At 68.7% G+C, this 83419-nt stretch carries 74 protein-coding genes and 4 tRNA genes; 17 read left to right on the forward strand and 61 right to left on the reverse strand.

Annotation, left to right across the window (positions count from 1 at the left end; all coding sequences use genetic code 11):
* The first annotated feature begins 136 nt into the window (after window positions 1–136).
* Both VHB92_RS04100 and VHB92_RS04105 read left to right on the forward strand, forming a co-directional pair.
* Complete coding sequence (locus VHB92_RS04100; protein WP_414653063.1) at window positions 137–1555, forward strand: MFS transporter; 1419 nt, start codon at window positions 137–139, stop codon at window positions 1553–1555.
* 39 nt (window positions 1556–1594) lie between these two features.
* The gene (locus VHB92_RS04105; protein ID WP_325451669.1) at window positions 1595–2236 is read left to right on the forward strand and encodes a phosphoribosyltransferase; all 642 of its coding nucleotides are present in this window, start codon (window positions 1595–1597) and stop codon (window positions 2234–2236) included.
* Between the two features lie 127 nt (window positions 2237–2363).
* On the opposite strand, the gene pyk is transcribed toward VHB92_RS04105, so the two are convergent.
* The 29 genes from pyk to pyrR form a co-directional block, all read right to left on the reverse strand.
* Entirely contained in the window at window positions 2364–3812 is a 1449-nt protein-coding gene (gene pyk / locus VHB92_RS04110) for a pyruvate kinase (RefSeq protein ID WP_325451672.1), read from the reverse strand.
* Window positions 3813–3888: 76 nt separating this feature from the next.
* Window positions 3889–5346 carry a glutamate synthase subunit beta gene (locus VHB92_RS04115; protein ID WP_325451674.1) on the reverse strand — a complete coding sequence of 486 codons (1458 nt, stop codon included), beginning with the start codon at window positions 5344–5346 and terminating at the stop codon, window positions 3889–3891.
* Window positions 5339–9934, reverse strand: a complete 4596-nt coding sequence (gltB, locus tag VHB92_RS04120; RefSeq protein ID WP_325451676.1) for a glutamate synthase large subunit — start codon at window positions 9932–9934, stop codon at window positions 5339–5341. The genes VHB92_RS04115 and gltB overlap by 8 nt, the downstream gene beginning before the upstream one ends.
* Window positions 9935–10101: 167 nt before the next feature.
* Window positions 10102–11094 (reverse strand): prolipoprotein diacylglyceryl transferase, encoded by a 993-nt coding sequence (gene lgt / locus VHB92_RS04125; RefSeq protein ID WP_325451678.1) that lies wholly within the window; start codon window positions 11092–11094, stop codon window positions 10102–10104.
* A gap of 111 nt (window positions 11095–11205) precedes the next feature.
* On the reverse strand, window positions 11206–12018 hold the full coding sequence (trpA, locus tag VHB92_RS04130) for a tryptophan synthase subunit alpha (RefSeq protein ID WP_325451680.1): 813 nt from the start codon (window positions 12016–12018) through the stop codon (window positions 11206–11208).
* Window positions 12015–13226, reverse strand: a complete 1212-nt coding sequence (trpB, locus tag VHB92_RS04135; RefSeq protein ID WP_325451682.1) for a tryptophan synthase subunit beta — start codon at window positions 13224–13226, stop codon at window positions 12015–12017. Before trpB ends, trpA begins: the two co-directional genes overlap by 4 nt.
* Before the next feature lie 63 nt (window positions 13227–13289).
* Window positions 13290–14060, reverse strand: coding sequence for an indole-3-glycerol phosphate synthase TrpC (gene trpC / locus VHB92_RS04140; protein ID WP_325451809.1), 771 nt, complete (start codon window positions 14058–14060; stop codon window positions 13290–13292).
* An 11-nt stretch (window positions 14061–14071) separates the two neighbouring features.
* Entirely contained in the window at window positions 14072–14302 is a 231-nt protein-coding gene (locus VHB92_RS04145) for a DUF6704 family protein (RefSeq protein WP_325451684.1), read from the reverse strand.
* 89 nt (window positions 14303–14391) lie between these two features.
* Window positions 14392–15132, reverse strand: coding sequence for a Trp biosynthesis-associated membrane protein (locus VHB92_RS04150; protein ID WP_325451686.1), 741 nt, complete (start codon window positions 15130–15132; stop codon window positions 14392–14394).
* A 2-nt stretch (window positions 15133–15134) separates the two neighbouring features.
* On the reverse strand, window positions 15135–16682 hold the full coding sequence (locus VHB92_RS04155; RefSeq protein WP_325451688.1) for an anthranilate synthase component I: 1548 nt from the start codon (window positions 16680–16682) through the stop codon (window positions 15135–15137).
* A complete protein-coding gene (gene hisI, locus VHB92_RS04160; protein ID WP_325451811.1) occupies window positions 16679–17116 on the reverse strand; it encodes a phosphoribosyl-AMP cyclohydrolase in 438 nt (145 codons plus the stop codon). Before hisI ends, VHB92_RS04155 begins: the two co-directional genes overlap by 4 nt.
* 23 nt (window positions 17117–17139) lie before the next feature.
* Entirely contained in the window at window positions 17140–17904 is a 765-nt protein-coding gene (hisF, locus tag VHB92_RS04165; RefSeq protein WP_325451690.1) for an imidazole glycerol phosphate synthase subunit HisF, read from the reverse strand.
* A 1-nt stretch (window position 17905) separates the two neighbouring features.
* Complete coding sequence (gene hisG, locus VHB92_RS04170; RefSeq protein ID WP_325451692.1) at window positions 17906–18748, reverse strand: ATP phosphoribosyltransferase; 843 nt, start codon at window positions 18746–18748, stop codon at window positions 17906–17908.
* Between the two features lie 61 nt (window positions 18749–18809).
* Window positions 18810–19073 carry a phosphoribosyl-ATP diphosphatase gene (locus tag VHB92_RS04175; protein WP_325451694.1) on the reverse strand — a complete coding sequence of 88 codons (264 nt, stop codon included), beginning with the start codon at window positions 19071–19073 and terminating at the stop codon, window positions 18810–18812.
* Between the two features lie 63 nt (window positions 19074–19136).
* On the reverse strand, window positions 19137–19796 hold the full coding sequence (gene rpe, locus VHB92_RS04180) for a ribulose-phosphate 3-epimerase (protein WP_325451696.1): 660 nt from the start codon (window positions 19794–19796) through the stop codon (window positions 19137–19139).
* Between the two features lie 102 nt (window positions 19797–19898).
* Window positions 19899–21272, reverse strand: coding sequence for an RsmB/NOP family class I SAM-dependent RNA methyltransferase (locus VHB92_RS04185; RefSeq protein ID WP_325451698.1), 1374 nt, complete (start codon window positions 21270–21272; stop codon window positions 19899–19901).
* Window positions 21269–22234, reverse strand: a complete 966-nt coding sequence (fmt, locus tag VHB92_RS04190; protein WP_325451700.1) for a methionyl-tRNA formyltransferase — start codon at window positions 22232–22234, stop codon at window positions 21269–21271. The genes VHB92_RS04185 and fmt overlap by 4 nt, the downstream gene beginning before the upstream one ends.
* 135 nt (window positions 22235–22369) lie before the next feature.
* Window positions 22370–24409 (reverse strand): primosomal protein N', encoded by a 2040-nt coding sequence (locus tag VHB92_RS04195; protein ID WP_325451702.1) that lies wholly within the window; start codon window positions 24407–24409, stop codon window positions 22370–22372.
* Window positions 24409–25602, reverse strand: a complete 1194-nt coding sequence (gene metK, locus VHB92_RS04200; RefSeq protein WP_325451704.1) for a methionine adenosyltransferase — start codon at window positions 25600–25602, stop codon at window positions 24409–24411. Before metK ends, VHB92_RS04195 begins: the two co-directional genes overlap by 1 nt.
* Window positions 25603–25648: 46 nt before the next feature.
* The gene (gene coaBC, locus VHB92_RS04205; RefSeq protein WP_325451813.1) at window positions 25649–26890 is read right to left on the reverse strand and encodes a bifunctional phosphopantothenoylcysteine decarboxylase/phosphopantothenate--cysteine ligase CoaBC; all 1242 of its coding nucleotides are present in this window, start codon (window positions 26888–26890) and stop codon (window positions 25649–25651) included.
* Between the two features lie 32 nt (window positions 26891–26922).
* On the reverse strand, window positions 26923–27180 hold the full coding sequence (gene rpoZ, locus VHB92_RS04210; RefSeq protein WP_243063049.1) for a DNA-directed RNA polymerase subunit omega: 258 nt from the start codon (window positions 27178–27180) through the stop codon (window positions 26923–26925).
* An 86-nt stretch (window positions 27181–27266) separates the two neighbouring features.
* Entirely contained in the window at window positions 27267–28238 is a 972-nt protein-coding gene (gene gmk / locus VHB92_RS04215) for a guanylate kinase (protein ID WP_325451709.1), read from the reverse strand.
* Between the two features lie 125 nt (window positions 28239–28363).
* Window positions 28364–29197 (reverse strand): orotidine-5'-phosphate decarboxylase, encoded by an 834-nt coding sequence (pyrF, locus tag VHB92_RS04220; protein WP_325451711.1) that lies wholly within the window; start codon window positions 29195–29197, stop codon window positions 28364–28366.
* Window positions 29194–32481, reverse strand: a complete 3288-nt coding sequence (gene carB, locus VHB92_RS04225) for a carbamoyl-phosphate synthase large subunit (RefSeq protein WP_325451713.1) — start codon at window positions 32479–32481, stop codon at window positions 29194–29196. Before carB ends, pyrF begins: the two co-directional genes overlap by 4 nt.
* 3 nt (window positions 32482–32484) lie before the next feature.
* A complete protein-coding gene (gene carA / locus VHB92_RS04230) occupies window positions 32485–33714 on the reverse strand; it encodes a glutamine-hydrolyzing carbamoyl-phosphate synthase small subunit (protein WP_325451815.1) in 1230 nt (409 codons plus the stop codon).
* A 238-nt stretch (window positions 33715–33952) separates the two neighbouring features.
* Window positions 33953–34510, reverse strand: a complete 558-nt coding sequence (locus VHB92_RS04235; RefSeq protein ID WP_325451715.1) for a hypothetical protein — start codon at window positions 34508–34510, stop codon at window positions 33953–33955.
* Window positions 34503–35861 carry a dihydroorotase gene (locus VHB92_RS04240; RefSeq protein WP_325451718.1) on the reverse strand — a complete coding sequence of 453 codons (1359 nt, stop codon included), beginning with the start codon at window positions 35859–35861 and terminating at the stop codon, window positions 34503–34505. Before VHB92_RS04240 ends, VHB92_RS04235 begins: the two co-directional genes overlap by 8 nt.
* The gene (locus tag VHB92_RS04245; RefSeq protein ID WP_325451720.1) at window positions 35862–36812 is read right to left on the reverse strand and encodes an aspartate carbamoyltransferase catalytic subunit; all 951 of its coding nucleotides are present in this window, start codon (window positions 36810–36812) and stop codon (window positions 35862–35864) included.
* Window positions 36812–37390 carry a bifunctional pyr operon transcriptional regulator/uracil phosphoribosyltransferase PyrR gene (pyrR, locus tag VHB92_RS04250; RefSeq protein WP_325451722.1) on the reverse strand — a complete coding sequence of 193 codons (579 nt, stop codon included), beginning with the start codon at window positions 37388–37390 and terminating at the stop codon, window positions 36812–36814. The genes VHB92_RS04245 and pyrR overlap by 1 nt, the downstream gene beginning before the upstream one ends.
* A gap of 643 nt (window positions 37391–38033) precedes the next feature.
* On the opposite strand from pyrR, the gene VHB92_RS04255 reads away from it, so the two are divergent.
* Window positions 38034–39260, forward strand: coding sequence for an HNH endonuclease (locus VHB92_RS04255; RefSeq protein WP_325451724.1), 1227 nt, complete (start codon window positions 38034–38036; stop codon window positions 39258–39260).
* 134 nt (window positions 39261–39394) lie between these two features.
* Here the strand turns inward: VHB92_RS04255 and VHB92_RS04260 are convergent, their stop codons facing one another.
* The 17 genes from VHB92_RS04260 to VHB92_RS04340 all read right to left on the reverse strand — a co-directional run bounded on the left by VHB92_RS04260 (window position 39395) and on the right by VHB92_RS04340 (window position 54958).
* Window positions 39395–39985 (reverse strand): DinB family protein, encoded by a 591-nt coding sequence (locus VHB92_RS04260; RefSeq protein ID WP_325451726.1) that lies wholly within the window; start codon window positions 39983–39985, stop codon window positions 39395–39397.
* Between the two features lie 208 nt (window positions 39986–40193).
* Window positions 40194–40904: a DsbA family protein gene (locus VHB92_RS04265; RefSeq protein ID WP_325451728.1), complete on the reverse strand. Its 711-nt coding sequence runs from the start codon at window positions 40902–40904 to the stop codon at window positions 40194–40196.
* Window positions 40905–41077: 173 nt separating this feature from the next.
* Window positions 41078–41494: a transcription antitermination factor NusB gene (nusB, locus tag VHB92_RS04270; protein WP_325451730.1), complete on the reverse strand. Its 417-nt coding sequence runs from the start codon at window positions 41492–41494 to the stop codon at window positions 41078–41080.
* Window positions 41494–42060, reverse strand: a complete 567-nt coding sequence (efp, locus tag VHB92_RS04275) for an elongation factor P (RefSeq protein WP_325451732.1) — start codon at window positions 42058–42060, stop codon at window positions 41494–41496. The genes nusB and efp overlap by 1 nt, the downstream gene beginning before the upstream one ends.
* A 154-nt stretch (window positions 42061–42214) precedes the next feature.
* Window positions 42215–42670 (reverse strand): type II 3-dehydroquinate dehydratase, encoded by a 456-nt coding sequence (aroQ, locus tag VHB92_RS04280; RefSeq protein ID WP_325451734.1) that lies wholly within the window; start codon window positions 42668–42670, stop codon window positions 42215–42217.
* The gene (locus VHB92_RS04285) at window positions 42667–43197 is read right to left on the reverse strand and encodes a GNAT family N-acetyltransferase (RefSeq protein WP_325451736.1); all 531 of its coding nucleotides are present in this window, start codon (window positions 43195–43197) and stop codon (window positions 42667–42669) included. Before VHB92_RS04285 ends, aroQ begins: the two co-directional genes overlap by 4 nt.
* 2 nt (window positions 43198–43199) lie before the next feature.
* A complete protein-coding gene (gene aroB / locus VHB92_RS04290) occupies window positions 43200–44279 on the reverse strand; it encodes a 3-dehydroquinate synthase (protein WP_325451739.1) in 1080 nt (359 codons plus the stop codon).
* Window positions 44276–44776: a shikimate kinase gene (locus VHB92_RS04295; RefSeq protein WP_325451740.1), complete on the reverse strand. Its 501-nt coding sequence runs from the start codon at window positions 44774–44776 to the stop codon at window positions 44276–44278. The genes aroB and VHB92_RS04295 overlap by 4 nt, the downstream gene beginning before the upstream one ends.
* Window positions 44773–45972 carry a chorismate synthase gene (gene aroC / locus VHB92_RS04300; RefSeq protein ID WP_325451742.1) on the reverse strand — a complete coding sequence of 400 codons (1200 nt, stop codon included), beginning with the start codon at window positions 45970–45972 and terminating at the stop codon, window positions 44773–44775. Before aroC ends, VHB92_RS04295 begins: the two co-directional genes overlap by 4 nt.
* A 3-nt stretch (window positions 45973–45975) precedes the next feature.
* The gene (locus tag VHB92_RS04305; protein ID WP_325451744.1) at window positions 45976–46914 is read right to left on the reverse strand and encodes a shikimate dehydrogenase; all 939 of its coding nucleotides are present in this window, start codon (window positions 46912–46914) and stop codon (window positions 45976–45978) included.
* Window positions 46898–48316, reverse strand: coding sequence for an endolytic transglycosylase MltG (gene mltG / locus VHB92_RS04310; RefSeq protein WP_325451746.1), 1419 nt, complete (start codon window positions 48314–48316; stop codon window positions 46898–46900). The genes VHB92_RS04305 and mltG overlap by 17 nt, the downstream gene beginning before the upstream one ends.
* Window positions 48313–48786: a Holliday junction resolvase RuvX gene (gene ruvX / locus VHB92_RS04315; RefSeq protein ID WP_325451748.1), complete on the reverse strand. Its 474-nt coding sequence runs from the start codon at window positions 48784–48786 to the stop codon at window positions 48313–48315. The genes mltG and ruvX overlap by 4 nt, the downstream gene beginning before the upstream one ends.
* 7 nt (window positions 48787–48793) lie before the next feature.
* Window positions 48794–51448: an alanine--tRNA ligase gene (gene alaS, locus VHB92_RS04320; protein WP_325451817.1), complete on the reverse strand. Its 2655-nt coding sequence runs from the start codon at window positions 51446–51448 to the stop codon at window positions 48794–48796.
* A gap of 135 nt (window positions 51449–51583) precedes the next feature.
* A complete protein-coding gene (locus tag VHB92_RS04325; RefSeq protein ID WP_325451750.1) occupies window positions 51584–51799 on the reverse strand; it encodes a hypothetical protein in 216 nt (71 codons plus the stop codon).
* A gap of 223 nt (window positions 51800–52022) precedes the next feature.
* Window positions 52023–52394 carry a DUF948 domain-containing protein gene (locus tag VHB92_RS04330; protein WP_325451752.1) on the reverse strand — a complete coding sequence of 124 codons (372 nt, stop codon included), beginning with the start codon at window positions 52392–52394 and terminating at the stop codon, window positions 52023–52025.
* A 114-nt stretch (window positions 52395–52508) separates the two neighbouring features.
* On the reverse strand, window positions 52509–53132 hold the full coding sequence (gene rpsD / locus VHB92_RS04335) for a 30S ribosomal protein S4 (protein WP_325451754.1): 624 nt from the start codon (window positions 53130–53132) through the stop codon (window positions 52509–52511).
* 383 nt (window positions 53133–53515) lie between these two features.
* Window positions 53516–54958: a replication-associated recombination protein A gene (locus tag VHB92_RS04340; RefSeq protein WP_325451756.1), complete on the reverse strand. Its 1443-nt coding sequence runs from the start codon at window positions 54956–54958 to the stop codon at window positions 53516–53518.
* Window positions 54959–55163: 205 nt separating this feature from the next.
* Here VHB92_RS04340 and VHB92_RS04345 point away from each other — a divergent pair, with 205 nt between their 5' ends.
* The 3 genes from VHB92_RS04345 to VHB92_RS04355 all read left to right on the forward strand — a co-directional run bounded on the left by VHB92_RS04345 (window position 55164) and on the right by VHB92_RS04355 (window position 58021).
* Window positions 55164–55964, forward strand: a complete 801-nt coding sequence (locus VHB92_RS04345; RefSeq protein ID WP_325451758.1) for a peptidylprolyl isomerase — start codon at window positions 55164–55166, stop codon at window positions 55962–55964.
* Between the two features lie 117 nt (window positions 55965–56081).
* A complete protein-coding gene (locus tag VHB92_RS04350) occupies window positions 56082–57311 on the forward strand; it encodes a DUF349 domain-containing protein (protein WP_325451760.1) in 1230 nt (409 codons plus the stop codon).
* A gap of 98 nt (window positions 57312–57409) precedes the next feature.
* Window positions 57410–58021: a type IV toxin-antitoxin system AbiEi family antitoxin gene (locus tag VHB92_RS04355; protein ID WP_325451762.1), complete on the forward strand. Its 612-nt coding sequence runs from the start codon at window positions 57410–57412 to the stop codon at window positions 58019–58021.
* Here the strand turns inward: VHB92_RS04355 and VHB92_RS04360 are convergent.
* The 9 genes from VHB92_RS04360 to VHB92_RS04400 all read right to left on the reverse strand — a co-directional run bounded on the left by VHB92_RS04360 (window position 57991) and on the right by VHB92_RS04400 (window position 67181).
* Window positions 57991–60246 (reverse strand): bifunctional (p)ppGpp synthetase/guanosine-3',5'-bis(diphosphate) 3'-pyrophosphohydrolase, encoded by a 2256-nt coding sequence (locus VHB92_RS04360; protein ID WP_325451764.1) that lies wholly within the window; start codon window positions 60244–60246, stop codon window positions 57991–57993. The two genes, VHB92_RS04355 and VHB92_RS04360, sit on opposite strands and share 31 nt — an antisense overlap.
* A gap of 74 nt (window positions 60247–60320) precedes the next feature.
* Window positions 60321–60665 (reverse strand): rhodanese-like domain-containing protein, encoded by a 345-nt coding sequence (locus VHB92_RS04365; protein ID WP_325451766.1) that lies wholly within the window; start codon window positions 60663–60665, stop codon window positions 60321–60323.
* A complete protein-coding gene (gene secF, locus VHB92_RS04370) occupies window positions 60662–61684 on the reverse strand; it encodes a protein translocase subunit SecF (protein ID WP_325451768.1) in 1023 nt (340 codons plus the stop codon). Before secF ends, VHB92_RS04365 begins: the two co-directional genes overlap by 4 nt.
* Window positions 61684–63423, reverse strand: a complete 1740-nt coding sequence (gene secD, locus VHB92_RS04375; protein ID WP_325451770.1) for a protein translocase subunit SecD — start codon at window positions 63421–63423, stop codon at window positions 61684–61686. Before secD ends, secF begins: the two co-directional genes overlap by 1 nt.
* A 63-nt stretch (window positions 63424–63486) precedes the next feature.
* On the reverse strand, window positions 63487–63897 hold the full coding sequence (gene yajC / locus VHB92_RS04380; RefSeq protein WP_325451771.1) for a preprotein translocase subunit YajC: 411 nt from the start codon (window positions 63895–63897) through the stop codon (window positions 63487–63489).
* A gap of 76 nt (window positions 63898–63973) precedes the next feature.
* Window positions 63974–65011 (reverse strand): Holliday junction branch migration DNA helicase RuvB, encoded by a 1038-nt coding sequence (ruvB, locus tag VHB92_RS04385; RefSeq protein ID WP_325451773.1) that lies wholly within the window; start codon window positions 65009–65011, stop codon window positions 63974–63976.
* Complete coding sequence (gene ruvA, locus VHB92_RS04390) at window positions 65008–65625, reverse strand: Holliday junction branch migration protein RuvA (protein WP_325451775.1); 618 nt, start codon at window positions 65623–65625, stop codon at window positions 65008–65010. Before ruvA ends, ruvB begins: the two co-directional genes overlap by 4 nt.
* A 130-nt stretch (window positions 65626–65755) precedes the next feature.
* The gene (gene ruvC / locus VHB92_RS04395; protein WP_325451777.1) at window positions 65756–66367 is read right to left on the reverse strand and encodes a crossover junction endodeoxyribonuclease RuvC; all 612 of its coding nucleotides are present in this window, start codon (window positions 66365–66367) and stop codon (window positions 65756–65758) included.
* Window positions 66368–66422: 55 nt separating this feature from the next.
* Window positions 66423–67181 carry a YebC/PmpR family DNA-binding transcriptional regulator gene (locus VHB92_RS04400; RefSeq protein ID WP_325451779.1) on the reverse strand — a complete coding sequence of 253 codons (759 nt, stop codon included), beginning with the start codon at window positions 67179–67181 and terminating at the stop codon, window positions 66423–66425.
* 229 nt (window positions 67182–67410) lie between these two features.
* On the opposite strand from VHB92_RS04400, the gene VHB92_RS04405 reads away from it, so the two are divergent.
* From VHB92_RS04405 to pdxY, 8 genes are all read left to right on the forward strand, one after another.
* Window positions 67411–68481 carry a response regulator gene (locus VHB92_RS04405; protein WP_325451781.1) on the forward strand — a complete coding sequence of 357 codons (1071 nt, stop codon included), beginning with the start codon at window positions 67411–67413 and terminating at the stop codon, window positions 68479–68481.
* Entirely contained in the window at window positions 68478–69470 is a 993-nt protein-coding gene (locus VHB92_RS04410; RefSeq protein WP_325451783.1) for an ATP-grasp domain-containing protein, read from the forward strand. The genes VHB92_RS04405 and VHB92_RS04410 overlap by 4 nt, the downstream gene beginning before the upstream one ends.
* Complete coding sequence (locus VHB92_RS04415) at window positions 69467–70192, forward strand: PHP domain-containing protein (protein WP_325451785.1); 726 nt, start codon at window positions 69467–69469, stop codon at window positions 70190–70192. The genes VHB92_RS04410 and VHB92_RS04415 overlap by 4 nt, the downstream gene beginning before the upstream one ends.
* Complete coding sequence (locus VHB92_RS04420) at window positions 70189–71691, forward strand: glycosyltransferase (RefSeq protein WP_325451787.1); 1503 nt, start codon at window positions 70189–70191, stop codon at window positions 71689–71691. Before VHB92_RS04415 ends, VHB92_RS04420 begins: the two co-directional genes overlap by 4 nt.
* The gene (locus VHB92_RS04425) at window positions 71688–71873 is read left to right on the forward strand and encodes a hypothetical protein (protein ID WP_325451789.1); all 186 of its coding nucleotides are present in this window, start codon (window positions 71688–71690) and stop codon (window positions 71871–71873) included. Before VHB92_RS04420 ends, VHB92_RS04425 begins: the two co-directional genes overlap by 4 nt.
* A gap of 148 nt (window positions 71874–72021) precedes the next feature.
* Window positions 72022–72390 carry a response regulator gene (locus VHB92_RS04430; protein WP_325451791.1) on the forward strand — a complete coding sequence of 123 codons (369 nt, stop codon included), beginning with the start codon at window positions 72022–72024 and terminating at the stop codon, window positions 72388–72390.
* Window positions 72387–74144, forward strand: coding sequence for a sensor histidine kinase (locus VHB92_RS04435; protein WP_325451793.1), 1758 nt, complete (start codon window positions 72387–72389; stop codon window positions 74142–74144). Before VHB92_RS04430 ends, VHB92_RS04435 begins: the two co-directional genes overlap by 4 nt.
* Before the next feature lie 7 nt (window positions 74145–74151).
* A complete protein-coding gene (pdxY, locus tag VHB92_RS04440) occupies window positions 74152–75003 on the forward strand; it encodes a pyridoxal kinase PdxY (protein ID WP_325451795.1) in 852 nt (283 codons plus the stop codon).
* Between the two features lie 57 nt (window positions 75004–75060).
* Here pdxY and VHB92_RS04445 read toward each other — a convergent pair whose 3' ends face one another.
* Together VHB92_RS04445 and thrS are read right to left on the reverse strand one after the other, a co-directional pair.
* Complete coding sequence (locus tag VHB92_RS04445) at window positions 75061–75651, reverse strand: HIT domain-containing protein (protein WP_325451797.1); 591 nt, start codon at window positions 75649–75651, stop codon at window positions 75061–75063.
* Window positions 75639–77573 (reverse strand): threonine--tRNA ligase, encoded by a 1935-nt coding sequence (gene thrS, locus VHB92_RS04450; RefSeq protein ID WP_325451819.1) that lies wholly within the window; start codon window positions 77571–77573, stop codon window positions 75639–75641. The genes VHB92_RS04445 and thrS overlap by 13 nt, the downstream gene beginning before the upstream one ends.
* Before the next feature lie 227 nt (window positions 77574–77800).
* Between thrS and VHB92_RS04455 the strand changes: the two genes are divergently transcribed.
* Together VHB92_RS04455 and VHB92_RS04460 are read left to right on the forward strand one after the other, a co-directional pair.
* Window positions 77801–79804: a potassium transporter Kup gene (locus VHB92_RS04455; RefSeq protein ID WP_325451799.1), complete on the forward strand. Its 2004-nt coding sequence runs from the start codon at window positions 77801–77803 to the stop codon at window positions 79802–79804.
* A gap of 202 nt (window positions 79805–80006) precedes the next feature.
* Window positions 80007–81107: an IS1249 family transposase gene (locus VHB92_RS04460; protein ID WP_325451801.1), complete on the forward strand. Its 1101-nt coding sequence runs from the start codon at window positions 80007–80009 to the stop codon at window positions 81105–81107.
* An 89-nt stretch (window positions 81108–81196) separates the two neighbouring features.
* Here the strand turns inward: VHB92_RS04460 and VHB92_RS04465 are convergent.
* The 3 genes from VHB92_RS04465 to VHB92_RS04475 form a co-directional block, all read right to left on the reverse strand.
* Window positions 81197–81268 (reverse strand) — tRNA-Val (locus VHB92_RS04465).
* A gap of 38 nt (window positions 81269–81306) precedes the next feature.
* Window positions 81307–81380, reverse strand: a tRNA-Cys gene (locus tag VHB92_RS04470).
* Between the two features lie 62 nt (window positions 81381–81442).
* A tRNA-Gly gene (locus VHB92_RS04475) sits at window positions 81443–81515 on the reverse strand.
* 193 nt (window positions 81516–81708) lie between these two features.
* Between VHB92_RS04475 and VHB92_RS04480 the strand changes: the two genes are divergently transcribed.
* Window positions 81709–81781, forward strand: a tRNA-Val gene (locus tag VHB92_RS04480).
* Here VHB92_RS04480 and VHB92_RS04485 read toward each other — a convergent pair.
* Entirely contained in the window at window positions 81741–83369 is a 1629-nt protein-coding gene (locus tag VHB92_RS04485; RefSeq protein WP_325451821.1) for a recombinase family protein, read from the reverse strand. The genes VHB92_RS04480 and VHB92_RS04485 overlap by 41 nt on opposite strands.
* Between the last annotated feature and the right edge of the window lie 50 nt (window positions 83370–83419).

Below are 83419 nucleotides of genomic sequence, written 5' to 3' on the forward strand. Positions count from 1 at the left end.
TGGAAGCGCCGTGCGTCGCCCGGTGCAAGGGGTTGCCGGAGCGGATCGACTGCTCGTAACGTCTCTGCGTGGCCGCTGAGGAGGACGCATGACTACCGACGAGCTGAAGACCATCACGACGCGCATTCCCGCTCGGATGGACCGCCTGCCCTGGTCGAAGTGGCACTGGATGGTCGTGGTCGGCCTCGGAACCGTGTGGATCCTGGACGGCCTCGAGGTGACCATCGTCGGCGCCATCGGCAGCAGGCTCACCGAGAAGTCCAGCGGTCTCGGCCTCACGACTGGCGAGGTCGGGCTCGCTGCCGCGGTGTACGTGGCCGGCGCCTGCCTCGGCGCGCTGTTCTTCGGATATCTCACGGACAGGTTCGGGCGCAAGAAGCTCTTCATGATCACCCTCGGGCTCTACCTGCTCGCTACGGTGGCGACGGCGTTCTCGTTCTCGCCGATCTTCTTCTTCGCCTGCCGGTTCTTCACCGGTGCCGGCATCGGCGGCGAGTACTCTGCGATCAACTCGGCCATCGACGAGCTCATCCCCGCCAGGCGGCGCGGGGTGGTGGACCTTGCGATCAACGGGTCGTACTGGCTCGGCACGGCGTTCGGAGCCGTCCTGACCGTGTTCCTGCTGAACACCGCGATCTTCGCGCCCGCGCTCGGCTGGCGGCTCGCGTTCGGGCTCGGCGCCGTGCTCGGGCTGACCATCCTGCTGGTGCGGCGCAACGTGCCGGAGTCGCCGCGGTGGATGTTCATCCACGGCCGAGACGAGCAGGCCGAGAAGGAAGTCGGCGAGATCGAGCACCAGGTCGAAGAGGACACCGGCGAGAGCTTGTCCGAGGTCGGCGGCGACAAGTCGATCGAGATCGCTCAGCGCAAGTCCACCGGCTTCGGCGAGATCGCGCACGTCGCGATCACCAAGTATCCGAAGCGGTTCGTGCTCGGGCTCTCGCTCTTCATCGGGCAGGCGTTCCTCTACAACGCGGTGTTCTTCACGTACGCGCTCGTGCTCACGAAGCTGCTGAACGTGCCGGATGACATAGCGCCGTGGTCGCTCGTGCCGATCGCCGTCGGCAACTTCCTCGGACCGCTTCTGCTCGGCAGGCTGTTCGACAGCATCGGCCGCAGGATCATGATCTCCGTCTCGTACATCGGCAGCGGTGTGCTGCTGGTCGTGACGGGCATCCTGTTCGATGCACGCATCCTCGACGGCACCTGGTTGACGGTGTGCTGGGTCGTCGTGTTCTTCTTCGCCTCGGCGGGAGCGAGCTCCGCCTACCTCACGGTGAGCGAGATCTTCCCGATGGAGACCAGGGCCATGGCCATCGCGTTCTTCTACGCGGTGGGAACCGCCCTCGGAGGCATCATCGGACCGCTGCTCTTCGGCCAGTTCGTGTCCATGGGAATCGGCGCGGTCGCCATCGGATACTTCATCGGCGCCGGGCTCATGATCGCGGCCGGGCTCGTCGAGGTCTTCCTCGGTGTGAACGCGGAGAACAGATCGCTCGAGGACATCGCCGAGCCGCTCTCGCGGACGGATGCGACGCAGCCGCAGACGTCCTGAGCGCGAGCGACGGGATCCGGCCGAGGAACGGTGATTCGGATGATCTTCGAAGACCGATTGGATGCCGGCCACCGGCTCGCCGCCGTGTGCCGTCCCTTCGGCCACTCCTGGCCGCGCCCCGTCGTGCTCGGCATCCCGCGCGGCGGCGTCCCCGTCGCCGCGGTGGTAGCAGAAGCGCTCGACGCCCCGCTCGACGTGATCCTGGTGCGCAAGCTCGGGCTGCCGCGCAACGAAGAGGTGGCGATGGGAGCCATCGGTGAGGGCGTTCGCGTGCTCGACGACGACCTGATCAGGGCCATGCGGGTCAGCGACGAGCAGCTGGAGCGCGTCCGGGGCCGGGAGGAGGCCGAACTGCGCAGGCGCGTCGAGCGCTACCGGGAAGGCAGGCAGCCTGTCGAGTTGCGCGGCAGAACGGCCGTCATCGTGGACGACGGCCTGGCCACCGGGGCGACCGCTCGCGCGGCGTGCGCTGTGGCGCGAGCACAGGGTGCAGCGACGGTCGTGCTCGCCGTTCCGGTCGCTCCCCCGGACTGGGCGCCGCGGCCGGGCGTCGACGCCGACGAGTTCGTCTGCGTCGCGCGGCCGGAGCGATTCTTCGCGATCGGCCAGTGGTACCGCGATTTCAGGCAGACGACGGACGCGGAAGTGCGCAAGCTTCTCGGGCTGCCAGCGGAATCCTGACGTGCCTTCCGGGCAAGCGCGCTGCCGCACTCCTGGGTCCGGTCGGGCCGTTATCGCCCTGGCTCGGGGCCGCTGAAGCGTTCAGGCCACGGTGAAGGCGGCCGCCGTGACCTGGAGATCCGTGCCGCTACTTCAGCGCTGCGTACGCCGGTGCCGCCTCGTTGTGCACATCGCCGACGACGTGCACGCGCACGTCGTTCGTCGAACCCGAGATCCCGGGAGGCGAACCGGAGATCACGACGACCTTGTCGCCCATCTCGGCGAGGCCGCGGCCGATGAGCACGTCGTCGACCTGTCCCATCATCTGGTCGGTGTGCGTGACACGGTCGACCAGGAAGCCCTCGATGCCCCAGGTGAGCGCGAGCCTGCGGCGCACGGCCTCGTTCGTCGTGAACGCCTTCATCGGGATCTTCGAACGCAGACGCGACATCCTGCGCGCGGAGTCTCCCGACTCCGTGAACACGCACAGGTACTTGGCATCCACGAAGTCGGCGACCTCCGCCGCCGCGAGCGTGATCGCGCCGCCCTGCGTGCGAGGCTTGGTGCCCAGCGGCAGGATGCGCTCGAGACCGTGCTCCTCCGTCGACTCGATGATGCGGGCCATGGTCTGCACGGTCACGACCGGGTACTCGCCGACGCTCGTCTCGCCGGAGAGCATGACCGCGTCGGTTCCGTCGAGCACGGCGTTGGCGCAGTCGGATGCCTCGGCTCGCGTCGGCCTCGGGCTCGTGATCATCGACTCCAGCACCTGAGTCGCCACGATGACCGGCTTGGCCATGCGGCGCGCGATCTCCACGGCGCGCTTCTGCACGATCGGCACGGCCTCCAGCGGAAGCTCCACGCCGAGATCGCCGCGCGCCACCATGATGGCGTCGAACGCGTCGACGATCTCTTCGAGCGCGTCGACGGCCTGAGGCTTCTCCACCTTGGCGATGACCGGAACCCTGCGGCCCTCTTCGTCCATGATCTCGTGCACGCGCTCGATGTCGGCGGCGTTGCGCACGAACGAGAGCGCGATGTAGTCGGCCCCGAGCTTCAGACCCCAGCGGAGGTCGGCCTCGTCCTTCTCGCTGAGCGCCGGCACGTTGACGGCGACGCCAGGCAGGTTGATGCCCTTGTTGTTCGAGACCGGGCCGGGGACGACGACCTGCGTCTTCACGCGCGGGCCGTCGACCTCGAGAACGCGCAGCGTGACCTTGCCGTCGTCGATGAGGAGCGGATCGCCCGCCTTGACGTCGTTCGGCAGCCCCTTGAACGTGGTGGACGACGTGTGCCTGTCCCCCAGGATGTCCTCGGTGGTGATGGTGAAGATGTCACCCTCTGCCAGCTCGTACGGGCCGCCTTCGAACTTGCCGAGCCGGATCTTCGGTCCCTGCAGGTCGACCATCACGGCGACGGCGCGCCCCGAGTCATCCGCTGCCCGGCGCACGTTGGCGTAGACGGCCTCGTGCACGTCGTAGCTGCCGTGGCTCAGGTTCATGCGGGCGACGTCGACGCCCGCATCGATGATGGCGCGGATGTTCTCGTAGCTGGAAGTCGCGGGACCCAGCGTGGCGACGATCTTGGCTCGTCTCATTGGCTTTCTTCGTACTCCGTAGTCGTGTGCGCGTGCGTGCAGCGTTGGCCCGGGATGGGCAGAAGAGACGCGGGCGCTAGATCGTGATGCCGCGGTCGGTCGGCCTCACGGGCGAAGGGAGCGCGGTGTCCCCTTCAAGATACCGGTCGACAGCAGCAGCCGCAGCCCGTCCCTCCGCGATCGCCCAGACGATGAGCGACTGGCCGCGCCCTGCGTCGCCTGCGACGAACACGCCTGGCTCCTGGGTCTGGTAGTCGCCGTCCCGGGTCACGTTGCCCCGGCCGTCGAACGGCATGCCGAGTTGCTCCGACAGGGTGTCCTGCTCGGGTCCGCTGAATCCGAGCGCCAGAAGCACCAGGTCGGCAGGGATCTCCCGCTCGGTGCCCGCCTTCGGCACGCGGCGTCCGTCCAGGTATTCGGTCTCGGCCACGCGAACGGCCACCACCTCGCCGACCTCGTTCCCGACGAACTCGACGGTCGACGCGAGGTACTCGCGCTGCCCGCCCTCCTCGTGTGCGGTCTGCACCTCGAACAGGGTGGGCGTGGTCGGCCACGGCTGGTGCGCCGGCCGCTCGCTCGGGGGCCGCTTGCCGATCGCGAGGTTCGTGACGGACGCGGCCTTCTGCCTGTGCGCGGTGCCGATGCAGTCGGCGCCGGTGTCTCCACCGCCGAGCACGACGACGTGCTTGCCCTCGGCAGTGATCTGCGTCGGAACGGAATCGCCCGCTCCCACCCGGTTCTGCTGAACCAGGTACTCCATCGCGAAGTGCACGCCGGCCAGATCGCGGCCGGGGATCGGGAGATCGCGAGGCACCATGGCACCGGTCGCCACCACGACGGCGTCGTACCTGGCCTTGAGGTCGGGCCAGCTGATGTCCACGCCGATGTTCACCCCGGCGCGGAAGCGCGTGCCCTCAGCCGTCATCTGCGCCAGACGCGCCTCGATGTGCTTCTTCTCCATCTTGAAGTCGGGGATGCCGTACCGCAGCAGGCCGCCGATCCGGTCGTCGCGCTCGTAGACCGCGACCGTGTGCCCTGCCCGCGTCAGCTGCTGCGCGGCGGCCAGGCCCGCCGGACCGGATCCCACGACAGCGACGGTCTTGCCGGTCAGACGCTGCGGCGGGTGCGGCTGCACCCAGCCGTTCGCCCACGCCTGGTCGATGATGTCGTGTTCGACCTGCTTGATCGTGACGGGCGGCTGGCTGATGCCCAGCACGCAGGAGTCCTCGCAGGGTGCGGGGCACAGGCGTCCCGTGAACTCCGGGAAGTTGTTCGTCGCGTGCAGCCGCTCGATGGCCTGACGGCCTTCACCGCGCCACATGAGGTCGTTCCACTCCGGGATCAGGTTGCCCAGCGGGCATCCCTGATGGCAGAACGGGATGCCGCAGTCCATGCAGCGCCCCGCCTGGCGTCGCAGCTGGGCCGGGTCGCCGGCCTCGTAGACCTCTTTCCAGTCCATCAGGCGCACGGAGACCGGCCGCCGCTTCGGCAGCTCGCGCTCCGTGACCTTGAGGAAGCCCTTCGGGTCAGCCACCGGTCACCTCCAGGATGCGGTTCCAGACGATGTCGCCGTCGGGGTCGAGCCCCTCGTCGACGGCGTTCTTGCGGGTTTCGAGCACTGCCGCGTAGTCGCGGGGCAGCACCTTGGTGAAGCGGGAGGCCGTCGCATCCAGGTCGGCGAGCAGAGCCTTCGCCACGGTGGAGTCGGTCTCGGTGACGTGCTGCTCCAAAAGGTCGCGCACGATCTCGATGTCGCCGCTCCCGAGCTCGGACAGCGAAAGCTCGCCGCTGGCGAGCGACTCGCGGTTCACCCGTTCGCGGTGGAGGTCGAGCACGTACGCGGTGCCGCCCGACATGCCCGCGCCGAGGTTGCGCCCCGTCGTGCCGAGAATGAGCGCGAGGCCACCGGTCATGTATTCGAGTGCGTGGTCGCCGACTCCCTCGACGACCGCCGTCGCGCCGGAGTTGCGCACCAGGAAGCGTTCGCCCACCATGCCGCGGATGAACAGGCTGCCCTGCGTCGCGCCGTAGCCGATGACGTTCCCGGCTATCACGTTGCGCTCGGCGGGGAACACGCTCGAACGGTCGGGACGCACCACGATGCGGCCTCCGGAGAGCCCCTTGCCGACGTAGTCGTTGGAGTCTCCCTCCAGCCGCAGCGTGATGCCGCTGGGCAGGAACGCGCCGAACGACTGGCCGGCGGATCCGGTCAGCGTGACGTCGATGGAGCCGTCCGGCAGCCCGTGCTCGCCGTGCCGCACGGTCACCTCGTGACCGAGGAGCGTGCCGACGGCTCGTTCCGTGTTGCGGATCGGCAGCTGCAGCTCGACGTGTCCGCCGTGCTCGAGAACGTCGGCCGCCTGCTCCATGAGCACGTTGTCGAAGTGCTTCTCGATCTCGTGGTTCTGCGCCCTGCGGTTGCTGCGCGGCGCGTCCTCGGGGAACTCGGGACCGTGCAGAACCGGCGTGAGGTCGAGACCTGACGCCTTCCAGTGCTCGATCGCCCGGTCGACGTCGAGCATCTCGACGTGGCCGACAGCCTCCTCGATGGAGCGGAAGCCGAGCTCAGCGAGGTACTCGCGCACCTCCTGGGCGATGAACTCGAAGAAGTTCACGACGAACTCCGGCTTGCCCGTGAACCGGCTGCGCAGCACGGGGTTCTGCGTCGCGACGCCCACCGGGCACGTGTCCAGGTGGCAGACGCGCATCATGACGCATCCGGACACGACGAGCGGAGCCGTGGCGAAGCCGAACTCCTCGGCGCCGAGCAGGGCACCGATGACGACATCCCTTCCGGTCTTCAGCTGCCCGTCGACCTGCACGACGACGCGATCGCGCATGCCGTTGAGCATGAGCGTCTGCTGCGTCTCCGCAAGGCCGAGCTCCCACGGCGTGCCCGCGTGCTTGAGCGAGTTCAGCGGGCTCGCGCCCGTTCCGCCGTCGTGACCGGAGACGAGGATGACGTCGGCCAGCGCCTTCGCGGTGCCCGCCGCCACAGCCCCGATCCCGGTCTCGCTCACGAGCTTCACGTGCACCCTGGCGTTCGGGTTGGCCCGCTTGAGGTCGTAGATGAGCTGCTTGAGGTCTTCGATCGAGTAGATGTCGTGGTGCGGCGGCGGCGAGATGAGTCCGACGCCCGCCGTCGCATGCCTGGTGCGGGCGACCCACGGGTACACCTTGGTCGGCGGCAGCTGACCGCCTTCGCCGGGCTTCGCGCCCTGAGCGAGCTTGATCTGCAGGTCTGTCGCATGCGTCAGGTACATGCTGGTGACACCGAAGCGACCGGATGCCACCTGTTTGATGGCGCTGCGCCGCTCCGGGTCGAGCAGGCGGTCGATGTCCTCCCCGCCCTCTCCGGTGTTCGACTTGCCGCCCAGCCGGTTCATGGCGATGGCCAGCGTCTCGTGCGCCTCCCGGGAGATGGAGCCGTAGCTCATCGCTCCCGTGGAGAACCGCTTGACGATCGAGGAGACCGGCTCGACCTCGTCGATCGGAACGCTCGGCCGGATGCCCTTGCGCAGCGCGAACATCCCGCGCAGCGTCATGAGCTCCTCCGACTGGTCGTCGACGAGCTTCGTGTACTGCCGGAAGATGTCGTACCTGCGGGTGCGCGTGGAGTGCTGCAGCCGGAAGACGGTCTCGGGGTTGAACAGGTGAGGTGCGCCGCCGCGACGGTACTGGTACTCGCCGCCCGTCGACATCCGCTCGTGGGCGACGACCGCGCCCTCCTCCGGGTACGCGGCGCGGTGCCGCGCACGGTTCTCCGCCGAGATGACGTCGATGCCGACGCCGCCCAGCTTCGACGTGGTGCCGGTGAAGTACTCGTCGACGAACTCCTGCGACAGGCCGACGGCCTCGAACGCCTGAGCGCCCGCGTACGAGGAGACGGTCGAGATGCCCATCTTCGACATGATCTTGAGCACGCCCTTGCCGAGCGCCTTGATGAGGTTCGCCACCGCTTTCTCGCTCGAGATGCCGGTGATCATGCCGCTGCGCACGAGGTCTTCGCACGTCTCCATGGCCAGGTACGGGTTCACGGCGCTCGCGCCGTAGCCGATGAGGAGGGCGACGTGGTGCACCTCGCGCACGTCCCCTGCCTCGACGACGATGCCCACCTTGAGCCGGTCCTCGGTGCGGATCAGGTGGTGGTGCACGGCGGAGAGCATGAGCAGCGACGGGATCGGCGCCAGGTCCTTGTTAGAGTCCCTGTCGCTGAGCACGATGAACTTCGCCCCGTCGGCGATGGCCTGGCTGACCTCGTCGCACATCTCGGCGAGACGACGCTCCATGGCGTCCTCGCCGGCGTCGGCGCGGTACAGGCCGTGCACGGTCACCGTCGTGCGGCTGCCCGGTGCCGGGTCGATGTGCTGGATCTTCGCGAGCTCGTCGTTGTCGATGACCGGGAAGTCGAGCACGACCTGCCTGGTGTGCTCCGCCGTCGGCTCGAGCAGGTTCAGCTCGGGGCCGAGTCCGAGGCTCAGCGACGTGACGACCTCCTCGCGGATGGAGTCGAGCGGAGGGTTGGTCACCTGGGCGAACTGCTGTGTGAAGTAGTCGAAGAGGAGCCTGGGGCGCTTGGACAGCACCGCGATGGGCGTGTCGGATCCCATCGCACCGAGCGGCTCGGCACCCGTCTTCGCCATCGGCGTCAGCAGGATGCGCACTTCTTCTTCCGTGTAGCCGAACGTGCGCTGCCTGCGCGTCACCGACGCCGGCGTGTGCACGATGTGCTCGCGCTCCGGGAGGTCCTTCAGGTTGATGCGCCCGGCATCCAGCCACTCGCCGTACGGCTCGGCGGCGGCCAGGGACGCTTTGATCTCGTCGTCCTCGATGAGACGGCCCTCGACCGTGTCGACGAGGAACATCTTTCCCGGGCGCAGCCTGCCCTTGCGAACGACCCGGTTCGGGTCGATGTCGAGCACGCCCGTCTCGCTGCCCAGCACGACGAGACCGTCGTCGGTGACGAGGTACCGGCCGGGACGCAGGCCGTTGCGGTCCAGCGTGGCGCCGACGAGCGAGCCGTCGGTGAACACCAGAGCGGCCGGGCCGTCCCACGGCTCCATGAGCATCGAGTGGTACTCGTAGAACGCGCGGCGCGCAGGGTCGATCTCGGTCTGCTTCTCCCACGCCTCCGGCACCATCATCATGACGGCGTGCGGGAGGGAACGGCCGCTGAGCGTGAGCAGCTCGACGACCTCGTCGAACGACGCGGAGTCGCTCGCCCCCGGCGTGACGATCGGGTAGAGCGGCTTGAGGTCGCCGAGCAGCTCGCTGCGCAGCTGCGACTGGCGCGCGCGCATCCAGTTGCGGTTGCCCTGCACCGTGTTGATCTCCCCGTTGTGGGCGATCATGCGGAACGGCTGGGCGAGCGGCCACGACGGGAACGTGTTCGTCGAATACCTGGAGTGCACCAGCGCCAGCCTGGAGGCGAAGCGCTCGTCGGACAGGTCGGGATAGAACGGCTCCAGCTGGAGCGTCGTGACCATGCCTTTGTAGACGAGCGTGCGTGCCGAGAGGGACGCGAAGTACACATCCAGCTCGCGCTCGACGCGCTTGCGCAGGCGGAACGTGAGCCGGTCGAGGGCGATGCCCGCCAGGGGGGCGCCGCTCTCGCTCGTGCGCTCGGAGTCGACGTAGAGCTGCTCGATCGCCGGCATGGCGTCGCGCGCCAGGCTGCCGATCTCGTCCGGCCGAACGGGCACATCGCGCCAGCCGAGCACGCGCAGGCCCTCTTCTTCGGCGATCTGCTCGATGGCGGCCTTCACCGCGGCGCGTTGCGCGTTCTGCAACGGCAGGAACGCGTTGCCGACCGCGTACCGGCCGTTGGCGGGCAGCTCGAAGTCGACGACGGCGCGCAGGAAGGCGTCGGGGATCTGGGTCAGGATGCCTGCACCGTCGCCCGTGCCGGCGTCGGAGCCGACCGCCCCGCGGTGTTCGAGATGACGGAGCGCGTTGAGCGCGTGGTCGATGATGTCGTGGCCGGCGGTTCCACGCAGGGTGGCGACCATCGCAAGGCCGCACGCGTCACGTTCGGCGCTCGGGTCGTAGAGGCCCTGGGCCTCGGGGATGGCGCCGAATCGGGTGAACGGGGACTGGGGTGCCTGGAGCGGACTGTGCGCCATTTCTGGGCTCGGTGCCATGGGGTACCGTCCTCACATCGATCGGGGAGCGGGACGACGTCGGCCCGTGGACAGGGAAAGAGTTCGGTCTCGTCTTCCCGGTGCAGGAAGACGACTCGAAACGTGATCTGCCGGGTGTGCCGTGATACCTGGAGTCAGTTGTCGTGGGATCAGCCGGCTGAGCTTGTGGCTTCGGCCTTGGCTTCACTCGATTCGCGTGCGTCGGAGGCGCCGCCTTCGGCGTCGTCCACGTCATCCGAATCGGTGTCGAACGAGTCTACCGCGTCCTGCGAGCGCTTCCATTCGCGGCCGGGAAGGTACACGCTCGTCTCCAGGCCCGGGTGCCTGCGCGACTGCACCACGAACAGCACGATGCCCAGGACGACGGCGAGGATGGCCGCCCACACGTTCGAGGGGATGCTCAGGAACGAGTACTCGCTGGGGTCGATGCGGATCGACTCGAGGTAGCTGCGGCCGACGCCGTACCAGATGAGGTAGCCGGCGAACATCTTGCCCCAGCGCCAGTTGAACCGCTTCTCGAGCGCGATGAGCACGATCACGCCGACCACGTTCCAGATGATCTCGTAGAGGAAGAGCGGCTGGAACACGGTGCCGTTCGGAAGCCCGGTCGGGTACGCCGTGTTCGTGCTCTCGATCTGCAGACCCCACGGCAGGCTCGTCGGCAGGCCGTACAGCTCGTGGTTGACGTAGTTGCCGAGCCGTCCGATGGCCTGGGCGAGAAGGAGGCCGGGGGCGAGCGCATCCGCGAACGAGAGGAAGCGCACCCCGGTCTGCTTGCTGGCGATGAACGCGCCGATGGCGCCGCCGATCAGCGATCCGAAGATGGCGTTGCCGCCCTCCCAGATGAAGAGGATGCGCCACGGGTTGGCGCCCGGGTAGAAGTAGTCGTGCGGGTGCGTGAACACGTGGTACAGGCGTGCGCCGATCAGGCCGAGCACGACAGCCCAGATGAGGAAGTCGATGACCACACCCGGCTCGCCGCCTCGCTTGGTGAGACGACGCGACGTCCACAGCGTGGCGACGATGATCCCGACCAGGATGATGAGGGCGTACGTGCGGATGTCCCAGTGCAGGCCGAACAGGTCGATCGGGATCGACTGCCAGGACGGCGGCGGGCTCGGGATGCTGAGCGGAGCGATCACCTGTCGGGTTCCCTTTCGTGTGGATGCGTGCGACGGCTGCGCGTCGGCACCTCAGTCTACGAGCTAACGAACGCAAGGCTCGACGGAGGCGGCGGGCGCGCGGTGGCCCATTCAGCCTGCCGTGGCTCGCTGTGCTCCCTCGGCCAGTCCTCGGGCCACGGATGCCACGCGCTCGACTCCCCCGTCGGCGAGCGCGTGCACCAGAGCCGATCCGACGATGGCGCCGTCCGCGTACTCGAGCACTTCGCGCACCTGTCGCCCGGTGGAGATGCCGATCCCGACGCAGACCGTGTCGGCGCCTGCGGTGCGCAGCCTGGCGACGAGCGTGCGGGCTGCGGCATCCACGTCGGATCGTTCGCCCGTGATGCCCATGGTGGAGACCGCGTAGACGAAGCCGCGCGACTGCGTAGCGGCCATGCGCAGCCGCTCCTCGCCGGAGGTCGGAGCCGCGAGGAACACGCGGTCGAGTCCGGTCCTGGTGCTCGCTGCGATCCAGTCGGCCGCGGAGTCCGGCGTGATGTCGGGGGTGATCAGCCCGCTGGCTCCCGCTGCGAGGAGATCGTCGGCGAAGCGGTCCACCCCGTACTGCAGCACGGGGTTCCAGTACGTCATGACGAGTGCGGGCACCTCGACCCTGGCTCTGATCTCGCGCACGGCCGTGAACACGTCGCGCACGCGGAACCCGTTGTGCAGCGCCTGCTGGGTCGCGGCCTGGATCACGGGTCCGTCCATCACCGGGTCGGAGTACGGCAGCCCGAGCTCCAGCACGTCGACGCCGTTCTCGGCCAGAGCGACGGCCGCGTCGACGCTCGTCGCCAGGTCGGGGAAGCCGACGGGGAGATAGCCGACCAGAGCGCCGGCGCGAGCCGAGCGCGCGCCGGCGATCGCCGTGTCGACGTGCGCGACCGTCGTGTCTCCGCTCATGCCTGCTCCCCGTTCCCGTCGAGCAGGCCGAAGTACGCGCCCGCGGTCTCGACATCCTTGTCGCCGCGGCCGGACAGATTGACCAGGATGAGCGCGTCCGGTCCCAGCTCCTTGCCGAGCTGCAGGGCGCCTGCCAGGGCGTGCGAGGACTCGATGGCGGGCAGGATGCCCTCGGTGCGGCTGAGCAGCCGGAACGCCTGCATGGCTTCGTCGTCGGTCACCGGCAGATAGCTCGCGCGACCGATGTCGCGCAGCCAGGCGTGCTCCGGCCCCACGCCCGGGTAGTCGAGCCCTGCCGAGATGGAATGCGACTCCATCGTCTGACCGTCTTCGTCCTGCAGCACGTAGGTCTTGGTGCCGTGCAGGATGCCCGGCGTCCCGTGGCTGAGCGTCGCGCCGTGCTCGCCGCTGGCGATGCCGTGTCCGCCCGGCTCGAAGCCGTAGAGGGCGACATCGGTGTCGTCGAGGAACGCGTGGAAGATGCCGATCGCATTGGATCCGCCACCCACGCACGCCGCGACGGCGTCGGGCAGCCTGCCGGTCAGCTCGAGCACCTGTCGCCTGGCCTCTTCGCCGATGACCTTGTGGAAGTTGCGCACCATGGTGGGGAACGGGTGCGGCCCGTTCACCGTGCCCAGCAGGTAGTGCGTGGTGTCGGCGTTGGCGACCCAGTCTCTGAATGCCTCGTTGATGGCATCCTTCAGCGTGCGCGAGCCGGTCTTGACCGGCACGACCTCGGCGCCGAGCAGGCGCATGCGGGCCACGTTGAGGGCCTGACGCTTCGTGTCGACCTCGCCCATGTAGACCGTGCACTGCATGCCGAAGAGCGCTGCGGCCGTCGCGGTCGCGACGCCGTGCTGGCCGGCGCCGGTCTCGGCGATGAGGCGGGTCTTGCCGAGGCGGCGCACGAGGAGCGCCTGGCCCAGCACGTTGTTGATCTTGTGCGAGCCGGTGTGGTTGAGGTCCTCGCGCTTCAGGATGATCCTGGCGCCGCCTGCGTGCTCGGCGAACCTCGGCACCTCGGTGATGATGGACGGCCTGCCCGTGTAGGTGGCGTGCAACCTGGCGAGATCCTCGGCGAAGCCGGGATCCTGCTGTGCCGCCTCGTACTCGGCGGAGAGTTCGTCGAGCGTCGCGATGAGCGACTCCGGCATGTACCTGCCGCCGTAGTCGCCGAAGTCGGGACCGGTCTGGTCGCGGAGGGCCATGGTGGGTCACTTCCCTATGGAATGAGCCGGTCGTCGGACCGGACTGGAACGTGCGGGTGGGTCTCAGGCGGAGAGGAACTCGGTGAGACGTGCCGTGGGGTCTCCCGTGACCAGGGCTTCGCCGACCAGCACGACATCGGCGCCGGCCTCGCGGTAGTGGGCGACGTCGGCCGCCGACAGCACGGCGGACTCCGCGACGCGCGTCACGCCGGACGGGATGCGATCGGCGAGCGAGCCGAACAGGTCGCGATCGAGCTCGAACGTGTCGAGGTCGCGGGCGTTGACGCCCACGAGCCGGGCGCCGGCGTCGAGCGCTCTGGAGATCTCCTCCGCCGAGTGCGTCTCCACGAGCGCAGTCATGCCCAGTCGCGTGGTCAGGGCATGCAGCGCCGTGAGCGGCTCCTGGTCGAGGGCCGCGACGATGAGCAGCACGATGTCGGCGCCGGCCGCACGCGCCTCGTACACCTGGTACGGCTCGGCGATGAAGTCCTTGCGCAGAACGGGGATGTCCACCGCGGCCCGAACGGCCCTGAGGTCGTCGAGCGAGCCGAGGAAGCGGCGCTGCTCGGTGAGGACGCTGATCGCGCTCGCTCCGCCTTGCTCGTAGAGCGAGGCGAGCACGGCGGGATCCGGGATGTCGGCAAGCCGTCCGCGAGACGGGCTGGCCCGCTTCACCTCGGCGATGATCTTCACGCCGGAGCCCGGTGCGAGAGCGGCAAGCGCGTCGAGTGCCTGCGGGGCCTGTTCCGCCGCGGCCACCACATCGTCGAGAGGGAGCTCCGCTGCGCGGGCACGAGCATCCGCCACGGCTCCGCCGACGAGTTCAGCGAGCAGCACGGCCGGCCCTAGTGGCCTTTGGGCTGATACTTCGGGCCGTTCACGCCGTAGCCTGCCTTGGCCATGATGAGCCCGACGATCGGTCCGATGATCACGACGACGACGGAGCCCAGCACCACCCACGGCTGGTCGAACCAGAAGGCGACGACGCCTGCGATGACGCCGATCAGCATGATGATGATCGCCGTCCATGCGGCGGGCGAGTGACCGTGGCCGGGATCCGAGGACTCAGCGCTCATGACTCTCTTTCGGTTCTGGCGGAAGGGTTGCATCCAGTCTATCGCCGCGACGCGCACGCTCCCGCCAGCGGGAGCGGGGCGAGCGCAGCTCAGGAGAGCGGCCCGCGGCGGCCCCGGTCGGTGTCGTCCTGGTCGGCGCTGTCGTCGGCCGTGCGGTCGTCGTCGGTGGGGTCGTCACCGCGGCTCAGCTCGTCCCAGTCGTCGATGGCCGCGTCCCTGGCACGGGCCCGGGCGTCGGCAGCGGACTCCGGATCGTCTTCCGGGCGGTCGGCATCCCTCGGTGTCGCATCCTCGCGGGCGGATGCCTGCTCCGTCGTTCCGTAGCGGCGCGAGGCGACCGGCCACAGGTGACCCGTCGCCGCGACGCCGAGGGCGACGACGGCGAGGGCGATGCCGCCGGCCAGGGCGAGCGCGGGCCAGGCCGAGGCGTCGGCGTGCGCGACGATGGACCTGACGCTGCTGTCCCCCGCTATGCCTGTCGCCTTGCTCACGACGGTGATGCCTGTGCCGACCGGATCCGCCATGGCCGACGCGGTGGAGCCGATCACTCCCGCGGCGAGCACGAGTCCGAGCAGCGCCAGCACGTAGCGCAGCACCCTGCCTGCCAGTGCCAGCGCGCCGCCGAACGCGACGCCCGCCAGCGACAGGGCTGCGATGGCGGGAGCGGCATCCGAGCCGACCACCGTCAGCGTTCCCGCGTGGCCGGAGGCGGCCGTGAGGTGCAGCGTGAACCAGGTCTGCGTCGACGCGGTGAGCACGAGCCCGCTGGCGAGGACCGCGAGGAGGATCGCGCCGTACTTGAGGCGCGAGGCGAGACGTCGGGAAGCCACGGTCACACCACGCGTTCCAGGGCGTTCGCGATCGCCACGGCGCGCAGCGGCGCCGCCGCCTTGTTCTGCGACTCGACGAACTCGGACTCGGGGACCGAGTCGGCGACGAGCCCGCCGCCGGCCTGCACGCGCGCGACCCCGTCCATGATGGTCGCCGTGCGGATCGCGATCGCGAGATCGGCGTCGCCTCCGAAGCCGAAATATCCGACCACGCCCCCGTATACGCCGCGCTGAGCCGGTTCGAGCTCGTCGATGATCTCCAGAGCGCGCGGCTTGGGGGCACCGGAGAGCGTGCCCGCCGGGAACGTCGAACGGAAGACGTCGATCGCCGTCGCCTCGGGGCGCAGGTCTCCCTCCACCGACGAGACGATGTGCATGATGTGGCTGAAGCGCTCCACCCTCATGAACTCGGTGACCTCCACGCTTCCCGCCACGCAGACGCGCGCCAGATCGTTGCGGGCGAGGTCGACGAGCATGAGGTGCTCCGCACGCTCCTTGTCGTCGGCGAGCAGCTCGGACTCGAGCTCAGCATCGTCTTCCGGTGTCGCCCCTCGCGGCCGGGATCCGGCGATCGGATGCGTGTACGCGCGCCGCTCCTGAACCTTGACGAGCGCCTCGGGAGAGGACCCGACGACCGTGTACGGCTCACCGCCGGATCGCTCCAGCTGCAGCAGGTACATGTATGGGCTCGGGTTGAGGCTGCGCAGCACCCGGTACACGTCGAGAGGGTCTGCGGTGGTCGGCAGTTCGAAGCGCTGCGAGATGACCACCTGGAAGATGTCGCCCGCGCGGATGCGTTCCTTCGCCGCCTCGACGGACGCCAGGAAGTCGTTCCGCGGGGTCCGCGACACCGGCTGAGGCGCTATCGAGAAGTCGGCGCGCTCGAGGTGCGCTTCGGCGGGCGCCGAGAGCGCGGCCTGCATGCGGTCGAGCCGCGCCTGCGCATCCGCCCACTGCTCTTCCGCGCCGGCGTGCTCGTCGGGCCTGGACAGGACGTTGGCGATGAGCCGCACCGTGCCGAAACGGTGGTCGACGGCGACGAGGTCGGCCACGAAGCACAGCGCCTGCCCAGGCACGTCGAACTCCGCGGGCGGCTGATCGGGAAGGCGTTCCAGCTGGCGCACGGCCTCCCATCCGATGAACCCGACGAGCCCGCCGGTGAGCGGGGGAAGGCCTTCGACGGGCTCCGAGCGCCACCGCTCGTACAGCAGCGCGAGCAGTTCGAGCGACGGCGTCGTCCCGAGCGCGGAAACCGCCTCGGCGCCGAACGCCGATGGGGCGTCGAGGCCGTAGTCCAGCCAGACCGACTGCTCGTCGCGTTGGGTGAGCACGCCGAACGCCGCGACGCCCACGAACGAGTACCGGGAGAAGATGCCGCCCTGCTCGGCCGACTCGAGGAGGAACGTGCCAGGCCTGCCCTGCGCGAGCTTGCGGTAGATGCCCACCGGCGTCTCGCCGTCGGCGAAGAGCTCGCGCGTCACCGGGATGACGTGGCGTGTGCCGAGCAGCGCGTCGAACTCGGCGCGTGATGTCGTGCCTGTCGCGCTCATTCCGTGCTCCCGGCGCCGGCGCCGGTTCCGATGGCGGGGTCGACGGCCCGGTCGGCAGCTGTGCGGTCGGCCGAGCCCAGCTCGAGCACGACGGGATCGAGCAGGTCGGTGTCGAAGCACGTGCGGGTTCCGGTGTGGCAGGCCGCGCCGATCTGCTCGACGCGCACGAGCAGCGTGTCCCCGTCGCAGTCGAGCGCAGCGCCCCTCACGTACTGCACGTGGCCTGAGGTGTCGCCCTTGCGCCAGTACTCCTGCCGGGAGCGCGACCAGAACGTGACGCGGCCCTCCGTCATGGTGCGCAGGAACGCCTCACGGTCCATCCAGCCCACCATGAGCACTTCCTTGGTGTCCCACTGCTGGACGACGGTCGTGAGCAGGCCCTTGTCGTCGAAGCGCACGCGGTCGAGGATCTCGGATGCCCGGTCCCTGTTCATCCCGCGGGTCGCGCTCGTCTCGGTCATCGCCGTACCTCCTCGCCTGCAGCCTGCAGGGCATCCTTCACGTCGCCGATTCTCATCAGGCCGTCGTGGAACACGCTCGCCGCGAGCACCGCGTCCGCGCCCGCCTCGACGGCGGGAGCGAAGTGCTCGAGAGCGCCTGCGCCGCCCGACGCGATCACCGGGACCGTGCTGACCTCGCGCATCCTGCGCACCAGCTCCAGGTCGAAGCCCTGCTTCGTGCCGTCGGCGTCGATGGAGTTGACGAGCAGCTCCCCCGCTCCGAGCTCGACGGCCTGCACCGCCCAGGCGACGGCATCCAGGTCGGTCTCCGTCCTGCCGCCGTGCGTCGTGACCACGAACCCCGACTCGGTGCGCGTCGACCGCTTCACGTCGAGCGAGAGCACCAGCACCTGCGCACCGAACCGGTCGGCGATCTCGGCGACGAGCGCCGGCCGCGCGATGGCGGCGCTGTTCACGCCGATCTTGTCGGCTCCGCTGGCCAGGAGCCTGGCCACGTCGTCGCTGCTGCGCACTCCCCCGCCCACGGTGAGCGGGATGAACACCTGTTCCGCCGTCCTGCGCACCACGTCGTACGTGGTGGCCCGGCCCTCGACCGTCGCCGTCACGTCGAGGAACGTGAGCTCGTCTGCGCCCTGCTCGTAGTAGCGGGCGGCGAGCTCGACGGGGTCTCCTGCATCGCGGAGATTCAGGAAGTTGACGCCTTTCACGACGCGGCCATCGGCCACATCGAGGCACGGGATGACGCGGATCGCGAGCGACATCTCAGATCCTCGCTGCGTGGATCGGCGTCACGAGGATCGCCCTGGCGCCCAGTTCGTACAGGTCGTCCATGATGCGATTCGTGCTCGCGCGCGGAACCATGGCTCGCACGGCGACCCAGCCGGAGTCCCGCAGCGGCGAGATCGTCGGCGACTCGACCCCTGGTGTGAGGGCGACGGCCTTCTCGATGAGGTGCGAGGGGAGGTCGTAGTCGATCAGCACGTACTGCCTGGCGACCATGACGCCCTGCAGCCTGCGATGCAGGGTGGAGAGGCCGGATGCCGGTTCGCCTGGCGCGGAGATCAGCACGGCCTGGGACTGCAGGATGACGGGTCCGAAGATCTCCAGGCCCTGCTTGCGCAGGGTGGATCCGGTCTCCACGACGTCGGCGACGGCATCCGCCACCCCGAGGCGCACCGCCGATTCGACGGCGCCGTCGAGGCGGACGAGCGTGACGGAGACGCCGGAGGTGGCGAGGTACGAGCCGACCAGGCCGTCGTAGCTGGTCGCGACCCTCAAGCCCTCGAGGTCTTCAACGGCGGAGAAGCGGCCGGCCGGCCCGGCGAAGCGGAACGTGGAGCTCGCGAACCCGAGCTCGTCGATCTCGTTCGCCGGCGAACGGGAGTCGAGCAGCAGGTCGCGTCCCGTGATGCCCACGTCGAGCGCACCGCTGCCCACGTAGGTCGCGATGTCGCGCGGGCGGAGATAGAAGAACTCGACATCGTTCGCCGGGTCGGCGACGATGAGCTCTTTCGGGTCTTTGCGCCCGTTGTAGCCCGCCTCCGCGAGCATCTGGGCGGCTGTCTCGGAGAGCGAGCCCTTGTTGGGCACGGCGATCTTCAGCATGGTGACTGGTCTTCCTCGTGGTCGTGGCGAACGTCGGTCATCGGCTACCGGTAGCGGCCGATCACAGATGTCGGTACACGTCCCCCAGCGTGAGACCCTTCGCGAGCATGAGCACCTGAAGGTGGTACAGCAGCTGCGAGATCTCCTCGGCGGTCTCGTCGTCGCTCTGGTACTCAGCGGCCATCCAGACCTCTGCAGCCTCTTCGACGATCTTCTTGCCGATGGCATGGATGCCCGCGTCGAGCTCCCGCACCGTGCCTGAGCCCTCTGGTCGGGTCTCGGCCTTCTGCTGGAGTTCGGCGAACAGGTCGTCGAAGGTCTTCACCCCACCAGGTTAGTGGTTGGGCGACGCGTGCTCGCGCTCAGTGCCTGTGCTCGGTCCCTGTGCTCAGTGCCTGTGCTCGGCGGCACGCTCGCGCAGCACGGCGATCATCGCGCTCGGATCGTCGGAGCGGAAGACGGCGGAACCGGCGACGAACGTGTCGGCCCCGGATTCGGCGGCCGTCGCGATCGTCTCCTCCGTGATGCCTCCGTCGACCTGAAGCCACACGTCGAGGCCGCGCGCCGTCACGGCATCCCTCAGCCGGCGCAGTTTGGGCATGGTCTCGGGCATGAAGCTCTGGCCGCCGAAGCCGGGTTCGACCGTCATGACGAGCACCTGGTCGAACTCGTCCAGCAGCTCAAGGTAGGGGTCGGGCTCTGTTCCGGGTTTCAGTGCGATTCCGGCCCGCGCGCCCCTGTCGCGCAGCCGCCTGGCCAGTGCGACCGGATCGCTCGACGCCTCGACGTGGAACGTCACGGATGCCGCGCCCAGCTCCGCGTATCCGGGCGCCCAGCGCTCGGGATCGTCGATCATGAGGTGCACGTCGAGCGGGATCGCCGACACGTCCTGGATGCGGCCCACCATCTGCGGCCCGAACGTGAGATTCGGAACGAAGTGGTTGTCCATGACGTCCACGTGCACGAGATCTGCCGACGCGATGCGCGCCAGATCGCGCTCCATGTTCACGAAGTCTGCGGCAAGGATGCTGGGATTGATGCGGGCCATGCTCTGAGCAAAACGAGGCATGCCATCACGCTATCGGCGATCGCCGGTCGTTCACGCTGCGGCGCTCGTCGTGACGCACCGGGTTCGAGCAGGAGCGTCGCGTCAGATCTTCTCCAGCAAGGCGATGAACATGGCGTCAGTTCCGTGCCTGTGCGGCCACAGCTGCGCCTGCGCCGGGTCGCCTGCGAGGTCGAGCCGCGAGACCGAGAGATCCTGAAGCACGTCCTGGGTCGGCAGCTCGCGAAGCTCGGCAGGGTGCCGCTTCAGGGCATCGCTGACCTGCACGCGGGTCTCTGCGAGGTGCGGAGAGCACGTGACATAGCAGAGCAGGCCTCCTGGGTGCAGCGCTTTCACCGCCGAATCGATGAGCGCCGCCTGCAGCCTGGTGAGCTCGGGAACGTCCCCTGGCGTCTTGCGCCACCTGGCCTCCGGGCGTCGGCGCAGCGCGCCCAGTCCGGTGCACGGCGCGTCCAGCAGCACGCGGTCGTAGCGGCCAGGCTCCTCGTCGCCGATCACGGTGCCGTCGCGCTCGCTGAACTCCACGACGGATGCCGCGGGCGCGACGGCACGCCGCACGAGTTCCAGCCGCGCAGGCACGATCTCGTTGGCGACGAGCCGGGCGCCGGATGCGACGGCAGCGGCCGCGAGAATGGCCGCCTTGCCTCCGGGACCGGCGCACAGGTCGAGCCACCGCTCGCCCGCCGTGACCTCCCTGGCGTGCACGAGCGTCTGTGCGGCCAGCTGGGAGCCCTCGTCCTGCACCCTGATCGCCCCGTCGGTCTCCTTGACGATGGCGGTCGGGTCGCCGCCTTTCCAGACGAACCCGATCGGCGAATAGGCGTCGAGCTCGGAGTCCTGCGGGCGCCGCGCGAGCCCGGGCAGCGCGGCCAGGTTGACCCTTGGTGCTTCGTTGTCCGCCGCGAGCAGCTCCTCGAGCTCTGTCTCGCGGTGCTCGGCCGTCAGGGAGTGCTTGAAGGCTCGCACGATCCAGCCGGGATGCGATTCCAGTTCGGCCAGCCGCTCCTCGTCCGTCCGTGCGGCATCCGCCACCCGCTGCCGCCAGACGTCGGGCTTCGTGCGGGCGATGGTGCGCAGCACGCCGTTAGCGAAGCCGACGGCCGAACGGGACGCGGCCGATCGCACCAGCTCGACCGTCTCGTTCACGGCGGCGTGCCCCGGTGTGCGCAGCGTGAGCAGCTGGTGGCAGCCCAGTCTCAGGGCATCGAGCACGGGCTCGTCGATGCGCTCGGGCGGCCGCCGGGCGGCGAACTCGATCACGCGGTCGGAGTAGCCGCGCAGACGCAGCGTCCCGTACGTCAGCTCGGTGGCGAGGGCGGCGTCGGACGGCGCGAGGTGCGCGCGCTCCAGGCGTGCCGGCAGCAGGAGGTTCGCGTACGCATCCGATTCGCTCACGGCTCGCAGCACCTCGAACGCGACCGAACGTGCGGATGCCTGCCTGCCGCTGCGCTCGCTCACGACTCGGGCTCCGATCCGGTCGCGGCGCCGCCTGCTGACGCATCGTGTGGGAGGTCGGCGCGGACGCCGGCCGGCATACCGCGCAGCCAGTCCGCGGCGGTCATGGCACGCTTGCCGGCCGGCTGCACGGAGATCAGCTCGAGCGGAGACGTCGCTGTGCCGAGGTACGCGTGCACGCCGCTCAGCCGCAGCGCTCCAGCCGGAAGCGACTCGGCAGCGGAACGGGCGGCCGACAGCACCTTGACATGCGCGCCGTCGATCGTGATGAACGCCCCCGGCTCCGGGGTGACGCCGCGCAGCCGCGCGTAGACGGTGCGGGCGTCCTGCGTCAGGTCGAGCCGCGCATCCTCGATGCCGAGCTTGGGCGCGAGGGTCGGCGTTCCCTGCTGCGGCACGGCGACGGCGGTGCCGTCGGAGATCCCGTGCACCACCCGTGCGACGAGTGCTGCACCGTCGATGGCCAGCGCGTCCAGCAGCTCGCCTGCCGTCTCGTCTGGACCGATCGCACGCTCGATCCTGTCGTAGACGTCGCCGGCGTCAAGCTCGGGCACGAGCCGGAACACCGCGGCACCCGTCACCTCGTCGCCCGCGATCACGGCCCGCTGCACCGGTGCTGCGCCTCGCCACGCGGGCAGCAGCGAGAAGTGCAGGTTCACCCAGCCGTGGGTGGGCGCCGAGAGCAGCGGCTCCCGCACCAGCGCGCCGTACGCCACGATGACGCCGAGCTCGGGCCTGGCAGCGAGGATGGCCTCCGTCGCGTTCTCGTCGAGCCGTGCGGGCTTCAGCACGGGCAGCCCCAGCTGTTCCGCGGCCTGCGCGACGGGAGACGGCGTGAGCACGCGCTTGCGGCCGAGCGGGGCATCCGGTCTGGTCACGACCGCGACCACGTCGTGCTCCCCGGCGGCGAGGGCGTGCAGCGTCGGCACCGCCGCGTTCGGCGTTCCGGCGAAGACGATCCTCATCCGGTGGGGTCTCCTTGCACTGTCGGGGCGGGCTCTGCGGCCGCGTAACGCACGGCGGGCACCGCAGCGGTGGACCCACGACGGCGGTCACCCCGGCAGCGGCGTTCGGGCGGCACTCGGGTCGCTCTCACACCCTCACGCGATCTCCGGGTCGTCGAGTCTGACTCTGAGTGTAGGCGGTGGACGGTAGCCGCGATCGCCGCGCGGCCGTCTGCCCTTGGTCGCCGCGCGCACGACGGCCGAGCGCAACGCCGTCGCCACGGCAGCTCCGTGCGCGTAGTCGAAGCGCACGATGCCCCGTACGGTGTCCGGATGCATCGAGGCAGAACGCGCAGGGCCAGGTGTCGCGCCCGCGCGGGACGATCGCGCCCGCCCGTCGGCGGCGGGCTCGACGGGCGTCGGTCCGAGCACGTCGATGAACGTGCCTGGCTCGAGTGCGGCCAGGGCGTCCGCGACGGACTTCGCCGTGCCCGTGACGGTGGCGATGCGCACGGCGGGCGGAAAGCGCAGCGCACGCCGGTCGGCGAGCTGGGCCGCGGCATACGCGGGCTGGCGCCACGTGGCGAGGGCCTGGGCGAGCGGCCCGGCCACTCCGGCGAGCACGACGGGGGCGCCTGGCCCGGCGAGGGCCGCGGCGTTCGACCACCAGCGGAGGCAGTCCTCCCCCACGTTCAGCGATTCCCTCGCGAGCATCCTGTCGCCGTCCAGCAGCAGGACGGCCCGATATCCACCCTCGGTGACCGGCTCGGCTCCCCTGGTGGCCACGACGAGCGCCGGTCGCCCGTCGACCGTCGTCACCCTGCGTTCCCCGTCGGAGACGATGACGCGTGCTCCCGGGAAGGCGCGACCGAGCTCCTCGGCTGTGCGGGCGCTGCCTCGCGTCACGAGGCGGAGGCGGCTGCTGCCGCAGTGCGAGCACTGCCAGCCGGTGGCGATCGCGCCGCACCAGCGGCAGGACGGCGCGGCTCCCGCACGGTCGATACCGAGCGGACCGCCGCACCGCGCGCACCTGGCGGCTTCCCTGCACTGGGCGCAGGCCACGATCGGCGCGTAGCCGGGCCTGGCGACCTGCACGAGGACCGGCCCGAGCTCGAGCCCCTCCTTCGCAGCGCGCCACGCGCCTTCCGGTACTCGCGAAGGAGCGGCATCCCCGGACTGTGCCGCCGTGACGAGCACACGGGGAGCCACCCGTGGCTCGGGCGAATGGGCCGTCAACCAGCCGAGCTCGACGAGGCGCTGCACCTCGAGGCTGCGCGTGTGAGCGACGAAGGCGAGCGCGCACCGCTCCTCCTCGGCCCGCACGAGCGCGACATCCCTGGCGTGCACATACGGAGCCAGCGGCTCGGCGTGCAACGGGTCCGAATCGTCCCACAGCGCGATCAGGGCCAGCCGGTGTGCAGGCGCATAGACCGCGGAGCGGTTTCCGATCACGACGACCGGCCGGGGCTCCAGGCAGCGCAGGAAGGTGCGGTAGCGGTCCTGATTGGGCTGGGCGGCATCGAGCCTGGCCACGGCGTCCGCGTCGATCAGCTCGGCCAGGGCGGCCTGCAGCTGGTCGAGGTCGCGGTAGTCGGGGACGGCGAGGATGGCGCTGCGACCTCCGTCGACGCATCGAGCCGCGAGCTCTGCGAGCGTCACGGCCCAGCCCCCGACCCATTCCCCGCTGCCGGTGCGCGCGAGCCGGGGAACGGCGTCGACGGCGACGCGGCCGCCCTCGTCGACGGCCCGGCCGAGCTCGGGGCGATACCCGCGCAGTTCGCGGTGCCGTGCGGTGTTCGGATCGTCGCCGGACTCGTCGCGCGCGTGCTCGGCGGCCAGCCATGCCTTCTCCACGCGCACCATGCGCGGTGGGATGGCGAGCCGGAGCACGTCGCTCGCGCTGCCCGCCGCGCGATCGGCGACCCGGCGCGCGAGTCGCGCCACCTCCGGTGTGAGCACGCGCGCGGCCGACACGACTGAGTCGAGCTCGCTCAGCTCCCCCTCGAAGTCGGCGTGGTCGGAGACCGCGACGAGGTAGCCGTCGGCGAGCCGTCCGGCCGAGCGGATCGGAACGGTCACCCGCACTCCGGGTACGGCCGACTCGCGCAGACGCTCAGGGATGGCGTAGTCGAACAGCCGGTCCAGTTGAGGCAGCGGGCTGTCGACGATCACGCGGGCGACCCGCGCGGCGTTCATCAGAGTCCGGCGGCCGACCGCAGATCGTCGACGCGGTCCAGTCGCTCCCAGGTGAACTCGGGCAGCTCTCTGCCGAAGTGGCCGTACGTCGCCGTCTTGGCGTAGATGGGCCGCAGCAGGTCGAGGTCGCGGATGATCGCGGCCGGCCGCAGGTCGAACACCTCGCGGATGGCCGCGGTGATGCGCTCCTCAGGCAGGTGCGCCGTTCCGAACGTCTCCACGTACAGGCCGACGGGCGAGGCGGTTCCGATGGCGTACGCCACCTGCACCTCCAGCCGGTCGGCCAGTCCTGCCGCCACCGCGTTCTTCGCCACCCAGCGCATCGCGTAGGCGCCGGAGCGATCCACCTTCGACGGGTCCTTGCCGCTGAACGCGCCGCCGCCGTGCCGTGATGCTCCGCCGTACGTGTCGATGATGATCTTGCGTCCGGTCAGTCCCGCATCGCCCTGCGGTCCGCCGATCTCGAACCGGCCGGTCGGATTGATCAGCAGCTTCACGTCGCGCGAGTCCAGCTCCACCCGGTCGAGCACGGGCCGGATGACCCGCTCCGCGATCTCGGCGCGCAGGCGCTCGGTCGACACCGCGGTCGAATGCTGGGACGACAGCACGACCGTGTCCACCGTGCGCGGCGTGATGCCGTCGTACCCGATCGTGACCTGTGTCTTGCCGTCCGGTCGCAGGTAGTCGAGCTCGCCGTCCTTGCGTGCCTCGGCAAGCCGCTCGGCCATGCGGTGGGCGATCCAGATCGGCACCGGCATGAGCTCGGGCGTCTCCGTCGTGGCGTAGCCGAACATGATGCCCTGGTCGCCGGCGCCCTGGCGGTCGAGCAGATCCACCGAGGTTCCCTCGCGTGCCTCGTACGCGGCATCCACGCCCTGCGCGATGTCGGGCGACTGACCGCCGATCGACACGGAGACACCGCACGATCGTCCGTCGAACCACACGTCGGATGAGGTGTACCCGATGGACGTGATGATGTCCCTGACGATCGCGGGGATCTCGACGTATCCGCTCGTCGTGACCTCGCCGGCGACGTGCACCAGACCCGTGGTCACGAGCGTCTCGACGGCGACGCGACTGTACGGGTCGACCGTGAGGAGCGCATCCAGGATGCCGTCGGACACCTGATCGCAGATCTTGTCGGGGTGCCCCTCAGTGACGGACTCGGAGGTGAACAAGCGCAGAGAAGTCAAGGGTGCTCCAGCAGGATCCGGTGCCCATCCACGTTCTGGTCGCGGGTCAGGCGGAGGTGATGACGTCGAGAATACGGTCGGCGACCGACGCTTTGGTGCCGGAGGCCTCCATCACGATATCCCCGGCGCCGTCGAGCACGACGACCTCGTTGTCATCTGCGGAAAACCCGGTGTGCCATCCCACGTTGTTGATGACCAGGAAGTCGCAGCCCTTGCGCTGGAGTTTGCGACGGCCCAGCTCGATGAGCGCCTCCGGGTCGCGTTCGGTCTCGGCCGCGAACCCGACGACGATCTGATCGGCCTGCTTGCTCGCCGACAACTCGGCGAGGATGTCGGGGTTGGCGACGAGAGACAGCTCGAGACCGTCGCCCACGTTCTCCTTCTTGATCTTCGCCTCACTCATGGACGTGGGACGGAAATCGGCGACGGCCGCCGCCATGATGACGACGTCGGCGTCGGACGCGGCCTCGGTGACGGCGAGCTGCAGATCGAGAGCGGTCGAGGCGGACCGCGTCTCGACGCCCTCGGGGGCTGGAACGTCCAGGTGCGCCGCGATGAGCACGACATCGGCTCCGCGATCGCGAGCGGCGACGGCGAGAGCGATGCCCTGCTTGCCGCTCGAGCGGTTGCCCAGGTATCGCACGGGGTCGATGGGCTCTCGCGTTCCGCCTGCCGTGACGACGATGCGGTGGCCGGCGAGGTCGCGGCGCGCGCCTGGCGCCCCGTTCTGCACGGATGCCGCCCGGTCGCGCCCGCCATCCCGCCTGGCGGCCAGCGCGACGGCGGCCGCGACGATCGCGTCGGGCTCCTCCATGCGTCCCGGCCCCGAGTCCGAGCCCGTCAGCTGCCCGACGGCAGGTCCGACGACGGCGACGCCGCGCGAGCGCAGCGTCTGCACGTTGGCCTGGGTGGCCGCGTGCTGCCACATCTCGGTGTGCATGGCCGGCGCGATGAGCACGGGAGCGGTGGTGGCGAGCACCGTGTTCGTCAAGAGGTCGTCGGCCAGGCCGTTCGCCAGCTTTGCGATGGTGTTCGCAGTCGCCGGTGCGATCACCACGAGGTCGGCACGCTTGCCGATCCCCACGTGGCGCACCTCGGACACGCCCTCGTACAGATCCGTGTTCAGCGGGTTGCGGCTGATCGCCTCGAACGTGGGTGCGCCGACGAACCGCAGTGCGGCATCCGTCGCGATGACGTGCACGTCGTGCCCGAGCAGCACCAGCGACCTGATGACCGACACGGCCTTGTACGCGGCGATGCCGCCGGTCACACCGACGACGACGGTCATCGGCGCGCTCACGGCGGCATTCTCCCGTTCGGTCACTCGTCGATGGGACGGGCGACGAGCTTGTCCTCGTTGATCTCGTGGAGTGCAACGGACAGCGGCTTGTCATCGATGGTCGAGTCGACGAGCGGCCCGACGTTGTCGAACAGGCTGCCCTCGTGCAGGTCGGCGTAGTAGTCGTTGATCTGGCGGGCGCGCTTGGACGCAAAGATCACGAGCGCGTACTTGGACTCGACGCGCGAAAGCAGCTCGTCGATCGGCGGGTCGATGATGCCCTTGGCTGCTGTTGACATGGATGCTCCTTCGTTGGCGGCTGCCGGTCGTGCCGTTGCCCCGGCAGACGGCGTGTCTGCGATGGCGGAGGGGCCGGCTTCGACGCTCAGCGACCGGATGACGTGGCGGCGCGACGCGGCCGGCGCGCACGCACTTGCATCAAGTCTACGACCTCCCGCGCGGCCTCGGCCACGGTGCTGTTCACCACCCGCGCGTCGAACTCGTCCTGAGACGCCAGCTCCACCTTCGCCGTCGCGAGCCTGCGGTGCTGCTCCTCCGGCGATTCCGTGCCTCGTCCGATGAGGCGGCGCACGAGCTCGTCCCAGCTCGGCGGCGCGAGGAAGACGAGCATCGCATCCGGCATCGCGGCCCTGACCTGCCTGGCGCCCTGGAGGTCGATCTCCAACAGCACGGCCCTGCCCTCTGCGAGCGCGCGCTCGATCGGCGCGCGTGGTGTTCCGTAGCGATGGCTGTTGTGCACCTTCGCCCATTCGAGCAGCTGATGGTCGGCGATCATCCGGTCGAACGTGGCGTCGTCGACGAAGTAGTAGTCGACGCCGTCGACCTCCCCGGGCCGCGGCTTCCTCGTCGTGGCCGACACGGACAGCAGAACGTCGGGGAAGTGCTCCCTGATGTGTCTGGCCACCGTTCCTTTGCCCACCGCCGTTGGTCCGGCCAGCACCGTCAGCCTGCTGGGCCGCTGCGCTTCACCGCCGGGTCGGGCGTTGCGTTCGAACCGGTCGACGAGGAACTCCTTGAGCCGTTCGCGCTGGTGCTTGCCGAGACCACCCAGTCGTTTGACCGGTGCTATCTCCAGCCGCTGCAGGATGCCGGCGGTCTTGGTCGCCCCGATGGCCTTGAGGCTCATCAGGAAGTCGGTGATGCGCAGCGTGCCTTCCGGGCCGGCGGGATCCGCGAGTGCGGCGTTCAGAACGGCGACCGGCGACCGCGCGCCCGTCGCGAGGTCGGACTTCACGGCGGCCCTGGCGCGCCGTGCGGCGACGGCGGCGCGGGACGCGGCGACACGGTCGACCTCCGGGGGCCGGACGCGCTGGGTGGTGGGTGCTGAATCGGGCATGACGTGGATAGGTGAAGCGGCGCGGGCTGCGCGCGCCTGGCGGTCAGACAAGAACGGGTCGCACCTCGGCGGCGCGGTGGTAAGCGGTGTCGCGGGATGGGCAGCGGTGAGGCGAGAGCCCGAGGTCAGCGCCGGTCGAGGTACTCGCCCGCGCGCCGTGTGATGGCGGCGGCGATGCCGGAGGGACCGGCGCGCAGGATGCTGCGGCTCTCGCTCGCGATGACCCATTCGGCCGCAGCACCGAACCTGGCGAGATCGGCGATGCCTGCGCCCTGATGGCCGAACCCGGGACCGAGGATCGGAGCAGGGGGCGAGAACGCTGCGAGGCCGGCATCTGCCCAGTCTACGGTTCCTCCGATGACCAGTCCGAGGTCGCCCCACTCCCCCTCCCGCGTGCGCTGAGCGTTGCGGGCCGAGACCTCGGCGACGATGCGTGCCGAGACCGTCTCGCCACCGTCGAGGCGGGCGCGCTGCGTCTCGAACGCCTCCGCGTTGCTCGTGGCGGCGAGCACGAACACCCCTTTGCCGCTCTTCTCGGCGAGGTCGAACGCGGGGGCGAGCGAGCCGACGCCGAGGAACGGATTCACCGTCACCGCGTCGGCTTCCAGCGGCGACCCCGGCGTGAGCCATGCGCCGGCGTAGGCATCCATCGTGCTTCCGATGTCGCCGCGCTTGGCATCCGCGATGACGACGAGACCCGCATCCCGTGCTGCGGCGATCACGTCTTCCAGAGCGGCGAATCCGGCGGAGCCGTACCGTTCGAAGAACGAGACCTGCGGTTTCACGATGCCGACGCGCGTGGATGCCGCCTCGACGACCCGCAGCCCGAGCTCGCGCGCACCGGCCGCCGACGTCTCCAGCCCCCATTCCGCGAGCAGGGACGCGTGCGGGTCGATACCGACGCAGAGCGGGCCCCGCTCGCCCAGAACGGAGCGGATGCGTTCACCGAAGCCCGTCACACCGCTGCCGCTCTGTCGTTCGCGTACTCCTGCAGCGACCGCACGTCGAAGCCCTCGCGGACGGCGTCGATGGAGGCGACGGCCGCGCTCAGCTCGGCGATGGTCGTGAAGAGCGCGATGTCCGCAGCAACGGCGGCAGCACGGATCTCGTAGCCGTCGGCGCGCGCCGACCGACCGCTCGGCGTGTTCACGACCACGTCGATCTCGCCGCTGTTGATCAGATCGACGATGCTCGGCTCGTCTCCCGTGCGCGCATCGCTGAACTTGCGCACGGTCTCGGCCGCGATGCCGTTGCGGGCGAGCACCTCCGCCGTGCCCTCCGTCGCCACCAGCCGGTAGCCCTGCTGGGCGAGACGAAGCACGGGCAGCACGATGGACCGCTTGTCCCGGTCGCTGACCGACACGAAGACCGTGCCCGCCAGCGGCATCCCGCCGTACGCCGCCGTCTGGCTCTTCGCGAAGGCCCGCGGGAAGTCCCTGTCGATGCCCATCACCTCGCCCGTCGAGCGCATCTCCGGCCCCAGAACCGAGTCCACCATCTGGCCGTCGCGCGTGCGGAAGCGCTTGAACGGCAGCACGGCCTCCTTCACCGAGATAGGAGCGTCGAGCGGAACGACCGAACCGTCCTGAACCGGCAGGAGCCCGGCATCCTTCAACCCGGCGATCGACTCACCCACCATGATCCTGCTTGCCGCCTTGGCCAGCGGGATGCCGAGCGCCTTGGACACGAACGGCACCGTGCGGCTCGCCCGCGGGTTGGCCTCCAGCACGTAGAGTACGCCGGCTGCGATGGCGAACTGCACGTTCAGCAGGCCGCGCACGCCGATGCCTTCCGCGATCTTCAGCGTCGCCTCGCGCACCCTGTCGATCTCGGCCCGCCCCAGAGTGACGGGCGGGAGCGTGCAGCTGGAGTCGCCGGAGTGGATGCCGGCCTCCTCGATGTGCTCCATGACGCCGCCGATGTAGAGCTCGGTTCCGTCGTAGAGCGCGTCGACGTCGATCTCGGTCGCGTCGTCGAGGAAGCGGTCGACCAGCAGAGGGTGCCCAGGACCGATGATGGCCTGGTCGGCCACGCGGTCGAAGTAGTCCTCGAGGGACGGCGAGTCGTACACGATCTCCATGCCGCGGCCGCCCAGCACATAGCTCGGCCGCACCAGCACGGGGAATCCGATCTCGCTCGCGACGGCCTGTGCTCCCGCGACGTCGTACGCCGTGCCGTTGCGCGGCGCGAGCAGCTCGGCGTTCTCGAGGATCTCGGCGAACAGGCCGCGCTCCTCTGCCAGGTCGATCGCGCTCGGGGAGGTGCCGAGGATGGGCACGCCGGCCGCCTCCAGCCCCTTCGCGAGGCCGAGGGCGGTCTGCCCGCCCAGCTGAACGACGACGCCGACGAGCTCACCGGACTGCGACTCGGCGTGGATCACCTCGAGCACGTCCTCGAGCGTGAGCGGCTCGAAGTAGAGGCGATCGCTCGTGTCGTAGTCGGTGGACACCGTCTCCGGGTTGCAGTTGATCATGATCGTCTCGAGCCCGGCGTCGTGCAGCGCGAACGACGCGTGCACGCACGAGTAGTCGAACTCCACGCCCTGGCCGATGCGATTCGGACCGGAGCCCAGGATGACGACCTTGCGCCGGTCGCTGGGCTCGACCTCGGTCTCGGTGTCGTAGCTCGAGTAGTGGTACGGGGTGAGCGCAGGGAACTCCCCAGCGCACGTGTCCACCGTCTTGTACACGGGCCGGACGCCGAGGATGTGCCGTACCTCGCGCACCTCGGCCTCGCCGAACCCGCGCAGCTGGCCGATCTGGTCATCGGAGAACCCGTGATCCTTGGCCAGGAGCATCGTCTCGGTGTCGAGCATGCCGGCATCCGCGATCTGCTCCGCGATCTCGTTGATGAGCACGATCTGGTCGAGGAACCACGGGTCGATGCCCGTGGCCCGGTACACCTCGTCGATGCTCGCGCCCTTGCGGAGCGCCTGCTGCACCGTCACGATCCGGCCGTCCGTGGGTGTGGAAGCCGTCGTCAGGAGCTCGCCGACGCTGCGCTCCTCCTCGCCCCAGTGGAACGACGATCCGTTCTTCTCCAGGGACCGGAGCGCCTTCTGCAGCGCACTGGTGAAGCTGCGGCCGATGGCCATCGCCTCACCGACCGACTTCATGGTCGTGGTCAGCGTGGGGTCTGCTGCCGGGAACTTCTCGAACGCGAACCGCGGCACCTTCACGACGACGTAGTCGAGCGTCGGCTCGAAGCTCGCCGGAGTGACTCTCGTGATGTCGTTCGGGATCTCGTCGAGCCGGTATCCGATGGCGAGCTTCGCCGCGATCTTCGCGATCGGGAAGCCCGTCGCCTTCGAGGCGAGCGCGCTCGAACGCGAGACCCTGGGGTTCATCTCGATCACGATGACGCGCCCGTTCTCCGGGTTCACCGCGAACTGGATATTGCATCCGCCGGTGTCGACGCCCACGGCGCGGATGATGTCGATGCCGATGTCGCGAAGCCGCTGGTACTCGCGGTCGGTGAGCGTGAGCGCGGGCGCGACGGTGATGGAGTCGCCCGTGTGCACACCGACCGGGTCCACGTTCTCGATCGAGCACACGACGACCGTGTTGTCGGCCGTGTCGCGCATGAGCTCGAGCTCGTACTCCTTCCAGCCGAGGATCGACTCCTCCAGGAGCACCTCGTTGGTCGGCGAGTCATGCAGGCCGGCGCCCGCGATCCTGCGCAGGTCGGCCTCGTCGTACGCGAAGCCCGATCCGAGACCGCCCATCGTGAAGCTGGGCCGCACCACGAGCGGGTAGCCGAGCTCCTCGGCGCCGGCCAGCACCTCGTCCATGGTGTGGCAGATGCGGGATGCCGCGACATCCGCTCCGCACTCGATGACCAGTTCCTTGAAGACCTGCCGGTTCTCGCCCTTTTCGATCGCGTCGACGTTCGCGCCGATCAGCTCGACGCCGTACCTGTCCAGCGTCCCCGCCTTGAACAGGGCCATGGCCGCGTTCAGCGCGGTCTGCCCGCCGAGGGTGGGAAGGATGGCGTCCGGCTTCTCCTTCGCGATGATCGTCTCGATCACCTCGGGGGTGATGGGCTCGATGTAGGTGGCATCCGCGAAGTCAGGATCGGTCATGATCGTCGCCGGGTTCGAGTTCACGAGGACGACGCGGACGCCCTCCTCGCGCAGGACCCGGCACGCCTGCGTTCCCGAGTAGTCGAACTCGCACGCCTGGCCGATCACGATCGGGCCCGACCCGATCACGAGGACGCTGTTGATGTCTTGTCTCTTCGGCATGGCTCAGGCGTCTCCGCTCGTGTTCTTCTTCGACTTCTTCGCCCCGTCGCCGTTCCGGGAGGCGAGCACGAGATCGCGGAACCTGTCGAAGAGGTAGTTCGCGTCGTGCGGCCCTGCGGCGGACTCCGGGTGGTACTGCACGCTGAAGGCGGGGATGTCGAGGCAGTTGAGGCCCTCGACGACGTTGTCGTTCAGGTCGTAGTGGCTCACCTCGACCCTTCCGAATCCGGCAGCAGACTCGCTCACCTCGTCGATCGGCGCGTCGACCGCGAAGCCGTGGTTGTGCGCGGTGATCTCCACCCGCCCGGTCGCGCGGTCGAGGACCGGCTGGTTGATGCCGCGGTGCCCGAACGGCAGCTTGTATGTGCCGTAGCCGAGTGCACGGCCGAGCAGCTGGTTGCCGAAGCAGATGCCGAAGTACGGCACGTCGTTGCGCAGCACCGTGCGCAGCAGTTCGACGTGCTCGTCGGATGCCGCAGGGTCGCCGGGTCCGTTCGAGTAGAACAGGGCGCTCGGCTGCAGCGCCATGATGTCGTCGGCGGTGGCCGTCTCCGGCAGCACCACGACGTCGAAGCCGCGCTCGGCGAGGTAGTTCAGCGTGCTGGTCTTGACCCCGAGGTCGAGAACGGCGACGGACCCGATCCGCTCACCCCGAGCGGGTACCGTGTACTGCTCCCGGGTCGACACGACGGCGGAGAGGTTCAGCCCCCGCATGTCCGCGCCCGCACGCACGAGGTCGAGCTGCTCGGATGCCGTCAGCGTGGCATCCTGCCCGGAGAAGATGCCGGCGCGCATGGCGCCGGCCGAGCGCAGGTGGCGCGTGACGGCCCTGGTGTCGATGCCGCTGATGCCCACGACGCCGTTCTCGGCGAGCTCGTCGTCGAGGCTGCGCTGCGATCGGAAGTTGGAGACGATGCGCGACGGCTCACGAACGGCGAACCCCGCGACCCACACCCTCTTGGACTCCATGTCGGTGTCGTTCATGCCCGTGTTGCCGATGTGCGGAGCAGTCATCAGCACGATCTGACCGGCGTAGGAGGGGTCGGTCAGCGTCTCCTGATAGCCGGTCATGCCGGTGGCGAAGACGGCCTCCCCGAGCGTCCTGCCGAGCGCGCCGTACCCGCGACCCTCGTATCTCGTGCCGTCCTCCAGCACCAGCACCGCAGGCTCTCGGCGAGCGGCGATGGCGGCGTCCGTCGCCCTGGCCGGCTCCACGCGCGGGGCGTTGGGCATGCCGATGCCGGCCTCGTGCGCCTCCTGCGTCTCGTGCTCCTGCTGGGCCTCCTGCCCCTCCTGGCCGGGCTGCGGCTCCTGAGACTGTGCTTCCTGCTCTTCCTCGGCCTGCAGTTCCTGCGGCTGGGCCTCCTGCCCGTCCTGGGACTGCGTCTCCTGCGAGGGGGTCGTCTCGCCTGCGCCGTGTCCGTCCTGCTCCTCGTGCGCGGGCTCGTGGGCGAATTGCTCGTCTGACATGTCAGGCCTCGCTTCCGGTGTTGGTGTCGTGGGCGACGTCGTCGGCGCCTGATGTGCTGTTCTCGGCGATGAGCGAACCGATGCTCGCCAACAGTCGGCTCTGATCCTCGGCGTCGGCGACGCGCAGGTAGGTGTCGATCACGTCGCCGGAGGCATCCGCCGTCCCCGTGCGCCATGCGACGAGCACGAGGCCGTCCTGCTCGACGGATCGGTCGATCGTCCAGGTCGCCGTGCCGACTCCGAGGAGTGCCGGTGCCGCGATGGCCACCGTGCTCTCCCCCGGCGACGTGATCGTGACGCCGCCTTCGGAGACGTCGACTCTGGCTCTCGCGCGGAACGCGAGACCGGGAACAGCCACGCGGTCGAGCGGACGATCGTGATGCGTGCTCCCGACGTGAAGCGCCTCGGCGCTGAGGATGGCAGCGCCCGGGCTGGCGAGCGCGCTGGGGACGACGAGACCAGCGTCGCGCCGGGCGCGGCGTCGCCACCCGATCCACATGCCGATGAAGACGAGGACGACGACCACGAGAATGAGCGCGGTCGGCCACAACTTATCCATGCACGGCCGCCTCTGCATCGCGGTCACCCGAGCGGGCGAGTTCTGCCGCCTCGTCGATGGCGATGAGCCGGCCGTCGCGGAGGGTCGCCGTGCCGTCGTGGAACGTCCAGGCCACGCGCCCCGGCAGTTCGCGACCGAGGTAGGGCGAGTTCACGCCCTTTCCGGCCAGACGGTCGACCCCGAAGACGCCGCTCGCGCTGGGGTCGTACAGGGTGAGGTCCGCCCGTGAGCCGGTCTGCACGGGTGCGGCGCGCTCCACGCGCCCGATGCGCGCCGGCGTGTGCGACATCACGCGAGCGACATCGGCCCAGTCGAGTTGCCCCGTCGACACGACCGCCTGGTGCACGACGCTGAGCGCCGATTCGAGGCCGACCATGCCGTTGGCCGCGGCATCCCATTCGCAGTCCTTCGACTCGATGGGGTGCGGCGCGTGATCGGTGGCCACGATGTCGATGGTGCCGTCGGCGAGGGCGTCGCGCAGCGCGTGCACGTCTTCGTCCCTGCGCAGCGGCGGGTTCACCTTGAAGCGCGCGTCGTACCCTGCGACCAGATCCTCGGTGAGCAGCAGGTGATGCGGTGTCACCTCCGCGGTGACCTCGATGCCGCGTGCTTTGGCCCAGCGGATGATGTCGACCGACCCGGCCGTCGAGACGTGGCAGACGTGCAGGCGGCTTCCCACGTGCTCGGCCAGCAGCACATCCCTGGCGATGATGGACTCCTCGGCGACGGCCGGCCACCCGGCGAGGCCGAGGGTCGCCGACAGTGCGCCCTCGTTCATCTGGGCGCCGACGGTGAGACGCGGCTCCTGCGCGTGCTGCGCGATTACTCCGTCGAACGCCTTGACGTACTCCAGAGCCCTGCGCATGAGAAGCGGGTCGGAGACGCACTGCCCGTCGTCGGAGAAGACGCGCACCCTGGCCCTCGACGCCGCCATGGCGCCGAGCTCGGCGAGCCGCTCTCCCGCAAGTCCGACCGTGACCGCGCCGATGGGCTGAACCGTCGCGTAGCCGGCTGCCTGGCCCAGCGTGAGCTCCTGCTCGACGACACCCGCCGTGTCAGCGACAGGCGACGTGTTCGCCATGGCGAACACCGTCGTGTACCCGCCGGCCGCGGCCGCCCGCGTTCCCGTGAGAACCGTCTCGCTCTGCTCGAAGCCGGGCTCTCGCAGGTGCGTGTGCAGGTCCACCAGCCCCGGGAGGGCGATCAGTCCCGAGGCGTCGATGCGCGTGGCATCCGTCGCCGCGTCTCTCGCGTCGCTGCCGAACGTGAGGCGGCCGTCGGCGACGAGGATGTCGGCGGCCGAGCCGTCGACGAGCGTCGCGCCCTCGATGAAGAACCGTTCGCGTGACACCTAACCGACCTCCCGATCGCCTGACAGCAGCAGATAGAGCGCAGCCATGCGCACAGAGACACCGCTTGCCACCTGCTCGCGCACCAGCGAACGCGGCGAATCGGCGGCTGCGGCGGAGATCTCCAGGCCCCTGATCATCGGGCCGGGATGCATGACCATCGTATCGGGCCGCAGCCTGGCCAAACGCTCGGCATCCAGGCCCCACGTGCGCGAGTACTCCCGGGTGTTCGGGAAGAACGCGGCGTTCATCCGCTCGGCCTGGATGCGCAGCATCATGACGACGTCGGGATCGTCGGCGATGGCCGCGTCGAGGTCGTAACCGATCGCGGCTGGCCACTGCGCGGTGTCGACCGGGAGCAGCGTGGGCGGCGCCACCAGCGTCACCTCTGCTCCCAGCGTGTCCAGCAGCCAGACGTTCGAGCGTGCCACCCGCGAGTGCAGGATGTCCCCCACGATCACGACCCGCAGCCCGGCCAGATCCTTGCCGCGACTGGTTGCCTCGTGCAGGCGCTTGCGCATCGTGAACGCGTCGAGCAGGGCCTGGGTCGGATGCTCGTGCGTGCCGTCGCCCGCGTTCAGGATGCCGGCGTCGATCCATCCGCTGGAGGCGAGCGTGTGCGGCGCGCCGGATGCCGAATGCCTGACCACGACGGCATCGGCGCCCATGGCGGCGAGGGTCTGTGCGGTGTCCTTCAGGCTCTCGCCCTTGGAGACGCTCGAGCCCTTCGCACTGAAGTTGATCACGTCGGCCGAGAGCCGTTTGGCGGCCGCCTCGAACGAGATGCGCGTGCGCGTGGAGTCCTCGAAGAACAGGTTGACGACGGTCTTGCCGCGCAAGGTAGGCAGCTTCTTGACTTCGCGGGTCGAGACATCCGCCATGTCCTCCGCGACGTCGAGGATGCCGACGGCCGTGTCCCGATCCAGATCCCTGGTGGAGAGCAGGTGCCGCATCAGCTCTCGCCTCCCGCCTGCTGCGGGGCGGTATCCGTGGCGCGCTCTCCGTCGTCGATCGTGACGGCATCCTCGCCGTCCACCTCGCTGACGCGCACGTAGATGCGCTCGCGCGTCGAGCTCGGCAGGTTCTTGCCGACGAAGTCGGCGCGGATCGGGAACTCGCGATGCCCTCGGTCCACGAGCACGGCAAGCCGAACCGCCTTGGGTCGGCCGAGGTCGCTCAGCGCGTCCAGCGCCGCGCGGATCGTGCGGCCGGAGAAGAGCACATCGTCGACGAGCACAACGGTCGCTCCGTCGATCGAGACGGGAACGCTCGTGGGCGAGGGCGCGCGTGTCGGATGCTTCGCCAGATCGTCGCGATACATGGTCACGTCGAGCGAGCCCACGGGTGGCTGCGCGCCGTCGTCGATGCGAGCGATGGCCGCCCCGATGCGTTGGGCTAGCGCGACGCCTCGTGTCGGGATGCCGAGGAGCACGAGGTCGTTCGATCCCCGGTTGGACTCCAGGATCTCGTGTGCGATCCGAGTCAACGCCCGGGCGATGTCAGCCTGCTGCAGCACAGTATGCGCCGTCATGCCGACCCCCTTCCCCGCCTCACAGGACGGCCTTAAAGGTTGCCAAACTCGCACCAGCGTAGCAGGGCGCGGGATGCCGGAGGGCACGACCGTGCATCCGCGTCGGGGCGGGTGGACGGTTGACGCGCGTTCGTGCCCAGGTCGGTGCTGTCCGACGAGACTTCTCGTCGTGAGCGCTTCGCGCCGGGCGACGCGTCGCGTCGTGAGCGCTTCTCGCCGTGCGACGCGTCTCATCGTGAGCCGGGCAACGCGTCCCATCGTGAGCGGTCGCGCCGTGCGACGCGTCTCGTCCCCCACAGGCGACCGCGTCGCGGCCCCATCAACAGGCCAGATCAGCGCGGATTTCTGTGCCCGAGGAATGTCGGTGGCATCCCCTAGTTTCGTAGGTATGAACGACGTTCTCCTCGACGACCCGGCTTGTGTCCGGCGCCCATCGGAGGACGTCGTCCGCGTGGAGGTTTGCAATGCGCCCGCGTTCGATCAGTGCGCCTGCCACCTCGTGGGCGGCGTCGCACGTCCCACTGCGGATCAGCTCGCGCTTCCCACTGACGATCAACTCGAGAGCGATCCACTCGAGGGCGATCCACTCGAGGGCGGCCCGCGCGAGAATGATGCCTTCGATGATGCTGAGTTCGCGCCGTCCGTGAGCACCATCTCGGTCGCGGCGCTCATCCGCTCCGTGCTGGACGACGCTGTGGCCTCGCAGACTCTGGTGAACGAGCAAGCGGCACGGCAGTTGTTCGCGGTCGGGGATGCGTTCCAGATCGCGCGGGACAACCCGCGGATCTACGTTCCGGCAGGAGCGAAGGAGCGAGTTCCCGATGTGGACGACGCCGACTTCGCCGAACGGTCCGTGGCGTTCGATCTTGCTCAGCGGTTGAACGTGAGCGAGAACCTGGTGCGGTCGATGGCGCGTCAGGCCGAAGTGCTCTCGTGCTCGCTGCCGCGGTTGCGGCAGCTCTTCGTGTCGGGTCGGATCAGCGCGCAGCACGTGCGAGTCGCGGTCGAGTGTTGTGCCGGGCTTCCCGATGAGGCGTCGTTCGCGACGTACGACGAGCGGATGGCCGCTATCGCGGAAGGCCTGAACGCGGGTGCGTTCGCCCGGCGTTGTCGCGTGCTCCGCGAGCGACTCTTCGCCGACACGCTGCTGCAACGTCACGAAGATGCCCGCATGAAGCGACGGGTCGCCGTGGAACCCGACGCCGATGCCATGGCCTGGCTGAACGTTTACGCCCCGGTGATGGATATCGCGGGGATCGACGTGCGGCTGACCACGGAAGCTCGACGGTTGCGTGCGCTGCCCGGCGAGACGCGCACCGTGGACCAGTTGCGCGCCGATCTCGCCATCGAGTGGCTTCTCCACCGCGGTGGGAGCGCGGAAGGTCCACCGAGGGCTGAGGGCACGACCGAGGATTTCGGCGCGCAGCCGTTCGTGCTCATCGACGAGGCCGGGCGATTCGCCGAGCTGCTGGGCTACGGACCGATCCCGTCGGCGACGGCAGCGAGGGCACTACGGGATGCTCCTTCGTTCCGGAAGGTTCTCGCTGACCCGATCCGTCCTGCGGTGCTGAATCTGGACACGAAACGGTACCGGCCGACACCCGACCAACGGCGTTGGCTGACGTTGAGGTGTGGGCTCGACGAGAACTCGGCGCCGTACCTGCTGGTCGGCATCACGGCGGGCGCCGAAGTCGATCACGTGATGGAACGACAGCACGGAGGAGCCACAGACGTTGCCAACCTGGTTCCGTTGAAGCCTCGGTTGCATCGCCTCAAGAGCGTGACGCGAATCAGACTCGATCCGAAACCGGATGGTGGCATCCGCGTGCGAACACCCACGGGGTACGACAGCGACCCGCCGCCCTTCTGATCACCGTGCCGCGGCTGTTGCCATGTCCCATTTGGTACCAGGCCGCGTTTGCTGCCATGTCGCGTTTGTTGTGAGGCCGCGTTTGCTGCCAGACCGCGTTTGCTGCCAGGCCGCGTTCGTCACCGTACGGCTCGCTACGCCCCGAATCCGTCCGCGATCGCCTGCAGCCGCTCTCGATAGTGAGCCCACCAGTCCTCGTCGTGGTCCGGCAGGTTCGAATTGCTGCTGCGCATCCCGGCCGAGCCGTCGATGAGCTCGCGCAGGATGTCCGCGTGTCCAGCATGGCGTGCGGTCTCGTTGAGCATGTGCGTGATGATCTGGCGCAGCGTGACATCACGGCGTTCGTCGGGCCACCACGGCACGACGCCGGGTGCGTCGAGGCTGAGTTGCTGGATGGTGACATTGGAGAACGACTGCACGGCGAGGTACAGCGAGATCACCGCGTCGCGGCTCTCGTCGGCAGTGGCCCACATGTCGGCGTTGTCCTCCGAGCCCTCATCGAGCCAGGGCATGGCGATGCCGCCGTCCCGCCCGAAGACCTCTCCGAAGTATCCATACTCGGTGCTCGCCACATGCTTGACGATGCCGAGCAGATTCGTACCGGTACGTGTCATGGGCAACCGCACCTGTCGTTCGTCCAGTCCGTCGAGCTTCCACACCAGGGCGTCCCGAGCCGATTGAAGATATCCGACCAGCATGGCCTTCTCGCGCGCGTCATCCGTCATCGGACCGACACTACGTGACAGGGCCGGAACCGCCGCGGCACGGATACGAGACGGCGGAGGTACGAGACGGCGGAGTTACGAGACGGCGGAGTTATGAGACGGCGGAGTCACGAGACGGCGCGGGTACGAGACCCCGGCGGTGCGGTACGAACGCCGGCGCGGTACGACGGCAGCACGAGACAGCGCTCGCGCCACGGCCTCCTGCCCGCTACTTGCCGCCCTTCGCGATGAATGCGGTGAGCGCCTTGGTGTCGGTGATGTCGCCGCTGTAGGAGTGGCCGTTCACGAGAACGGTCGGGGTGCCCTTGATGGTCTTGATGTCGGCGCCGGGAATCGGGCCGTTCAGCGCATCCTGCGTGTTCTTGGTCAGCCAGTTAGCGTAGCGATGCGACGCGATGCACGAATCCGCAGACGACGCCCCCACTCGCTTCGCCAGAGATTTCAGCTCGGCATCCGTGAGACCGGACGACCCCTCCTCCGGCTGGTGGGTGTAGAGCGCCGAGAGATAGTCGAGCGTCGCCTGGGGGTCGGCGGCCGCGACGCACGTGAGAGCACTGCCGGCCCGGGAAGAGTACTTCGTGCCCTGAGAGTTCGGGTCGAGGAAGTTGAGCGGATGCACGCGCAAGGTGATGCTGCCGTCCTTCACCAGGGCTGCGAGGGCGCGGCCGTTCGCGCGCTCGAACTCCCCGCAGTACGGGCACATCGGGTCGATGTACGTGTCGACGACGGTCTTTCCGTCGCCCACGACCAGCGCGCCCTTGTCGAAGTCGGCCGCACCGGTCACCCCGGTCGGCACGCTCGCCGAGACCCGGCCGCTGCTCGAGGGTGCGGACGCCGAGGGCGCGCACGCCGCGAGTGCCCCGGTGAGTGCCGCGGCGAGCAGAGCGGCGGCGATACGGCGGACGAGAGAGCGTGTCATGGATGCTGGTCCCGGAGTCTCACGCGGCGACCGCCGCTCGTACAGATTGTTGGTGACGGCAACGGCCGGTGCGGGTTCTCCGCTGCGGGCGCCGGTGCAGGTTTCTCGTCGCGCGAGCCGCCGTGCTGGGCCGTTGTCTGATGTGCGGCCGCGGGGTGCTGCGCACCGCCGGCTCAGTGTGCGACGGCGGAACCGATCTTGGCCAGCAGGCCGTTCACGAACTTCGCCGAATCGTCGGTGGAGAGCGAGGTCGCCTGCTCGACGGCCTCGGAGATGGCGACCCCGTCCGGGATCGCCGGGTTGTAGAGCAGCTCCCAGGCAGCCATCCGCAGGATCGCGCGGTCGACGGCGGGCATCCGCTCCAGCGTCCAACCCTGCGAATAGGTCTGGATCAGCTCGTCGATCTCGTCGGCGTGGTCGATGACGCCGTCGACGATCTCCCTGGCGTACAGCCACGACGCCTCCCGCGCAGGCTCCTGGGCGGCGCGTTCCGCCTCCGCAGCGAGTGCGCGCGAGAAGGGTATCCCCCGCACGTCTGCGCTGAAGAGGATGTCGATGGCGCGCTTGCGTGCCTTGGTCCTGGCGCCCACTAGTCGTTGACGCGGCTGAGGTACTCGCCGGTGCGCGTGTCGACCTTGACCTTCGTGCCGGTCTCGAGGAACAGCGGAACCTGGATCTGGTAGCCGGTCTCCACGGTGGCCGGCTTCGTGCCGCCGGTGGAACGGTCGCCCTGCAGGCCCGGCTCTGTGTACGTGATCTCCAGCACCACGGATGCCGGCAGCTCCACGTAGAGCGGGTTGCCGTTGTTCATGGCGATGGTCACGTTCTGGTTCTCGAGCATGAAGTTCGCGGCGTCGCCGACGATCGTGGCAGGCACCGTGAACTGGTCGTAGTCGCTCGTGTCCATGAACACGTAGCCGTCACCGTCGCTGTACAGGTACTGGTACTCGCGGCGGTCCACGTTCTCGAACTCGAGCTTGGTGCCCGCGTTGTACGTGCGGTCGACGACCTTGCCGCTCACCACGTTCTTGAGCTTCGTGCGCACGAACGCGCCACCCTTGCCCGGCTTCACGTGCTGGAACTCGATGACGGTCCAGAGCTGGCCGTCGATGTTGAGGACGGCGCCATTACGGATGTCGGCGGTGTCGGATGCCATGCGCAAAGATCCTTCGAAGAAGTCAGTGAAGAGGAAGTCGGATGGTCAAGGCGCGCGAGACGGCGCCGACCATCAGACGATTCTATCGGGTGCCGTCCGGGAAATCGCCCGACGCCCCTCAGCCGTCGGCCAGGCCGATATCGCCCGAGGGCCCTCAGCCGTCGGCCAGGCCGGTGATGACGTCGATGAGCTTCGTGACCGCGATGGCGTATCCGGGCACGCCCTCTCCGATCACGTGCACGGTGGCCACGTCGCGCACGTAGGAGAAGTGCCGGAACTCCTCGCGAGCGTTGACGTCGGAGATGTGCACCTCCGCGACGGGCAGTGCGACCCCGGACAGCGCATCCCGCAGCACGACAGAGGTGTGGGTGAGCCCACCGGGATTGATGACGATGCCGGAGCAGTCCTCGCGAGCGGCGTGGATCGCGTCGATGAGCACACCCTCGTGGTTGCTCTGGATGGCACGCACCTCGAAGCCGTGCTGCGCAGCGGTGCGCTCTACGAGCGACACGACGTCGGCAAGCGTCTCCGTGCCGTAGATCCCCGGTTCGCGAATCCCGAGCAGGTTGAGGTTCGGTCCGTTCACCAGCAGCAGGCGTCGCGTCGTCACTCGGCGACCCTACCAGCGCGCGCCATCACGATCTCGGGTCCGATCGGGCCGGTGAGCGTCTCCCCCGTCGGCTCGAACCCGGCACGTCGATACGCCCCTTGCGCGCGCAGGTTCTGCGCGTGCACGTCGAGCGTGATCGACTCGACGCCCACCACCGTCGCCCATTCGGTCGCTGCAGCGAGCAGCCGGTCGATGGTGCCGTCGCCCCTCTTTCCCGGACGAACGTACACGCCCACGACGTCGGCCCGCATCCGCGTCACGTCGCGGTCGAGATGGTCCGTGCTGCCTGGACTGCGCACGAGCACCGTCACAGTGCCCACCCATTCGCCGTCCTCGTCGACTGCCACGAACTGCGCGGCGCCGTCGCCGGCTGCGGCGTTCTCCGTGCGAGCGATCCAGTGGTCGTCCGTCCTGGCCGACGCGTGGGCATAGTCGTCGAGGAAGGCGATGCCGGCATCCGGGTCCTGCAGAGCCTCCAGCCGCAGCCTCCGCACCTGCTGCCATTCGCCGCTCCGGATGCGGCGCACGATCACGAGCCGATCTCCTGGTACGCCGCGAACAGCAGGCTCGGGTCCGGCGCCTGCATGACGGTGGGCCTCGCGATGTCGTCGAGCACGATGAACCGCAGGGTGTTGCCCCTGGTCTTCTTGTCGCGCTGCATCGTCGCCAGCAGGGTCTGCCACCGCCCGCTCGGATACGTGATCGGCAGCGTGAGCGAGGTGAGGATGCTGCGGTGACGGTCCACGACATCGTCGTGCAGGCGTCCGCTGAGCCGCGCCAGCTCCGCCGCGAAGACCATGCCGACCGAGACCGCCGCCCCATGCCGCCACTGGTACCGCTCCGCGTGCTCGATCGCGTGACCCAGCGTGTGTCCGTAGTTGAGGATCTCCCTCAGCCCCGCCTCACGGAAGTCCTCGCTCACCACCTTCGCCTTCATGTCGATGGCGAGCTCCAGATTGCGACGGAACACCGGGCTGTGCACGTCGGTCGCGGCATCCAGGTCGCCCTCGACGTTGTCGAGGATCTCCGGGGCCCAGATGAACCCGGCCTTGACGATCTCGGCGTAACCCGCAAGGAGATCGTTGCGAGGCAGAGCGTCGAGCGTGTCCAGGTCGCACAGCACCCCGGCAGGCGCATAGAACGCGCCGACGAGGTTCTTGCCCTCTGCGGTGTTGATGCCGGTCTTGCCGCCGATCGCGGCATCCACCATGCCGAGCACCGTCGTCGGAATCTGCACGAGCCGCACACCGCGCAGCCAGGTCGCCGCGACGAACCCGGCGAGGTCCGTGGCAGCGCCGCCGCCGAACCCGATCACCGCGTCGCTGCGCGTGAAGTCGGCCTGACCCATGATCTGCCAGCAGAAGGCCGCGACCTCGACGCGCTTCGCTGCCTCCGCGTCCGGAACCTCTGCCAGGAGCACCTCGTACCGGTCGGTGAGGCTCTCCCTCAGCTCGGCGGCGGCTGCGGCGAGCGTCGGCTGGTGCACGACCAGCACGCGGCGCACATCCGGTCCTAGCAGTTCGCCGGCGTCGAACCGGATGCCCCTGCCCACCCGGATGCCGTACGCGTTCGCCCCCGAGACCTCGAGCTCGCTTGTCTGCTCCGTCATGCGTCCTTCCGTTCCGTCTGCTCGCACCACTCCGCGATCTCCTCGACGATCGTGGAGATCGGACGCCTCGACGTGTCCGCCCTGAAGTCCGCCAGCGACTCGTAGAGCGGCATCCGCTTGGTGACCAGCGCGCGCCAGGACTCGATGCCCTGCACGAGGGGGCGTTTGCCGTCGTCGATGCGCGCTGCAGCGGCCTCGGGGCTCACGGTGAGGAGCACGACGCGCACCCGCTCGAGGTCGGCCTGGGTCCTCGGATCGAGCACCGCTCCCCCGCCGAACGCCACGACACCGCCGCTGGACAGAGCACGCACGACGGCTTCCCGCTCCAGCGCCCGGAACACCTGCTCGCCGCGCTCCGCGAAGATCTCCGCTATCGGACCATGCTCGTGCACGATCTCATAGTCGGTGTCGATGAACGGCAGCTCGAGCCGACGCGCGAGCTTGCGACCCACCCTGCTCTTGCCTGCTGCGGGAGGGCCGATCAGCACGACGGTCACGCGCGCACGGTCTCCGTGTGCAGCGACGCCGGGATGGACTCCAGGTAGCCGCGCAGGTTGCGCTGCGTCTCCTGCAGGGAATCGCCGCCGAACTTCTCCAGCACGGCATCCGCGAGCACCAGGGCGACCATCGCCTCGGCGACCACACCGGCAGCGGGCACGGCGCAGACGTCGGAGCGCTGGTGGTGAGCGGGAGCGGCATCCCCCGTCGCGACGTCGATGGTGCGAAGCGCACGCGGCACGGTGGCGATGGGCTTCATGCCCGCCCGCACCCGCAGGAGGGACCCCGTGGTCATCCCGCCCTCTGTTCCGCCCGCCTTGTCGCTCGTGCGAGAGATCGTCTCGCCGTCGGTGACCAGCTCATCGTGTGCCGCCGACCCCCGTCGCCTGGTGGTCTCGAAGCCGTCGCCGACCTCGACCCCCTTGATTGCCTGGATGCTCATAAGCGCCTGTGCGAGCCTGCCGTCGATGCGCCGATCCCAGTGCACGTGCGAGCCGAGACCGGCCGGCACCCCGTAGGCGAGCACCTCGACGACGCCGCCGAGCGTGTCGCCGTCCTTGTGCGCGGCATCCACTTCGGCCACCATCAGCGCCGAGGTGGCGGGGTCGAAGCACCTCAGCGGGTCGGCATCGAGCGTGTCGACATCGGACGGCTTGGGCAGGGCCGCGTCATCGGGCACCCTCACCGGGCCGATGGCGAGCGTGTGGGCGACGAGAGTGATCCCCAGTTCGGCCAGGAACGACTTCGCCACGGCGCCGAGCGCCACGCGAGCGGCGGTCTCCCTGGCGCTAGCGCGCTCGAGCACCGGTCGCGCCTCGTCGAAGCCGTACTTCTGCATGCCGACGAGATCGGCGTGACCCGGCCGCGGCCTGGTGAGCGCGGCACCTCGGCCCGTGGCAAGGACGTCCGGATCGACCGGCTCCGCGCTCATCACGTCGACCCACTTGGGCCACTCCGTGTTGCCGATGCGCAACGCGATCGGGCTGCCCATGCTGAGGCCGTGTCGCACGCCCCCCGACAGCGCGAGCTCATCCTGCTCGAACTTCATGCGGGCACCGCGGCCGTAGCCGAGCTTGCGGCGCGCGAGGTCGGCGCGCACGGCATCCAGCGAGACGGGCACGCCTGCGGGCAGGCCTTCCAAGATCGCCACGAGTTCCGGACCGTGCGATTCCCCTGCGGTGAGCCAACGAAGCATGGATCAATTCTGGCATGCGGCGCGAGGCCGTCCCGATGCGTCGAGACCGACCGACGCGAGCATCGCGGCCAGCACGCCGGACTCCTCCCGGACTTCACGCTCGGGATCGCCTCCGACGAAGATGCGCACCTGCAGCAATGCCTGATGAACGAGCATCGCGAGCCCCGACAGCACGTTCGGCTCGCCACCGGTGCGGGTCGCAAGCTCGCTCCACTCGTGAACGATGGGCGTGGGCCACGGGTCGTACGCGACGTCCAGGAGCAGGACTCCCTCCACGGCGGCACGAAGGATGCCTTCGCCGCGCAGCAGCCGCTGCGACAGCCCGTCGGTGCCCGCCGAGCCGGGAAGCGTGCTGATCACGAGGTCCGGCCGTACCGCGACAGGCTCGTCGAACGTGCGGATGTCCACCACCAGGCCGACCGCGTGACCCAGGTCGACGAGGTGGGCGGCCCGTGACGGCTCCCGCACCTGCACCGTCACCCGCTGCGCGCCGAGCTGCGCTGCCGCGACGGTGGCGGATGCCGCGGTGGCACCGCCGCCCCAGACGACGACCGACGTCGCGGTCGACGTGCCCGCGGCCGCCAGTGCGCGCACGATGCCGCCGACGTCCGTGTTGAAGCCGCGCAGCGTGCGCTCACCCGTCTCGTCCTCGTCGAACAGGATGGTGTTCGCCGCGCCGGTCAGCCGCGCGGTGGCGTCGAGCTCGGAGACGAGCGGAAGCACCGACTGCTTGAGCGGCATCGTCAGGGAGAGCCCGCGCCATCCGGTCGGCCTGCTGCGCACGTAGTCGTCGAGCGCGTCGGGCGTGACATCCGCTCGGCCGTACCGCCAGGGCAGACCGAGCGTGCGGTACGCCGCGGCATGCAGCTGCGGCGACTTCGAGTGGGCGATGGGCGAGCCCAGAACAGCGAGCTCGCGCGGCCCGTCACTGGCAGTAAGCATCGTTCTCCGCGCTCGCGTTGCACCAGTCCTGAAGCTGCTGGACGGCCTGCTCATGCTGCTCAGCGGTCTCGGAGAAGACGGTCGTCCCGTTCTTCAGGTCGACGGTCACGAAGTAGAGCCAGGGTCCGGGCGTGGGATTCAGCGCCGCCTTGATGGCGTCGTCGCCGGGGTTCGAGATCGGGCCGACCGGCAGACCGTCGTGCGCGTAGGTGTTGTACGGGTTCCCGGCATCCTCGCGCTGGGCGTCTGTCGTGAAGACCGTCTTCACGCCGGCACCGTAGGCGACCGTCGCATCCGACTGCAGCGGCATGCCTTGATCGAGGCGATTCTGGAAGACCCTGGCCACCTTGCCCATGTCGTCGACGCTGCCGGCTTCCTTCTGCACGATCGAGGCGAGCACGACGGTGCTGTAGCGTTTGTCGGCCGGCACTCCCGCCTGGTCGAGCGACTGGAACGACCTGTCGACGAGCGTCTTGACGACCGTCTTGGCGTCGACGCCCGGGTCGAAGGTGTACGTCGCCGGGAAGAGGAAGCCCTCCAGGTTCGGCGCCTGCGCGGGCAGGCCGAAGTCGGCGGGTTTCGCTGCGGCCTGGAGGTCAGCGAGCGGCACGCCCGTGGTCTTGGCGAGCGCAGGCAGGATCTCGGCTTCGGTGTCGCCCTCCGGGATGGTGAGCGTGCGCTGCAGCTTGTTCTTCGGATCCTGCAGCGCGCTCAGAGCCGACTTCGCGCTCATCTGCTTCTTGAGCCGGTACACGCCGGGCTGGAACACCGGGTCGGGCTTGGTGTGCAGCAGCAGCGCGTAGAACGCGTCGGATGTCTTGACCACGCCGGCCTTCGCGAGCGTCGCGGCGATGTCGGATCCGTTGTCCCCGTCGTGGATGGTGATCGTCACGGGGCTGGTCCCTGTGCCGGTGTAGTCGTTCGGCTCGTTCATCGCCAGCAGTTTGCGCACCTCGGGCTGGAACGCGTTCCACACGTACACGCCGGCACCACCCAGCAGGGCCAGGATGACGACGGTCACGATCGTGGCCGTCAGCCAGCGCCGCTTCGGCTTCTCCTTCTTCGGGCGGGATTCCCTTCCCTCCGTCGGATAGTCGAGCGTGGACCAGGCCTGCGGAGCGGGACGGCGGCGCGCACCGGATGCCGCACGTTCCTCGGTCTCGCGGTCGCCGCCGAGCGATCCCCAGAACGTCTGCTCGAGGTCGGGGCCGCCGTCGATCTCCGACCGGCCCCGCGTCTCGCGTCCGGGCGCCCGCGTGTCCCTGCTCTCGCGATCCTGCGCGTCGTCGCCTCGCGCTTCGCGCTCGCGCGCCTCACGTTCTCGTGCTTCGCGACGCGTGAGAGGCGGCCGCTCGGTGTCGCGAGCGGGATCCGAGGCGCCTGGGGGAACGGGGTTCGTCACGATGAGCGTCCAATGCTGGGGTCAACGAGTTCACCGGCCGGCCTGCCGGTGGAGCGCTCGGCATCGAGCGCGTGCTGAAGAATCACCGTGGCGGCGGCCTGGTCCACGACGGAGCGAGAGTTGCGAGTGGTGCGCCCCGACGCGTGCAGCGCCGACTGGGCCGAGACGGTCGACAGCCGTTCGTCGACGAGCCGCACCGGGATGCCGCACGCCTCGGCGAGGCGGGAGGCGAACGCGACGGCATCGTCCGTCGAGGCCGTGTGGGCGCCGGAGAGCGACAGCGGCAGGCCGACGATGGCCTCGGCGGCATCCAGCTCCGTGACGATGCCAGCGATGCGGGCCAGGTCGCTGCCGTCGTCGGCGCGTCGCACCGTCTCGACGGGGATGGCCAGCATCCCGTCGGGATCGCTGCGGCTCACGCCGATCCGAGCTCGTCCCACGTCCACGCCGACGCGTACTCCCCTGCGCACGCCCGCGTCATCCGATCGCGGTGCGAACCGAGTCGAGCGCGGCGTCGATCGCGGAGACGTCGGATCCGCCGCCCTGCGCGAGGTCGTCCTTGCCGCCTCCGCCGCCGCCCAGCACGGATGCCGCGCCCTTGGCCAGCGGACCCGCCTTGATGCCGGAGTCTCTGGCAGCCTGGTTCGTGGCCACGATGACGACGGGACGCCCGCCCACGACGGCCGCAAGCGCGACGACCGAAGGGTCGGACCCGAGCCGTTCGCGCACGGTGGTGACGAGCATCCTGAGGTCGTCGGCCGAACCGAGCGAACCGGCGTTCTGGGCGACGAGCCGTACGGCTCCGACGCGCTGCGCCTTCTCGATCAGGCCAGGCACCTTGTCGAGCACGGCGCGTGCCTCGAACGCCGCGATCTTCTTCTCCGCCGCCTTGAGGCTCGCCACGAGGTCGCTGATGCGCTCCGGCAGCTGCTCGCGCGGCGTCTTGAGCGTGCCGCTCAGCTGGGAGACGATCGCGCGCTCCGCCGCGAGGTCGCGGAAGGCCTCGATGCCGACGAGCGACTCGACCCGCCGATTGGTCGAACCGACGGAGGACTCGCTGATCAGGTTGATCATGCCGATCTCCGAGCTCGACGAGACGTGGGTCCCCGCGCAGAGCTCGCGCGACCACGGACCGCCGATGTCCACGACGCGGACGACATCGCCGTACTTCTCACCGAACAACGCCATTGCACCCATCGCCCGCGCCTCCTCGAGGGGCAGCTCGCGCGTGACCACCTCGAGGTCGTCCCTGATCGCGTTGTTCGAGATCTCCTCGATCTCGCTGCGGGTCTCCGGCGACAAGCCCTGGTTCCACGAGAAGTCAAGGCGCAGGTAGCCGGCCTTGTTGTACGAGCCCGACTGGTGGGCGTTCGGCCCGAGCACCTGCCGCAGCGCCGCATGGATGATGTGCGTTCCGGAGTGCGCCTGTCGCGCGCCCCTGCGGTAGTCGGCATCCACCACGCTCGTCGCCGAGTCGTCGACGCCCACCTCGCCGTGTCGCACCTGGACGGTGTGGCTGATCAGGCCCTTCACCGGCTTCTGCACGTCGAGTACCTCGAGCTCGTAGCCGGGGCCGACGATGAGGCCCTGGTCGGCATCCTGTCCACCGGACTCGGCATAGAGCGCGGTCTCGGCGAGGATGATCTCCGCGATCTGCCCCTCGGAAGCGCGAGGCACAGAGACGCCATCCACGATGATGCCCAGCACCCGCGACTCGGTCTGCAGCTCGTCGTATCCGGTGAAGACCGTCTCGCCCTTGCCGCGCAGCGCGCTGTACACGGACAGGTCCGCCAGCGCCCGCTTCTTCGCCTTCGCATCGGCCTTGGCACGAGACTTCTGCTGTGACATGAGCGAGTCGAACGCCGCCCGGTCGACGGTGAGGCCCGCCTCCTCCGCCATCTCGAGCGTCAGATCGATCGGGAATCCGTACGTGTCGTGCAGCAGGAAGGCGGTGTCGCCTGCCAGCTGCTTCTTGCCGGACGCGCGCGTGTTCTCCACTGCCGTGTCGAGAATGGTCGTTCCGCTCGCCAGCGTGCGCAGGAACGTCTCCTCCTCGGCGAACGCGAGGTGGGAGATGCGGTCGTAGTCAGTCGCGACCTCGGGGTAGGTCGCCTTCATGGCATCCCTGGACTCCGCGAATAGCGCCGGGAAGGTCGCCATCTCGACGCCGAGCAGCCGCATCGCGCGCACGGTGCGGCGCAGGAGACGGCGCAAGATGTAGCCGCGACCCTCGTTCGACGGTGTCACTCCATCGGACATCAGCATGAGTGCGCTGCGCACGTGGTCGGCGATGACGCGCAGGCGCACGTCGTCCTCGTGGTTCGCGCCGTATGTCTTGCCGGCGATCTCCGCGGCCTTGTCGAGAACCGGACGCACCTCGTCGATCTCGTAGAAGTTCTCGACGCCCTGCTTGATGAACGCCACGCGCTCAAGGCCCATGCCCGTGTCGACGTTCTTCTTGGGCAACTCGCCCAGAATCTCGAAGTCCGCCTTGCCGGTGCCCTCGCCACGCAGATACTGCATGAACACGAGATTCCAGATCTCCACGTATCTGTCGTCGTCCGTGGCGGGGCCGCCATCGGCGCCATAGGCGGGCCCACGATCGAAGAAGATCTCCGAGCACGGCCCGGCGGGTCCGGGAACGCCGGTCGACCAGTAGTTCGTCTCCTTGCCGAGACCCTGGATGCGCTCATCCGGCAACCCGGCGACGTCACGCCAATAGGTGCGCGCCTCGTCGTCGTCCTCGTAGACGGTGACCCACAGATCCATCGGGTCGAAGCCGAGGCCGCCCTTCTCCTCCGGCGTGGTGAGGAGCTCCCACGCGAACGTGATCGCTTCCTTCTTGAAGTAGTCGCCGAACGACCAGTTGCCGAGCATCTGGAAGAACGTGCCGTGCCGCGGAGTCTTTCCGACCTCCTCGATGTCGAGCGTGCGGATGCACTTCTGCGAGTCCGCCACGCGCGGATACGGCGGTGGGACGAGACCCGTGAGGTACGGCACGAACGGCACCATGCCCGCGATCGTGAACAGCAGTGTCGGATCGTCGCTGACGAGCGAGGCGGACGGCACGATGGTGTGTCCCCGCGCAGCGAAGAAGTCCAGGAAGCGGCGGCGGATCTCCGCCGTCGACATCGGAGCTGTCGGCAGCGGAGACGTCGGCATGGTGGCGGTCTGCATGGTTCCGTTCGTTAGGTCGGTGGTGTGTTGCAGCGCGTGGCGTTCGAAGAACTGAGGTGCGCGCCGGAAGGTCGTGGAAAGACGCGACGATCAGGAGAGGTCGGAGATGACGTCCTCGGCCTGGTCGATGGCGGAGCGCAGCTCGGCCTCACGCTTGCGATAGCCGTCGCTCACGGCGGCCCCGAAGTCGTGCGCCTTCCTGTCCAGTTCCTCGAAGAACTGCTTGCCCTGATCTGTCTTGTTCACCTGGTGGGCGAGAGCGAAGCCGGCAGCGATGCCGGCGACGAACCAAAGGAAGCTCTTCATGGGCGGATCTCCTCGTGGTCGTGACCGTATGTCGGTAAGAGCGGAGCGCGTGGCGTACTCGGCTGACGTTCTGCCGGGCGGCCCCGCGATGGAAACGGATGCCGCATGGCGCCGGCATCCCAAGCTCCGCTCAGTTTAGGGCGTCCGGCCGGACGGACGCTCGGCGCCCCAAGGGATGCGGCTGCTCGGAGTCGTGTACGCAGGATGCTCTACTCGGCGTCGTCTACTCGGTGTCGCCCGGCTTGGCCGCTCTGCCGAACCGGAAGGCCGCCCGTACGGCGGCGCTGAATCCGGCCAGTTTGATGAGCGGACCGCCCACCGTTGCGGCGAACAAAGCGACGAGTGCCGAGACGTTGCCCGTGACATCGGCGACATTCCGGGTGATCGTGTCGACGCGAGCGAGCTGCTTGTTCGTCTCGCGGAGCGTGACGGTCGTCTCTTCGAGAATGGGCGTGATGCCGTCGCTCACGTCTTTGATGGACTCGGTCGTCTGATCGAAGACCCTGCCCAGTTTGACGAGCGGAATGGCCATCAGCGCCACAAGCACGGCGAAGACGCCTGCGGCGATCAGGCCCGCGATATCTCCACCTGACACGGTGCACCGTCCATTCCATCAAGGGAATACGTCGAAGGGCGGGCCGTGGAACGACCCGCCCTCCAGCGTATCGGTATGTCTGGCGCGGCGCCTGGTGCGGCTGCTACGCGGTACCTAGCGCGCGGCGTAGTACTCGACGACGAGCTGCACGTCACAGGTCACGGGGACCTCCGCGCGCTTCGGCCGGCGCACCAGGCGCGCCTGGAGCTTGTCGAGCTCGACCTCGAGGTAGGCGGGAGTCTTCGCCAGAACGTCTGCGTTGCCACCCGCTGCAGCCACCTGGAACGGCTCGGTGCCCTCGGAGCGCGCCTTCACGTGCACGAGCTGGCCCGGCTTCACGCGGAACGAGGGGCGGTCGACGATGCGGCCGTCGACGAGGATGTGGCGGTGCACCACGAACTGGCGGGCCTGCGACATCGTGCGGGCGAAGCCGGAACGGAGCACGAGCGCGTCGAGGCGCATCTCGAGCAGCTCGACGAGGTTCTCACCGGTCAGGCCCTGGGTGCGGCGTGCCTCCTCGAACGCGATGCGGAGCTGCTTCTCGCGGATTCCGTACTGGGCGCGCAGACGCTGCTTCTCGCGCAGACGAACCGCGTAGTCGCTATCGGCCTTGCGCTTCGTGCGGCCGTGCTCGCCGGGAGCGTACGGACGCTTCTCCAGGATGCGAGCGGCCTTCGGGGTCAGGGCGACGCCCAGCGACCTCGAGAGGCGGGTCTTGCTGCGGGAACGTGAGGACACGTCTTTCCTTTCGTAGTTCTTCTCACTTGTGCTGCCCCTTGCTCGTGGATCACGAGTGGGCAGCCATTGACTGATCCGGCGACGCGCGTCGTCTGTCGACGCGCACGGTGCCAGCACAAGGCACGACACCGCCATAGTCGCTTTCGCAATGGGAGGGATGGCCGGGGATGCTCGGCTACAGAGCGCTTCCCTGTCGAAGAGGATACCCGCAGCCGCACGGAATCCTTCATCTCGGCCCGTCCATGGTATCAGAGCGCAGCCGAGGCTCGGGTCGTCGTCGCGGGGGCTGTGACCGGTAGCGGTGCCGACGCTGGTCCTCGTGCTGTTCCTGGTGCACGTGCCGGTGCCTGTGCAGATGGAACCGCAACCTCAGCGTCGCAGCGTCACTGGCCTTTCGTGATCCGGCGCAGCTTCGCGAGGCGCACGCCGATGTCGCGCTCATTGCCGTGCTCGGTCGGCGTGTAGTAGGTGGCGTTCTTCAGCGCATCCGGAAGGTATTGCTGTCGCACGACGCCGAGGTCGTCGTCGTGCGGGTACACGTATCCCTTGCCGTGGCCGAGACGCTTCGCGCCCGGGTAGTGCGCGTCGCGCAGATGCTTCGGCACGCGGCCGATCTTGCCTGCCCGCACGTCGGCGATCGCGGTGTCCAGGGCCATGTATGCCGCGTTCGACTTGGGCGCGGTCGCGAGGTGGACGACGGCCTGGGCGAGAGGGATCCGTCCCTCCGGCATCCCGATGTACTGCACCGCGTCGGCGGCCGCGACGGCGACGCCCAGCGCCGTCGGATCGGCCATCCCGATGTCCTCGGACGCGAGCACGATGATGCGCCGCGCGATGAACCGTGGGTCCTCGCCCGCCTCGATCATCCGCGCCAGATAGTGCAGGGAGGCGTCGACATCCGATCCGCGCACCGACTTGATGAAGGCGCTGATCACGTCGTAGTGCTCGTCTCCGTTGCGGTCGTATCGCAGAAGAGCGCGGTCGACGGCGGATGCCACGAGCTCGGCAGTGATGAGCGGCTTGCGCTTCGCCTCCTCCGACTCGTCCGTGCCGTCGGCGCCCTCTGCGGCGCGGGCGTCAGTCTCAGGGCGGTCCGACACGTCGTCGTCGGGGCGGGCTCGTTCGGTGTCCTCGCTCGCCCTGGCGTTGTCCACCGCCGAGTTGGCGGCCGCCTCCAGCGCGGTGAGCGCGCGACGGGCGTCGCCCGAGGCGAGCCTGATCAGAGTGGCGCGCGCCGCCTCGTCGAGGGCGACGGCATCCTTCAGCCCCCGCTGGTCGTGCACGGCCCTGTCGATCAGCACGCCGAGGTCGTCGTCGGAGAGCTGCTCGAGCGTGAGGAGGAGCGACCTGGACAGCAGGGGCGAGATGACCGAGAACGACGGGTTCTCGGTCGTCGCGGCCACCAAGATCACCCAGCCGTTCTCGACACCGGGGAGGAGCGCGTCCTGCTGCGCCTTCGTGAAGCGGTGGATCTCGTCGAGGAACAGAACGGTCGAGACGCCGTACAGGTCCCGGTTGGACTGCGCCTCCTCCATCACCGCTCGGACATCGCGCACGCCGGCGGTCACGGCGGACAGCTCCACGAATCGCCGACCCGACGAATGCGCGATCACCTGCGCGAGCGTCGTCTTGCCGGTTCCGGGAGGTCCCCACAAGATCACGGACACCGACCCGCGCTCCCCCGTGGTGTCGCCGGCGAGCGTGACGAGCGGCGATCCCGGAGTGAGCAGATGGCGTTGCCCGGCGATCTCCTCGAGCCTGCGGGGGCGCATCCGCACCGCGAGCGGGGTGGCTCCCGCCCGGAGCCCCTGCTGTGTGCCCGCCATGCGCTCAAGAATAGAAGGTTCCCCCGACAAGGGAGGAGGAGCGGTGAGCGGCGCCAGGCTCCCATTGCTCCTGCGGCCGGTTCATTTGGAACGCATGGGAGCGGTGCGTAAAGTTCCTACCTGGGATCGGCCCGGCCTCGATCCCGGGCCCGAGGCCCCCAACACCCTGACTCGGCGCTGTGCGGCGCCGAAGTGGAGGATGCGCGTGTCCGCGAAGAAGCAGAACGACCGTGAGGCGCGCCAGGCGCGCGAACGACTGCGTGCCTACCAGGCGCGGCAGGCGGTCCACGAGCATGCGAAGAAGCGCCGGGTGCGTGACAACGTCATCGCCGGAATCGTGGTCGTCGTCGTTCTCGCTCTGGCAGTCGTTCTGCAACTGACCTACTTCGGGGCCGGACCGGGCAAGCCTGTCGCCTCGCACACGTCATCCAGCACGCCGACTCCGACGCCCGCCGCCACCGGGTCGAACCAGGGCGACGTCCCGTCGAAGTCGCTGGCCGACGGACGCACGTGGAACGGCACGCTGACCATCAACGGGATTCCGCTCGGCGTCTCGTTGGACGGCGCGAAGGCCCCGCAGGCCGTGTCCTCGATGATCTCGCTCACGCAGAAGAAGTTCTTCGACGGAACCGTGTGTCACCGGCTCACCACGGGCGCCGACTTCAAGGTGCTGCAGTGCGGCGACCCGAAGGGCGATGGAACGGGCGGACCCGGATACAGCTTCGGTCCCATCGAGAACGCTCCTGCGGACGGCAAGTACCCGACCGGAACCATCGCGATGGCCAGGCAGAGCGACAACGCGTACAGCAACGGCAGCCAGTTCTTCATCGTCTACGGCGACACGACCATCCCGAGCGACAGCGCAGGTGGATACACGGTGATCGGCAAGGTCACGAGTGGACTCGACAAGCTCGAGTCGGCCGTCACCGACAAGGGTGTTCAGGGCGGCGGCAGCGACGGCAAGCCGGTCGTGGCTCCGAAGATCGATTCGTTCACCCTTCAGTGACCACGTTCACACTCCGGTAACGGCCCGCTCCTGGAGTGGGAGTCGCCCGCAGAGCGTGCAATAGGCTTTGTAGTCAACAATGGCGGCCGGTCCGCCGTCTTCGAACAGGTGAGGCTCGTGTCAACTACTGATCAGCACCCGTGGGGTCGCGTCGACGAGGCTGGTGTCGTCTACGTCCGGACTGCGGACGGTGAGCGTGTCGTCGGCGAGTATCCGGATGCGACGCCCGAGGAGGCGCTGGCCTACTTCGAGCGCAAGTACCTCGACCTGGCGGGCCAGGTGGGACTTCTCGAGCAGCGTGTGCGTCGCGGCGCGCCGGCATCCGACGTGGCCAAGGCGGTCGCTTCCCTTCGGGCCTCGGTGGCGAACGCGAACGCGGTGGGAGACCTCGCGGCGCTCGACGCGCGACTCGCGAAGCTCGGCGGGACCGTCGAAGAGCTCACCGAGCAGCAGAGCGCCGAGGCGAAGGCCGCGGTGGAGCAGGCCGTCGCCGAGCGTACGGCGATCGTGGAGCAGGTGGAAGCGCTGGCTTCCGAAGACCCGGCCAAGACGCAGTGGAAGCAGGCGAGCGCCCGCCTGGACGAGCTGTTCTCGGCCTGGCAGAAGCATCAGCACGAGGGCCCGCGCATCCCGAAGAACGAGGCCAACGAGTTGTGGAAGCGGTTCAGGGCCGCGCGCACCACGCTGGAACGCAACCGCAAGTCGTTCTTCGCCGAGCTGGACTCCCAGCACCGTGACGTGCGCGCCAGGAAGACCGAGCTGATCGAGCGCGCAGAGGCGCTCGCCCCGCTCGGCGCAGAGGGCGTTCCGCAGTACCGTGCGCTGCTCGATGACTGGAAGCGCGCCGGACGGGCGGGAAAGCGCAACGACGATGCGCTGTGGGCGAGGTTCAAGGCGGCAGGCGACGTGCTGTACTCCGCGAAGGCCGAGACCGACGCGATCGAGAACGAGGAGTATCAGCGCAACCTGGAGCAGAAGCTCGCACTCCTGGAAGAGGCGGAGCCGCTCCTGAAGGCGACCGACCGCAATCAGGCGAGGTCGGCCCTGCTGTCCATCCAGACCAGGTGGGATGCGATCGGCAAGGTGCCGCGCGACCAGGTCCGCTTCATCGAAGACCGGCTGCGCAAGGTGGAGGCTGCCGTCCGCAGGCTCGACGAGGAGCACTGGGAGCGCAGCAACCCGGAGAAGAAGGCCCGCTCCGAGGGGCTTGCCTCGCAGCTGGCGGATGCCATCGCCAAGCTCGAGGACGAGCTCGAGTCGGCGAAGGCGTCGGGGGATGCACGTGCGATCCAGCAGGCACAGGAAGCGCTCGACGCCCGCAAGGCGTGGCTGTCGGCCCTGCGCTGAGGCCGTCGCCGGTTCTCCACCACCGAGCCGCGTGACGGCTTCTCCACCGATCACGTCGCCAGAGACGGATGTGCGGCGCGCCACGCGAGCATGGAGGCATGGCGCGCGCGATGGCATCCGTACTGGGCCCTGGCACGCTGTCCGTGGCCGAGCTGCACGCCGCGCGCCTCGACGGCGAGCTCTACGCCGTCGATGAGAGGTTCTCCCCCATCGACGAGGCGGAGACCGCATGGCTTCGGGCCACCGCGATGCGCAGTCTCGCCGGCACGCGCATGATCGCCGAACTCGACAGCGCCCTGTGGATCCATGGACTGCTGGCGCACCCGCCTGCTGTCCACACGGTGTGCGTCGCCCGGTCGGATCGCATCAAGTTCCCGCCTTCGCGCCGGTTCGTCCTTCGGGAGGTGACGCACGCAGCAGGCGACACCACGGAGATCGCCGGGCTGCGGGTCACGGTTCCCGGCCGCATCCTGTACGACCTCGCGTTCGCCGAGGCGTCCGATGCAGCTCGTCGCGCCGGCGGTCTCCTCGTCCGCTGGCCGCAGCTCGCGGATGCCTGCGCGCGGCGCATCGCCGACGCACCGAACTTGCCGGGAAAGGGGGTAGCGCTGCGCCGGCTGGCGCTCTGGGCCGCCGCGGCGGATCCCGATGGCGAGCGTCCAGGCTCCGTCTCAGAGCGTCAGCCCGCGCTCACCCGGTACACGTCGTAGACGGCGTCGATCCTGCGGACGGCGTTGAGCACCCGGTCGAGATGCGTGGTGTCGCCCATCTCGAAGACGAACCGACTGAGCGCGAGCCGATCGCTCGACGTGGAGACGGTGGCGGACAGGATGTTCACGTGGTGCTCGGACAGTACGCGCGTCACATCCGAGAGGAGTCCGGCGCGATCGAGCGCCTCCACCTGGATCTGCACGAGGAACACGCTCTTCGACGAGGGAGCCCATTCCACATCGATCATGCGCTCCGGCTCACGCAGCAGATCCTGCACGTTGTGGCAGTCCGCCTGGTGGACGCTCACCCCCGAGCCGCGCGTGATGAAGCCGACGATCGGATCGCCGGGCACGGGGGTGCAGCACTTCGCGAGCTTCACCAGGATGTCGGGGGCGCCGCGCACCAGCACGCCGGAATCGCTGTTGCGCAGCCGGCGACCGCGCACCCTCGCAGGCGGCGGGAGCTCCGTGACGTCGCTCTCGGTCTCCGACTGCAGGGAGGCCACGACCTTCTCCAGCACGGACTGCGTGCTGATGTGGCCCTCTCCGATGGCCGCGTACAGCGCGGACACATCGTCGTACTTCATCTGGGCGGCCACCTCGCCGAGCGAGTCCTGGCTCATCAGGCGCTGCAGCGGCAGGTTCTGCTTGCGCATGGCGCGCGCGATGGCATCCTTGCCCTGCTCGATCGCCTCGTCCCGGCGCTCCTTGGTGAACCACTGCCGGATCTTGTTGCGAGCCCGCGGGCTCTTCACGAAGTTGAGCCAGTCCTGGCTGGGGCCGGAGTCGGGGTTCTTCGAGGTGAACACCTCGACGACGTCGCCCGTCGACAGCGGCGACTCCAGCGGCACGAGACGGCCGTTCACCTTGGCGCCCATGGTGCGGTGACCGACCTCGGTGTGCACGGCGTACGCGAAATCGACGGGCGTCGCCCCAGACGGCAGCCCGATGACCCGGCCCTTGGGCGTGAACACGTAGACCTCTTTGGCGCCGATCTCGAAGCGCAGCGAATCGAGGAACTCGCTCGGGTCGGCGGTCTCCGCCTGCCAGTCGGAGATGTGCGCAAGCCACGCCATGTCGGTGTCAACCTTGCCGATGTCGTCCGACTTGCTTCCGGCCAGGCGCTCCTTGTACTTCCAGTGCGCTGCCACGCCGAACTCGGCGCGCTGGTGCATCTCCTCGGTGCGGATCTGGATCTCCACGGCCCGGCCCTCCGGGCCGATCACTGTCGTGTGCAGCGACTGGTACAGGTTGAACTTCGGGGTGGCGATGTAGTCCTTGAACCGTCCCGGCATGGGCGTCCACCTGGCGTGGATCTGGCCGAGCACGGCATAGCAGTCCCGCACAGAGTTGACGATGACCCGGATGCCGACGAGGTCGTAGATCTCGTCGAACTCGCGACCGCGCACCACCATCTTCTGGTATATGGAGTAGTACTGCTTCGGCCGTCCGACGACCTTGCCGCGGATCTTCGCCGACTTGAGGTCGTCGTTGATGGCATCCGTCACCTGCTGCACGACCCGCTCGCGCTCCGGAGAGCGCTGCTTCACCAGGTTCTCGATCTCCACGTACAGCTTCGGGTAGAGCACGGCGAACGAGAGGTCCTCCAGCTCCCACTTGATGGTCTGGATGCCGAGCCGGTGCGCCAGCGGTGCGTAGATCTCCAGCGTCTCGGTCGCCTTGCGGGTGGCGGACGCCGGCGGAACGAAGCCCCAGGTGCGCGCGTTGTGCAGTCGGTCGGCGAGCTTGATGATGAGCACCCTGATGTCTTTCGACATCGCCACGATCATCTTGCGCACGGTCTCGGCCTGGGCGCTCTCGCCGTACTTGACCTTGTCGAGCTTCGTCACGCCGTCGACGAGCATGCCGATCTCGCCACCGAAGTCGGCCCGTAGCTCGTCGAGCGAGTAGTCGGTGTCTTCGACCGTGTCGTGCAGCAGAGCGGCGGCGATCGCCTTCGACCCGATGCCGAGGTCCGCGAGGATCTGCGCGACGGCGACGGGGTGCGTGATGTAGGGCTCGCCGCTCTGCCTGGTCTGCCCGGAGTGCGCTCGCTCGGCGACCGTGTACGCGCGTTCGATGAGCGCGAGGTCGGCCTTCGGATGATGCATCCGCACGGTCTTCAACAGGGTGTCCACCGCACCCGCCGGCTGCTGGGCCCGCGAGAAGATGCGCGGCACAAGACGGCGCAGGGAGGCAGTCTGCTGCGTTGTCGTGTCGACCATCAGCGTTCCCTCCCGAGAGTCATTATCGCGGGTGAACTCCGACGGCGTCGGCGGGTCCGCTCACAGCGCACGGGCTACCGCGCGTCTCCGGCGTCGCCGCCCATCACGACGTCGCCACCGGATGCCTGCCATGCGATCATCCCGCCGGCAACGTCGACGGCCGGGTAGTCGGCCGCGACGAGCGCATCCGTGACGGCGCGGGACCGATGTCCGGAGTGGCAGATCACGGCGATGGTCGCGTCGTCAGGCAGTTCGCCCTGCCGCATTCCGAGCTCGCCCATCGGGATGTGGTGGGCCAGGGATGCGTGCCCGCTGCGCCATTCGAAGCCCTCGCGCACGTCGAGCAGCCAGAGCGCACCGGATCCGACCAGCGAGATCGCCTCGCCGGCCGGAATCGACTCGCCTGGCTGCTGGGTCACTTGACGGGTACCGCTTCGGAGACCGGCGCCTTCGACCTGGTGGCCAGCACCTTCCTGTCGTGCTTGACGATCTCCTTCTCGCCCTTGCGGAAGTCGGCGTACAGCGGCGCGGCGATGAAGATCGTCGAGTAGGTGCCGATGAGGATGCCGATGAACAGCGCAAGCGAGATGTCGCGCAGCGTGTCGGCTCCCAGCACGAACGCTCCGATGAACAGGATGGCCGCGACCGGCAACGCCGCGACGACGGCGGTGTTGATGGAGCGCACGAGCGTCTGGTTCACGGCGAGGTTCACGGACTCGGCGAAGGTGTGCTTCACGGCATCCTTGTCCTGCCGCGTGTTCTCACGGATCTTGTCGAACACCACGACGGTGTCGTACAGCGAGTACCCGAGGATCGTGAGGAAGCCGATCATCGTGGCCGGGGTGATCTCGAAGCCCACCAGCGCGTAGATGCCTGCCGTGATGATCAGGTCGTGGAACAGCGACACGATGGCGGCCGCCGACATCTTCCAGGTTCGGAAGTACAGCGCCATGGCGATGAACGCGAGCAGCAGGAACACGACGAGGCCCTGGATGGCCTGCCGTGAGACGTCGGCGCCCCAGCTCGGTCCGATGTACGTCGATGCCACCTTGCTCTGCGGCACGCCGTATGCGCCGCCGAGACCGGCGGCGACCGCCTTCGTCTGATTGGTGGTGAGCTGGTCGGTCTGCACGCGGATGCCCTTGCCACCGGTGCCGTTCGTGACGCTCACCTGCACCGTCGCGTCGGGCTTCACCTCGTGAACGGCCTTGGTCGCCAGCGACTGGTCGACGGTGGTGACGTCGGAGACGGTGAACTGCGATCCGCCGCGGAAGTCGATGCCGAAGTTGAATCCGCCCTTGACGATGGGGATGATCACCGCGGCGACGATCATCACGATCGCGATGGAGTACCAGATCTTGCGCTTGCCGACGAAGTCGATCGAGCGCGCACCCGTGTAGAGATCGTTGCCGAACTTCTGGAAGCGTGTGGCGGCCATCAGGACTCCTTCTCGTCCTTCTCGGTCTTGCTGCCGCCGGCGGCGACGAGTTCGGCCTGCTTGCGCTCCGCGATGGTCTGCCGCTTCGCCGCCTCACGGCTGCTGGCCGCCCGCTTGGTGTCGCTGACGGTCGACGCGGTGCGGAACGTCCCAGCGCCGCGATACACGGCGCCGAGCGCGTCGGGGTCGAGGCCGGTCCACGGATTGCCGCTGGCGAAGAAACGGGTTCTCGCCAGCAGCTGCAGGGTCGGATGCGTGAACATGATGACGATCAGCACGTCGAGCACGGTCGTGACGCCGAGCGTGAACGCGAAGCCCTGCACGTTCCCCACCGCCAGCACGTAGAGCACGATGGCGGCGAGGAGGTTGGTGGACTTCGATGCGTAGATCGTTCTCCGCGCGCGCTTCCACCCCGCCTCCACGGCGGATTCGAGACTTCGCCCGTCGCGCAGCTCGTCGCGTATTCGCTCGAAGTACACGATGAACGAGTCGGCGGTGAATCCGATGGCCACGATCAGACCTGCCACACCTGCTAGGGAGAGCCGGTAGTCGATCCGCCAGGACAGGATCGCGATGACCAGGTAGGTGAGCAGGGCGGCCACGACGAGCGAGGTGATCGTGACGAACCCGAGCAGGCGGTACTGGAAGAGCGTGTAGATCACGACCAGGATCAGGCCTATGGCTCCCGCGATGAGCCCGCTCGCGAGCTGTGCCGATCCCAGCGTCGCCGAGATGGTGTCGGAGCTCTGCACCTTGAAGCTGACCGGCAGCGCGCCGAACTTCAGGGAGTCGGCCAGCGACTGTGCGCTCTGCTGGTCGAAGCTGCCGGTGATCTGCGGCTGGCCGTTGGTGATCGCACCCTGCATGGCGGGCGCGGAGAGCACCTTCCCGTCGAGCACGAACGCGAACTGTGCGCGCGGGTCCGTCGAATCCTTGCTGTAGAAGCCGTAGAGACGCTCGCTCACCTTGGCGAAGTCCTTGGTGCCCTGCCCGTTGAAGACGAGGTTCACCGACCACTGCCCGGTGGTGTTGCCGCTGGAGTCGGTGACCAGGCCCGCCGTGGCGTTCGTGATGTCGGAGCCCTGGACCTCGACTGGGCCGAGGAGGTATTTCACGCTGAGGTTGTCGTCGCACGTGATGAGCGGCTTGTCGGCCGGAGCCACGTTGGTCGTGCTGTTCTTCAGCGACGAGCACTGGAACGCGTTGTACTGAGCCTGGAGCGCAGGTGTCACCCACGCGGTGTCGCTGCCGTTCGTCGGCTTCGACGTCGGCGTGGACTGAAGAGACGGGGCCGGCGAGGGATAGGGGGTCGTCTTGCCGTTGGAGCCCACGAACGTGTTCGTCGGCGCACCGCTGAGCAGCACAGGCCGCAGGTCCATCTTCGACGAGGACTTGATGCGGTTGAGCGTCGCCTGGTCGGGGTGACCGGGGATCGAGACCACGATGTTGTCGCTGCCCTGGGTGCTCACCTGCGCCTCGGACACACCAGAGGCGTCGACGCGCTCGCGGATGATGGAAACGGCCTGGTTGAGCTCGTCGCTGCTGATCGTCTGCCCGCCCTGCAGCTGCGGCGTCAGGATGATCTCGGTACCGCCTTCGAGGTCGAGACCGAGCTTCGGCAACCAGCTGGCGTTCGAGAAGAGCACGCCGCCGCCGAGCACGAGGATGAGCGCCACGACGATCACGCCCAGCCAGATCAGCGACCGCGACGCATTCTTGACCGGAGACGACTTTGCCACGGAAGAACTCAGCTTTCTATGCTCGTGCGGCGCCCGCTGAGGGTCGCAGCACGGAGGGAGGGACTATTCGTCGGTCTTCTTCGACGACGCGTTCTTCGAAGCGGAGTCGGCGTCCTCGATCCGCTCCCCGAACTGAGGCTTCTCGTCGATCGCCTGGGTCTCCGGCTCGGACGCGACGACGTCGGTCTCCGTCTCCGCGACGGCATCCGGTGCCGTCTCGACACGGCCGATGGTCTGACGGTGCACCGTGAGGATGTGACCGGGGCTCGTCTCGAGCTCGACCTTGTTGGTCTCCTCATCGATCGAGACGATCGTGCCGAAGACGCCGAAGTTGGTCATCACGGTCGCGCCGGGGACGACCTGCTTCTGCAGCTCGGCCTGTTGCTTCTGCCGTCTGCGGCTGCTGCGGAACATGAAGAAGATCAGGGCCGCCAGGATGACGACCATGACGATGGTCAGGATGTTCTGATCCAAAAGTGGAACCTTCCGGGGAATGAGGGGCACAAGAACAACCACCTCATTGGCATGGGGGCTGCAGGCTAACTAGCAATTATAGGTCATCCGAAAACAGGGCTTGCTGCGCACCGGCAGTGCGCTTCCTCGGTATTCGCAGGTGGTCCCAGGCCATGTCGGTGGCGACGCGGCCACGCGGGGTGCGCGACAACAGCCCGATCCGCACGAGGAACGGCTCGACGACGGACTCGATCGTATCGGCCTCCTCGCCCACGGAGACGGCGAGCGTGTTCAAGCCGACCGGGCCGCCGTCGAACCGCGTCAGGATGGCCTCCATCACGGCGCGGTCGATGCGATCCAACCCGAGCTCGTCGACGTCGTACAGCTCGAGCGCCGCTCGCACGGCGCTGCGGTCGGCCCGCCCGCCGTGGACGAGCGCGTAGTCGCGAACCCGCCGCAGCAGGCGGTTGGCGATGCGCGGTGTTCCGCGGCACCGTCCGGCGATCTCGGCGATCGCATCCTTGTCCACCTCGAAGCCGAGGAGCACGGCCGCGCGATCGAGAACCTGCTCGAGCTCCGCCTCGTCGTAGAACTCGAGGTGCGCCGTGAAACCGAACCTGTCGCGCAGCGGGTTCGGCAGGAGCCCCGAGCGCGTCGTCGCACCGACGAGCGTGAAGGGAGCGAGATCGAGCGGGATCGAGGTTGCCCCTGCGCCCTTGCCGACCATGATGTCGATCCGGAAGTCCTCCATGGCGAGGTAGAGCATCTCCTCGGCCGATCGCGCCATGCGGTGGATCTCGTCGATGAACAGCACCTCGCCTGGCACGAGAGAGGAGAGCAGCGCCGCGAGGTCTCCCGCGTGCTGGATGGCCGGACCGCTCGACATCCGCAGCGTCTTGCCGCTCTCGTGCGCGACGATGATGGCCAGCGTCGTCTTGCCGAGGCCGGGCGGGCCGGCGAGCAGGATGTGGTCGGGCGTGCGCTCCTGCATCCGTGCCGCAGTCAGCATGAGCTGCAGCTGCCCGCGCACCTTGGACTGTCCGACGAACTCCGCGAGCGACCTGGGGCGCAGCGCGCCCTCGAACGCGAGCTCCGCCTCGGACTGGGCCTCGGGTGCAGTGAGATCGTCGCTCATGCCTGCTGCCTCGCCGTCGGACCGAGCCGGGACAGGGCGAGGCGCAGCAGCGCCTGAACCGTGTCGCGTTCGGATTCGGGATGCTCGTCGATGAGCTCGCGCACCACCTGGGTCGCCGTCTTCTCCGGCCAGCCGAGGCCGACGAGGGCGATCACCACGCTGTCGGACACGTCGGACCGCGGAATCTGCGAGACGGCCTGCACCGGCTTGGCCGGGGCGAAGAGCTTGCCGGTGAGCGAGACGACGATGAGCTTCGCGGTCTTGGGGCCGATGCCGCTCACCTTGCGGAAGGCCGAGTCGTCCTCTGACGCCACGGCCAGCGCGATCTCGTCGGGCGAGAGCGCGGCGAGAACGCCGAGTGCCGACTTGGGGCCGACGCCCGAGACACCGATCAGCGACTCGAAGACCGACAGATGCTCCCGTGCCGGGAACCCGAACAGCGCGACCGACTCCTGGCGCACGACCATCGACGTGTGCACTGTCGTCTCCTCGCCGACCCTCATGCTGCCGGCGTGATCCGGCGTCACCTGCACCGCGTATCCCACCCCGCCGACGTCGATGACGGCGACGCCGCCGGATGCCTGCAGCACTGTTCCGCGGAGCGAGGAGATCACCCCGCAAGCCTAGGGGCGATTGAGGCGAGAGCCGTTGAGGGCTTGCCCGCAACGGCCGAGCCGATTGAGTCCTTGAGCGGCGTCAGCCGCGATAGGGGCGATTGAGGCGAGACGGGTCGAGGCGCCGCGCTCAGCGGCCGAGTCGATCGGGCGTTTGAGCGGTTCCCGACGGGATCCGGCGGGCGGACGACCGAGTCGACGCCCGCTCTGCCGCGATCCATGCCTTCTGCGCGGGTGTGAGAGCCGATCCGCCGGCGTCTGCCGCGACATACGGCGTGCGCCACGCGTGGCAGATCGCGATGGCGAGAGCATCCGCGGCGTCGGCCGGCTTCGGAATCCGGGCGAGCCCGAGCACCCTGGCGACCATGTTCTGCACCTGCCGCTTCTCGGCCGTGCCGTATCCCGTGATCGCGGCCTTCACCTCGCTGGGGGTGTGCAGCCCGACGCGCAGACCGCGGCTCGCCGCCGCGTGCAGCGCGACCCCGCTGATCTGGGCGACGCCCATGACCGTTCGCACGTTGTGCTGTGCGAAGACACGCTCGATGGCGATCGCGTCGGGTCGATGCTCGTCCATGAGGTTCGCGATGCCGTCGCCGATCGTCAGCAGCCGACGTTCGAGCGGTTCACCGGGATCGGTGCGGATGACCGTGACCGTGACAAGCGCGGCGCTCCGGTCCGACGACACGTCGACGACTCCGACGCCGCACCTGGTCAGCCCTGGATCGATCCCGAGTACCCGCACCGCATGCCCCGCATCCTGAGCTCAGCTTCCGGCACCGCCCGCGACGGCGCCCGCTCTACTCGTCGTCCTCGAGTTCCGCCTGCACCTCTGGGCTGAGGTCGAGGTTCGTGTACACGTTCTGCACATCATCCGAGTCCTCGAGCGCATCGATCAGGCGGAAGACCTTGCGCGCCGTCTCCACGTCGACCTCGACCTTGACCTGCGGCACGAACTCCACGTCGGCCGAGTCGTAGTCGATGCCGGCATCCTGCAGCGCCGTGCGCGTGGCGACGAGATCGCTCGCCTCCGTGAGCACCTCGAACGACTCGCCTTGCTGGGTGACCTCTTCGGCGCCCGCGTCGAGCACGGCCGCGAGCACATCGTCTTCCGTCGTCCCCTCGGCGGGAACGACGATGACGCCCTTGCGGTGGAAGTTGTACGACACCGAGCCGGGGTCGGCCATGGTGCCGCCGTTACGCGTCATGGCCGTTCGCACGTCGGCGGCCGCGCGGTTCTTGTTGTCGGTGAGGCACTCGATGAGCATGGCGACGCCGTTCGGCGCATAGCCCTCGTACATGATCGTCGTGTAGTCGACGGACTCACCCGTGAGGCCCGCTCCGCGCTTGATGGCGCGGTCGATGTTGTCGTTCGGCACCGACGTCTTCTTGGCCTTCTGCACGGCGTCGACGAGCGTGGGGTTGCCGGACAGGTCGGCGCCGCCGATCTTGGCGGCGACCTCGATGTTCTTGATGAGCTTGGCGAACGACTTCGCACGGCGCTGGTCGATGACCGCCTTCTTGTGCTTCGTCGTCGCCCACTTGGAATGCCCGGACACTGTGCTCCCTGTTTCGGTCGAAGATCCGCTCCATTCTAAAGCAGGGCTCGGACGCGAACCGCGACATGAGCATCCCTCGAAGACACGGCTTCATGCCGACGCGTGTGAAGGGCTCGCGTCCGCCATTGTGGTTCCTCAAGGGGCACGTACTTCGACGGTGCGCCGGCACAGCGTCTGCATCGGACGCGCGGTCGCCCGGTGCGTCGAGGTGCAAGGGGGAAGGTCGTCGATGCAGAGCAGTGCATTCCGGGTGCTCGTGGTCGACGACGACCCGGATGTCGCGCTGTACGTCGCGACCGTGCTCGAGCGGCGAGCGGGACTGGAGACTCTTGCGATCCATGACCCGCTCTCCGTGCAGGCGGCGGCGCGCGACTTCGCGCCGGACGTCGTCGTCGCCGACATCGAGATGCCGGGCCTGACCGGCCTCGAGCTCGCCAGCGCGCTCAAGGAGGACGACCCGGACCTTCCCGTCGTCATCATGACGGCGCATGTCTCCGTGGACTACGCGGTGGCGGCTCTGCGGCGGCAGGCCGACGAGTTCCTCACGAAGCCCATCGTGTCCGCGGAGCTCGTCGCCATCGTGACGAGGCTGGCGACCGGTTATCGGGAGCGGGTCGCGGCGCGGCGTTCGAGGCGGGTGCTGGCGATCGGTGCGCATCCGGACGACGTCGAGATCGGCATCGGTGGAACGCTGTGCGCGCACCGCGACGCAGGCGACAGCATCGTCATCCTCACGATGTCGCGTGGCGGACAGAGCGGGGCGCCTGACGACAGGCAGAGCGAATCGCTGTCCGCGGCGGAAACGCTGGGAGCGCGGCTGTTCCTCGAGGACCTCGTCGACACGGAGATCGCGCCGACCGGCCCCACCGTCGCGGCCATCGAACGCGTCATCCGAGAGGTGCAGCCGTCTGTCGTGTACACCCACAGCGTGAACGACAGGCACCAGGACCACAGGGCCGTCCATCACGCGACGACGGTCGCGGCTCGCTCCATCGACATGGTCGCCTGCTACCAGAGCCCGTCGGCCACCGTCGAGTTCCGGCCCACCAGGTTCGTCTCGATCGACGGATACACCGACGCCAAGCTGGAACTGCTGTCGTGCTTCCGGTCGCAGGCAGGCATCCGCCGCTACCTGGAACCCGACTTCGTGCTCGCGACGGCGCGGTACTGGTCGAGGTTCTCCGCCACGAGCGACAACTGCGAGCCGCTGGAGATCATCAGGGACGACGCCGACCTGTCGATCGGAGGCCGCCAGGCCGTGTCGGCGGTCGATCGATACCGCTCGAGAGGAGCGTCATGACGAAGGTGCTGGTCACGGGGGCCGGTGGCCCAGCTGGGGTGGCCGTCATCCGGTCGCTTCTGAAGCGTTCGGGCACCGAGGTGTTCGCGGCCGACATGGACGGCTGGGCCAGCGGGCTCTACCTGGTGGCCGGCGAGAGGCGCCGCATCGTTCCCCCTGGCAGGTCTGAGGGTTTCGTCGATGCCGTCGCCGCGATCTGCGCCGCCGATGACATCGATGTGCTCGTGTCCACGGTGGATGCCGAGCTGCCGCCGCTGACGGCTCGCCGTGAAGAGCTCTCCGCGGTGCTGGCGGCACCGTCGGCCGAGACGATCGAGTGCGCTCTGGACAAGTGGCGTCTGGCCAGACGGTGCGAAGGGCGGTTGCCCGTTCCCCGCACACGGCTCCTGGAGGCCGACGCCGTGGCCGAGGACTGGGACTTCCCCGTCATCGTCAAGCCGCGGCGGGGTGCGGGATCCAGAGGCGTGCGTGTCGTCGACTCCGCCGAGAGCCTCGCCAGGCTCGGCGAGGACCGCGACCTCATCGTGCAGGAGTACCTGCCAGGCGAGGAGTACTCGGTCGATGTGCTCGCCGACGCCGACGGGAGGATCGTCGCCGCTGTGCCGCGCACGAGAACGCGCGTCGACTCCGGTGTCTCGATCGCCGGCCGCACCGTGCGCGACGACACGCTCGAGGAGACGGCCGCGGCCGCCGCTGTCGCGATCGGCCTGACGGGCGTCGCCAACGTGCAATTGCGGCGAGCGGCGGACGGAACGCCGAGCCTGCTCGAGATCAACCCGCGCTTCCCCGGAGCCCTCCCCCTGACCATCGCGGCGGGCGTCGACATGCCGTCCCTCGTCCTCGACCTCGCCCTCGGCATCCCGCTGCCCGACCGGATCCCGTTCCGTGAGCTCGCCAACGTGCGCTTCCTGGAGGACGTCTTCGTCGAGCCGGCCGAGGTGCTGTCCTCGCCCTTCGCCGCTCACCAGGACGAGGCGGTCACGGCGTGAACGGGGAGGCGCTCCTGCGCGGCGACTTCCATGTGCACTCGACCTTCTCCGACGACGGAAACGACTCGCTCGAGGTCAACGTCGCAGCGGCATCCGCCGCCGGACTGTCCGAGCTCCGGTTCGCCGACCACGTCCGTTCCGGCACCACCTGGGTTCCCGATTACCTCGCCGCCGTGGCTCGACTGAAGCGACCGGAAGGCCTCACGGTGTCGTGCGCCGTGGAGACCAAGATCGGCGACGCGTCGGGGCGGCTCGACCTGCCGGCCGGCCTCCGGATGGGAGCAGGCGGAGTGGATGCCGTGCTCATCGCCGACCACAGGTTCCCCGGGACGGATGGCGCGTGGACGCCCGAAGAGACCAGGCGCCGGATGACGGCCGGGCTCGGCGTCTCCGACGCGCTCGACCTCCTCATCGGTGCGCTCGGCGCCGCGATGAGGTCTGTCGAGGCCGGCCAGCTCGCACACTGCTTCTCGATCCTCCCGAAGATCGGCCTCAGCGAAGACGACCTGACGGACGAACACCTCAGAGCCTGGGCCGCCGACGCGGCCCACGCGGGCACGGCCGTGGAGATCAATGAGAAGTGGGACTGCCCCGGGCCGCGCGCGGTCCGGGCGGCGATCGCAGCAGGCGCGCACATCGTGGCATCGACGGACAGTCACCGGGCGACGGATGTCGGAAGGTACGACAACGTGACGAGAATCATCGCGGAGGCGACCCGGTGACCGGCGGCGAGTGGCTCGGCGCGCTGCAGACCGCGCTCGTCGTGGTGTTGCTCGTGCTCTGCGCCACGGGCATCGTCCCCGTGATCGCGGCGGCCATCTCGTTCCTCGCGATCCCGTTCCACGCCTTCATCAACCACTATCGCGATGCGAGGCCCTACCTCCCCCGCGTCGTCGTCGTGGTACCTGCCTGGAACGAGGGCGCCGTGATCGGCGCATCCATCGACAGGCTGATGTCGCTCGAGTATCCAGGTGACAGCCTTCGCGTCTACGTCGTGGACGATGCGAGCACCGACAGCACGCCCGACGTGGTGCGGGAGAAGGAGCGGCAGTATCGCGGCGCCGTCCGACACCTGCGGCGCGAACAGGGCGGACAGGGCAAGGCGCACACACTGAACCACGGCATCGCCGAGGCGATGAGCGACGACTGGATGGAGGCGTTGCTCATCATGGATGCCGACGTCATCTACAGCCCGGACTCCCTGCACAAGATGACCCGGCATCTGGCCGATCCGTCTGTGGGCGCCGTCTCCGCGTACATCAGGGAGGGCAGCAGGGACAAGAACTATCTGACGCGGTTCATCGGGCTCGAATACGTGCTCTCGCAGCCGGCGGCGCGGCGCGCGCAGAACGTGCTGGGTGCCCAGGCGTGCCTCGCGGGAGGCGCTCAACTGCACAGCCGCGCGAATCTCGAGGCCCTGGGCGGCAAGGTGGACACGTCCACGCTCGCCGAGGACACGATCACCACGTTCGAAACACAGCTGCGCGGCCACAAGGTCGTCTTCGAGCCGCATGCCGTCGTGCTGGCCGAGGAGCCTCGCACGATCGATGCCCTGTGGAAGCAGCGACTGCGCTGGGCAAGGGGCAACGTCTCGGTCACTGCGCGGTACGCGAGCGTGTGGTTCCGTCCGTGGCGGGCACCGAGTCTCGGCTCGTTCGCGTTCGGCGTCGTGTGGTTCAGCCTGTGGCTGCTGCCCGTCGCCATGGTGCTCTCCTCTGTCGGGCTCGTCGGGCTCCTTCTGCTTCAGTCGCCGCTCGCGACCGACGTCTTCCGAGTGCTCTGGATCGCGGCGGCGCTCACCTTCGTCTTCACGCTGGCGCTCGGCGCCCAGCTGGACGGACCGCTGACCGTGCGGGCGTGGCGTGAACTGCTCACGTTTCCCGGCATCCTGTCGATGCTGGTCATGCTCACCGCGCTCTTTCCCCGGCTGATCGAGGTGGACCTTCCCGGGCTGTTCGGCGCGCGGCTGTCGGAGTCCGCGCTCTTCTGGCTCACCCTCGCCGTGTACGTCTGGATCCCGGTCTCGATGCTGGGTGCCGTGCTGGCCAGGCGCCTGGAGCGCACTCGTGTCGGCCGGGTGCTCTCCCCCGCGCTGCTGTACCTCGTGGGCTACGGATCGCTGCTGTGCGCGATCACCTTCGACTCGTACATCAAGGAGATCCGCCACGCCGATGCGAGGTGGGACAAGACGGTCAAAACGGGAAGGGTGACCATGTCATGACGACGGACGCCGGAAAGGCTCCAGCTCACGTCGAGCAGATGTCCACCCGCAGGGGCGAAGCCGCACTGCGCAGAGACATCGAAGCGGACCGACGCTCGGAGTACCGCCTGCTGTACAAGACGGCGATCGCGCTCGCGTTCGTCGCTGCGATCGCGATCGTGCGACAGGCGTTCTTCTCATGAGCGCGCGCCTTCTCATGAGCGCGGACGAGCGAACCGTTCGAGGGCGTGGGCCCGAGGCCGAGGACGCCGATCGCACGCTCGTCGAGCCGGCTCTCGCGGCCTTCTCCGCGGCGCGACAGGGAGAGCGCAACGGGAAGGTGGACCACCGATGAGGGTCGTGATCGCCGACGACGACGACGACATCCGGGCACTTCTGGAGATCGCCGTGCGGCGTCAGGGGTTCGATGTAGTGGCAGGAGTCGCGGATGGGTCTCTCGCCTGGGCGGCCATCCAGGAACACCGGCCGGATCTCGTCGTTCTCGACCTGACGATGCCGGGCATGTCGGGTCTTGAGGTGTGCCGCAGGACGCGCAGCGATCCCGAGCTCCGCGGCACCCGTCTCGTGCTCCTCACCGCGGCGGCGGACACAGCCGCATTCGAGCGCGGACTGGAGGCGGGCGCCGACGAATACCTGACGAAGCCGTTCACGCTGCCCGCGCTGGCTCAGGTGATGGTCCCCGGCGGGGCCGCCGGATGACGGACGGAGCGAAGACCCTGTTGCGCCGGCTGGTCGTCGACGAGCCGTCCCCGCTCCTCAAGCAGCTGCCGACGACCGTGTTCTTCTTCGTCGCGGTGCTCGTCGTGCTGCTGTTTCCGCCGCTGCGCTTCACGGCACCGGTCCTCGCGTCCGCCAGCGCCGTGCTGATCGCGGTGACGACCGTGCTGGCGTGGCTGCTCTCACGCCGACACGAACCGGCGACCTGGACGCTCGCCGTGCCACTGCTCGACTTCGTGGCGATCGGAGCGTTCCGCGCGGCGACAGGCGGGTCCACCTCGATCTTCACGGCGCTCATCCTGCTTCCCGTCGTCTGGGTCGCCGCCGAACCCGGCAGAGTGCACATCCTCGTTGCCGCCGCAGGCACGTCGTTCGCCCTCTTCCTTCCGTATCTGCTTCAGGCGTCGGCTCCCTCGTCGGGCGCCGACGTCATCCGCGCGATCTTCGCACCGCTCGTCTACGCATGCGCCGCCGCCATCGTCAACGAGCTGGCCCGTCAGATCCGCTCCAAGCTCGCCGCGATCAGCCAGATGGCGCACGATCGCGAACGGATGCTCGAGGAGTCGATCGAGCACGCCAGGCGGCTGGAAGCGAGCGAGGCCGCCTACCGCGAAGCCGACCGCATGTTCCGCGGCGTATGGGCCGCGGTCACCGAGCAGGCCGTGATCGGCACGGACGTATCTGGACGCATCGACGCGTGGAATCCGGGTGCCGCACGGATGCTCGGCCGCAGCGCACGCGACACCGAGGACGTCGCGACGGTGACGCAGTTCCTCCTCACCGAGGAGCTGGATGCCAGAGCCGACGAGGTCGGCGTGCACGGCGAGGAGGCCGAACGCCGATTCGGGGCACTCGTCTCACGGGCACACCCAGGCGAGGCGGACACGACGGAGTGGACGTTGGTGCGTGCCGATGGCACGACGTTCCCCGGTCAGGTCACGGTGACGTCACGCCTCGACGAGGCAGACCGCGTGACGGGATACCTCTTCGTCGCCACGGACGCCACCCAGGCGCACGAGGCAGCAAGGATGAAGGACGAGTTCGTCGGCCTCGTCTCCCACGAGCTGCGGACGCCGTTGTCGTCGGTCCTCGGGTACCTGGAGCTGCTCAGGGACGACGAGGAGCACCCGCTGACCGACGAGCAGCTGCACTATCTCGCCGTGGCGGAGCGGAACGCGCACCGCCTGCTCACTCTCGTCGGTGAACTGCTCTTCACGGCGCAGGTGGAGTCGGGCGAAGTGCCGCTCGATGTGCGTGAGGTCGAGCTGGGTGCCGTGGTGAGGGCATCCGTCGAATCCGCCGGGCCGGCCGCGTCGGGTGCGGGCGTGGTGCTCGATGCCAGCATCGCATCCCCCGCGGTGCTCAGGGGCGACCAGACGAGGCTCGGACAGGCCTGCGACAATCTCATCTCGAATGCGTTGAAGTTCACGCGGCGCGGCGGCACCGTGAACGTGCGGCTCGGCACCGACGGCACGCGGGCCGTGCTCGAGGTCGAGGACACCGGGATCGGCATTCCGGCGGCCGAGCTCGATCGGCTCTTCTCGCGATTCTTCAGAGCGTCCAGCGCGACCCGCAACGCCGTCCCGGGAGTGGGACTCGGGCTGACCATCACGCAGGCCATCGTCGCCGCCCATGGCGGCACCATGTCGGTCGAGAGCGAGGAGGGTGTCGGCACCCGCTTCACGGCGACTCTGCCGCTGGCCGGCCCGATCGACCGCGCTGTCGGCATGGCATGATCGATCGGTGAAGATCCTCTCCATCCAGTCAGCCGTCGCCTACGGCCACGTCGGCAACTCGGCAGCCGTCTTCCCGCTTCAGCGCATCGGGTTGGAGGTGCTGCCGGTCTACACGGTCAACTTCTCCAACCACACCGGGTACGGCGCATGGCGCGGGCCGCTGATCAGTCCCGCGGACGTCGCGGACGTGATCACCGGGATCGAGGATCGAGGCGTCTTCCCCGAGATCGACACCGTGCTCTCCGGCTATCAGGGCAGTGACGGCATCGGAGACGTCATCCTCGACGCCGTCGCGCGGGTGAAGGCGGCCAATCCGAACGCGGTCTACGCGTGCGACCCCGTGATGGGCAACGCCAAGTCGGGATGCTTCGTCGCGCCGGAGATCCCCATCCTGCTGCGTGATCGCGTGGTTCCCGCAGCCGACATCGTGACGCCGAACCAGTTCGAGCTCGGCTACCTCACCGGTACAGATCCCGACACGCTGGAATCCACGCTGGCCGCCGTCGACGCACTGCGGGCGACAGGGCCAGACGTGGTTCTCGTCACGAGCGTCGAACGGCCCGATCGCGAGCCGGACACCATCGAGATGCTGGCGGTCGACTCGACCGGCGCCTGGATCGTGCAGACACCGCTTCTGCCCATGAAGGCCAACGGCTCGGGAGACGTGACCGCAGCGCTGTTCACGGCGCACCTGCGCTCGAGCGGCGACACCGCCGATGCCCTGGCACGCACGGTCTCGAGCGTATACGACCTGCTGTCGCTCACGCATGAGCGCGGATCTCGTGAGCTGCTGCTCGTGGAGGCGCAGGAGTCGTACGCGCATCCTCGTCTGCAGTTCCCGGTGCGCCGCGTGCGCTGACACACCCGAGATGCGATCGCTGGGCCGGCCCGGCGTCATGGCGTCGCCGGCGAGCGGCTACCGCGGCCAGGCGTCGGCGATCGCCTCTCGCACCTCGCCGAGCAGTTGAGGAAGCGCCTTCGTCTTGGCGATGATGGGCAGGAAGTTCGCGTCGGCGCGCCACCTGGGCACCACGTGCTGGTGCAGGTGCGACGCGATGCCGGCGCCGGCGATCTCACCCTGGTTCATGCCGATGTTGAAGCCGTCGTTGCGGGAGACCGACCGGATGACACGCATGGCCGTCTGCGTGATCGACGCGATCTCGTCGGTCTCCTCCGGCGTCGCGTCGTCGTACAACGACACATGGCGGTACGGGCAGACCAGGAGATGTCCACTGTTGTAGGGGAACAGGTTCAGCAGCGCATACGCGTGCTCTCCCCTGTGCACGATCAGCGCCTGCTCGTCCGACAGCGTCGGGGCGACGCAGAACGGGCACTCGTCCGCCCGTGGCGACTGCTGGCCCTGCTGGATGTAGACCATGCGGTGCGGCGTCCACAACCGCTGGAACTCGTCGGGCACCCCGACCAGAAGCGATGGGTCGTCGATCACAACCGCGGGTCCGTCGTCGCCTCCGGGAGCGCCGTAGGAGTCCAGACTCAGGCGGGCCATGCCGTGACGACCTGCTCGTGCTCGCGGATCGAGAGCAGGATGCGCTCGATCGCGTCGTCGATGGGCACGCCGTTGAGCTGGGAGCCGTCGCGGAACCTGAAGCTCACGGTGCCGGCCGCCCGGTCCTGCTCCCCCGCGATCAGCTGGAACGGCACCTTCTGGGTCGTGGCGTTGCGGATCTTCTTCTGCATGCGGTCATCCGACCGATCCACCTCGACCCGCACGTCGTGCTGCCGCAGCCGGCGCGCCACCTCCTCGAGGTAGGGCCCGTACTCGTCGGCCACCGGGATGCCGACCACCTGCACGGGAGCGAGCCACACCGGGAACGCGCCCGCGTAGTGCTCGAGCAGGATGGCGAAGAACCGTTCGATCGAGCCGAGCAGCGCGCGGTGGATCATCACCGGGCGTTTCCGGGACCCGTCGGCTGCCGTGTACTCGAGCTCGAACAGCTCGGGCTCGAAGAAGTCGAGCTGCACCGTCGACAACTGCCATGTTCGCCCGATGGCGTCCCTCGCCTGCACCGAGATCTTCGGGCCGTAGAACGCCGCCCCGCCCGGGTCGTCGATGAGCTCGAGCCCGGATTCGAGAGCGACCTGGCGGAGCGTCTCGGTCGCCTCGTCCCAGACGTCGTCGTCGCCGACGTACTTGTCCGGGTCCTTCGTGGAGAGCTCGAGGTAGAAATCGCTGAGGCCGTACCCGCGCAGCGTCTCGAGCACGAGCTCCAGCTGCGTGGCGATCTCCGCCTTGACCTGCTCCGGCGCCACGTAAGCGTGCGCGTCGTCCTGCGTCAGCCCGCGCACCCTGGTCAGTCCCGACAGCGTGCCGCTCTTCTCGTACCGGTACACGGTGCCGAACTCGGCCAGCCTGAGCGGCAGCTCGCGGTAGCTGCGGCCCCTTGCCCGGAAGATCAGGTTGTGCATCGGGCAGTTCATGGGCTTCAGGTAGTAGTTCTGGCCCGCCTTGACGACGTTGCCGTCGGCATCCGTCTCCTCGTCGACGTGCATGGGAGGGAACATGCCCTCCGCGTACCACTCCAGGTGCTTGCTGATCTCGTACAGGTGCGCCTTCGTGATGTGCGGCGTGTTGACGAGCTCGTACCCGTTGCGCAGCAGCTGACGGCGGAGGTAGTCCTCGATCTCGTAGCGGACGATCCCGCCTTTCGGGTGGAACACCGCGAGGCCGGAGCCGATCTCGTCGGGGAACGAGAAGAGGTCGAGCTCGCCGCCGAGCTTGCGATGGTCGCGGCGGGCGGCCTCGGCCACACGTTCCTGGTGGGCGCGCAGCTCGTCCTTCGACGGCCACGCCGTGCCGTAGATCCGCTGCAGCTGCCGGTTCTTCTCGCTCCCGCGCCAGTACGCCGCGGCGACGCGCGTGAGCGCGAATCCGTTGCCGATCAGCCGCGTGCTGGGCAGGTGCGGGCCACGGCACAGGTCTTTCCAGACCACCTCTCCAGTCTTGGGATCGACGTTGTCGTAGATGGTCAGCTCGCCGCCACCCACCTCGACGTCCTCGTTGTCCTGCCCGAGAGCGTCGGCGGATGCCGAGCCGCCCTTCAGCCCGATCAGCTCGAGCTTGTACGGCTCACCGGCGAGTTCGGCGCGCGCCTCCTCGTCCGTGACGACACGGCGCACGAAGCGCTGCCCTTGACGCACGATGCGCTCCATCGCCTTCTGCAGCGCCTTGAGGTCGTCGGGCGTGAACGACTCGGCGACGTCGAAGTCGTAGTAGAAGCCGTCCATCACGGGCGGCCCGATCCCGAGCTTCGCCTCCGGATTGATCGACTGCACCGCCTGAGCGAGCACGTGTGCTGTCGAGTGGCGCAGGATGTTGAGGCCGTCGGGAGAGTCGATGGCGACGGGGATGACGTCGTCGCCCGTCGTGACGGTGGTGCTCAGATCCTTCAGCTCGCCGTTGACGCGCATGGCGACAACGGAGCGGTCGGGGAAGAGCTCGAAACCGTCCGGCACTGGTCCACTCCTGGGTCGGTGGGGGTGAAAGGGATGCGCTCCACTTTAGTCTGCGGCTGCCGAGCTCTCGGACCGGGGGCTGCCGGCACGGCGAGGCCTGTCGGACGTCGCTCGCCTGCGCACTGGCGTAACGTTTCCCCAATGATTGTGTGGCGTTGCCGACCGTGTCTTCGGCGGCTTGCATGAAGGCGGCGACCCCGCGATCCGGTAAACAGGGATCCGGTGAACAGGGAGCCGGGAAACCGGCATCCGACGGTTCCGGTGCGATCCGGAAGTCGGCACCGCCGGCCCCGAACGCCGTGCGTGGCGCGTTGTTCGTCACCGCCGTCGCCGCGCTGGGTGTCGTCTTCGGCGACATCGGCACGAGTCCTCTGTACGCGCTCAAGACCGTCTTCCAGCTGGATGGTGGTGCCGTGCTGCCGAATCAGGCCGATGTCTTCGGCGTCATCTCGTTGATGTTCTGGAGCATCACGATCGTGGTCTCCGTCAAGTACGTCGGCATCCTGATGCGGGCTGACAACAACGGCGAGGGCGGTGTGATGTCGCTGGCGGCGCTGGCGCAGCGCCTCTACGCCAGCCGGGCGGCTCGAGCCGGAGCGCTGCTCGTCATCGGGATCGTCGGCGTGTCGCTCTTCTATGGCGACTCGATCATCACGCCGGCGATCAGTGTGCTCTCGGCGGTGGAAGGCCTCAACGTGACGTCGCCGGCCATCGCGCACCTCATCATCCCGATCGCCGCCGTCATCGTCGTCGGCCTGTTCGCCGTCCAGCGCTTCGGCACGGGCAGGGTCGGCGTGCTGTTCGGGCCGATCATGGTGCTGTGGTTCGTGGTGCTGGCCGCGGCCGGCCTGTCCATGGTCATCCAGTACCCAGGCGTCCTTCTCGGACTCTCGCCCAGCTATGCGGTGGTCTTCATCGTCGCCCACCCGGGTGTGTCCTTCGTCGCACTCGGGGCTGTCGTGCTCGTCATCACGGGAGCCGAGGCGCTGTATGCGGACATGGGTCACTTCGGTCGCTCCCCCATCCGTCGTGCCTGGTTCTTCCTGGTCTTCCCCGCCCTCACGCTGAACTACCTGGGCCAGGCCGCGCTGATCCTGCATGATCCGGCCGCGAGGGCCAATCCGTTCTTCCTCCTGATCCCGGACTGGGGCCGGCTTCCCGTCGTGCTCCTGGCGACGGCCGCGACGGTCATCGCCAGCCAGGCCGTCATCTCGGGGGCCTTCTCGCTCTCGCGACAGGCCGTGCAGCTCGGCCTCCTCCCGCCGCTCACGGTGCGCCAGACATCCGAGCGCGAAGGCGGGCAGATCTACCTTCCCGCGGTGAACGCCCTGTTGTTCATCGGCGTGATGGCGGTCATGCTCACGTTCGGCTCGTCCGCCAGGCTCTCGACGGCGTACGGAATCTCGGTGACGGGCGCGCTGGTGGTCGACACCCTGCTGCTGCTGCTCGTGGCGCGGCCGCTCTGGCAGTGGTCGGCGTGGAAGATCGTGGTGGCCGCCGTCGTCTTCGGCGCGCTCGAGCTCACGTTCCTGGCCGGCAACCTCTTCAAGGTGGTCAACGGCGGATGGGTGCCTCTGCTCATCGCGGCTGCCGTCATCACCGTCATGACGACGTGGCGGCGGGGCAGGCAGCTCGTGCAGAACGACAGGAGGAAGAAGGAAGGATCCCTGTCGCACTTCATCCAGGAGATCCGCAAGCAGGACCTTCCGCGCGTTCCGGGCATCGCCGTGTTCCCGCACCCGAACAAGGACAGCACGCCCCTCGCACTGCGAGCCAACGTGCGGCACAACCACGTTCTGCACGAGCACGTGATCATCGTCTCCGTGGCCACAGCGAAGGTGCCGCACGTGCCCATCAACGAGGCGTTCGCGTACGACGACCTCGGCTACTCGGACGACGGGATCGACCACGTGTCCATCCGGTTCGGGTTCTCGGACGAACCGAACATCCCTCGTGCTCTCCGGGCGGCGTGCCGCGCCGACGTGCTGCCCCTGGAATCCCGAGATTTCCGGCAGGCGTCGTACTTCATCTCTCGAGGCGCCATCAGGGTGACCGGCGCGGCGAAGATGGTCGCCTGGCGGCGCTCGCTCTTCATCGCGCTCGCCCACAACGCAGCGGATCCCGCGGCGCGCTTCGGGCTGCCGCCCCTCCGCACCGTCACGATGGGCAACGACGTCGAGATCTGAGCCTGGCGCCGGGCTCGCCGGACTCCGGCTGGGCCCGTGCCCTGTGGTGACCGGGCGTTGGGCGCGTCAGCGCTCCCCCGGGCTCCGGCCGGCCCGTGCCGCGCCGTCGGGGGTTATAGGCCAGAGAGAGTGGATGGAACCTTGATTTAGCCGCGTGATTCCGCGGTGAATCGGGGATCGTTATGGTCTGCGAGGCTTACTCGTGGGCCTTCCGTCGAACTCGACCACTTGTCTGGTATGCGGCGTGAAGCTGGTCAAGAACGGTCGGCATCGCTCCGGCACGCAACGATGGCGGTGCCCGTCGTGCGGGGCGTCGTCGGTCCGGCGCCGCCCGGACGTGACCGCCCGAGAACAGTTGCGCCGTTTCGTGTCGTGGCTGGTCGGGAAGAACACGCAGGCCGAGACCGACGGCACCGCCTCAGGTCGGTCCTTCCGCCGTCACACCGCGTGGTGCTGGGATCTCGTCCCCCGTCTGGGGCCGGCCGGGACGATCTACCACGCGGTGCTCGTCGACGGCATCTGGATCGGCACCTGGTGCCTGCTCATCGCGCTCAGCGATACCGGCCACGTCCTGGGCTGGCAGTGGTGCGCCCGGGAGACCACCGCCGCATGGAGAGCACTGCTCGAACAGATCCCCGCGCCCGCCGTGCTCGTCTCCGACGGCGGCTCCGGCTTGTCGTCCGCGCTGCACCAGTGCTGGCCCGAGACCAAGCACCAGCGGTGTCTGTTCCACCTGCAGCTGAACACCACCCGACACCTGACCCGCAATCCTCGCACGAACGCCGGCCGTGCCCTACGGCACCTCGTGATGGACCTCAGCGGCATCCGCGACGAAGAGGCCGCGATCTCCTGGCAGTTGCGGCTTGAGCAGTGGTGGCAGGCGTTCGGGCATCTCACGAACGAACGCACCCTGCTGCGCAACGGCCGGTTCGGATTCACCCACGACCGGCTCCGCAAAACCTGGCTCCTGGTCCGTCTCGTCGTCCGGAAGGACCTGCTCTTCACGCACATCACCTACGCCAACCCACGCACCACCAGCGCGCTCGAGGGCCTCAACGCGCAGATCCGCGACCTGCTCCGCCGCCACCGCGGCATGACCGAAGAACACCGCCGCCGCGCGGTCGAGTGGTTCCTCACCCTGCACGAGCTCCCCCTCGAGCAGGCCCTCGACCTCGCCCAGCCCATCGATCAGCCGCCGGACATCCCCGAGCCCGACGACCAGACCAGCCGCACCCTCTACGACACCGGCCTCGACGCCACCGAAGGCCTCTGGCTCAGATCAGGATGGGCAGGACGCCGATAACACGCCCGAACCATCCACTCCTTCTGGCCGATAACCCGCCGTCGGTGGACTGAGCACGAAAAAGCCCCTCCGAGGAGGGGCTTCTCTTGTGCGCGATACTGGGATCGAACCAGTGACCTCTTCCGTGTCAGGGAAGCGCGCTACCGCTGCGCCAATCGCGCCTGTGAAGGCTGTTGCTTTGTCCGACCGAAGTCGAGAGTGGAGGTGGCGACGGGATTCGAACCCGTGTATACGGCTTTGCAGGCCGCTGCCTCGCCTCTCGGCCACGCCACCGTGTGTGGGTTCGTGTGTGGCTTCCCACATACTTGCATCGGCCGGTGGCCGACTCACACTCGAGCGGATGACGAGACTCGAACTCGCGACCCTCACCTTGGCAAGGTGATGCGCTACCAACTGCGCCACATCCGCATTCGCTTCGCATTTCTGCGTGCCTTGAAACTGTAGCCGATCATCCAGCGGATGTTCAAACCGGCGGATCGGGGTGTCGCGGCCCGCGCGTGTCGGCCGATCCGGACGCGCCCGGCGGTCGTCCTGATGTGCGGGAGACCGCCGCGGTCCGCTAGTATCGGTAGCCGCGGCAGTCGAGCGATCGTATGCCCGCGGGCGATTGGCGCAGTTGGTAGCGCGCTTCCTTCACACGGAAGAGGTCATCAGTTCGAGTCTGGTATCGCCCACCCAAGTTGTCTTACGGGAACACGCGACATCGGTAGATGTGGTGTGTTCCGGTTTCGCTTCCTTGCCTTCGTCGCCGCCCGCGTGGGCTTCGCGGAAGATCGTCGCGAACGGCTCGGCGAGGCGTGGGCGGAGTTGTTCGTCGTCGGTGATGTCGAGGCGCCTGTAGAACGCTTGGTTCGCGAGCCGCCGGTCGGCATCTCCCGACCGCGCGTACGCATGGTGCGCGTCGGTGAGCAGCCGCAGCGAGTCGTGCAGGAACGCCCGTCCTCCGGCGTGGCGCTCGTCGTGCTCCGCGAGACGCCGGTTCACGTCCGCGAGGCCGGCTCGGATGCGGTCTTGGTGTCGCTTGAGGGTGGGCAGGTCGATGGCGTCGGCGAGGTGCGCGGCGAGGAGCTTGTCGCTTTCAGCTTCCAGCCTGGACCGGTGCGCCGTCAGCTCGGCGATCTCCTGGTCCTTGCTGGCGTTGCGTTTGTCGAACGCGGCATCGACGTCGGCCGCGAGGCGCCGGTAGTCGTGTTCGCTGATCGTGATGCTCCGGTAGGAGTCTGCGACGAGCCGTTCGGCAACCTGGACGGGTACCGCGCGCCGGGTGCAGGTGGTTTTCTTGGCGGCGCGGCCGGAGCAGACGAAGTAGGCGTAGGTGGTGCCGCGGGGGTTGGTGGCGAAGTCCAGCAGCATGCGGGAGCCGCAGGTGCCGCAGTGCAGCAGCCCTTTGAGGTGGTGCGTGTGCTTGACGTGACGGGTTGCGTGGGCGTTGCGGGCGTTGAGGAGCGATTGCACCTGGTCGAACAGCTCGGGTTCGATCAATGGTTCATGCGCGCCGGGGTGCAACGCACCTTTATAGCGGATCACTCCCGCGTAGTAGGGGTTGGTGAGCAGCTTGTAGAGCGTGTTCTTTCCCAGCGGCTTCGAGGGGCGTTTCGGCGACGGAACGGTCGTCAGCCCGCGCGCGGTCAGGTCACGCAGCAGGCCGGTCACCGAGGTCTCACCCTTGGCGTAGGCCTCGAACGCCCACCGGATCAAAGGGGCACGTTCGGGATCGATTTCTACGGTGCGAACCTCGCGGCCTTGCTCATCGGTCTTGCGGACGTTGAGGTAGCCGACCGGCGCGCGCATCGGAGTGCCGCCCTGGGTGACTTTCTGTGTCAGGCCCTTGGTGACTTCGGTGGCGAGATTGCGGGAGTAGAACTCCGCGATGGACGACATGATCCCGTGAACGAGCATCCCCGACGGGGTCTGATCGATGCTCTCAGTGGCCGAGACAAGTGTGACACCGGCGGCGAGGAGCGCTTCGTGGATCTTCACGTCGTCGGCACGGTTGCGGGCCAGCCGGTCGAGCTTGTGCACGATGCAGAAGTTCACCCGCGTCGCCGCAATGAACGCGAGCATCTCCTGGAGCCCGTCGCGGTCGGCGGAGCGAGCGGACTCGCCCGCGTCCACGAACTCCCGCACCACTCGCGCCCCCAGCTCGGCGGCTTTGCGAGTGTTGGCTTCGCGCTGCGCGGGAATCGAGAAGCCTTCCTCGGTACCGCCGCGTTCGGCCTGCTCCCGCGTCGAGACCCGCAGGTAGGACACCGCCAGCAGCATCGGCTTGTCGCCCGCGCCCGTGTTCGTCAGTGCGGTCGTTGTGATGCTCA

The sequence above is a fragment of the Humibacter sp. genome (assembly GCF_035547335.1).
In the GTDB taxonomy this organism is placed as follows: domain Bacteria; phylum Actinomycetota; class Actinomycetes; order Actinomycetales; family Microbacteriaceae; genus Humibacter.

Bases quoted from the DNA above. Each gene is read 5' to 3' on its own strand.
- VHB92_RS04100 (WP_414653063.1), top strand. From the start codon at position 137: ATGGACCGCCTGCCCTGGTCGAAGTGGCACTGGATGGTCGTGGTCGGC.
- VHB92_RS04105 (WP_325451669.1), top strand. From the start codon at position 1,595: ATGATCTTCGAAGACCGATTGGATGCCGGCCACCGGCTCGCCGCCGTG.
- pyk (WP_325451672.1), bottom strand. From the start codon at position 3,812: ATGAGACGAGCCAAGATCGTCGCCACGCTGGGTCCCGCGACTTCCAGC.
- gltB (WP_325451676.1), bottom strand. From the start codon at position 9,934: ATGGCGCACAGTCCGCTCCAGGCACCCCAGTCCCCGTTCACCCGATTC.
- trpA (WP_325451680.1), bottom strand. From the start codon at position 12,018: ATGAGCGGAGACACGACGGTCGCGCACGTCGACACGGCGATCGCCGGC.
- trpB (WP_325451682.1), bottom strand. From the start codon at position 13,226: ATGGCCCTCCGCGACCAGACCGGTCCCGACTTCGGCGACTACGGCGGC.
- VHB92_RS04145 (WP_325451684.1), bottom strand. From the start codon at position 14,302: ATGAGCGCTGAGTCCTCGGATCCCGGCCACGGTCACTCGCCCGCCGCA.
- VHB92_RS04155 (WP_325451688.1), bottom strand. From the start codon at position 16,682: ATGAGCGCGACAGGCACGACATCACGCGCCGAGTTCGACGCGCTGCTC.
- hisI (WP_325451811.1), bottom strand. From the start codon at position 17,116: ATGAACAGGGACCGGGCATCCGAGATCCTCGACCGCGTGCGCTTCGAC.
- hisF (WP_325451690.1), bottom strand. From the start codon at position 17,904: ATGTCGCTCGCGATCCGCGTCATCCCGTGCCTCGATGTGGCCGATGGC.
- hisG (WP_325451692.1), bottom strand. From the start codon at position 18,748: ATGCTGAAGATCGCCGTGCCCAACAAGGGCTCGCTCTCCGAGACAGCC.
- rpe (WP_325451696.1), bottom strand. From the start codon at position 19,796: ATGGCCCGCATCAATCCCAGCATCCTTGCCGCAGACTTCGTGAACATG.
- fmt (WP_325451700.1), bottom strand. From the start codon at position 22,234: ATGAGGATCGTCTTCGCCGGAACGCCGAACGCGGCGGTGCCGACGCTG.
- VHB92_RS04195 (WP_325451702.1), bottom strand. From the start codon at position 24,409: ATGAACGCCGCGCGGGTCGCCCGCGTGATCGTCGACAGCCCGCTGCCT.
- coaBC (WP_325451813.1), bottom strand. From the start codon at position 26,890: ATGACCGTCGTCGTCGGTGTGACCGGCGGCATCGCCGCGTACAAGGCC.
- rpoZ (WP_243063049.1), bottom strand. From the start codon at position 27,180: ATGTCAACAGCAGCCAAGGGCATCATCGACCCGCCGATCGACGAGCTG.
- gmk (WP_325451709.1), bottom strand. From the start codon at position 28,238: ATGCCCGATTCAGCACCCACCACCCAGCGCGTCCGGCCCCCGGAGGTC.
- carB (WP_325451713.1), bottom strand. From the start codon at position 32,481: ATGCCGAAGAGACAAGACATCAACAGCGTCCTCGTGATCGGGTCGGGC.
- carA (WP_325451815.1), bottom strand. From the start codon at position 33,714: ATGCCCAACGCCCCGCGCGTGGAGCCGGCCAGGGCGACGGACGCCGCC.
- VHB92_RS04235 (WP_325451715.1), bottom strand. From the start codon at position 34,510: ATGGATAAGTTGTGGCCGACCGCGCTCATTCTCGTGGTCGTCGTCCTC.
- VHB92_RS04245 (WP_325451720.1), bottom strand. From the start codon at position 36,812: ATGCGGCACCTGCTCTCCACCAGGGATCTGGATCGGGACACGGCCGTC.
- pyrR (WP_325451722.1), bottom strand. From the start codon at position 37,390: ATGACGGCGCATACTGTGCTGCAGCAGGCTGACATCGCCCGGGCGTTG.
- VHB92_RS04260 (WP_325451726.1), bottom strand. From the start codon at position 39,985: ATGACGGATGACGCGCGCGAGAAGGCCATGCTGGTCGGATATCTTCAA.
- VHB92_RS04265 (WP_325451728.1), bottom strand. From the start codon at position 40,904: ATGACACGCTCTCTCGTCCGCCGTATCGCCGCCGCTCTGCTCGCCGCG.
- efp (WP_325451732.1), bottom strand. From the start codon at position 42,060: ATGGCATCCGACACCGCCGACATCCGTAATGGCGCCGTCCTCAACATC.
- aroB (WP_325451739.1), bottom strand. From the start codon at position 44,279: ATGACGGAGCAGACAAGCGAGCTCGAGGTCTCGGGGGCGAACGCGTAC.
- aroC (WP_325451742.1), bottom strand. From the start codon at position 45,972: ATGCTTCGTTGGCTCACCGCAGGGGAATCGCACGGTCCGGAACTCGTG.
- VHB92_RS04305 (WP_325451744.1), bottom strand. From the start codon at position 46,914: ATGCTTACTGCCAGTGACGGGCCGCGCGAGCTCGCTGTTCTGGGCTCG.
- alaS (WP_325451817.1), bottom strand. From the start codon at position 51,448: ATGTCGACGGCGGAGATCCGCCGCCGCTTCCTGGACTTCTTCGCTGCG.
- VHB92_RS04325 (WP_325451750.1), bottom strand. From the start codon at position 51,799: ATGAAGAGCTTCCTTTGGTTCGTCGCCGGCATCGCTGCCGGCTTCGCT.
- VHB92_RS04340 (WP_325451756.1), bottom strand. From the start codon at position 54,958: ATGGCGGGCACACAGCAGGGGCTCCGGGCGGGAGCCACCCCGCTCGCG.
- VHB92_RS04355 (WP_325451762.1), top strand. From the start codon at position 57,410: ATGGCGCGCGCGATGGCATCCGTACTGGGCCCTGGCACGCTGTCCGTG.
- VHB92_RS04360 (WP_325451764.1), bottom strand. From the start codon at position 60,246: ATGGTCGACACGACAACGCAGCAGACTGCCTCCCTGCGCCGTCTTGTG.
- secF (WP_325451768.1), bottom strand. From the start codon at position 61,684: ATGGCCGCCACACGCTTCCAGAAGTTCGGCAACGATCTCTACACGGGT.
- ruvB (WP_325451773.1), bottom strand. From the start codon at position 65,011: ATGAGCGACGATCTCACTGCACCCGAGGCCCAGTCCGAGGCGGAGCTC.
- VHB92_RS04405 (WP_325451781.1), top strand. From the start codon at position 67,411: ATGCAGAGCAGTGCATTCCGGGTGCTCGTGGTCGACGACGACCCGGAT.
- VHB92_RS04410 (WP_325451783.1), top strand. From the start codon at position 68,478: ATGACGAAGGTGCTGGTCACGGGGGCCGGTGGCCCAGCTGGGGTGGCC.
- VHB92_RS04425 (WP_325451789.1), top strand. From the start codon at position 71,688: ATGACGACGGACGCCGGAAAGGCTCCAGCTCACGTCGAGCAGATGTCC.
- VHB92_RS04430 (WP_325451791.1), top strand. From the start codon at position 72,022: ATGAGGGTCGTGATCGCCGACGACGACGACGACATCCGGGCACTTCTG.
- VHB92_RS04435 (WP_325451793.1), top strand. From the start codon at position 72,387: ATGACGGACGGAGCGAAGACCCTGTTGCGCCGGCTGGTCGTCGACGAG.
- VHB92_RS04445 (WP_325451797.1), bottom strand. From the start codon at position 75,651: ATGGCCCGCCTGAGTCTGGACTCCTACGGCGCTCCCGGAGGCGACGAC.
- thrS (WP_325451819.1), bottom strand. From the start codon at position 77,573: ATGCGCGTCAACGGCGAGCTGAAGGATCTGAGCACCACCGTCACGACG.
- VHB92_RS04455 (WP_325451799.1), top strand. From the start codon at position 77,801: ATGAAGGCGGCGACCCCGCGATCCGGTAAACAGGGATCCGGTGAACAG.
- VHB92_RS04485 (WP_325451821.1), bottom strand. From the start codon at position 83,369: ATGCTGCTGGCGGTGTCCTACCTGCGGGTCTCGACGCGGGAGCAGGCC.